Here is a 113,973-nt window from a genome sequence, read left to right as displayed (position 1 = left end):
ATTCCAGGAGGTTCTTCTTGTCCGCATCGCGCAGCACCGGAACGATAAGGCCCGCTTCCGTGTCGACCGCGACGCCGATGTGGTAATAGTCCTTGTAGACGATCTCGCCGGCCTCTTCGTCGATGCTCGAATTGACTCGCGGGTGCTTCTTCAGAGCCCCCGCCACGGCTTTGACAATGAACGCGGTCAGCGTCAAGCGCGCGCCCCGCTGATCGTACACGCTTGCGTACTTCTCACGGAGCGCGACGAGGCCGGTGATGTCGCAGTCGCCGAACTGGTCGATTTTCGGGACCGTGGTCCACGAGGCGGCCATGCGCCGGCTTACCGTCCGCCTGAGCGCCGACAGCCGCTCGCGCCGCACCGGCCCCCATTTCTCGAAGTCGACGACGTCCACGGCGGCCAGCCGGGAGGGAGCAGAGTCCGCGTGCGGGCGCGCCGGCGCCTGGCGTGCCGTCTCTTCGAGGCGTCGAATGTACTCGCGCAGATCCGCGAAGGTAATACGGCCGCCGCGCTCGCTGCTCTGCACCCGGGTGAGGTCGATGCCGAGCAGGCTCGCGATCCTGCGAACGGCGGGGGCGGCGGGGGGAGGCAGGCCGCCGGCGGCCTCGCGGCGGTAATTCTCTTGGGCGGGTTCCCGGCGGGCCGGGGCGGCGGGGGAAGGGCGCCGTGGCAGGGTCCTGCTGGGTCGCTCCGTCGTCGCACCCGAGGCCGGTGCGCGTTCGCGGCTTCCAGCACCGGCTTCCGCCACCGCGGCGATCGAGATCAAGACCTGGCCGACGGTTACCTCCATGCCCTCCCGGACGTGGATCTTGGTGACGGTTCCGGATTCGGGCGCGGGAATGGAGCCGACCGCCTTCTGGGTTTCGAGCTCCATGATGGGCTGGTCTTTGACGATCTGTTGCCCCTCGGAAACGAGGATGCTCACCACCGTCCCCGATTCTACACCTTCAGCGAGCTGCGGAAGCCTGACGTCCATCCTGGTGCTCTCGAATCGAGCCGGTTTTACAAGTGGAAGGGAAACGGCTTCTCGGGATCGACTCCGAGCCGCTTGATGGCGCCCTCGACCGTCCGGGCGGGCAGCGATCCTTTCTGGTAGAGGGCGTAAAGCGTGGCGATCACGATCATGGCGGCGTCCACTTCGAAAAAGCGCCGCAGGCGAGCGCGAGTATCGCTGCGGCCGAAGCCGTCGGTTCCCAGCGTGGCAAGCCCTCCCGGAACCCAGGGGGCGATCTGATCGGGAACGATCTTCATGTAGTCGGAGACGGCGACGAAAACGCCTTCCTCGTTCTGCAGCAGGGACTCCAGATAGGATTTCTTCTGGGGCGCCGCCGGGTGGAGCATGTTCCACCGGCGCGTGCGCAGGGCGTCGCCGCGCAGAAGCTTGTAGCTGGTCGCGCTCCAGACGTCGGCCGACACATCGAACTGCTCGGCCAGAATCTCCTGCGCGACGAGCGCTTCGCGGATCAGCGGGCCGCTGCCGAAGATATGGGCCTTGTGGCTTCTGCCCTTCTGCGCGGCCTTGAATCTGTAGAGGCCCTTCAGGATACCTTCCTCCACGCCCGGCGGCATTTCGGGCATCTCGTAGCTTTCGTTGTAGAGCGTCAGGTAGTAAAACCATTCCTCGCCGTCGGCGTACATGCGGCGGATGCCGTCGTGAACGATCACGGCCAGCTCGTATGCGAAGCCGGGATCGTAGGTGAGCAACGTCGGGATCGTGCTCGCGAGGATATGACTGTGCCCGTCCTGGTGCTGCAACCCTTCGCCGTTCAGCGTGGTCCGCCCCGCGGTGGCGCCGAGCAAAAAGCCTTTCGCCTTGATGTCTCCGGCGGCCCACATGAGGTCGCCGATGCGCTGAAAGCCGAACATCGAGTAGTAGAAGTAAAACGGGATCATGTTGATCCCGAGATTGGCATAGGCCGAACCCGCCGCGATGAACGACGACATCGCCCCGGCTTCCGTGATTCCTTCCTCGAGGATCTGGCCGTCCTTGGCCTCGTTGTAGTAGAGCAGCGTCTCCCGGTCGACCGGCTCGTAGAGCTGGCCTTTCGGGGAGTAGATGCCGATCTGCCGGAACAGGGCATCCATGCCGAAGGTTCGCGCTTCGTCGGGGATGATCGGGACAATGCGCTTGCCGATCTCTTCATGGCGCAGCAGCTTGCCGAGCATGCGAACCATCGCCATCGTCGTCGACATGGTATGCTGCCCTGAGCCCCGGGTGAACTCCGCGTAATACGAAGCGTCAGGGACCTTCAAAGGCGCAGCGACCACCTTTCGCTGCGGCAAGAAGCCGCCGAGCTGTCGGCGGCGCTCGAGCAAATAGCGCGTTTCCGGACTGTCGAGCGGCGGCCGATAGAACGGGGTCTCCACGACCTCCTCGTCCGCCAGCGGGATATCGAAGCGCGTCCTGAACTCGCGCAGCTCGCGCTCATTGAGCTTCTTTTGCTGATGCGTGACGTTACGCCCTTCACCCGCCTCGCCGAGACCGTACCCTTTGACGGTCTTGGCGAGGATCACCGTGGGCGAGCCGCGGTGCTCGACTGCGGCCTTGTAAGCCGCGTAGACCTTCTTCGGGTCGTGGCCGCCGCGCAGCAGCTTTCGGATCTGCTCGTCGGTAAGGTGATTGACCATTTCGAGCAGCTCGGGATATTTGCCGAAAAAGTGCTTGCGCGTATAGCTTCCGGGCTCGACGGAGTATTTCTGGTAATCGCCGTCGACCGCCTCCTCCATCCGCTTGAGCAGCAGTCCCTTGTGGTCGGCCTGGAGAAGAGGATCCCAGTCGGAGCCCCAGATGACCTTGATGACGTTCCAGCCCGCGCCGCGAAACAGCGCCTCGAGTTCCTGGATGATCTTGCCGTTCCCCCGAACCGGACCGTCGAGCCGCTGGAGGTTGCAGTTCACGACCCAGATCAGATTGTCGAGGTTCTCGCGCGCGGCGAGCGTCAGCGCTCCGGAGGCCTCGGGCTCGTCCATCTCGCCGTCCCCGGCGAAACACCAGACCCGCGGCTCCCGGCCATCGAGCAGGCCCCGGCTGCGGAGGTAGCGGTTGAAACGGGCCTGATAGATGGACATGATCGGCGCAAGCCCCATCGAAACGGAAGGAAACTGCCAGAACTCCGGCAGGAGATAGGGGTGCGGATACGAGGGGAGGCCGCCGACCGGTGACAGCTCCTGACGGAAATGGTGCAGCTTCGGAGCGTTGATGCGCCACTCGACGTAGGCACGCGAGTAGATTCCGGGCGACGCATGGCCCTGGAAGTAGACCATGTCCGCGATCCCGCCGTCGTCGCCGCCGCGCAGGAAATGGTTGAACGCGACCTCGTACAGCGTCGCGCAGGACGCGTACGTGGAGATATGTCCCCCGATGTCGGGATGGAGCCGGTTCGCCTTGACCACCATGGCCATCGCGTTCCAGCGCACGTAGCTCTTGATCCGCCTCTCGATTTCCCGATTGCCAGGGTAGGGAGGTTCCTTTTCAGCTGGGATCGTGTTGATGTAGGGCGTGTTGACCGTGTAGGGGATGTTGAGCCCGGACGCGCGCAGGCGCGCGATCAACTCGTCGAGCAGGAGCGCCGCCTGCTCGGACTGTTCGTTTCTCAGGATGTACTCGAGGATGTATTCCAGCGAAGCGAGCCACTTCCGCCGGTCCTCCTGGCTCGGCTTGGAATTCGGCCGACCTCCCTCGATCGCCGCGCCGTCGGGCGGATCTTTTCTTTCCGCTTCCATTCCGGATTTCTCCCTACTATGGTGACAGCAGACAACAAAACGGAAGCAAAATCAACACAACTCGATGGAATATCTCGATCTGAGCTTCTCCGATCCCGCGCGAAATCTCGCCTGCGACGAAGCGCTGATCGAGTGGTGCGAGGCTGACGCGAGCCGTTGCGGCGTCCTCAGACTCTGGGAGGCGCCGAGCTACTTCGTCGTGCTCGGCCATTCGAGCCGCATGAGCGCCGACGTCGACGCCGAGGCATGCGCCCGGCGAGGCGTTCCGATCCTGCGCCGCGTGAGCGGCGGCGGCACGGTTCTCCAGGGACCCGGCTGCCTCAACTATGCTCTCGTCCTGAGCTACGCGGCGGATGGCTCGCTGGCGACGATCGGCGATGCGTTCCGCTTCGTGCTCCGCCGTCACGCGGAGCTCTTCGAGCGGCTTGCCGGAACGCGAGTTGCCGTCCAGGGGACCAGCGACCTGACCGCGCACGGGCGGAAATTTTCGGGAAACGCCCAGTACCGCAAACGGCGCTGCGCTTTGATTCACGGCACGTTTCTCCTCGATCTCGACGTCGAAATGGTGGAAGCCTGTCTGCGGATGCCTTCCCGCCGGCCTCCCTACCGGGGCGACCGCGACCATCGCTCCTTTCTCGGGAACCTTGGCCTCCCCGCCGCGGAGGTCCGGGAAGGGCTGAAGCGTCTCTGGGATGCCCGCGAGCCGCTCATCGCCGTTCCGTATGCAAGGATCGACGAGCTGGCCGAGCGCCGTTACCGGCAGCACGCCTGGTCGTTCAAGTATTGACGCTCGCTCGGGGCGCTAGGCCTCTCCGCGAGCCCTTCGGCGGCGCCGCAGGTACATGTGCACCGCCCGGTTGTAGAGCTCATCGACGGTGAACGTATCGCGCGCGGACCGGCGGCCGGACCCGTGCTCGTAAACGACCGTCGCGGAATGAGCCGACAGCCAGACGGTCGGTTTTTCCGCCTGCTTGCGGTCAAGGTGGTCGCCGATCACCCTGAGAAGTTGCGAAACCTGGTAAGCGTTGGGGGTTTCCTGGCTCTTACCGCGCCGGAGGCGCCCCTGGATGTCGAGCCACAGAATCGTCGAGAAGGAATAGGAGAGAGACGTTTTCGGCTCCGCGGGGGGCGCCGAGGCGGAATCGGAGGTTCGAGACGCGAGGATCGCGCTGAGAAATTTCCGGATCGAACTTTCGCGCGAGGGCGGCGGAGCCATCGTGCTTCGCGCCGGGTGGATCAGATACTGATGGCCTTCACTGCGAAGCTCGAACGTGTCGATTCCCAGAGATTCCAAGGACTGCCCGATTGCCCTGAAACACTGAGCGTGGGAGAGGTTTGCAGGCAGCATTGGGATTGCTTCGAGTCGCGCCCACTGTGCCACCGGGAACTTCCCGGTGTCAAACGAAAAACCTTCGCCCGAGGAAGCGGGGAGAGCATCGAGGGGCGCCCGTCGCAGCGGAGGAAGCTAACGTGGAAAAGGCAGCGCTCGTTGGGCTGCGCGAGGCCGGAGGACGCCGCGCCGGCCTGGAAAGGAATGGTGGCGGTGGAGGGAGTCGAACCCACGACGCCGCGGATATGAGCCGCGTGCTCTGACCAGCTGAGCTACACCGCCACGCAGGAAGTTAAACTAAGCTGCCTTCGATAAAACTTCAAGGCGCCCGACGAACCCGCCCGCCCCACTTCGACCCGACGGCGGTTCGCCGGATCTTCCTGCCCCCGCGCTCGATCTGGATGAGAACCTTTTTCTCGATTTCCAGACAGCTGAGCTTGTTGCCGTACACCAGCCCCGTATCCAGGCCGATTTTGTAGGGAAGATCGAAAAACACCTCCTGTGTCGGGGTATGGCCGAAGAGGACCGTATAGGGCAAGCAGTGGGGGTTGCGAATGAACTCGGCGCGAATCCACAACATGTCGGCGATGCTCTGATCCTCCAGGGATTTTTGCGGGTGGACGCCCGCGTGAACGCAAAGAAACTCGCCGGTAATGTAATAAGGGCGCAGTGTCTTGAAGAACTCGATATGATCGGGCGGAAGGCGCGCAGCGGCGAGCCCGGCTTCGGTCGGGGAGATGTCGTAGCTCCAGAGAGTGGCGATGCCGCCGTTGTACAGGAACGCGTCGCCGTGCTCGCCGGGCAAGCCGAGATAGGCCATCAACATGTCCTCGTGATTGCCTTTCAGAAAAACGGTGTCGCACAGCGCCGACTTGCGGAGATCGAGCAGATAGGAGACCACGCCTGCCGAATCCGGTCCCCGGTCGATGTAATCCCCGAGGAAAACGAGGCGATCGGACGCGCCCGGATTGAGCTGCTCGACGAGGCGGCGTACCTCGTTCAGGCAGCCGTGAATGTCGCCGATCACATAGCAGGCCATGATGACGGCATCCTAAGCCGGCCGGCGCGCCGGCGCAACCCGAGGCGAAATTGACCGGCTGGCGGGCTTTTGGTAACCTCGCTTGCGTGAAAGCGCGGGACCTCTACTCCAGCTATGTGCTGATCGCCGGGATCGTCGCCTTGATCATGGGCATCGGCAATTGGGCGGTCGGAGCGGTGGAAACGGCCAAATACCAGGCACTCTTGCAAAAGACTACGCCAACGGGGCTGGAGGAAAGCTATCGCAGCTTTCAGGAGCTAGACCACCAGAAAAACGAAGAGGTGCTGCGTAGGATCACGGAAGACCGGGAGAAATACAACGCGGCCCGCGTCAAGCTCAACTTCTTTTACATCGTGCTGAACGGAGGGCGCTGGATGTTTCTCCTGGGAACCATGCTGACGCTGGTGGGGGTGATGCGCTCGATTCGGCACGACAGCCGTGTGAAGATCGGTAAGCTCGAGCAATCTCCCAGGGATTCGGTCGCGTAGACAGAAAAGGAGCAGCTATTTCGACGGTTTCGACTTCTGGTATTTGCGGTAGTCGTAACCGGTCGCCATGGCCAGCAGGATGTCCTCCATGCCCCCGCTTTTCTCCCTTCGAAGGATCAAGAGCCGGTCGTAGAATTCCTTGAAGTCCTTGTAGATCCGCTGGCTGTCGTCGGCCTTGCGGAGATAGAAGTCCTTGATTCGCGTTACCGTGAATCTCAACGCGGAGAAGCGCAGCTCGTTGGGAAAGGAATCCCACTCCGGCAGCGAAAGCGGCCGGAGAGTTTCGTAGCCAGCGATCAGGGGTTCGAACCGCTCGATGCGATACCGTCCGTCCAGGAAGCAAAGGGCGTTGACCGCGGTCGCAAGGTCGTAGATCAGTTTCCCCCGACAAGCCGCTTCGAAATCCAGGACGCCGGTCAGGCGATTGCCCTTGAACTTGACGTTATCGGGGAATAAATCGCCGTGAATGATACCCTTCGGCAGATTATTGTCGAGATAGTTCTCGAGGTACGAAAATTCGTCGTCGAGCACCCGCACGATATTCTTCAAATGGGCGGGCAATTGCCGTCGCGCTTCGCGGTAGATGGCCAGGATACGGTTGAAGCCGAAGCGGTTCTCGATGCCTTTCTTGTACCCCCTGCCGATCAGGTGGAGGTTGGCGAGCGCGTTGCCCATCAGGCTCAGGTGCGCCGGGGTGAGTGATTCGTTCGGCAACTCCACCCCTTCGAGGTAGCGGCTGACGGTGACGATTTTTCCTTGAATCTCGACGTAAAACCTACCCGTCTTGGTCTTGATCGGCTGCAGGCAAGGGAAGCCCTGCTTTTTCAGATAAAACAGGAGATCGAGCTCCTGCTTGACCTCCAGTTCTCCCTTGACCTCATCGATCTTGACGAAAAAACGCCCCCGCTTGGTCTCGAGGAGATAATGGGTGTTGACCGAGCCGTTCCGGATCCCCGTATACGACGTGAGATCGCCCAGCAGAAACTCGTCAGCGATCCACGCGGCTTCTTTCTTGGTGAGGGGTGTATAAATGGCCATCGCTCAAGGACCAAGCTAACTACGCTAAATCTAATGGAAAAATTAACCGAAGTCAATAAAAAAATGTTCTCGCGTCCATAATCCGGCAATCACCGGTCAATAGAAAAGTAAAAACAATACCTTACATCTGCTCAAATCCTGGGCAAGACGCGCCCAACCCCGTCCCGCACCCCATGCTCCGGGGCGGCTCGGAAGGGCCTTTGAGCGTGTCCGGATGGTCGGACCGGGAAACCCCGCCGGGTGCGGCGAGCAAATTTCTTCTTGACAAGAGCGCGGGGGTTTCACTAATGTCCGTTCCCGGACAAAAACGGACCCGCCCCAGCTTTCTCCTGGTGGTCATCGCGCCGGCTCGCGACGGATGTGCGCGGGGAGCGGTCGGGGGAGGGGGATGGTCCGATGAAAATCGCGCACTAAGCATGGAGCGGGAGGTTCGATCGATGCCAACCGGCAGGGTCAAGTGGTTCAATAACTCCAAGGGCTATGGCTTCATCGAGAAAGAGGGCGGGGGGGACGTATTCGTCCATTACACTGCCATCGAGGGAGAGGGGTTCAAGACTCTCAACGAAGGACAGGTCGTCGAGTTCGAAATCGCCCAGGGCGAAAAAGGGCCCCAGGCCGTAAAGGTCGTAAAACTGTAACTCCATCCACCTGAAGCCCCGCCCGAAGACTGTTTCAGGCCCTCGGGCTTTTTTCCCTGGAGAGACACGCCGGCGGCCGTTTCGGTTCGCCCTGGCGCGGTTGAGCCCGGGGGCGAAAAATAGTAGCCTCAAATTGCTGACATGAATACGCAAAGCCTCGGCCAAAAGGATAGGTTCGGGCCGGACAAGCTGCTCGCCGAGACGGTGGTCCTCACCAGGCTGGACAAGGCGATCGGCTGGGCGCGGAAGTACTCTCTTTTCCCGTACCCGTTTGCTACCGCCTGCTGCGCCATGGAATACATGTCGCTTTCCATGTCTCCCTATGACATCGACCGATTCGGGGCGCTCCTGCCGCGGTTCAGCCCGCGTCAGGCCGATTTGTTCATGGTCATCGGGACGGTCAATCACAAGCTCGCTCCGGTCCTGAAAAGAGTTTACGAGCAGATGTCGGAACCGAAATGGGTCATGGCTTTCGGGGCATGTGCCTCCAGCGGAGGCTTTTACGACAACTACGCCACGGTCCAGGGGATCGACCGCATCATTCCGGTCGATGTCTATGTTCCCGGCTGCCCGCCGCGACCGGAAGCGGTCCTCGACGGACTCATGGAGCTGCAAAAAAAGATCGCCAGCCGGAAGCATCCTCTCGGCGGGCGCAACCTTTGACGCGCCGCCGATTATCGGAGGCGTCGCGGAGTATGGACGAGGAGAAGTCGGATCTCGCGACTCGAGACTGGTTTCACCGCGGGGTGATCACAAAGCTGTTCCCGTCGAACAGCACCGGCGTGGTCAGGACGGAAAGCGGGCGCGAGATCCCGTTTTCTTACGATTTCGTGATCCTGTGCGGGGCTGCCAGGTCCACCGCGGATCTGAAAGAGGGCGAACCGGTCGGCTACGATCTGGGCTGGACGCCGAGCGGGCTCAGGATTACCAAGATCAAGACTTATCCCCGATCTTCCGGCGAAACCGAAAACCCCGGCTAAAACGGTAGCGAAGTCAACGCCAGCAACTGCTTTCCGAGGATCTCCCCGACAAAAACCCCTAGCAGGGCAATATAAAAAAGTCCGGTCGCGGCCATGGTGTGGGGAATCAAAAGGGTTTTCCAGATCATCCACGAGAGGAACAAAGGCGCTGCCTGACCGACGAGGAAGCGGGCGGCGAGCAGGAGGGGATGGCTCTCCCAGGCCCGCGCTATAGCCGCGGCGGTACCGCCCCCGGTCGCAAGAAACAGGAGGCCGCAAAGAACCAGGAAGCCGGTTTGGGTGGCGAGGCTTTTTACAAAGAAGCGGAAGATACGGACGAAAGGCTCGATGCTCTGGCCTGTATCGATCAGGTACCAGTGGCCGATAAGCATACCGACCGTGACGCTCCCGAGCAGCAGGGCCGACAAAACGAAGCTCACGGGGTAGATCAGGCTCTCCAGCGACCAGACCGGACCGCGGGCGAATGAGCCGGCGCTCAACGCCAGCGCGGCAGTCCCGCTGAGGATGGCGGTGGAAAAGCTTCGGGCGCGGAATAGCGGCCTCTCGAGCCAAAGGGAAACCAGATAGCAGACAAAGGCGGCGACGAACAACGCGTCGAGGATCAGCGCAGCGCCCCCGTCGCGCAGGGGTTCCCGGGCTCCCAGGTAAAGCGAGACCCGTCCTCCGAAACTGAACAGGGCCATCACCAGAAGAACCGCGCCCGTGGACTTGTAAAACGCCCGGTCGAGCTCGTGGAACGGAGTGGCGGCCAAGGCGAAGAGTCCGCCGAGCGCCAGCTGGTGAAAGAAGATCAGGAACGTGACCGAAAATTCCATGTCAAGGGGCGGAGGGCTTCCGGGCCGCGTGGAGGCAAACGGCGCCGCAAAGGAATTTTTTCAGGCTCACTGACTCAAAGCCGCTCTCGATCATTCTCCGGCTCACCGCTTCCGGAGGATCGAATCGTTTCACGGATTCCGACAGGTACCGGTAGGCCCCTGCGTCCGCGCTGATCAGCGCAGCGATTCTCGGCATTAACCGGTGAAAATAGACTCCGTAAAGGCCCGTGAAGAGAGCGTTGTCCGGCGGAAACATGTCCACAGACACGAGCGCCCCGCCGGGTTTAAGCACACGGAAAGCCTCAGCGAAAAACAGCCCGAGGTCGGAAACGTTTCTGAGGACGAAAGCCGACATGACCCCGTCGAATACCCCGCCGCGAAACGGGAGTGCCAGGCCGCTGGCCTGAACCAGGCGGACTTTCTTCCGGCTTGCGGCCCTCGGTAGCTTCGCCCGAGCGCGCTCCAGCATCCGTGCCGAAAAGTCGAGCGCCACAACGCAACCCTCGCTGCCAAGCCGGTCGGCGGCGGCGAAGCTCAGATCTCCGGTGCCCGCCCCGACATCGAGCAGGCGCTCCCGGCCGCATCGGATCAGCGCGGCGACCGCATGCCGGCGCCAGCGCTTGTCCAGACGCATGCTGATGATCCGGTTCAGCAGATCGTAGCGATCCGCGATCCGGTCGAACATGGTCCGGACGGCGGGGTCGCGAACGTCACCGGGGGCAGGCATGGTTGCGCGAGGATCCGAAGACCAGGCTATCCCGGAAGGGACATCAGAAATCGCGCTCGATCATCAGCTGCACGAGCCTCTTCAGGCCGTTGCGATAGAGCGACGGCGGAAACTTCCGCACCGATTTCAACGCCTCTTCGGCGTACTTGCGGGACATCGATCTCGCCTGCTCGATCGCGGAGCTGGCCCGGATGTTTTCGAGAGCGTCCGCGATCTGACTTACCGTCGGGTGCGGGCTTTCGAAAGCCGCGCGGACGGAGTCCTGTCCGCCGCGGAGGGCGAGGATGATCGGCAGTGCGGGGTTGCCGTCCAGCAGATCCATGCCGGTGGGTTTTCCCAGAAGCTCCACGTGCCCGACGACGTCGAGGATGTCGTCGATCATCTGAAAAGCGATGCCCATGTTCAGGCCGTAGCGCTCGGCCTCGTGAATCATGGCCGGCTCGGCGCCGGCCATGTAGGCACCCACCTTGGCTCCCGTCTGGAACAGGGAGGCCGTTTTTCGGGTGACGATTTCGAGATAGTTCTTCAGGGTCACCGAGCGGTTGCGGTTGAAGTATCCCTGGAGGATTTCCCCCTCGGTAAGCTGAGTACATGCGTCGGCGGTCCACTGGACGACGGTTTCGTCGAACTTGCCCGCGAACTCAAACGCTTTGATGAAGAGAAAATCGCCGGCCACCAGCGTCGATTTGAGGCCGTACTTCTTGTAAGCCGAGATCTTGCCGCGGCGGGTTTCCGCGCCATCGATGATGTCGTCGTGGAGCAGGGTAGCGGTGTGAATCAGCTCGATCGCGGTGGCGATCTCGACGATGTCGCGCGTGTTCTTGCCGCCGAAAGCGAGGAAAGCGAGCACCGTGACCATCGGCCGCACCCGCTTCCCACCGCCGAGGATCAGATGCGCGGCGATGTCCGTGAGGGTGCGCTCCCGGGACTGAATGGCACGAACGAGGTTCTGTTCGACCAGGTCCAGCTCTCGGGCAACCGAGGAAAAAGGATCCGCGGAGCTTCGGTCCGGGGAAATTCTTCGCTGGCTTTTGGGAAGCAAATCGGAGGCGTGCTCCAACTGGTCTGGTATGGGCCCGTGAATTCGCCGAGCGGCCCTTCGGGATTCAGCAGGGAACATGGCATAGTTCGGTAATGAGGTCAAGCGGATTACCGGCAAGGAAGTCTGTACTCCGGAGCACGCAAAGCGCCGGAGTTTTCACGGGAAAAACGCCGTGGCGGCCGGTGTTTTGTCTTGACAAAAAGGAACGGGAGCTAATATAAAACGCCAATCGGCCGTCGGCCGGACCAGAGAGATTCGTCAGGGGAAGGAGGAGGTCATGCAAGAAGTTACGTTGTTTTTCCTGCGGTGGATTCATTTTTTGGCCGGTGTGACCTGGATCGGGATTCTTTACTATTTCAATTTCGTTCAAACCCCGTTTTTCGCGGAGACCGAGGCATCCGTAAGAACCGGGGCGATTCAAAAGCTCGTTCCACGTGCTCTGTGGTGGTTTCGATGGGGTGCGATGTTCACCTTCCTCGCCGGCCTTCTGATCTACGTGATCCGGATGGGCGAAATGGGCGCCAGCCTGTTTTACAACTCGTCCTACGGAGTCACCATCACGGTCGGCGGGCTCATCGGCACGATCATGTTCCTCAACGTCTGGCTGGTAATCTGGCCCAACCAGCAGATCGTGATCGCTTCGGCGAACCAGGTCGCTCAGGGCGGACAAGCCCTTCCCGCAGCCGCCGGCGCCGGACGCCGGGCAGCTTTAACTTCCAGGACCAACACCGTCTTTTCGATTCCGATGCTCTTTTTCATGGGGGCCGCGAGCCACTATCCGTCCCTGGTTTCCCCCGGTGCGTCCAAGGGGCTTTTCTGGATCATCACGCTGATCATCCTGGCAGCGATCGAGTACAATGCGCTGGTAGGCACGCAGGGGCCGACCAAAAAACCGCTCGATACGGTTTCGGGGACTCTGTGGGTGGGTTTTCTCCTGACCGGGATTCTCTTTCTACTGGCGCTGGGCCTGCTCTCCTGAAGGGGATTGGAGGTAGGCCGCGAGATAAGGAACCTCGGATTTCAAAAACGGGAAAGTTGGCATGACCCGCGTATTTCGCTTGGGCTTGTAGCCCGGCGGGTACTCGGTGCGCAGGACTCTCGCCTCCAGCAGCTCCAGGGACGAGCCGCTGATCGCCGGCCCGATGGGGCCGTCCCGGGAAGGGTCGTTGTTGTGGCAGGCCACGCAATTCGCCACGTATACCGCGCGGCCTTTTGCCCAATCGCTGCTCGGCGCGGTCGGCCCGCCCTCTCTTGAGCAAGCGGAAATCAACAGACCGAGGACCGTGAGAAGAGCGGCCGCAGCGGCTAACCGTCGCGCTGGCCCCGCCGGGGGAAGCGGGACCGCCGAGGATGCTTGCTTGCAAGAGCTGCGCACGGGCTTGAAGCGACGTTCGACCACGCCAACCTACCTGCGATCAGATCGCGGCGTTTTCCCGTTCGCGGCGGCAACGCGGTCGCCGATCACGGAACAAAGGCAGCCGGCCGGAGACCCGGAAGGAGGCTGTTAGAGAAAGTTGGGCTTGTATGCTAAAGATTTACTTCGGTTGGTGCGAAAGGGGGGAATCGAACCCCCACGGGTGTTACCCCACAGGATCCTGAATCCTGCGCGTCTACCAATTCCGCCACTTTCGCGCCGCGTGTTTCGTTCGCCTAACAGCATTTTCTAGCTTGGGGTCTGCGGGTTGTCAAGCTGGAATCGCCCGCCGAGCACATGAGCAGAATTCTCGTGATCGAACCGGATGCGATGCTGCGGTACGCGATCGCGTCCTGTCTGGCCGCCGAGCATGACGCGCATACCGCGAGCGCGCTGCCGGCGGATCGGGAGGCGTTCGGCGGTTACGACGCCGTGATCGTCGGGGCCGGAGCGCTGAGGGAACCGGAACTGGGCGAGCGACTCCGCCCAGCCATTCCAGAGCACGTCCCGGTCATCTGGGTCGGCGATGCCCGGACGGGGAATGCGCCGGGACCGGACCAGGCCGTGGTGCTGGAAAAGCCGCTCGACCGGGAACATCTGCTTTCGGCGGTCGCGCGAGCGCTCGCCTCTCGAGAGAAAACCGGCGGCCCGGGGTCGGCGGCCGAGAGGCGTGAAAAGGAAGAGATCATCGAGCTCGTCGAGGTCGTCGAGGAAGCCGGAAGCGGCAGTCAACGGGGGAGAAGACCGAAATAGCCCATGGAGCTGTCAAAAACCTACAGTCATAAACAGGTCGAGGCCAAGTGGTACGAGCACTGGATGCGCCTGGGCGTATTCGAGCCGGCGGAGGGCAAAGCCGGTTACTACTCCATGGTGATTCCACCCCCCAACGTAACCGGCTCGTTGCACATGGGCCACGCGTTGAACAATACCCTTCAAGACATCCTGTGCCGCTACAAACGGATGGACGGCCTGAGCGTCCTTTGGGTTCCGGGCACCGACCACGCGGGAATCGCGACCCAGAACGTCGTCGAGCGCCGGCTGGCGGCCCGGGGTCTGACGCGTCAACAGCTCGGTCGGGAGAAATTCATCGAGGAAGTGTGGTCCTGGAAACGGGAGGCCGGGAGCGTGATCCTTCAGCAGCTCAAGGCCCTGGGCGTTTCCTGCGATTGGAAGCACGAGCGGTTCACGATGGACGAGGGTCTCTCGAACGCGGTGCGCGAGGCGTTCGTGCGGCTGTGGGAGGACGACCTTCTCTATCGAGCGGAACGGCTCGTCAACTGGTGCCCGCGGTGCAAGACCGCACTGGCGGACATCGAGGTCGTGCACGAGGAAACGGCCGGCTCTCTCTGGTACATCCGCTATCCGTTCGCCGACGACCCCGGGGAATGGCTGGTGGTCGCAACCACGCGCCCGGAAACGATGCTGGGCGACACGGCTGTCGCAGCTCATCCGGACGACGAGCGATACCGCCGATTCGCGGGCCGCAACGTCCGGCTGCCCATCACGGGGCGGGTCGTGCCGCTGCTCTTCGACGCTTACGTCGATCCGGCTTTCGGCACCGGGGTGTTGAAGATCACCCCGGGCCACGACTTCAACGATTTCGAGATCGGCGCGCGCTTCCATCTCGACCGGATCAGCATCTTCGACGCCGACGCGAGGATCGACGGCGCGGCGTTCACCGCTCGAGGCGAGAGCGGAGACTGGATCTCGCGTTATCACGGCCGGGATCGGTTCGAGGCGAGGCGTCAGATCGTCGAGGAGTTGCGCCAGCAGGGTCTGCTCGAGAAGGTGGAGGAGTATCGGCTGGCGGTGGGGCGTTGCTATCGCTGCCAGACCGTGGTCGAGCCGTACTCGACGCCGCAGTGGTTCGTCCGCGTCAAGCCGCTGGCCGAGCCGGCGATCCGCGCGGTGCGCGACGGGCGAGTCCGGATTTTTCCCGAGGGCTGGAGCCATTCTTATTTCGCCTGGATGGAGAACATCAAGGACTGGTGCATTTCCAGGCAGATCTGGTGGGGTCACCAGATTCCGGCATGGTACTGCCGGACCTGCGACGCCGAGAACATCCTCGACGACGGACGGAGCGGCACGATGCTGGGGAAAAGCGCACGTCCGATCGTTGCGCGCCTCGCCCCGTCCGCGTGCCCGCGTTGCGGCGGCAGCGAGCTGATTCAGGACCCCGATGTTCTGGACACCTGGTTCTCTTCGGCTCTATGGCCGTTTTCCACGCTCGGATGGCCGCAGGACACCGAGGATTTCCGCCGCTACTACCCCACCTCAGCCCTGGTCACCGGCTTCGATATCCTGTTTTTCTGGGTCGCGCGCATGATCATGATGGCGCTCAAGTTCACGGGCGAGGTTCCGTTCCGGGAGGTCTACATCCACGCTCTGGTGCGCGACGAGCTGGGACAGAAGATGTCGAAATCGAAGGGCAACGTAATCGATCCGCTCGAGGTCATGGAGCGGTACGGGACCGATGCTTTTCGCTTCACCCTGGCGGCGATGGCGGCCATGGGGCGGGACATCAAGCTGGCCGAGGAGCGCATCGCGGGATACCAGAACTTCGTTAACAAGCTGTGGAACGCAGCCCGCTTCGTCCTGATGAACGTTGGCGCCGAGGGGCCGGATGTTGCGAGAGAGGAGGATCTTGGCGCCGCGGAGCGCTGGATTCGATCGCGGCTCGCCGCTACGATCCGCGCGGCGCGGGAGGCGCTCGACAGCTACCGGTTCAACGATTACGCCAACGCGCTTTACCAGTTCACCTGGCACGAGTTCTGCGACTGGTACATCGAGATGAGCAAGGTGCCGCTGGGCGGAGACCGCGAGGCGGCGTCGAGAGCCAGCCGAGCGATCCTCGTCGAGGTCCTCGAGCAGATTCTGCTCCTGCTCCATCCGGTCATGCCGTTCGTGACCGAGGAGATCTGGCAGAGCCTCAGAAGGCGAAGGGGCCTTTCCGACCACCGGGAGACGATCATGGTCCAGCCTTATCCGCGGGTCATCCCGGAGCGGATCGACCAGGAGATCGAGCGCGAGATGGAGTTCGTCACCGGCGCGATCCGGGCCATCCGGAACTTGCGGACCGAAACGAACTGCCCTCCCGGGCGGGAGGTCCGCGTCTCGTTCGCCGGGCCGGCCGACGAGCTGCGGCTGCTGCGGCGGTACGAGCCGTACCTGCGCGCTCTCGCGCGCGCCGTATGGGCGCCAGCCGAGCCGGGGGCCGAGCTCAAAAACGCGGCCGCGGCCGTGGTGGGCTCCACGCAGATCTTTGTTCCCCTGGGCGACCTCGTGAATATCGCGGAGGAAAAAGCGCGCCTGATGAGGGAGATACGAAAGCTCGAGGCGGAGCTCGACCGCGTTCGGAAGAAGCTTGCCAACCGGGAGTTCCTGGCGAAGGCCAGGCCGGATGTGGTCGAAAGCGAGCGCGACAAGGCGGGGCGCTACGGGGAGAAGCTCCGCGCGCTCAACCGGAGTCTGGAACGACTGGGCGCCGCCGCGGAAGAAAGGAGCTAGGCGTATGGATATCCTTGTAAGCCCCCAGATCGAGCGGCTGATACGGGACGCTCTGGACGAGGATATCGGCGCGGGCGATCTGGCGACGATGGCGACGATCTCGGCGGATTGCCAGGGAAAGGGGCTGTTTCGCGCAAAAAAGAAGGGGGTGGTCGCCGGGCTGGTGCTGCTCGACCGCATCTTCTACTTCATCGATCCCAAGGTGGTGGTTCGCCTCTTTACCAAGGACGGAACGCCGGTCGACGAAGGGACCGTAGTGGCGGAAGCCGAGGGGCCGGTCCGCGCGTTGCTGCTCGCGGAACGAACGGCGCTCAATTTTCTCCAGCGTCTTTCGGGAACCGCGACGCTGACCCGCAAATACGTGGAGGCGGTCAAGGATTTTCCGTGCAAGGTGCTCGACACGCGGAAAACCACTCCGGGGCTCAGAACGCTCGAAAAATACGCGGTCAGGATGGGAGGCGGGACCAATCACCGCATCGGCCTCTACGACGCGGCGCTGGTCAAAGACAACCATATCGAGGCCACCGGCTCGATCGCCGAAGCCGTGAAGGCTGTCCGGCGCCACGCGCCGTTCATGGCCAAGGTGGAGGTCGAGACAAGCAATCTGGCGCAGGTTCGGGAAGCGGTCGAGGCCGGCGCCGACGTCATCATGCTCGACAACATGTCGATCGCCGAGATGACCGAAGCGGTTCGGCTGGTCAACAAGCGCGCGTGGGTGGAGGCATCGGGGGGGATTACCCTGGAGAACATCCGGCAGGTCGCAGCCACGGGCGTCGATTTCATCTCCTCCGGCGCGCTCACCCATTCCGCGCCGGTGGTCGACTTCAACATGAAAATCACGATGCATGGGCGCTGAACGTTGGCCCGGCGTCGCTGCTCCGGGAGATCCGCTCGACGTCTCGAGCCTCGCGGCCGGAGCTCTGGGGACGCGGCGGCTGGGCAGGAAAATCCACTATTTCTCGGAAATTTCATCGACCAACGCGTGGGCGCGGCGGCTCGCCGAGATGGGCGCAGAAGACGGCGAGATCGTCATCGCCGAGGGGCAAACGCAGGGCCGGGGGCGACTGGGCCGCAGCTGGGTGTCGCCGCCTTTCTGCAACCTCTATTTCTCGCTCGTGCTGCGCCCGCGGCTGGACCCGGCCCATGCGGCGCAGCTGACGCTGACCGCAGCGGTGGCCGTGACGGACAGCCTGGCCGCGTTCATGCCGGTCACTCCGGAGATCAAATGGCCCAACGACGTCCTCGCGGGAGGCAAGAAGCTCGCCGGCATCCTGACTGAGTCGTCGTGCCGTTCCGATCGCGTGGATTTCGTGGTGCTCGGAATCGGCGTCAACGTGAATTATCCGACGGAAGCGATGCCCGAAGCCATTCGCGAGCGGGCGACCTCGATCATGGCGCAGAACGGCTCGGCCGTCTCCCGTGAGCGGCTGGCGCAGAGATTGATTCAGGACCTCGACCGGTGCTATGGAGAACTCCAGGATTCGGGCTTCGCCGGCATCGCCGCCCGTTGGGAGGAGCGTTTCTGGCTGCGGGGCCGAACCGTTCGCGCCGTGATGCTCGAGGAGACGGTGGTGGGGCGGGCCCGGGGCATCGATGCCGAAGGCGCGTTGCTGCTGGAGGAGGCGTCGGGAACGATTCGGCGAGTGCTGGCAGGGGACGTGACTCCCGTCGAGGACGGTGCCGCATAGCCATGCTGCTTGCGATCGACATCGGCAACACCAACATCGTTCTCGGCCTCTACGACGGCAGAAATCTGATCACGCACTGGCGCCTGGTCACGGCGGATCGGACCGCCGACGAATACGGCGTGCTGATCGCGCAGCTGGTTTCCTGGGAGGGATTCCGGTGCCAGCAGGTCGACGCCATCGCGGTTTCCTGCGTGGTCCCTCCCATGGTCGGCGTGACCCACGAATGGGCGGCCAAATTTTTCAAGCGCGAGCCGCTTTTCGTCGGGCCGGGGATCAAAACCGGCATGCCGATTCTCTACGACAGCCCCAAGGACGTGGGAGCGGACCGCATCGTCAACGGCGTCGCCGCGTACGAAAAGTACCGCGGGCCCTGCATCGTCGTCGACTTCGGCACCGCAACCACCGTGGATTGTATCTCGAAAAAGGGAGAATATCTCGGAGGGGCGATCGCACCGGGGCTCCTGATTTCCCTGGAGGCCCTGGTGCAGCGGGCCTCGAAGCTGCCGCGAATCGAGATCGTCCGGCCGAAAGAGACCGTCGGGAAAAACACCGTGCAGTCGATCCAGGCGGGCATCTACTATGGATACGTCGGGCTGGTCGACGGCATCGTCCGGCGCATGCAGCGAGAGCAGGGAGCACAGGCCAAGGTGGTCGCCACGGGGGGGCTGGCGCCGCTTCTCGCCTCGGAGTGCGAGACGATCGACGAGGTGGACGAGTTCCTGACGCTGGACGGCCTGCGGATCATCCACGAGAGAAACTCGACGTGAGGGGGGCGCGATCGGGGTAGACAGGCGGCGGTAAGGACACTTGCAGGGAGACTTGCGTTATGGCTACCGCGGAGCTGGACAGGTTGCGAATCGTGGGACTTCTCGGGCAGGGAGGCTGCGGGAAGACGTCTCTCGGCGAGGCGATGCTGTTCGTCGCCGGAGCCACCTCGCGGCTGGGAAAAGTCCAGGACGGAACGTCGGTCCTCGATTTCGAGCCGGAGGAGACGAAACATCTCACGTCGATCTCGACGGCGTTTCATTCCCTGGCGTGGAAAAAACACCCGATGCAGCTGGTCGACACGCCCGGTTACGCCGCGTTCCTGGTCGATACGATTAACTGCGTGCGGGCGTTCGGCGGGGCGATCTTCGTGCTGAACCCGTCCGTCGGCTTGCGCGTGGAGTCGGAGCGGTTGTGGGACCGGGCGAACGAGGTGGGCGTGAGCCGGCTGCTGTTCGTGGCCAAGATGGACCACGAGCCCGCCAACGTGGGCGAGCGGCTCAAGCCGCTCCTCGACGGGCTGGAGGCGAAAGGCGTTCCGCTCCAGATCCCGATCGGGTCGCAGGGTCAGTTCCAGGGCGTGATCGACCTGCCCTCGATGCGGGCCTGCGTCTACGAAGGCGACACGGGCAGATTCACGGAAGGGGAGATCCCGCCGGAGCTGGCGGACGCGGCCGCGGAAGCGCGGCAAAAGCTCGTCGAGAGCGTCGCCGAGCTCGACGACGCGTTGCTGGAGAAATACCTCGACGGCGGAGAGCTGTCCGAGGAGGAGCTGAAGCAGGCGATCCGCTCGGGAACGTGCCAGGGAAAGATCTTCCCGATCCTTTACGGCTCGGCGGCGCGCCTGATCGGCGTCGTTCAGCTGCTCGACGCCGTGGTGGATTATCTGCCGTCGCCGCTGGACGAGAGGGAGCCGGAAGGGAAAGAGCCGACAAGCGGAAAGCCGGTCAAAAGGAAAATGGATCCGGCCGAGCCTTTTTCGGCCTACGTCTTCAAGACCATCATCGACCCGTTCGCCGGCAAGCTTTCGGTGATGCGGGTGATGTCGGGACGGGTCGCTTCCGACACGAGCTGTTACAACCCGGGAAAGCAGAGCCGGGAAAAAATCGGCCATCTGTTCCGGCTCGAAGGCAAGCGGCAGGAGGCCGTCAAGGAGGCGATCGCGGGCGAGATCGTGGCGGCGGCGAAGCTCAAGGACGTCGCCACGGGAGACACGTTGTGCGATGAAAAGGCCCCGATTCAGTATCCGGGAGCCGTGCACTTCGCGCCGGTGATTTCTTTCGCGCTGGAGCCGAAGTCCAAGGCGGACGAAGAGAAGGTTCCGCAAGGGTTGCAGCGCATGATGGAAGAGGATCCGACCATCGAGGTCCACCGGGACGAAGAGACGCGCGACTTCATTCTCTCCGGGATGGGGCAGCAGCACGTCGAGATCATCGTCGAGAAACTCAAGCGGAAGTACGGCGCCGAGGTCGTGCTGAAGGCGCCCAAGGTTCCCTACAAGGAAACCATTCGGGCGACCGCGAGCGCCCAGGGTAAGCTCAAGAAGCAGACGGGCGGGCGGGGCCAGTACGGCGACACCTGGTTGAAGGTGGAGCCGCTGCCCCACGGCAAGGGCTTCGAGTTCGTCGACCAGATCGTCGGCGGCGCCATCCCGCGGAATTACATTCCCGCGGTGGAGAAAGGGGTTCGCGAGGCGATGGCCGCAGGCTATCTGGCGGGTTATCCAATGGTCGACATCCGCGTGACGCTCTACGACGGCTCGTATCACGACGTCGACTCCTCGGACATGGCGTTCAAGATCGCCGCGTCGATCGGGTTCAAGAACGCCGTGGAAAAAGCCAAGCCGGTCCTGCTCGAGCCGATCATGAACATCGAGGTCACCGTGCCCGAGGAATGCATGGGCGACGTGATCGGCGATTTGAACAGCCGCCGCGGCAAGGTCCTCGGGGTGGACAGCAAGGGGCACAACCAGATCATCAAGGCGAAGGTCCCGATGGCGGAGGTTTTGAAGTACGCTCCCGACCTGCGCTCGCTGACGAGCGGCCGGGGCGAGTTTCAGCTGGAGTTCTCCCACTACGAAGAAGTGCCGCCCCACCTGGCGGAGAAGGTGATCAAGGAGGCCAGGGCGCGTCAGGCGGGGGAGCAGCACGGCGAGAGCAAAGCTTCGTCTCATTGAGGGTGCGGTCTTATGGAGAGGACCTTCGAGCAATTCAACGCGGCCTTGCTCTATTGCGACCGGTGCCGCAAGGCGATGCCCGTCCGACAACGACTGCTCCTCGTCCTGCCGGACGGCGAGCTGTACGACTATACTTGCCAGGGCTGCAACCAATCGGTCGGCTCGAAGACGGAGAAGGGCGGGGCGACGGCGTTGCGCTCGCAACGCGGGGTAAAACCGGGAGGTGGTTTAGCATGACGGTGATCGACGCCGACGCGCACGTTCTGGAGAGCGAGCACACGTGGGATTACATGCTGGAATCGGAGCGCGCGTGGAAGCCGCGCATCGTTCCGACTCCGGACGACCCGGACTCCGGAGGCGAGAGCTGGCTGATCGACGGCCTCACCCTGGGCAAGGCGCGCAACGTCGGTCGCGAGATTGCGCGCGAGTCCAGGGAGATGGAAGATATCCGCGCGCGGCTCCGTCACATGGATGAACTCGGCATCGACGTCCAGGTGCTCTATCCGACGATTTTCCTGCGGCCGTACACCCGCAAGCCCGAGCTGGAGCTGGCGGTGACGCGGAGCTACAACCGCTGGCTGATCGACATCTGGAAGAGCGCGCCGGACCGGCTGCGGTGGGTGGCGGTGCTGCCGCTGCTGTCGATGGACCAGGCGCTGCGCGAGGCGCGCTTCGCCAAGGAGAACGGCGCCTGCGGCATTTTCATGCGCGGGCTCGAAGCCGATCGCAGGCTGAGCGATCCGTATTTCTTCCCGCTCTACGAGGAGGCGGGGCGGCTCGATCTTCCCATCTGCGTCCATTCCGCCACGGGAAGCTTCGCCGTCCACGATTTCTTCAGCGACGAGTGCGGCTTCTGCAAGTTCAAGCTGGCGGTCGTAGGGTCCTTTCACAACCTGATCTACAACGACGTGCCGAAGCAGTTTCCCAAGACGCGTTTCGCGTTCATCGAGGTGAGCGCGCAGTGGGTGCCCTACGCGCTGCACGATTATGCCCGACGTTCTTTGCGCCGGGGGCGCACCGTGGATCAGGCGAGCGTGCTGCGGGAGAACCGTATTTACGTGGCGTGCCAGACCGACGACGATCTTCCGTACGTGCTCAAGTACTGCGGCGAGGACACGCTGGTGATCGGCACCGATTACGGGCACAATGACACCTCATCCGAGATCGAGGCGCTGCGGCGCCTGAAATCGGAAGCCGGCCTCGAGCCGCGGATCGTGGACCGGATCCTGGGCGACAATCCACGGGCCCTCTACGCCCTCTGACCGCGGCGGGGAGCCATCGATGATCATCGATTTCCAGGCGCACGTTTTTCCCGAAACCTACATCGCCGAGCTGCACCGAGCCGACGGCGCAGTGGTGCTCGAGGACCCCGATCCCGACAGCGGCATGAGCTACTTTTACGACAAGAAGCTGGGATGCCGCATCAACACGGCGACGTTCCAGGGACGGGACTGGGAGAAGCGGCTGGCGCACATGGATCGCCTGGGGGTCGACGTGCACGTCCTGAGCGTCCCGGCTCCGGGAGCCGACCGTTTCGAAGGCGAGACCGCCGTCCGGCTCGCCCGGACGGCCAACGACGCCATCGCGGACGCGTGCCGGAAGTATCCGCGGCGCTTCGTCGGCTGCTTCACGCTGCCGACATGCTCGATCCCGGACTCGCTCGACGAGCTGGAGCGGGCGGTGAAGGAGCTGGGGCTGAAGTGCTTCGGGTGCTACTCCAATCTCAACGGACAGCCGCTCGATCGCGAGGAGCTGTTTCCCATCTACGAGCGGCTGGCGCGCTATCGATTGCCGGTCTATATCCATCCGACGGCCCCGCTGTCGACGGCAGCCACCGGGATCGACATCATGCCCACTCTGATCTTCGGCTGGGCCTTCGACAGCACGGTGGCGATGACCCGGCTGGTCTACGGGCGGGTGGTCGAACGGTTTCCCGAGATCCCCTTCGTCGTCGCGGACGTCGGCGGCGTGCTGGCTTTCTTCGCGCAGCGGGCCATCAATATATACACGGGGAGGACGGAAGAGATCCGCCGCCGCTACGGGCTCCGGGAAAACCCGCTGGATCTGTTCCGGCGCTTCTACGTCGATACCGCCGATCATCCCGCCTCCACGCTCCGCTGCGTGTACGATTTCTTCGGACCGGACCGGCTGGTGCTCGGCACCAATTACCCGTACGGTCCGGAGGAAGGGTGCCTGCTGGTGAAGAACAGCCTGCGCGCCGTCGACGAGCTGGGGCTGGACCATGCCGCCCGGGAAAAGATTCTCGGCCGAAACGCGGCACGGATTCTCGGCTTGGAAGCGACATGAAGTTTGCCAAGGCAGCCAGACCGCTGGTGATGGGCCGGAACGGGGTCGTCTCGTCCGGCCACCACCTCGCTTCGCTCGCGGGGCTGAAGGTGCTGCAAGAGGGCGGCAACGCCGTGGACGCGGCGCTGGCGGCCGCTTTCGTGATGACCGTGGTGCGGCCGGAAACCTGCGGGCCCGGCGGCGACCTGTTCGCTCTGGTCGCCATGAGGAGGAGCGGCAAGGTCGAGGCGCTGAACGCGAGCGGACCTGCGCCGGCGCGAGCGAGCATCGAGCACTTCCGCGAGCGGGGGTTGCGGGCGATTCCCGTAGCGGGGCCTTTGAGCGTCGCCGTGCCGGGAGCGGTCGACGGCTGGCTCGAGCTCCATCGCAGGTACGGTACGAAGGATCTGGCGCGCCTGACGGCGGACGCGGTGGCGCTCGCGGCCGGCGGCTTCCCTGTCCATCAGGAGCTCGTGGAGCGCATTGCCGAGTTCAGCCGGGACTTTCCCTGGATCGAGCGGGTTTATCGGCAGCCGCTCGGCGAACTGCGGCCCGGGAAGATCCTGCACCAGAAAGGTCTCGGCGAAGTCCTCGCGCTCATCGGGCGCGAAGGGCGCGCCGGGTTTTACGGCGGGCGGGTGGCCGAGACGATCTGCAAGACGGTTCAGGCCGAAGGCGGCCTCTTGTGCGAAGAGGATTTGCAGCGTCCGGTGGCGCAGTGGCTCGAACCTCTGAGCACGCGGTACCGGGACTGGGTGGTTTACGAGCAGCCGCCTGTTTCGCAGGGCTTCATGGTTCTGGAGATGCTGAACCTGATCGAGCCGTGGCCGCTCCATCTGGGCACGATGGATCGGGCGGAGGTCATTCATCTCCAGGTCCAGGCGAAAAAGCTCGCTTTCGAGGATCGAATCCGGTACCTGGAAGACCCCGCATTCGGCGAGCCCAAGGTCGGGATGCTGATCTCCAAGGAATACGCGGCCGAGCGGCGGGGCGCGATGATGCAAGCGCCGACACCGCGGGCATCGGCGGTCGCGTCGGCTTCGGACACCACGTTTCTCTGCGCCGTCGACCGCGACGGAAACGCGATTTCACTGATCCAGAGCATTTTCGCCCCGTTCGGGTCGCGCGTGATCGGCGGGGATACGGGGGTGATCCTGAACAACCGGCTGTGCAGTTTCGGGCTGGATGCGGGAAGAGCGAACGCGCTCTGCCCCGGGAAGCGCCCGGCGCACACGCTGAACACCTACATGGTTTACCGTGACGGCGAGTTTTTCCTGGCGGGAGGGAGCCCGGGAGCCGATGATCAACCCCAGACCAATCTGCAGATCCTGCACAATATCCTTGACCGGGAAATGGATCCGCAAACCGCGGTGGAGGCGCCGCGGTGGAGCCACCAGCCGGGGACGCCGCCGCGCCACGAGCTGCCCGAGGAGCTCAAACTGGAGCAGGGGTTCGCGCCGGACGTGATCGAGGGGCTCAAGCAAAGAGGCTATCCGGTATCCGTCGTGGATCGCTGGTCCTTCGGCAGCGCCAAGATCGTCCTGCGCGATCCAGCCACGGGGACATGGATGGCGGGCGCCGATCCGCGCAGAGAGGCGTACGCCCTGGCCTGGTAGGAGCGGCCTCAGCGTCTCGCCGCCGTCATGGCGAGGCGCCGGCCCGGGACCCGTCCGGACTGTTCGTGGTACGGCGGCGCCGTCCGGACACCCGGCGGCGGACGGGAACTCGATGAAGGTCAGCCTGTTTACCGAGATCCAGTGTCCCGACGGATCGGTTTCCACCGATCGGCTGAACGAGCTCATCGAGCAGGCCGAGATCGGAGATCGCCTCGGATTTCACGGCCTCTGGCTCGCCGAGATCCATTGCCAGCCTCGATTCTCGCTGCTTTCGGCTCCGTACGTCGTCCTGGGCGCCCTGGCGCAGAGAACGCGCCGCTTGCGGCTGGGCGTTGCCGTGAACACGCTGCCGGTCCATCATCCCGTTCAGCTCGCCGAGCAGGCGGCCATGCTCGATTTGCTCAGCGGGGGTCGCATGGAGTTCGCCGCCGGAGGCGGCCACCCGCACAGCCGCGTGTACGAGTGCTTCGGCGCCGATCACAGCGTCACCCACGAAATCCTGGCCGAAGGATTGGACGTCATTCGGCGGGCCTGGACCGAGCCGACGCTTTCGTTCGAGGGCAGATTCTTTCGCATCCCGGAAGTGGTGGTTCACCCCAAACCGATCCAGCAGCCGCCGCCTCCGTTCTATCTCGCGACGAGCTCGATGGCGGGCGTCGAGCTGGGCGCACGTTTGGCGGCGAACCTCATGCTGCCAGTCCATACTCGCGCTCCCGAACAGGTGACGGAGTTTGCGCGCGCTTACTGGGATGGGCTCAAGCGGCACGGCCATTCCGTCGCCAGGCGGGAGCTGGCGCTTCTGGTCCCGGTGCATATCGCCGAGACGGCGAACGAGGCCGAACGCCGATGCGAGGCCGGCGTCATGAGCTATTTCGAAACCATCGCCGCGGTCCGGCGCGACTACGTGGAATGGCTCGCCCGCCGGGGTGTGCCGCCGCCGGCGCGCCTGGCCACGGCGGCAGGACAGCAGATGACGTTCGAGGTCGTCCGCGCACGCCACGCGGTCATCGGCGACGCCCGGAGCGTGGCCGCCGGGCTGAAAAAGCTTGCGGCCGCCACGGGGGCGCGCCATTTTCTCGCGTGGTTCAACATCGGCAGCGTACCGCACCGTTGGGTGAAGGATGCCATGGAAAGGTTCGCCGGGGAGGTCATGAGCGAGCTGGACGGTTGAACGTGAAGGAGTGAAACGATGGAAGAGCTTGTCGATCAGAAGTGCGAGGCCTGTCGCGTGGGGGCTCCCCCGGTCACCGCCGAGGAGATCGCCGAACTACAGCCGAAAGTGCCGCAGTGGCGGATCATTCACGAAGACGGCATTCCGAAGCTGGAGCGCGTTTTTCAGTTCAGGAACTTCAAGGAAGCGCTCGCTTTTACCGATGCCGTCGGCGCAGCGGCCGAGGAGGAAGGGCACCATCCGCGCCTGGTCACCGAGTGGGGCCGCGTGGGGGTGACCTGGTGGACCCACAAGATCAGGAACCTGCATCGCAACGACTTCATCATGGCGGCGAAGACGGACGCCATCTACCGCAGATTTTCGGGAGCCTGACGGCGGGGGATCAGGGAACGACTTCGTCGAGGACGATGTCGATATTTTTCGCTCCGGCTTCCACCGGATTCTTCTTGTACCGCCCCGCAACACTTCCGGGCTCGCGCGTCATGGGGTTGCCGTCCTTGTCCAGGCGAACCGAAACGTCGAGCTTGCCGTCGAGGGGCGCTCCCTGGATCATCGCGTCTTCGGGACCGATGGAATAGGCGACCGGGAAGCGGGGCCGGTCGATCTTCTTCACGGCGACCGGAGGACCGGCCCCTCCGGCTCTTCGGGCGATGATGAACAGCGACCCTTGGGCCGCGGCTTTGGGGTCGACGCCCGGGCCGATGGTGATCGTTCCGGAGATTTGCACCCGCGTTCCCTCCGCGGGGGGAGCGGGAGACGGGCCGGAGGATCGGGGCAGCTCGGCGAGGATCTTTTCGATCTCGGTTCGGTCATGACCGGGCGGCAGGAGCCGGACCAGCTTCTCGAAAACCGCGCGCGCCGCGGCATAATCCTGTCTCTCCCGGTAAAGAACCATTCCTTTCCCCCAGAGAGCCAGCGGATAGTCCGGGGCGGCCGCCAACGCCTTGTCGAACGCCATCAACGCTCCGTCCGCGTGGCCCGCCTGAACCAGGATGTAGCCCATGTAGCTGTGCGCCTCGGGGTCGGCGGGATCGGCGGCGAGGACTTTCTTGAACGCTTCGATAGCTTTCGGCCAGTCGCCGTTGGAGAAGGCCGTTTTGCCCTCGTTGAGCAACGACCGGGTGCCGTCTTGCCCGGCGGTCCCCGTGAGAAATCCTCCCGTCAGGCTGTCTTCCGGGCTCCGGGGCCGCACTGAACGGGTCAAAAGAACCCCCAGAGCCAGTCCGAACAAGAGAAGGAGCGCACCCCCGGCGGCCAGCCGCCAACGCGGAAATCCGGCGGCGGGGGCCGCGGGCGGCGGCGTAACCGGCTTCGGTTTCTCCTTTATCGGCGGGAGGCGCTCGAGCCGGGCGGCTGTCTCCGCCGTTTTCGTTTCGATCTCCGAGCGCAGCGAGGCGTAGTCGCCCTCGGAAAGTTTTCCCGATTGGTAGTCGAACTCGAGTTCCTCGAGCTCCGCGGCCAAGCGAGCCTGCTCGCGCAGCAGCACCGCCTGCGGGCGGTCGTCTTCCAGGTCGGGAAGGGCGTCTGGCCGGGCATGGGAAAGACTTTCGAGGAGGCCGCCCCGGTCCGCCGCTTCCCCAGCCGGCCGGCCGGCGGCCTTTTTTCGGGACCAGCGGCGCAGGAAGAAACCGGCCGCGATCAGCCCGGCGGCGAGGGCGACGTAGGGCAGCAGCCACAAGAGCAGGTTGAAGCCCCGGGCGCTCGGAGCGAGCAAGACCCATTCGCCGTAGCGGGAGACGAAATAGTCCTTGACCTCCTGCGGCGTCTTGCCGGCGGCGAGCTGCTCCCGGATGATGGCGCGCATCTGCTGCGCCATTTCGGACGGCGAATCGGCGACGGAAAGGTTCTGGCAGACCACGCAGCGAAGCTCCGCCGCGAGCTCGCGGGTTTGCTCGTCGATATCGGGAGCGCTCGCCGGAGCAACAGGCGATGCCGCCAGCACCAGCGCGAGCAAAGCGCCCGGCAGAACGTCAACGTACCGTTTGATACTCGCCTTTTCCTTCCTGAGCGCTCACGATGCCGCGCAGCGCCTCCTGGACCTTGGCGGTCACGAGCGCGGCGCGGATCGCGCCCACGTGCTTGTAAGTGATCCGGCCCTGGGGGTCGATGAAGAAGCTTTCCGGGATGCCCCACACGCCGTAGTCGATGGCGATCTTTCCGGCCGGGTCGCGTCCGTTCGGGTAAGTGACGCCGAACTCTTCGAGGAACGAGCGCGAGTTTTCCTCGGTATCCTGGAGCGCGACGCCGACGAACACGATGTTCTCCGATTTGAGCCTGCGCCACGCCGCTTCGAGGTCGCGCGCTTCGGCACGGCACGGCGGGCACCACGAGGCCCAGAAGTTGAGAAAAACCGCCTTGCCGCGCAGGTCTGCCAGGCTCAGCTTGCTTCCGTCGAAAAGCTCGACCGTGAAAGGCGCCGCGGGTTTCGCCATCAACGGCGAGTTGATGTAACGGGCGTCGCGCGTGAAGCCGAAGGCGAGGAGCCAGAGGATCGGCGCGATGACGGCGACGGTCAAAGTCATGCGGCGCCAGGCCATGTCAGTCTCCGCCTCTCGCCGCGTTCTTCCCGAGCGGCAGGATGGACAGCAGGGTTCCCAGCACGATCACGAAGCCCCCGATCCAGATCCAGACCACCAGCGGTCGCACGAGCGCCTTGAGGGTCGCCTGGTTGCGATTGACCTCGCTGAATCCCGAGAGGATCAGGTAAACGTCCTCGGCCAGCGTGCTCCGATGCACGGCACGGCCGACCGGGGCTTCCTGGGTGGGGAAGAACTTCAGGGCGGGTGACAGAACCCCGGCTTCGACGCCGTGGCGGAAGAGCCGGAACGATCCCTCGACTCGAAAATGGGTCGGCTGTTGGGAGCCCTTGAGGCCTTCGAAACGGATCCGGTAGGCGCCGATCGTGAGGGTCTCATTGAGGCCGAGCGTCGCTTCCCGCTCGATGCTGTAGGACATGGAGCCGGCGATCCCCATCACGATCAGCACCACGCCGAGATGAACCACGAAGCCGGCGTAGCGCCGCTGGTTGCGCCGCGCCAGCGTGACGAGCCCCGATATGATTCCCTCGCCCGCAATCCGCCGGCGAGCGCGCAGCGCCAGGGCGGTGTCGTATACGATCGTCAGGATGACGAAGGCCACGAGAGTGAAGCCGAGCAACGGAAGGAACTCCCGCACCCCCAGGATGAAAAGAACCAGCCCCGCCGCCAGGGACGCCGCGGCCGGCCGGAGGAAATTCCGTTTGAGATTGTCCCACGAAGCCTTGCGCCACGCAATGATCGGCCCGACGGCCATCAGAAAAACCATGAACAGGAAAAGCGGCGTGGTCGCTGAATTGAAATACGGGGCGCCGACGCTCACCTGGACGCCCGCCACGGCTTCCGACAGCAGGGGAAAGACCGTTCCGAGAAAAATCGTGAAGAGCGCCGATACCAGGACGATGTTGTTGAGCAGGAAGGCCGATTCCCGGCTCAGGACAGAATCGAGCTCGGGCTGGCCTTTGAGCAGATCCGACCGGTAGGCGAGCAGACCAAAGGAGCCGAGCAGCACCAGGGCGAGAAAGCCGAGAAAGAGGGAGCCGACCGGACCCGACGAGAACGCGTGGATGGAGGAAAGGATCCCGGATCGGGTGAGAAAGGTGCCGAAGAGCGTGAGACTGAAGGCGATCATGATGAGCGAGAGGTTCCACACCTTGAGCATGCGCCGGCGTTCCTGAACCTGAATCGAGTGGAGAAACGCGGTGGTCGGAAGCCAGGGCATGAAGGCCGCGTTCTCCACCGGGTCCCAGGCCCAATAGCCGCCCCAGCCGAGAACGTGATAGGACCACCAGGCACCGACCAGATTGCCGGCCGTGAGAAAGAACCATGCGGCGATCGTCCAGCGCCGCGTCGTGATGATCCAGGCTTCATCGAGCCTGCCGACGATGAGAGCCGCCATGGCGAACGCGTAGGGGACGGTCAGCCCCACGAACCCCGTGTAGAGCAGGGGCGGGTGGGTCATCATGTTGGCGTCCTCGAGGAGGGGGTTCAGGCCGCGGCCGTCGGGCGGTACGGGGGAGATCGTCTCGAAAGGACTGGAAGCGAAGGCGAGGACGCCGAGAAAGAAGGCCGAAACGATCGAAAAGACCATCAGCACCCACGGCATGAACTCCCGGTGCCGGTGCCGGTAGATCCAGGCAACCAGCCCGGAAAAGACGATCAGGATCCATTCCCAGAGCAGCAAAGAACCTTCGAGAGCGCCCCACAGTCCTGTGATCCGGTAGTAGAGCGGGGTCGCCCGCGTCGTGTTGAAGGCAACGTACCTGATGGAGAAATCAGGAGCGACCAGGGCATAGATCAGGGCGCAGGCGGCGAGCGTGACCAGGACAAACTGCCCCCAGATCGCCAGCCAGACGGTTCCCGACGCCGCCCGCATCGGCGTGCGCGCGGCGAGCAGAGGGGTTGCCGCCCCGAGCAGGGCGAAAAGGAACGCGAGCAAAAGAGCGCTATAGCCCAGGGTGGCGATCACTTGATTAGGGGCTCTCGGGCGGGAACGAAGCTCCGGGGATAGCTGTCCTGTCCGTCAGGATGGGGGCTGTATTCCTCGGCATGCTTCGCCATGATGGCCGAAGCGTGGAACACGCCGTCGCTGCCGAGGCGGCCCTCGACGACGGCTCCCTTGCCGTCGCCGAAGAGATCCGGCGGAACGCCGCGAAAAAAGACCGGAACCGAGGTCGCGCCGTCGGTGATCTCGAAGCGGTAGGTGAGATTTTGAAGGTCTTTCTGGAGCGATCCCTTGACAACCAGTCCGCCCATGCGGAGAAATTTGTCGGTGGGGCTCGGCTGCTGCGCCTTCAGCTCCGACGGCGTGACGAAATAGACCAGCGCCTCCTGCATGCCGCCGTAGATCATGTAGGAGAGCGCCGCAAGAATGATCAGGCCGCCGATCAGAAATCGTCTATTCTTTCGCATGACCAGGCGAATGCTCGCTCGCGTCGAGCTGCGCCAGCTCCCGTTCGCTCCTCTCGTAGCGCCGTTTCAAGCCCACAGCATAGCACGCAATCGCGCCCCAAACGAGGGCGTATGCGAGAAAGACGAAACCCCACGGGCCCACCGTCAAGCGCCTCCGCGCAGCCGCCGCGCCTTGATCTCCTCCTGCATTTCGCCGACGCGAATCCGCAGCGACAGGAGATAGAAGTAGAGCAGCAGGAAAGCGGCGAAGTTGATCGCCAGTGCGGTCAGCATCGCCGGGTGAACGTTCTCCCAGGGGGCCTTGTCGGGCCGCAGGATCGAAGGCGGCTGATGGAGGGTGCGCCACCAGTAAACCGACATGTGGATCAGGGGAATGTCGAGAAACCCGATGATTCCCAGCACCGCTGCCGCCGTGGCGGCCTTTTGTTCGTCCTCGAGGAGCGTTCGCAGCATCAGATAGCCCACGAAGATCAGGAGCAAAATCGCCGTGAGCGTGAGTCTGGCGTCCCACGTCCACCACACCCCCCAGGTGGGACGGCCCCAGATCGAGCCTTCGACGATCGTAAGAGCGGTGAAGAGCACCCCGATTTCCGCCGCGGAATAAGCGAGGATATCATCCCGCTTTTCCCTTTTCCATAAATACAGGCAGCTCCCGACGAACACCAGAAAGAACGAGAGGTAGGCGGTAAGGATGCTCGGGATGTGCAGGTACATGATCCGCTGAACGTTGCCCTGCAGGGCGTCCGGCGGCGCCTGGACCAGGCCCCAGTACAGCCCGAGCGCGATCGCCGCGGCGGCAAGCGCTCCCAGATAACCCTTCCTTTTCTTCGGCTTCACCGGCGTCTCGTTCGTCAGGATTCGAGAACCCGATCGAAGATCAGAATTCCCGCGGTCAGAAATATCACATCAAATCCGAGCAGCAGACGCAACCAGGGAGCGCCGTCACCGAGCTCTCCGGTGCGGAGCACGTCCTCCATACAGCGGATGGTCGCCAGGATCACGGGAATCATCAACGGGAAAAGCACCAGCGGCAGCAGCAATTCCTTGGCGCGCGCGCGGAGCGTCACGGCGGCGAACAGGGTTCCCAGCACGCAGAAGCCGACCGTGCCCAGGAGCGTGACGAGGAACAGGAGCGGAACCGGGGTCCACGACTCGAGGTTGAACAGGATCCAGAAGAGCGGAATGACGACGATCTCCACCAGGACCATGAGAATCAGCGTGAAGCAGACTTTCGCGAAATAGAACGCGCCCCGATCCATGGGCGAGAGCAGCAGCGCCTCGAGACACCCGGCATCGCGCTCGGGCTGGAACAGCTGTGCAAGGCCGAGCGTGCCGGTGAACATGAAGGCGAGCCAGAGCAACGCCGGCGTCATCTGCACGACCCGGTCGGGCGCCAGCTCGAAGGAAAAATGGAAAACGAACAGCAGCAGCGCGCCGAAGAAAAACATCGTCAGCAGGCTTTCCTTGCGCCGGAGCTCCAGGAGCAGGTCCTTGCGCAGGAGCCAGTAGGTGTGCCGCAGGAACGTCATCGTTCGCCGCCCGGAAGGAACTCGGAAAAGACCCGCCGAAGACTGTCCCACGGCTCGCGGCGGGGCTCGTCGAAAATCACCCGCCCGCCGTCGAGAATCACCGCCCGGGTGCACAGTTCCAGGACCCGGGGGACGTGATGCGAGGCGACCATTACGATATGTCCGGCGCGGCAGCGAGCCCGGAGGAAAGATTCCAGGACGCGGGCGCCGTCGGCGTCGAGCACCCCGTAGGGCTCGTCGAGGAGGAGCAGCCCCGGGTCCAGGAGCAGCCACTTGGCCAGGGCGAGGCGGCACTTCATGCCGCTGGACAGCGCGGCGACGTACTCGTCCGCGCGGGGCGTCAACCCGACAGCGTCCAGCGCGGCGGCGATCGCCGCCGCGCTGCGGTCCCTGCGGTAGAGCGCGGCGAAAAATTCGAGGTTCTCCCTGACGGTGAGATGGCTGTAGAGGTGATCGCCCGGAGAGAGAAACCCGATCACCGGCCGGTCCTCCGGCGCCAGCGCGAAGAGCTCGGTTCCATCGACGGCGATGGTCCCGGCCGACGGCCGGAGCAAGCCGGCCAGGAGCTTGAGCATCGTGGTCTTTCCCGCTCCGTTCGCTCCGAGCAGCGCGACGAAGTCGCCGGGGGCCAGCTCGAGATCGACACCTTTCAACGCCCACCGCAGGCCGAATGCCTTGCCGAGTTGATGAACGGATACACGCACTTTTCAGTGAGCCGGCAACACAGACCTGAACCGGCGAAAATTCAAAGTGAAAGCCGAAAACCCTGGGAACCCGAAACCGGAAACCGTTCCGTCACTCTCTCGATGCGCCCGGCGTCGGAGGACGACGGGCGGTTGGAGGACTATAGTGGGCGGGGTCGCGGGATTCAAGTGCCCGCGAGGGTTGACAATTTCGCCAGCGCTCCCTTATGTAGGGCTGAACCGCCGGAAGTCCATGGAGGAATCGACGATGAATCCCGTCGTGACGGTGACGGGGCTTTGGAGCGCCTTTGCCGCGAAGATCGGCGCTTTCCTGCCCAATTTCCTGTTCGCGCTGTTGTTCGTGATGCTCGGGTGGGTCCTGTGCAACGTCGTGAAGCGCATCGTAATCCGAATCCTGAGACTGTGTCATTTCGACACGCTCGCGGAACGGGCGGGAATCCGCCAGGTCCTGGAGCGCGGCGGGATCCGGCAGACCGCCTCGGACATCCTGGGGCTCCTGATCTTCTGGTTTCTGTTCATGATCGTGATCGTGGTCACGCTGGAGACCCTGAACCTGAGCGGCGCGACCGATACGCTGAACACGATCTATCTCTACATCCCGAAGATCTTCGCGGCGCTGGTCACGCTCATCCTCGGGCTCTACTTCGCGAATTTTCTCGAGACCGTGACGCGGACGTCGTGCGCCAACGCCGGCCTGGAGCAGGCGACCTCCATCGGCCGCGCGGCCTACGTTGGGGCGGTGATCTTCCTGGTGGCGGCGATTCTGGAGATCCTCGAGATCGCCTCCGAGATCGTCATCTGGGCTTTCATCCTGATCTTCGGGGCCGTGTGTCTGGCGCTCGCGCTGGCATTCGGCCTCGGCGGCAAGGAGGTGGCGGGCCGTTACCTCGAGAAATGGCTGGAACAGAAGAAGAAAGACGAGACCACTCCTCCTTGACTCTCTCCGGGCAATCAGTTAAGTTTCAACGAGCTTCAACCGCTTCTCAAACTCCGATAGCCTAAGGAAAGCGGAGAGTTGCCCGCCCTTAGGCTATTTTTACGCGCGAGGAGACCATGGCTGCATACAAGCTGGTGAAGGTACCGACCGATGGCGCCAAGATCACGATGTCCGCGGGCAAGCTCCAAGTCCCGGATCAGCCGGTCATACCGTTCATCGAGGGAGACGGCACCGGCCGCGACATCTGGCGGGCGTCCGTGCGGGTGTTCGACGCGGCGATCGAAAAGGCCTACCGCGGCAAGCGAAAGATCCGGTGGATGGAGGTTTACGCGGGCGAGAAATCGTTCAAGCTGTTCAATACCTGGCTTCCGGACGAGACGGTGGAGGCCTTTTCCGAGTTTCTCGTCGGTATCAAGGGCCCGCTCACCACGCCGGTCGGCGGCGGCATGCGCTCCCTGAACGTCGCGCTGCGAAAGCTGCTCGACCTCTACGTCTGCCAACGGCCCGTGCGTTACTTCAACGGGGTTCCCTCCCCCCTGCGGCATCCCGAGTACGTGGATATGGTGGTCTTCCGCGAGAACACGGAGGACATCTACACCGGGATCGAGTTCGTGCACGGCACCGAGGAGAACCGAAGGTTCAAGGCCTTCCTCAAGGAGCAGTTCCCCCAGGAATACGCCAAGATCCGCTTCCCGGACACGGCGGGGATCGCGCTGAAGCCCGTTTCCGTGGAGGGGACCGAGCGGCTGATGCGGGCGGCGATCCGGTGGTCGCTCGCCAACCGGCGCCGAAGCGTGAACATCGTGCACAAGGGCAACATCATGAAGTATACGGAAGGCGCGTTCATGGAGTGGGGGTACGCGCTGGCCAAGCGCGAGTTCCGCAACGAGATCGTCACGGAGCGCGAGACGTGGATCCTGGGCAACAAGGAGCAGACGCCGGATCTCAGCGTCGAAGCCAACGCCAAGCTGATCGATCCTGGGTTCGACATGATGGCGCCGGCGCAGCAGGCGGCGATCAAGCGCGAGGTCGAAGAGGCGTTGAAGCTGTGGCCCACTCACGGCGACGGGAAGTGGAGGTCCAAGCTGTTGATCAAGGATTCGATCGCCGACGTCACGCTGCAGTTCGTTCTGATCCGGCCGAAGGACTACGACGTGATCGCGACGTTGAACTTGAACGGCGACTACCTCTCGGACGCCCTCGCGGCGCAGGTCGGCGGCATCGGGATTGCGCCGGGCGCGAACATCAACTACGACACGGGCCACGCGGTCTTCGAAGCGACCCACGGCACCGCTCCCAAGTACGCCGATCTCGACAAGGTCAACCCTGGGTCCGTGATCCTCTCCGGCGAGATGATGCTGCGTTACATGGGGTGGACCGAAGCCGCCGATCTCATCATCAAAGGGCTCGAGGGCGCGATCGCGCAAAAGACCGTGACCTACGACTTCGAGCGGTTGATGAGCGGGGCGAAGCTGGTGAGCTGCTCGGGATTCGGCGACGCGATCATCGCCAATATGTGACCGAGAGGGTCGAAGAACCACGCGCGGCATCGGGCCGCGCAGCGGAGCGTTTATGGCACGGAAGAAGATTGCGTTGATCGGCGCGGGAAATATCGGCGGCACCATGGCCCACCTGTGCCTGTTGAAAGAGCTGGGAGACGTGGTGCTCTTCGACGTGATCGAGGGATTGCCCCAGGGAAAGGCGTTGGATCTCTCTCATGCGGGGCCAATCGAGGGTTTCGACGGTGACGTGATCGGGACCAACCGTTACGAGGACATCGCCGGCGCGGACGTCTGTATCGTGACCGCCGGGGTGGCGCGCAAGCCGGGCATGAGCCGCGACGATCTCGTCGGGACCAACGCCAAAATCATGAGCACGGTGGCGGAAGCGATCCGGAAGTACGCCCCGGATTCCTTCGTGATCGTCATCACCAATCCGCTCGATGCGATGGTCACTCTCACCAAGCGCGTCACCGGCTTCCCCAAGAACCGGGTCGTGGGGCAGTCGGGGATCCTCGACTCTTCGCGCTATCGCTCCTTTATCGCGCGGGAGCTGAACGTCTCGGTGAACAGCGTAACCGCCATGGTGCTGGGCGGCCACGGGGACGACATGGTTCCGGTGCGCAGCACCTGCTTCGTCGGCGGCGTGCCCGTCGATAAGCTGATTCCGGCGAACAGACTGGCCGAGATCGAGACTCGGGTCCGCAACGCCGGGGGGGAGGTTGTGGCGCTGTTGAAGACCGGATCGGCGTATTACTCGCCGGCGTCGGCCGCGGTCCGCATGGCGGAAGCTTACCTGCGCGACAAGAAGGAGATTCTCCCGTGCGCGGCATACCTCGAGGGCGAGTATGGGGTGAGGGGGTACTATTTCGGCGTTCCCGTTCTCATCGGTGCGGGAGGGGTGGAAAAGGTCATCGAGATCGAGCTCAACGACACCGACAGGAAAGCCTTCAACGAATCCCTGAATCACGTCCGGGAGCTGGTTCAGGCGATGGATCGCATCCTCGGAGCGGCGTAGGCTCACTTCCACGCGTTCGCCCGGCGCGTCGGGCCGGCCGTGCGTGCTTCGGGATCGTGAGAACGCGCGCATGAACATCCACGAGTACCAGGCCAAGGAACTGCTCAAGCGGTACGGGGTCCCCGTGCCTTCGGGCAAAGTGGCCGCGACCCCTCGGGAGGCCGGGGAGGCGGCGGCCGCGCTCGGCGGCCGTTGCGTCATCAAAGCCCAGATTCACGCGGGCGGCCGCGGCAAGGCCGGCGGAGTGAAGCTCGCGAGCACGCCGCAAGAAGCGGAGGCGAAGGCCGGGGAGATCCTCGGAAAAACGCTGGTGACGCACCAGACCGGATCTCAAGGGCGGCGGGTCAGGCTCGTGCTCGTAGAGCAAGGCCTGGAGATCGAGCGCGAGTTTTACCTGGGCATGGTTGTCGACCGCGCCTCTGCGCGGGTGGCCGCGATTTTCTCGCCGGAGGGCGGGGTCGAGATCGAAGAAGTCGCCGCGCGCCGTCCGGAAAAGATCCTCAAGGAGCTGGTCGACCCGGCCGTGGGGCTGCAGCCGTTTCAGTGCCGGCGGCTGGCTTACGCCGCGGATGTCGGGCCGCAGCATGTCGGCGCGCTCACGGCCATCATGTTGTCGCTCTACCGGGCGTTCGACGAATGCGACTGCGCGATCGCCGAGATCAACCCGCTGGTGCTCACGCGCCAGGGGCGGTGGCTGGCGCTCGACGCCAAGCTCAATTTCGACGCCAACGCGCTCTACCGCCATCCGGAGATCGCCGCCCTGCGCGACGTCGAGGAGGAGGATCCGCGCGAGGTGGAGGCCGGCAAGCACGATCTTTCGTACATCTCCCTCGACGGCAACATCGGGTGCATGGTGAACGGGGCCGGCCTGGCGATGGCGACGATGGACATCATCAAGTTCTACGGGGGCGCGCCGGCGAATTTTCTCGACGTCGGCGGCAGCGCGACCAAAGAGCGGGTGGCCGAAGCGTTCAGGATCATTCTCTCGGACGCGCGGGTCCGCGGTGTCCTCATCAACATCTTCGGCGGGATCATGCGTTGCGACGTGCTGGCTCAAGGCGTGGTCGAGGCGGCCCGCTCGCTGGGCGTCGGAGTGCCCCTGGTCGTGCGCATGCAGGGCACGAACGTGGAGGCCGGGCGGCGGATTCTGGCGGAGTCGGGGCTGGCGATCATCCCTGCGGAGACCATGGCGGAGGCGGCGGAAAAGATCGTCGCCGCGGTAAAGCGCTAGAGCATCGATGGCGGTTCTGGTCGACAGGCAGACGCGGGTCTTGACCCAGGGGATCACGGGCGCGACCGGGCAGTTTCACACGCGGGCCTGCAAGGAGTACGGCACGCGGATGGTTGCGGGGGTGACTCCGGGCAAGGGAGGAACCGTGTTCGAAGGGATCCCGATCTTCAACACGGTTTCGCAGGCGGTCGCGGAAACGGCGGTGGACGCCACCGTCATCTACGTACCCCCGGCCTTCGCGGCCGACGCGATCATGGAAGCGGCGGATGCGGACATCCCGCTGATCGTCTGTATTACCGAGGGAGTCCCGGTCCGAGACATGGTACGGGTCAAGAGGTTTCTCAGCGGAAGGAGGTCGCGGCTGCTGGGTCCCAACTGTCCCGGCCTCATCACGCCGGGGGAATGCAAGATCGGGATCATGCCCGGGCACATTCACCGGCCTGGGCCGATCGGCGTGGTTTCCCGCAGCGGGACGTTGACCTACGAAGCCGTGGACCAGTTGACGCGGCTCGGGCTCGGGCAATCGACCTGCGTCGGCATCGGCGGGGACCCGGTGCACGGGTTCGATTTTGTCGATATTCTGGATATGTTCAACCGTGATCCTGCGACCCAGGCGGTCGTCATGATCGGAGAGATCGGCGGGAGCGCGGAGGAAGAAGCCGCTGCCTGGATCGCCGCCCACATGAAGAAGCCGGTGGTGGGCTTCATCGCCGGCCAGACCGCGCCCCCGGGAAAGAGGATGGGCCATGCCGGCGCGATCATTACCGGCGGCAAGGGAACGGCGAAAGAGAAAATCGAAGCCATGACCCGGGCGGGCATTCGGGTCGCTCCGTCGCCGGCTCTCATCGGAACGACCGTGCAGGAGGTATTGCAGGAGCTATGAGCGTGGAGCGAACGCTGTCGATCATCAAGCCGGACGCGGTGAGCCGCGGGCTGATCGGAGAGATTCTCAGGCGCTTCGAGGCCGCCGGCCTGAAAATCGTCGCCGGCAAGCTGGTCAGGCTGACGGCCGAGCGCGCTCGTGCCTTCTACGCGGTCCACCGCGAGCGGCCGTTCTACGAGAGCCTCTGCAAGTACATGTCCTCGGGGCCCGTATTCGTCTCGGTGCTCGAAGGGGAAGACGCGATCTCCAGAAACCGCGAGATCATGGGAGCGACCGATCCGGCGAAGGCGGCGCCGGGAACGATCCGGAGGGACTGGGGAAAGGACGTCGAGCAGAACGCCGTTCACGGCTCCGACGGCCCCGAGACAGCGGCGGCCGAGATCGCGTTTTTCTTCAGGCCCGACGAGATCTTTCACTGACGGGAATCATCGGAGGGGCCTTACGACGCCAAGCGGCAAGCCCAATATCAAGGATCTGAGCTCCGCCGAGCTCGAGGCTTACCTGAGAGAGCTGGGCGAACCGGCGTATCGCGCCGCCCAGATCCGGCGCTGGCTCTTTCAAAAACGGGCGCTTTCCTTCTCGGAGATGACCGATCTCGGGGCCAGGCTGCGAGCCCGCCTGGAGGAGTCCTTCTCGATCAGCCGCTTGAGCGTCGTGCGGCAGCCGGTGTCCGCCGACGGCACGAGCAAGTTTCTCTTCGAGCTCGCCGACGGTAACGCGATCGAGAGCGTTCTGATACCCGAGCCGAGGCGTTTGACGCTGTGCATTTCCACGCAGGTGGGTTGCGCCTACGGCTGTGCCTTCTGCGCGACGGCGGCGCTCGGGCTCAAGCGGAATCTTCGGGCGAGCGAAATCGTGGATCAGGTGCTCGAGGTCGCCAGAACGCTGGCCCATCCCCGGCGCATCACCCACGTGGTGCTCATGGGAATGGGCGAGCCGCTGGCGAATTACGACCAGACGGTGCGGGCTCTGGAGATCATCACCAATACCGATTGGGGTGTCGGGATCTCGCCGCGCCGGGTTACCGTGTCGACGGTCGGGCTGGTGCCACAGATCAAGCGGCTGGTCAGCGAAACGCGCGTCAATCTCGCGATCTCGCTGCACGCTCCCAACGAGCAGGTGCGGAGCCAGCTGATGCCGGTCAACCGGAAATATCCCCTGAAGGAGCTCCTCGATTGCTGCCGGTCGCTTCCGATTCCGCGACGCAAACGGATTACCTTCGAGTACGTCTTGCTTCGGGGGGTCAACGATTCCGTGGAGCAGGCGGCTGAACTGTGTCGCGCGCTCGCCGGGATTCGCTGCAAGATCAATCTCATACCGTTCAACCCCTATCCCGGAAGCCGGTTCGAGCGCCCCCCGGAGGCCGACATCGAGCGGTTCCGCCAGGCCCTGGCGGACCGGGCGTTCCAGGTGAACGTTCGCCGGCCGCGCGGCGACGATATCCAGGCGGCTTGCGGACAGCTTCGCGCCGAAGGACGGATGGAAAAACCGCGTCGGGCGGCGGTGGCGTGCTGAGGCTATGGCGGGACCGGTGATCGGGGTGATCGGAGGCAGCGGCCTGTACCGGATGGAGGAGCTCAGGCGGGTCCGCGAAATCGAGGTGAGGACGCCGTTCGGCAGGCCGTCCGATAAGTTTCTCACGGGCAGGCTCGGGGATGCCGAGCTCGTTTTTCTGCCGAGACACGGGTCCGGCCATCGCTGGCTGCCCACCGAGATCAATTTCCGCGCCAACATCTTCGGCATGAAGAAGCTCGGCGTCGAGCGCATCGTTTCGGTGAGCGCGGTGGGCAGCCTTCGGGAGGAGCTTCGCCCCGGCGACATCGTGGTTCCCGACCAGTTCATCGACCGCACGACACAGCGTCCCAGCACGTTTTTCGGCAGAGGCATCGTAGCCCACGTCGGGCTCGCCGACCCGTTTTGCGCGGTGCTCTCGGCCAGGCTGTGCGACGCGGCGCGGGAGGCGGGAGCGCGCGTTCACGGCGGGGGAACCTACCTCTGCATGGAAGGGCCGCAATTTTCGACCCGCGCCGAATCCCGGCTGTACCGGAGCTGGGGCGCCGACGTGATCGGCATGACGAACCTCCAGGAAGCCAAGCTCGCCCGGGAGGCCGAGATCTGCTTCGCCACGCTCGCCCTGGTGACCGACTACGACTGCTGGAACGAGAAGGCGGACGACGTGGAGATCGACCGGGTTCTGGAGGTCCTGCGCCAGAACGTGGAGCTGGCCCAAAAGACGATCCGCAACGCCCTGCCGGCTCTTTCCGGCGAGCGCGAGTGCCCCTGCGCGTCGTCGCTGAAGGAGGCGATCATTACCGAGCGGGCGAAGATCCCGGCGAAGATTCGCCGCGACCTGCGCCCGATCATCGGGAAGTACCTGTGAGCGTACTGGTCGTCGGCACGGTCGCATTCGACTCGGTGGAAAGCCCCTTCGGCTCCGCGGAGCGGATTCTCGGAGGCTCGGCGTCGTATTTCGCGCTCGGCGCGAGCCTGTTCGCCCCCGTGCGCATGGTCGGGGTGGTCGGCCGGGACTTCCCGCAGGAATACCTCGATCTGTTCCTGCGTCGCGGGATCGATCTCGAGGGTCTCAGGAAGGAGGACGGCGAGACTTTTTACTGGCGTGGCCGCTATCACGAGGACATCAACGTCCGCGACACGCTCGAGCTTCAGCTCAACGTTCTCGACGGCTTCCGTCCGAAGATCCCGGAGCGCTACCGCGATGCGGAGTACGTTTTTCTGGGCAACATCGATCCGGTCATGCAGCTGGAGGTCCTCGATCAGCTCCGGCGCGTACGGCTGGTCGCCTGCGACACGATGGACCACTGGATCCGCCGGAGCCCCGAGGAGCTCCGCAAGGTGCTGCGCCGCGTCGGGATCCTCGTGATCAACGACTCGGAAGCGCGCCTGCTGAGCGGCTGCCAGAATATGGTCCGGGCGGCGCGGGCGATCCTCGCGATGGGACCGGAAATGGTCTTGATCAAGCGCGGAGAGTACGGCGTGCTGCAGTTCTCCGATTCCTCGATCTTCGCGACGCCGGCCTATCCGCTCGAGGAGGTTTTCGATCCCACGGGCGCCGGGGATTCCTTCGCCGGGGGGTTCCTGGGGCAGCTCGCGCGCTCCGGCGATCACACCCAGCGCGGCATCCGGCAGGCCATCGTCTACGGCTCGGTGGTCGCCTCGTTCACGGTCGAGGATTTCGGCGTCCGGCGCCTGAGCGGGATCGGCCTTCCGGAGGTCGAAGCGCGGTATCGGAGCTTCGTCGAGCTCACGAATTTTCACACCTGAGATGGATCTTTCGGTCGTCATCCCCGTCTACAACGAGGAGGAGAACGTCGAGCCGCTCATTCGGGAGATCCACGCGGCGGTGGCGCCGCTGGGAAAGCGGTACGAGATCGTGGTGGTGGACGACGGCAGCGAGGACGGCACCTTCGCGGTGCTGGCGGGGTTGTTCCGGTGCGAAGACCATCTGCGGATCGTGCGGCTCAAGCGCAACTTCGGGCAGACGGCGGCGCTCGCGGCCGGGCTGGCGCATGCGCGCGGAGCGGTGGTTGTGTTGATGGACGGAGACGGGCAAAATGATCCGGGAGACATTCCTCTCATGCTCGCCGAAATCGATCGGGGAAACGATCTCGTCTGCGGCTGGCGTTACGAACGCAAGGACCCGTTCCTCAGCCGCCGCCTGCCGTCCATGATCGCCAACGGGCTGATCTCGCGCACCACGGACGTCCGGCTGCACGACTACGGCTGCACCCTCAAGGCGATGCGCGCGGAGGTCGCGCGCGGCCTCAGGCTTTACGGGGAGATGCACCGGTTCATCCCGGCGATCGCCTACGAGCGCGGCGCCCGGATCGCCGAGGTCAAGGTCAACCACCGGCCCAGGACGCGGGGCGCTTCCAAATACGGGATCGGCCGCACGCTACGGGTGATCCTCGACCTGCTCACGGTCAAATTCCTGCTCAGCTACTCGACGCGCCCCTTGCACTTTTTCGGGCTGATCGGGGTCGCGTGCGGATCGCTGGGCTTTTTATTTTCCGCCTACCTGACCGTGCAGAAGCTGGTTTACGGCGCGGACATCGGGGGACGCCCGTTGCTGTTGCTCGCCGTACTGCTGGTTTTTATCGGCATCCAGTTCGTTACGCTCGGGTTGCTCGGTGAAATGCTGTCGCGAACGTATCACGAGTCGCAGGACAAGCCGGTGTTCGTCGTCGGCGAGATCCTGGACCGCGGAGAACGCCCATGAAGCTGGCGGTCGTCGGAACCGGCTACGTGGGGCTGGTGGCCGGGACCTGTTTCGCGGAGAGCGGCAACGACGTGATCTGCGTCGACATCGACGAGGCGAAGATCGCCATGCTGCGGAAGGGTGAGATCCCGATTTACGAACCGGGGCTGCAGGAGCTGGTGCAGCGCAACCAGGAGGAGCAACGGCTCGTCTTCACCACCGAGCTCGACGAGGCCGTGCGCAGGTCGGATATCGTCTTCGTCGCCGTGGGAACGCCGCAGACGGCAAACGGGGAGGCCAATCTCGACTACGTGCGGTCGACGGCGGAGGGGATCGCCCGGGCCATGAACGCGTTCAAGATCGTCGTCCTCAAGAGCACGGTCCCGGTCGGGACGGCCGATCTGGTGCGCGGCTGGATCGCCGGCATCACGCCCCACCGCTTCGCCGTGGTCTCCAATCCCGAGTTTCTCAAGGAAGGCGCCGCGATCGAGGACTTCATGAAGCCGGACCGGGTGGTTCTGGGGGGAGACGACGCCGAAGCCCTGGAGGCGATCAAGGAGCTCTACGAGCCCTTCGTTCGCACCGGGAACCCGATCCTGGTCATGGACAGCCGCAGCGCGGAAATGAGCAAGTACGCGGCCAACGCCATGCTCGCGACCAAGATCTCCTTCATCAACGAGGTCTCGCTGCTCTGCGAGCGGACCGGCGCCGACGTCAACGAGGTCCGCCGCGCGATCGGCCTCGATCGGCGCATCGGCCCGCACTTCATCTTTCCGGGCGTCGGCTACGGGGGTTCCTGCTTTCCCAAAGACGTCCGCGCCATGATCAGCATGGGCGGCGACGCCCCGGAAATGCTCCTCCTGAAAGCGGTGGAGCAGGTGAACGAGCGCCAGAAGCGGGTATTGGTCGAAAAGGTCAAGCGCCATTTCGGCGACCGGCTGCAGGGACTCACCTTCGCGGTCTGGGGGCTCGCCTTCAAGCCGCGGACCGACGACATGAGGGACGCGCCGTCGATCACGATCATCGAGGCCCTGCTGCAAGCCGGCGCGGCGGTGCAGGCGTACGACCCGGAAGCGATGGGCGAGGCGCGCAAGATTTTCGGCGAGCGGATCCGTTACTCCAGGCGCAGCTACGAGGCGCTTCGGGACGCCTCTGCGCTGCTGGTGATGACCGAGTGGAACGAGTTCCGGCGTCCCGACTTCCAGCGCATCAAGGAGCTGCTGAAGACGCCGGTGATCTTCGACGGCCGCAATCTCTACGATCCGGCCGACCTGCAGAGGCTCGGATTCCGTTACTACTCGATCGGGCGGCGGGATGGCTAGCGTCTTGATCACCGGGGGAGCCGGATTCATCGGCTCGCACCTGTGCGAGAGCTTTCTCGCCCGGGGGCACCGCGTCCTGTGCGTGGACAACTACGCCACCGGGGCGGCCGAGAACATCGCCGGCTTTTCGGGGCATCCCAACTTCCGCTTCGTGCACCACAACGTGAGCCAGTTCATCGCGATCGACGAGCCGCTGGACTACGTCCTGCACTTCGCGTCGCCGGCGAGCCCCGCCGACTACCTGGAGCTGCCGATCCCGACGCTGAAGGTGGGATCGCTCGGGACGCACAACGCGCTCGGCCTCGCCAAGGCGAAGGGAGCGGTCTTTCTCCTGGCATCGACCTCGGAAGTCTACGGGGATCCGCTGGTCAAGCCGCAGAGCGAGGAATACTGGGGGAACGTGAACCCGGTCGGCCCCCGGGGGGTTTACGACGAAGCGAAGCGCTTTGCCGAAGCCATGACGATGGCGTACCACCGCTATCACGGTCTCGACACCCGGATCGTGCGGATCTTCAACACCTACGGGCCGCGGATGCGCATGCGCGACGGGCGGGTAGTGCCGAACTTCATCCTCCAGGCGCTCAAGGGAGAGCCCTTGACGGTTTACGGGCGGGGGGATCAGACGCGCAGCTTCCAGTACATCGACGATCTGGTCGACGGCATCCACCGCCTGCTCGAATCGGGCGAGCATCTCCCGGTGAACATCGGCAATCCCCACGAGATGACCATCCTGGAGTTCGCCGAGAAGGTGCTCGAGCTGACCGGGTCGCGGAGCGAGATCGTCTTCCGGCCGCTGCCGCAGGACGACCCGCATGTGCGGCAGCCCGACATTTCGCGGGCCAGGACGATTCTGGGCTGGGAGCCGAAAGTCGGCCTGGACGAAGGGCTGTCCAAGACCATCGAGTACTTCCGCGCCCGCCTGCAGGGGAACGGGGCATGAGAATCGTCGTGACCGGGGGGGCAGGCTTCATCGCTTCTCACGTGGTCGACGCCTATCTCGATCTGGGCCACGAGGTCCATGTGCTCGACGATTTTTCGACCGGAAGCAGGAGCAACCTCAATCCGCGCGCCGTCGCTCACGTGGTCGACATCGCGGATCCGGCAGCGGCGCAGCTGATCCGCGAGATTCGCCCGGAAGTCCTCAACCACCACGCCGCCCAGATGGACGTGCGCCGGTCGGTTTCGGATCCCGTGTTCGACGCGCGGGTGAACGTTCTCGGGCTCGTCAACCTGCTGGAGCCGTGCCGTGACGTCGGGACGCGGAAGGTGATCTTTTCCTCGTCCGGGGGCGCGGTCTACGGCGACGGCGAGCCGATCCCGGCGCCCGAAGACCGCCCGACACTGCCGCTCAGCCCCTACGGGGTGAGCAAGCTCAGCGGGGAATACTACCTCGCCTACTACGCCGCGGTCTTCGGCCTCCCGTACGTGGCCCTGCGCTACGCCAACGTCTACGGGCCGCGGCAGTCGAGCCGCGGGGAGGCCGGGGTCGTGGCGATTTTCATCTCCCGCCTCCTGGCCGGCCTGCAGCCGGTCATCAACGGCGACGGCAGGCAGACCCGGGACTACGTTTATGTGGATGACGTGGTGCGGGCGAACATCGCCGCGCTCGAGACCGCGCACGTCGGCCCGGTCAACATCGGCACGGGGACCGAGACCGACGTCGTGACGCTTTTCCGGCTGGTGCGCGCGGGTCTGGGAACCCGGATCGACGCGATCCATGGTCCGGCAAAGCCGGGGGAGCAGCGGCGGAGCTGCCTGGACGTGACACGGGCGCGCGACGTGCTGGGCTGGCGGCCTTCGGTCGAACTGGAAGAGGGTTTGAGGAAGACCATCGCATACTACCGCGAGCGGGTTCTCGATGGGGCTTGAGCACATCCGAAATTTCTCGATCATCGCGCACATCGATCACGGCAAATCGACGCTGGCGGATCGGCTCCTGGAGTTCACGGGAGCGGTGAGCGCCCGGGAGAGGACCGATCAGATCCTCGACAGCATGGATCTGGAGCGGGAGCGCGGCATCACGATCAAAGCGAGCCCGGTTTGCCTGCGATACCGGGCCAAGGACGGGCGGGAGTACAAGCTGAACCTCATCGATACCCCCGGCCACGTCGACTTCACTTACGAGGTATCGCGCAGCCTCGCCGCGTGCGAGGGGGCGTTGCTGGTGGTGGATGCGGCGCAGGGAGTCGAGGCGCAGACCGTGGCCAACGTTCACATGGCCCTCGACCACAATCTGGAGATCCTTCCGGTGATCAACAAGATCGATCTGCCGAGCGCGGACCCCGAGCGCGTCAAGCGGGAAATCGAGGACGTGATCGGTCTGGACGCGTCGGAGGCGATTCTCGCGAGCGCGAAGGAGGGGATCGGCACGGAAGAGATTCTCGAAGGGATCGTGAGGCGCTTTCCCCCGCCGGCCGGGAGCCCGGACGCCCCGCTGCGCGCTCTGGTGATCGACAGCTGGTTCGACCCCTATCACGGCGCCGTCGTCATGATCCGCGTTTTCGACGGCAGGGTGCGCAAGGGGGACCGGATCCGCATGATGTCCAGCGGCCGGGCGTTCGAGGTCACGCGCCTGGGTCTCTTCGCGCCCGGCCCCGTGGAAATTCCCGAGCTGAGCGCGGGTGAGGTGGGTTTCCTGATGGCCGGAATCAAGGAGATCGCCGAGACCCGTGTCGGCGATACCGTGACCCTCGACGACCGTCCGGCCGCCGAGGCGCTGCCGGGATTCAAGCCCATGAAGCCGATGGTCTTCAGCGGCCTGTACCCCACGGATGCCAACCAGTACCAGAGCCTGCGGGATGCGCTGGAGAAGCTGAGGCTGAACGATTCGTCCTTCACTTTCGAGCCCGAGACCTCCCAGGCCCTTGGATTCGGCTTCCGCTGCGGCTTTCTCGGATTGCTCCACATGGACATCGTCCGGGAGCGGCTGGAGCGCGAGTTCGGACTGAACCTGATCGCGACGGCCGCGACGGTCGTCTACCGCGTGATCAAGACGAACGGCGAGACGGTACAGATCGACAACCCGGTGAAGATGCCCGGCGAGGGGGAGATCGAGCGAATCGAAGAACCCGTGATTCAGGCCGAGATCCACGTTCCGCAGGAATTTCTCGGCGGCGTTCTGAGCCTGTGCGAGGAACGGCGCGGGGTCCAGCGGGAGATCCGGTACCTCGGACCCCGGCGGGTGCTGGTGGTCTACGAGCTGCCGCTGAACGAGATCGTGGCCGATTTCTACGATCGCCTCAAATCGGTGAGCCGGGGCTACGCCTCCATGGACTACGAGCTGGCGGGCTACCGGCAGGCGGACCTCGTCAAGCTCGACGTGCGGATCAACGGGGAGGTCGTCGACGCGATGTCGATGATCGTCCATCGGGACAAGGCGTACTACCGGGGCCGCGACCTCGTGCAGCGGATGCGCGAGCTGATCCCGCGGCAGCTTTTCGAGGTGGTGATCCAGGCGGCGATCGGGAGCCGGGTGATTTCGCGCGAATCGGTGAAACCCCTGCGGAAGAACGTGACCGCCAAGTGCTACGGTGGGGATATTACTCGGAAGCGAAAGCTGCTAGAAAGACAGAAGGAAGGCAAAAAGCGCATGAAGCAGGTGGGAAAGGTGGAAATCCCCCAGGAGGCGTTCCTCGCTGCCTTGAAAGTCTAGATTGGAGCCCGCATGCCCGTTGACAAAGTGAGCAAGGAAAAAGAGCCGATCGCTGCGGCGGAACGCGTGGAGGTAAAAAGCAAGTCGACGTTCCGCGAGTACGCGGAAGCGATCGGCATGGCGCTGCTGCTGGCGCTGTTCATCCGCACCTTCATCGTTCAGGCGTTCAAGATCCCGTCGGGCTCGATGATTCCCACGCTGCTCATCGGAGATCATATCCTGGTCAACAAGCTGGCCTATGGGGTCCGGGTGCCGTTCCTGGAACAATACGTCCTCGATTTCCAGAAACCCCGGCGGGGCGACGTGGTGGTCTTCATTTTTCCCGAGGACCGGTCCAAGGATTTCATCAAGCGGGTGATCGCAGTCGGCGGCGAGACGGTCGAGATTCGCGCGAAGAAGGTCTACGTCAACGGGGTCCCGATCGAGGATCCCCACGCCCATTTCGAGGGAAGCGAGTTTCCCGGGAGCGCCGTCGCCAACCAGGACGATTACGGCCCGAGGACCGTGCCGGAGAATCACATCTTCGTGATGGGCGACAACCGGGACCGCAGCCACGACAGCCGATTCTGGGGATTCGTGAACACGGACGACGTCAAAGGCAAGGCTTTCCTGATCTACTGGTCGTGGGACGGGACGGACCGCTGGGTGCGCTGGGAGCGCATCGGCAACGTCATTTATTGAGAAGGGGACACGAGGAACTGCAATGGCGTTCAATCGCCGCTGGCCAAACCGGCTGTTGACCCTCCTTTCCGCTCTGTCGCTGGCGCTGGTCGCCGTGAACATTCTGCTTCTGCTCGGCAACCAGAACCTGCAGAACGAGATCGGCGAGCGGCAGCAGTTCATCGCTCAGAGCATCCAGCTGGAGCAGCTGCACCGCCAGGTGGTGACGGCTCTGGCGGCCCTGGCGTTGAAGAACAACGACGCCCAGCTCAAAGAGATGCTTGCGGCGATCGGGATAGCGCTGGAGGAAGGAGGGCCGGCTTCGAAAGGGGCGGCTCGCGCGGGAAAGGGACCGTAAAGCATGGAATCGGAGCAGGAAACTCAGGAAACCGCCGCGGGGCGGGACTCGTCGGTACGGCTGCCTTTGACGCTGACCATCGTGGCGGTCCTCGTCTGGACCGTGTTTCAAACGTTTCTGCTGCTCGCGGAGCGCAGCAACCTGAGCGCCACCAAACAGCAGCAGGACCTGGCGGTCCAGGAATCCCAGAAGCTTCGAGCCCAGTTCAAGGCGATCGCGAGCAAGACGGTCGAGCTGGCCAAGAAGGGCAATGCCAACGCAAACGCCGTGGTCGAGCAATTCGGTAAAACGGGCATCGATCTCGGTTCCGTCGGCGGACAGGTTCCATAGCGTGGGACCGGGCTTCGACGACGCGGCTCTGCGAGCGCCGCTCCCGATGCAGGCCCCGTGAACGTCGACTGGACCGAGCTGTTCCATCCCCTGACCTGCCGATGGTTCCTCGAACGGTTCGGCGGACCCACGGAACCGCAACGCGCCGGCTGGGCGGCTATCGCCCGGGGAAGATCGACGCTGATCGCTGCGCCGACGGGCTCGGGAAAAACGCTGGCGGCCTTTCTCTGGTCCATCGACCGGTTGATCCAGCGCGCCGGCCGCGGGCAGCTGGACGACGCGACCAGCGTGCTCTACGTATCGCCGCTGAAGGCGCTCGGCAACGACGTCGCTAGGAACCTCCAGGACCCGCTGGCCGGGATCTATCGGAAAGCGGATGCGGAAGGCGTGCTGGTGCCGGGCCTGCGGATCGCCGTCCGTTCCGGCGACACGCCGTCCCACGAGCGGCAGGCCATGGTGCGCCGGCCGCCGCACATCCTGATCACGACGCCGGAATCCCTCTACATTCTGCTCACCGCGGAACGGAGCCGACGCTTCCTGAGAAGCGTCGAGACGGTCATCCTCGACGAGATTCACGCCGTCGCGCAGGACAAGCGCGGCGCCCATCTGGCCCTGTCCGTCGAGCGGCTGGAGGAACTCACGGGAAAGCCCCTGCAACGAATCGGGCTGAGCGCGACGCAGAAGCCGATCGAGGAGCTGGCGAAGCTGCTCGTGGGTGCCCGAAGAACGCCGGAGGGAGCCCCCGACTGCACGATCGTCGACGTCGGGCACCGCCGGGCCATGGAGCTCGGCATCGAGGTTCCCGATCAGGAGCTGGGGCCGATCGCCACGCACGAGCTCTGGGCCGAAGTTTACGAAAAGGTCGTGGCGCAGATCCAGGCGCGACGAACGACGCTGGTGTTCGTCAACACGCGCCGGCTGGTGGAACGGGTCGCGCACCAGCTCACGGAGCGGCTGGGAGAAAACTCGGTCGGGGCGCATCACGGGAGCCTGTCCCGTGCCCGCCGGCTCGAGGTGGAGGAAAAGCTCAAGGCCGGGGAGCTACGGGCCGTCGTCGCGACCGCATCGCTCGAGCTGGGAATCGACATCGGCCACGTCGACCTGGTCTGCCAGATCGGCTCGCCGCGGTCGCTCAACATCCTGCTGCAACGCGTCGGCCGTTCGGGCCATTGGGTCGGCGCGCTTCCCCGGGGCGTTCTTTACCCGCTTACCCGGGACGATCTGATGGAATGCGTGGCGGCGCTGCGAGCGGTGCGCGCCGGCGAGCTCGACCGGATCGCGGTGCCTGACGCGCCTCTGGACATCCTGGCCCAGCAGATCGTGGCCGCCGTCGCGAGCTCAACTCCGGAAAAAAAAGCGGCGGCTGCGGAGGTCAGGGGGCGACAGCACGGAGTCGCGGAAGAGCAGCTCTGGCAGCTGGTGCGGCGGGCCTATCCATATCGCGGTCTCGAGCGGCGCGACTTCGATCGGGTCCTGGAGATGCTCTCCGACGGCATTTCCACGCGGCGCGGGCGGCGCGGCGCCTACGTTCACCGCGACAGGATCAACGGCAGGCTCCGCCCGCGGCGCGGCGCGAGGATGGCGGCGATCCTCAACGGCGGCGCGATTCCGGACAACGCCGACTACGACGTGGTGCAGTTCCCCGACGAAGCGCTCGTGGGTCGCGTCAACGAGGATTTCGCCATCGAGAGCCTCGCGGGCGATATCTTCCTGCTGGGGAACCGCTCCTGGCGCATCCGGCGCGTGGGCGCGGGCAAGGTCTGGGTCGAGGACGCGCAGGGGCTGCCGCCCACGGTGCCATTCTGGCTGGGGGAAGCTCCGGCCCGGACCCGGGAGCTCTCGGCGGCGGTGAGCGAGCTCAGGCGGGCGATCGCCGGCCGACTCGATGACGCGCCGCGAGCGGCCGCATGGCTGGCCGAAGAAACCGGCATCCCGCCTTCGGCGGCCGAGCAGCTGGTGTCCTATGTCGCCGCGACGGTCGGGCACCTGGGAACGGTGCCGAGCCAGCACGAGATCGTCGCGGAGCGCTTCTTCGACGAAGCGGGCGGGATGCAGCTGGTCATTCATTCGCCGTGGGGCGGGCGGATCAATCGCGCGTGGGGGATGGCGCTGCGCAAGCGCTTTTGCCTGAGCTTCGACCGGGAGCTGCAGGCCGCCGCGACCGATGACGGCATCGTGATCTCGCTGGTGGAACAGCATTCTTTTCCGGTGTCGGATGTGTTCGAGATGCTGCGAGCGGCCACGGTCGAGCGTGAGCTGATCCAGGCGGCGCTGGCATCGCCGCTGTTCGCCAACCGCTGGCGGTGGAACGCGACCCGCGCCCTCGCGGTCGCGCGCTCTCAGGGAGGGAAAAAGGTTCCGGTGGCGCTGCAGCGGATGCGCGCGGAGGATCTGCTCGCGGCGGTTTTCCCGGAGCAGGTGATGTGCCAGGACAACCGCGTCGGGCCGGTGCCGCTGCCCGACCATCCGCTCGTCAACGAGACCATGAAGGATTGCCTGCAGGAGGCCATGGATCTCGAGGGGCTGCGCAACGTTCTGCGGCGGATCGAAACCGGAGAAATCCGCACGGTGGCGCTCCAGACGGTTGCTCCGTCCCCGATGGCGCACGAGATCCTGAATGCCAATCCTTATGCTTTTCTCGACGACGCTCCTCTCGAGGAGCGCCGTGCCCGGGCGGTGTCGCTGCGCCAGATCGATCCGGCCCTGCAGGGCGGCCTCGGCCGTCTGGATCCCGAGGCGGTGAGCGAGGTGCGTCGCCAGGCCCGACCCGATGTCCGCGACGCGGACGAGCTGCACGATTTTCTTCTGAGCGCGTGCCTGCTCCCCGCGGGAGAAGAGCCCGACTGGGAGGATTTCGCGCGAGAGCTGGTCGCTCAAGGCCGGGCGACCGTGCTCTCGTGGCGCGCTGCGGGAGAATCCGCGGAGCGGCGCGCTTACGTCGCCGCGGAACGGTTGCACGTCGCCCGCGCCGCACTGCCGCATGCCGAGGCGGCGCCGGCATTGTCCCTGCCCCGAAGCCTGGGGAGCGAGGCGTGCCTCGAGACCGAGGCTCTGAGGAGGATCGTCGCCGGCTGGCTGGAGGTGACGGGGCCCGTGACCGCCAGCGAGTTGGCGCAGAGGCTCGGGGTGCCCCGGGCGAACATTGAACGCGCGCTGCTAGAAAACGAAGTCTCCGGGGCCGCTCTGCGGGGCGAGTTCAGCGGAGCACCGGGCGGGGCCGGGGAACCGGAATGGTGCGATCGGGTCCTGCTGGCGCGGATTCACCGGCTCACGCTGGCGCGCCTGCGCAGGGAGATCGAAAGCGTTGCTCCCGCCGAATTCCTGAAATTCCTGCTCGTCTGGCAGCACGTCGCCCCGAGTTCTCACCTGCGCGGTCGGGAGGGAGTCCTGGAGATCGTCCGCCAGCTTCAAGGGCTCGAGCTGCCGGCGCCGGCATGGGAACAGCACGTGCTTCCCGCGCGAGTGGAGTGTTACGAGCCGGCCTACCTGGAGCAGCTTTGCCTCGGGGGCGTCGTCTGCTGGGGGCGGCTACGCCCGACCGAGGCTCCCGCGGCCGACGGCGGGACGGCCGTTCGCTCGGGCCGCCGCCATCGGACCGCGCCGACGCGCAGCGCACCCATTGCGTTCGTGCTCCGGGAAGAGATCGGTTTCTTTCTCGACGGCGTGGTCCCGCCCTGGCGCGAGGTCGTCGGACTGAGCGCTGCGGCGCACGCCGTGGCGGGCTACCTCGAGCAACGCGGCGCATCGTTCCTCGCCGATATCGCCAGGGGTACGGGCTTGTTGAAAAGCCAGGCGGAAAGCGCCCTCTGGGAGCTCGTGGCGCGGGGCTACGCTACGGGGGACGGGATCGCGGGGCTGCGGGCCTTGCTCGCGCCGGAGCCGGCAGGGAGGGGAAAGAGGCGGCGGCTTCGGCTGATCGCCGGAGGCAGATCCCGGGAAGGCTTGATGCCCGTCGGGCGCTGGTCGCTCTGGGGAATCCGGAGTGAAACGGAAGCCGGGCAGACGCTTGAGCGGCGCGCCCGGCAACTGCTCCGGCGCTACGGGATCGTCTTGAGGGAGCTGCTCGCGCGTGAGACCGGGTCGGTATCGTGGCGCGAGCTGGCGCGGATCTACCGGCGGATGGAGGCGCGAGGCGAGATCCGCGGCGGGCGGTTCGTGAACGGATTTACCGGCGAGCAGTTCGCGCTGCCCCAAGCGGTGGAAATGCTGCGCCGCGAACGGCGCGCTCCGCAGTGCAGGGAGCCGGTCATCGTTGCGGCGGGCGACCCTCTGAACCTCGTCGGGATCCTCACCCCGGGGCAGCGGATTTCACCTTATTCCCGCCTGATGATCGCGTACCGGGACGGCGTTCCGATCGCCGTCGGAACGCTCGGCGAGCTGAAGCACAGGCTCCAGGGGCACCGCCGGGCCGCGGCCGAACTCAAGCACGGCGTCTGAGCGGCCGTGCAGTGGAGTTCTGCGCCGCCTCCGGCGTTCTTCTTTGCGCGGGTTTTCGAGCCTACGGCCGGGCGTTGCCGTTGACCTGGCGCGGCGCCGAAGCGCTCAGCACCTCCTTCAAGACGCGGATCTCCACCACGTCTTCCTGGAGCCGGGTCAGCCCTTCTTTGGCCCTGTGAATCTCGGCGAGCATGTTGTCGAGCTCCCCCATGGTGATCGATTCCAGAGCCTGACGGATCTTGCGGTTCATGCCGAACAGGTTTTGTACTCCGCCGTTGTCCGAGATTTTTTCGTCGAGCTGCTGATAGAGCCGGGTCACGCCCTCCATCTGGCTTTTGACGTCGTCCACGCTTGATCCTCCTTGCTGCAGTGCTTGCGGTCGATTGTCGATTTGTTGTAACCATCTCAAATCACAGTTTGCTTCCGAAAACAAGCGAGCGCACGCGCCGAAGAACGAAAAGACGCGCCCGAGCCGGCGGTGCGGTGCGCGAACGCAACGGGCGTTGCGCTGTTCCCGGGGGGTTGGTGAGATCATGAGAGGGTTTCGCAGTCTGGGAGTGCCGAGCCCCAGAGTGGAAGGGGCGCAGAAGGTCGGCGGCAAGGCGCGCTACGCCGTCGACGTCGTGCTTCCGGGCATGCTCTGGGTGAGAGTGCTCCGCAGCCCGCTGCCGCACGCGAGGATTCGGGGGCTGGACGTTTCGCGCGCCGCGAGCGCTCCGGACGTGGCGGCGGTTCTGACCGGGGACGACGTTCGGGGCGCTCGCATCGGAAAGAAAATTGTCGACATGCCGCTGCTGGCGGACGGCGTGGTGCGCTACGTCGGCGAGAAGGTCGCTGCCGTTGCGGCCGAGAGTGAAGAGGCGGCCGAGCGCGCAGTCGATCTCCTGCAGGTCGACTACGAAGAGCTGCCGGCCGTCATTGATCCGCTGGTGGCGATCGAGCCGACGGCGCCCGTGATTCATCCCGATCTGAGCCTGTACAGGGGGCTTCTCCATCCCGTGGAACGCCCGACCAACGTCTTCGTTCAGCTTTCGTGGAAGAAGGGAGACGTGGAAGCCGGGCTCCGGCAGTCCGACCTCGTGGTCGAGAACGTATACCGCGTTCCTTCGGTGCATCAGGGCTATATCGAGCCGCATTCCTGCGTCGTTGCGGTCAGGCCGGACGGGAGCGCGGACGTCTGGGCTTCGACCAAGAGCCCCTACAACCTGCGCGAGCAGGTCGGGGCCGCGCTGCAGGTGCCGCCGGCCGGAATCGTCGTTCACCCGTGCCACGTCGGCGGGGATTTCGGCGGAAAGGGGGACGCCAACGACGTCGCGCTGTGCTACGCGCTTTCGCGCCGTTGCGGGCGGCCGGTGAAGCTGGTGCTGGACTACGGCGAAGAGTTGATCGCCGGCAACCCGCGCCACAGCGCCGTGGTCCGGATCAGAACCGGGGTGAAGAAAAACGGCATCCTGATCGCCAGTCATCTGGAATTCATCTTTGACAGCGGCGCTTACGGATCCTATCGCCCGCAAGGATTCCTCGTGGGCGCTCACGACTCGGTCGGCCCGTACAGGATTCCGCATTGCCTCGTGGAGGAAAAATACGTCTACACCAATAAGGTTCCCTGCGGTTACATGCGCGCTCCCGGGCACGTGCAAGGCCACTTTGCTACCGAGAGCCAGATGGACCTCGTGGCGGAGAGACTGGGCCTGGACCCGGTGGAGTTTCGTCGCATGAACTTCATGCGCGACGGGGACGCGACGCCCTTGGGCGAACGAATCGGCCATATCCGGGCGGCCGAGACTCTCGAGGAGGCGGTCGAACGCTCGGGATACCGGACCGCCAGGAAAGCCGGCACCGGCAGGGGCTGCGCCGTGGCGTGCTGGATTTCCAAAGGCGGAGAAGCGTACGCGTTCGTCACGATCGACGCGCAAGGGGGCGTGACGCTTTCCTCGGCGGTCGCCGACACCGGCCCCGGGGTTTACACCGTGATGCGGCAGATCGTGAGCGAGGAGCTGCGAGTTCCGCCGGATTCGGTGGCCGTGGAAATGCTCGACACGAGGAGAGTGGTCAAGGATACCGGGGTGCGCGGCAGCAGCAGCACGCGAGTGCACGGCGGCGCGGCGCTGCTGGCGGCGCAGGACGCGCGAGAGAGGTTGCTGCGGGCTGCCGCCGCTCTGATGGGCGCCGCTCCTGAGGACCTGATCCTCCACGAGGGCGGCGTGACGCACGCCCGGGCCGAGCGGCGGTTGAGCCTTGCCGAGATCGTCCGGGCCAACGGCGCACCGATCACGGGCGAAGGCCACTACGCCAACACCGCGGACGGCCCCGAGGCTTCCACGGTGGCGCAGGTCGCGGAAGTGGAGGTCGATCCCGAGACCGGCGAGGTTGCCGTCAAGCGTTTGACCAGCGCCCACGACAGCGGAACGGTGCTGAACCCGGCGGCGCATCAGGGTCAGATCGAGGGCGGCGTGATCATGGGAATGGGCTACGCCCTGATGGAGGAGCTGGTCTTCGACGACGCCGGCAAGGTGCAGACCGCGAGCCTGGGGGATTACAAGATCCCCAACATCAAGGATATCCCAGCGCTCGGCACCGCCGTATTGCGGTCGAACGCGGGAAGCGGTCCTTACGGGAGCATGAGCATCGGCGAAACCGCCATCATCCCGACGGCTGCGGCGATCGCCAACGCGGTTCGCGACGCTGCGGGAGCGCGCATCACGACCCTGCCGATCACGGCGGAGAAGGTGCGCGACGCGATCAGAAAAACGTGATCGCGGCTGCGGGGCGGCAACAGCATGAATCCCGCCGATGGGCGCGGGCCCCTCGGATCAGGAGGCCGTGCCGGGCGGCTTTTCCCGTTTCGCGTGCAGGTCGGTAAAAAACCCGTAGAACGAGACAAGAGCGCGTTCCTCGACGTTCGGATGACCGTCGCGGGTCCGGTAAAGGATCGTAACGCTCAGCGGACGCTTGTGGATTTCCAGCAGCTCGGCTCCCTTGGAATCGAGGTACGAGCCGAGCGTGCGCAGCGTGTTCGAGAGGCTGTAGAAGTCGGGCAGGCGGTGCGGCCTGCGTCTCTTTGCGCGGCCCTCGCGCTCCAGGCGCTGGATGTCCGCGGGGAAGTAGCTCCATGTCCGCTCCGCGGAGCGCAACCCTAAACGCTCCGACAATTCGCCGAGAACCCGGCCGATCAGCGACGAGCTCCTTTCGGGCTCGCCCTTCACGACGTACTGCTCGCCTTTCTTTTTCAGCTCGAAAACCTGGACGCGCCTGGCTTCCAATGCCTGGCCGATCGCCCGCAGGTGCAGATCGTAGGAGCTTCGAGCGTTCATGAACGCCTCGCGCAGAGGTGAATGAATCGGGCGCTTCGCTCCCCATAGCACCGCGCGGCTCCGGAAACAAGCGGAAAACCGCTCGTTCCTTGACAACGGGTAGGGCGAAACGTATCGTAGCAGCGCAATTCCACGAACGCCCGAGCGTTCCGCGGGGAGGAATCATGGCACATCCGGAAAAGATCGGCGAGGCGGGCAGCGCCCTCGCTTACCGCGGGCTGCGGGAGTGGCTCGATCAGGTGGAAAAAATGGGGGAGCTGCTCCGCGTTCGCGGCGCCCACTGGGACCGTGAAATGGGCGCGATCACGCAGATGTTGACCGAGAGCGCCAAGGGGAAGGCTCCGGCGATCCTTTTCGACGAGATTCCCGGCTATCCAAAAGGCTACCGCACGCTGTACGGGCAGTTTTCCACGATCCGGCGGGTGGCCCTGACCCTCGGGCTCCCGCTCCAATACGAGCGCAAGGCCGACATCGTCAAGGCCTACCACCGCCGCATGGAAGACATGAAGTTGATCAAGCCCAGGTTCGTCAAGACGGGGCCGATCTTCGACAACGTTCTCGAGGGTGACAAGGTGGATGTCCTCAAGCTGCCGGTGCCGATCCATCACCAGCTCGACACCCATCGCTACATCGGCACGGCCGACCTCTGCATCACCAAGGATCCGGACAGCGACTGGTACAATCTCGGCGCCTACCGCTGTCAGGTTTACGACGAAAAAACCGTGGGCTGCCAGATCACCGAAGGCAAGCACGGGCGGATTCACCGCGACAAGTACTTCGAGCGCGGGGAGAAAATGAAGATCGCCATCGTCTGCGGGCAGGATCCGCTGCTCTACATGCTTTCGGCGAGCCCGCTGCCGAGCGGGGTTTCGGAGTACGATTTCGCGGGGGGAATTCGCGGCGAGCCCGTGGAAGTCGTCAAGGGGCCGTTCACCGGCTTTCCGATCCCGGCCGACGCCGAGATCGTCCTCGAGGGCGAGGCGGTTCCCGGGCAGGTCAGGCCCGAGGGGCCGTTCGGAGAATGGATGGGCTACTATTCCGACGACGTGGTGCCCCGGCCGTACGTGAACGTGAAAACCGTCCTGTACCGCAACGACCCGATTCTCACGTGCGCGCCCCAGCACAAACCCGTGGACGAGACCGGGTTGCTCAAGGGTATCGCTGGAGCCGCGGAGATCTGGAAGGCGCTGGAAGCCTGCGGCTTGCCCGATATCCTGGGGGTCTGGAACCATGAAGGGGCGCCCGCGACCCGTTTTACGGTGATCCAGATTCGCCAGCGTTATCCCGGCCACGCCCGCAACGTTCTTCATGTGGCGGCCAACTGTATGGCCGGAGCCTACAACGGCAAGTGGACGGTGGTGGTGGACGACGACGTCGACTGCTCCGACATGGATCAGGTCCTGTGGGCCATGGGGACGCGCTTCGATCCGGTGACCGACATCGACATCGTGCAAAAAGCCTGGTCCTCGGGGCGCGATCCCATGTTTCTTCCCGGAAACTTCAACAACCGCATCCTGATCGACGCCTGCATCCCCTACAACCGTAAGCTGCGCGGGGAGTTTCCGAAAGTTGTCGAGGTCCCGGAGAACGTTCGAGCCCAGATCAAGGCGAAGTTTCCTCAGATCTTCAAAAGTCTCTCCTGACGCGGGGCGGAGCCATGGTTTTCAGCAGTTGGCGGGGAGTCGTCGGCGTCGTCAAGCCTACCCACCGCCCGGGATCGCTCGAAGAGTTCATCCGGTTGCTTCCGGAAGGGATCGGCGTCGTTCCCGTTTACCTCAACTTCAAGCGCGGCACCGAGGAGGAGTTTCGCGGCGCCCTGTCGGCGATCGAGGAAAAGGTCGCGGAGCTGGCAGCGGAAGGCGTCGACCTGATCCACCCGGAAGGGGCGCCGCCGTTCATGGTCCACGGCTACCATGGAGAGGCCAGGATCGTGGACGAGTGGCAGGCCCGGTACAACGCCCCCATCGTCACCGCCGCCCAGACGCAGGTCGAGGCGTTGCGCGCGCTCCACGTCAGAAAGTTCGTGGGAGTCACCTATTTCGTCGGCAGGGTCAACGAGATCACCGCGCGCTACTTCGAGGACGCCGGCTTCGAGGTGCTGGGGATGGAAGGGATGGAGGTGGCGTTCGCGGACGTCGGTCGGATCGCCTCACGGGAGATCTACGCGCACGCGCGCAAGGCGTTCCTGAAGAGTCGAGAGGCCGAGGCAATCTACCTGCTGGGCACGGGATGGCGCTGTCTGGACATCGTCCGCCTCCTGGAGGAAGACCTGCAGGTCCCCGTTATTCACCCGGTAGCGGCCCGCGTGTGGGCGGTTCAGAAAAGACTGCACGTGCGGCAACCCGTGAAAGGGTTCGGCCGGCTGTTGCAGGAGATGCCGTGAGTTCCCGCTGCGCCTCCGCGGACCGGACCGGGACCGGAGCGAGGCGAGGAGGGCCAGAAGCGGAACGCGGCGGGATTCGCGACACCTGGGAAATCGGAGGAGCGGTACGATGAAGGCGAGTTGGAGGCTTGCGCTTGTCGGGTCGGCTCTGGCGCTGTTCGTCGGCTCGGCTCCCGGCCGGGCGGCCGAGCAGCCGTTTTACAGAGGGAAAACCCTGACCGTCCTCATCAACTACGCCGCCGGCGGCCCGACGGACATCGAAGGGCGTCTGGTGGCGAAGCACATCGGCAAGCACATCCCCGGCCAGCCCACCGTCGTTGCGCAGAACATGGCCGGTGCCGGCGGCATCACGGCGACCAATTTCCTCGGCGAAGTGGCCAAGCCCGACGGCCTGACGATGAGCTATTTCACCGGTAACTTCTTCAACGTGCTGCTGGCGGATCCGACGCTGCGGGTGGATCTCTCGAAGTTCGCCTACGTGGCCAGCATCGAGGGTTCGAGCGTGGCCTACATTCGCAGGGACGTCCCGCCGGGTATCGGCTCTCCGCAGGACATCGTCAAGGCCCAGCTGTTCAAGGCCGGGGGCTTGAGCGTGGCCAGCACCAAAGACGTGCGCTTCCGTCTCGAGCTGGACCTGCTCGGCAGCAAATACCAGTACGTGACCGGCTACAACTCGAACTCCGACGCGCGGTTGGCCGTGCAGCGCAACGAGGTCCAGTTCTTCGTCGAAGGGCTGCCGGCCTACCGGGCGACGGTCGAGCCGCAGATGGTGAAGACGGGACTGGTGCTGCCGCTTTACGCGAACGAGCTGATCGACGAAGAGGGCAATCTTCAGCCCAACCCGGAAGCCCCCGACCTCACTCCGTTTTCCAAGCTCTACCAGTCGGTTCACAAGAAACCGCCGTCGGGACCGGTGTGGGAGGCGTTGAAGGTCACCTATATTTCGCAGGGGATGCAAAGGGTCGCGATGATGCCGCCCGGGACGTCGCCGGAGCTCGTCGCGGCCTTGCGGCGCGCTTTTGCCGCGATGGTCAAGGACCCGGACTTCGTCGCGGAGTTCAAGAGAATCACCCGCTCCGAACCCAATTACCGGATCGGGGTGAGCGGCGAAAAGATCGTCCGGCGCCTCCAGGAGGCTCCCGCCGAAGTCAGGGCGTTCATCAAGCAGTACACCACTCCGAAGAAATAAGCTGCCCCGGTCCTCGACAGGTCGCCGATCTCTCTTTCCGCCGCCGGCCGACAGGGCTAGCGTCAGCCACGGAAGGAGATAGGCGCACGCTCCCTGAACAGACCGAGCGACGCCATCCCGTGTTCTGGCCGGCGATGTCCCCGCGGCTCTGGCTGCCCGGCCCGTCGTTTCCGGAACGGTGAGGCCAAGGTGTACTGCCGGCAGGCGATCGCCATCCATCCGACCCATGGCGCTGCGGACGTGGCCCTCGGGATTGCCGAGTCGCCGTGCGTTCGCCGCTCCCTCGAATTACTCCCAGCCGGAGACTGAAAACCGGCTGCGAGCCAGCGAAATGCGGGAGAAGCGTTCCAGAGGTCCGGAAGCGCGATGGGCTTTGGAACCCGCACAAAACCAGTATGCAGACACCCTTGGCGGATTTTTACGGGCAACCGTGCCGCAAGCCGTTGAATCGGGGCTTCGTCCATGATAACTAACTGAACGAATCGGAAAAATAGAAAAGAGGTGGCTCACAGGTGAATGTGCGAAACGTTGTGCTCGGGATCCTGGTGCTGGCTTTGGCCTCGGTCCCGGTTCGGGCGGGCGAAAAAGTGCGTATTGGATACGTCCACGTCTTCGACGATGCCCCGGTGGTCATCGCCAGAGACAAGGGGTTTTTCGCCGCCGAGGGGCTCGAGGCCGGCGTGACGATGTTCACGAGCGGACCGACGCTGGTCAAAGGTCTGGTGTCGGACCAATTGGACGCGGGGGTGCTCGGTTTCACCAACGCGATCACGTGGTCCTCGCAGGGAGCGGACCTCAAGATCGTCGGCAAGGTCCAGGAAGGCTTTCACTCGCTGATTGCGCGCAACGATCGAAACATCAAGAAGCTCGGGGACCTCAAGGGAAAGTCGATCGCGAGCCAGGCGGCCGGCAGTACCGCCGACATCGTTTTGAAGGGCGTGGTGTTGAAGAAAGCCGGGCTCACCGACAAGGACCTGCAAATCATGTATACCGCGCCGTCCACCGCTCTGGCATCGCTGAAGGCGGGCCGGGTCGATTCCGCTTTTCTGTTCGAGCCGTACGACAGCATCGTGCGCGCCACCGCGAGCGTGACGGAGATCTACGAGGTCGGTAAGCACTGGCCGTTTCCCTGCATGGTCGTCATCGTTCCCGGCAAGCTCGTCAAGGATCGGCCGGCCGCGGTGCGGGGACTGCTGGCGAGTATCAAGCGAAGCGTGGAGTTCATGAAGCAGAATCCCGCGGAAGCGAGCCGGATACTGGCCCCCGCTTTCATGCCGGACGGGGATCTCTCCGTCGAAGGGCGGACCATCCCGGCGCAGGAAATCATGCTCAAGTCCCTCAAGTCCAACGTTTTCGACTGGCGTTTGTCCAAGGCGGACCTCAAACGCATGGAAGAGCTTTCCGGGATCATGAGGGAAATGGATATTCTCAAGAATCGCGTGCCGCTCAGCAGCGTGGTCGATCTCCGATGGCAGACGGAACTGGAGCGGGGCAAACCGTAAGGCCAAGGGCATCCTGGCACGCGCGATTCAGCAGACTGTTCCCCTATGCGGCTGCCTTTGTCACGATCTTTGTCGGCTGGCAGGCAGCCGCTTCCATTTTGCCGTCCTATTTGATCCCGTCCCCGGTCCAGGTTCTCGCGAGGCTGAGCCGGGAGCTGGGTCGCGAAGCGTTCCTCGTGACCATCGGGCGCACGTTCGTCCGGCTGATCGCGGGATTCAGCCTCGCTTGCTTTCTCGGGCTCGCCATCGGTCTCGTCAGCGGTATATGGAACTTTTTTCGCCGTTATTCACGCGCCGTCGTTTCGATCCTCCAGTCCGTGCCTCCGATCGCGTGGGTACCGCTGTTCATCATCTTGTTCGGATTCGGCGATTACCCGATCATTCTGGTGATCCTGATCTCGGCGTTCTTTCCCATGGCCGTCGGCGTCATGAACGCCGTCGAACAGATCGAGCCGGCGCGTGTCGATGTGGCGAGGCTCCTCGGCGCCAGCCGGGGGCAGCTGTTGACCAAAGTCTATGCGCCCGAGGTGGTTCCGGCGGTCATAACCGGGGCACAGGTCGGCTTCGGCAACGCGTGGCGTTCGTTGATCGCCGCTGAAATGGTCGGCGGAGTGAACGTCGGGCTCGGCTGGTTCATCAATTTTTCAGGCGAAGTGGCGGACATGGTCGGGGTCCTGGCGGGAATTTTCGTCATCGGGCTGTTTTCCGCCGTGCTGGACGGCTATTTTCTGGAGCGGTTCAAGCGCCGGCTGCTCCGCTGGAAGTACGTCTAGCTCACGGCGGCTGCTCATGTCCAAGATCGTCGTCGAAAGCCTCTGCCGGTCGTTCGGGGAGTTACGCGTTCTCGAGGACGTGAGTCTCGCCGTCGAGGAAGGAGAGCTGCTGGCGATCGTCGGGCCGAGCGGCTGCGGCAAGAGCACGCTCCTTAGGATTCTCTCCGGTCTGGTCCGGCCGACGGCGGGACGGGTCCTGATCGACAGCGCGGAAGTCACGGGGCCGAATCCGCGGCACAACATGGTTTTTCAAGAACACGCACTTTACCCTTGGCGGACGGTGTTTCAAAACGTGGCCCTCGGCCTCGAAATTCAAAAACGCGATCGCGACGCCATTCGCCGGAAGGTGGCCTCGCTGCTCGGCATGGTGGGGCTGGAAAATTTCGCGTCGTACTATCCGCATCAGCTTTCCGGGGGAATGAGACAGCGGGTGAGCCTGGCGCGCGCGATAGCGGTCGATCCCGACGTCCTCTTCCTCGACGAGCCCTTCGGCGCCCTGGACGCGATGACGCGCCTGACGCTCCAGGATGAGCTCCTGCGTCTGTGGCTGGATGCGACCAAAACCACGATCCTGGTCACGCACGACGTCGAAGAAGCGCTCTTCCTCGCCGATCGCGTCGTAGTCATGTCCGCTCTTCCGGGCCGCGTGCGCGAGGTCATCGTGGTTCCCGAAAAACGGCCGCGGGACCGCGGGAGCGCGTCGCTGGCCCGGCTGAAGCGGGGAATCCTTCACCTCCTGGGACTGGAGTCCAGGGTGCGGCGGGCGGCGGCGCCGGATTTCTCGATTTGACGGCTATGGGATCGACGGACGGCGGCGCGGCTCAGAAGTTGACGAAGATGTCCTTCGCCTCGTCGCCGGTGAGCTGCTTGATCGTCGTGATGCGGTCGCTGAATTCCTTGAGCGTTCCGAGGGAACTCGGTCCGACGTCGATCAGGATGGAAAAAAGGGAAAAGCCGAGCTTCTCCTTGTCCCTGCGGAATCGCTCGGCCCACTGCGGGTTGACCTGGCACTCGCCGTCGGTGATGAACACGATATCGCCTTTCTTGAAACGGGACTGCCTGAGGCATTCGAGCGCGGCGTCCAGGGGCGTTTGAAAATCGGTTCCGCCGCCCGGAAAGTATTCGGCGAGGTCCATGACCCTTTTCGTGTCGACGTCGTAACGGCTGCGAGGGTTGAGATCGAGGACCTGCAGCGGCGTGTCTTCCGAAGAAAAGCAGATGGATCGGAAGAGCCGCCGCTGGCGGCGGGCGATCTCGAGCAGCGTGAGCGCGACCGCCTTGGCCCAGATCTCCTTGTCGCCCGCCATCGAGGAGCTGCCGTCCAGGCAAACGATCATCGGACCCTTGCTTTTTTCTTCGATTCCCCGCAACGAGTACTGGATCAGCTCCTGGTCCAGGTAGCGCCGGTAGAAATCCTTGCGCAAGGTGGGATGGTGCAGCGTGAGCAGCTCGTGGGGGAGCAGCCGGTGGAGCGACTCCCCGCGCTCGACTTCCAGCACCTCTTCACTGGCGCGCTCGAAGACCTTCTTGCGCAGCCCCAGGGCGTGAAATTTCATCCGCCCGACCATGCGCGCGAGCTTCTTCAGCTTATCGTTCCCGGCCAGGCGCTTCCCCAGCTCGAGTTTTTCGCCCGCCGGAGAGCGTTGCCCCGGTCCGACCGCGGAGCCCCACGCCTCGGTCTCTTCGCTGGCTTCTTCGAGCTGCTGGGTGACCTTGATCGCCTCGGCCTCGACACGGGTCGTCTGGCTTTCGAAGCGCTGGAGGTCGTCCTTGAGGCGGGCGACCTTCTGGCGCAGCAGAGCCTGTGCGCCCTGGGCCTGTCCTGCGAGACGCTTCGCCGCCTGAGCCAGCGCCTCGGCCGCCCGCTCGGACGCGGCTTCCTTGTCGAGTTCGGCGGCGTTGTGCAGCTCGGCGAGCTTTTCGGCGACGATCTCTTCCTGTTTCTCGATGTCCCAGAGGTCCCGCATGTCGCGGCGCGTCACGAGCTTTTCGGCCCGCAGCAGGGCCAGCAGCCGTTCGCCGATCAGCAGGGCCGAAAGGCCGGCGCGCGCCTCGTTGAGGACCGTCTGATCGCGCAGCAGCTCGTACTGGCGGCCGCGGCGCACGGCGTTCAGCAGACGTTCGTTCAAGAGCGCGCTGGGCCGCACGTCCCGCGCGTCCCGGACGATCACGTTGTACTTGAACAGGGCGCAGAAAATGTCCTGGAGGAGGGAACCGAAATGGGGCAGAAAGGTGCCGCCGTTCTGCTCGAGCTCGCGCAGGGAGGGCGATTCGGCACGCAGCTGGCCGTAGACGCGCCGGTCGTAGGCGTCGCTCTCCACCCAGCAGGTGTTCTCCGGCAGCGGCTCCTCGAGGGTCTTCGGCAGCGTGACCTTGCGCCCGCGTTTCGGGGGCATCAGAACTGCTCCAGCATCTGCTTCTGGATCTGCTCGATCTCGCTTCGCAGCGTGCCGACGCGGTCCACCGGACGGCCGAGCCTGCGCGCCTTCTCGATGATCTGATCCACCTTGGCGAGAATGTTGCGCAGCTTGGTGTGGAGCTCGATCAGCGCGCGGGCGCGCTCCTCGCTCGTCTCCCAGGACCGCAGCGCCGAGTCGCGCAGCTCGCGCGACTCGTAGAGGAGCTCGGTGACCTCCTGCTCGTAGCCGAGAAGCAGCTCGCGTATGGTCGCCCGGACCTGCTCGCGCTCCGCGGGGTCGCGCCAGAGCACGTGCTCGAGCAAGAACAGGTTGCGCTCATCCACTTCCGCTTGCTCCTCCAGGTAGGCGTGGGCCTGCAGCAGCGCCAACGACTGACGGTAGCGGCGGTCGGAAGCCTGAATGTTCTTCTTGTTGAGCTCGCGGCGGATGTCGGCGATGCTGCGGTAGACGTGAGCCGGGACCGGGATATCCGCCGCTTCCCGCCGGCTCTCGGCCAGCTCCGCGAGGCTGAGCGTGGTCCGCTCGGCCGGCGCGCGGGACTCCAGCATCCGCAGGAAACGGAAATCCTCGACGATGTAGCCCACCACATACCGCACCAGGAATCGGTCATACAGGGCGACCAGCTCGTCGTCCTCGGGGAGCTCGTTGCTCGCGCCGAAGAGCGTGAGCAACGGCACGCGCACGATTTCCTTGCCGTTGTGGAAGAGCCGTTCGTTGATGAGTGTTAAAATAGCGTTGAGAATCGAGGAGTTAGCCTTGAAAACCTCATCCAGAAAAGCGATATGAGCCTCCGGCAGCTTGTGGCTCGTGACCCGGCGATAATCGTCCTGCTCGAGCGCCTTCAGGCTGACGGCGCCGAAGATCTCCTCGGGCGTCGAGAAGCGGGTGAGCAGCCACTGAAAGTAGCTTGCCCCTTCGATCCGCCGGCAGAGCTCGTCGGCGAGCATCGACTTGGCGGTGCCGGGCGGCCCGATGATCAGCACGTGCTGCGCCGCGAGCAGGGCGCAGAGCGCGGCGTCGATCAGCTCTCCCCGCTCGAGAAATACCTGCTTGAGCTCCTCGCGGATTTTTTTCAGCTTTTCTTGGCGCGTCATGTTGCGCTACGATTGCAGGCTAACAGATACCCGCAAGTTAGACAATTGTCCGCGCCGGGGCCGCCAGCGGTGGCGGGCCGCGGGGTGCCGGCGCGATTCAACGGGAGGGGGACATGACGAAACTCATCTTCGCGGGGATAATGGTCGTCCTGGGAGTCGGTTTGGGCCGCCTGCTCGGCCGCATGGCCACGCGGCGACCCGAGGTCGCCAGAAGCCTCGATCTCGCTTCCAGAGCCACGTTCGGGGCGGGCGTGGCGGTGGCTGTGATCGTCGTGGTCACGTCGATCTTCGTGGTTATTCCGGCCGGCCACGTCGGGGTCAAGGTCCTGTTCGGAAACGTCGACCCGCAGCCGCTGCGCGAAGGCCTCAACGTCGTGTGGAATCCGCTTTACGACGTGGTGAGGATGGACACCCGCGTCGTCAAGTTCCAGGAAAGATACGACGCGGCGTCCAAGGACCAGCAGATCGTGCACGTCGTCATGGCGCTGAACTTCCGGCTTTTGCCGGACCGGGCGCCGGAGGTGTATCGGGCGATCGGGCCGAACTACGTCAACGTGATCGTCGCCGCGGCGGCTCCGGAGGTGCTGAAGGCGAATACCGCCAAGCATAACGTCGCCGAGATCCTGCAGCAGCGCCAGCTGATCAAGCTCGACGTGCAAAAGGGTCTGACGGAATGGCTGGCGCGCTACGGCCTGGCGCTTAACGAGGTCTCCCTGGCGGACATTCGATTCGACAAGAAATACGAAGAGGCGGTCGAGAACGCGCAGATCGCGGAGCGCAATTCGGTGGCGGCGGACTGGAACGCCAGGGCGAGGATCGCCACGCTGCGGGGAGAGGGCGAAGCGGAGCTGGAGAAGGCCAAAGGAGAAGCGGCGGCCAAACGACTGCGCGCGGACGCCGAGGAGTACTACAACACGAAGGTCGCCGCGTCGCTCCGGCCGCTCGTCATCCAGCAGCAGTACCTCGCCAGGTGGGATGGCAAGCTGCCTCAATTCCTCACGGGCGGCGGAGCCCAGGGGCCGTTGTTGATGCTTCCCGGGAATCTCCTCCAGGACCGGGCGGATAAAAAATAGCGGCCCGCGTGCGGTGGAAATCGCGCCCCCTTTGGAGTAAGGACGGAATCAGCCTCAGGGAGGGACGACGATGACGATGCGTTCCGCGGGTACAACAATCGTATTTTCGATCGTATTGTGGCTATCGTTCGGCGCCGCCATTGGCCGGGGTCAGGAGTCGAAACTGCTGGAAGCGGCGATGAAGGAAGGAGGGAAGGCGGTCGTTTACGGATCGATCGAGAACGACACGATGGACCTCGTGGCCTCCGCGTTCAGGAAGAAGACCGGGATCGAGGTGCAGTACTGGCGGGCTTCCTCCACGAAGGTGATGGACCGGGTGCTGAGCGAATCGCGCGCCGGCAAGCCCGCCTTCGACGTGGTCCTGACCAACGACGCGCCGATGGATTTCATGCGACGCGAGGGGGTTTTTGCGAAATACGACTCGCCGTCGGCCAAGGCGTTCCCCAAGCATGCGGTCGACCCGAACCTCGGGCCCCGCTACCGTGACGTGCTGATCGGGATCGTCTACCACGCCGGCCTGGTGAAGAAGAGCGAAGCCCCCAGGTCGCTCGAGGATCTGCTCAAGCCTCAATATCGGGGCAAGGTGGTGATGCCAGACCCGAGCCAGCACACGACGACGGCGCAGTGGCTGGCGAGCCTGCACAAGATCCTGGGCGGGGAGGAAAAGGCGGACAAGTTCATTCGCGATCTCGCGGCCACCAGGCCTCTTCTCGTCGAATCGTTGACGCCCTCGGGAGAGCGGATCACGACCGGGGAGACTCCGATCGGCATCAGCTTCATCAAGAACGTCGTTTTCTACGGAAAAAAGGGGATTCCTCTCGACTACGTGAGGCTGGGAAAGTTCATGGGGGACGGCCATTATATCGCCCTAGGCGCCAAGGCGCGCAGCCCGAGCGCGGGAAAAGCCTTCATCGACTTCTTCCTCGGGGAGGAAGGCCTTCAACTGATGGCGGGCGTCGGGGAATGGGTCAATCGCAAGGGGATCTACCCTCCGATCCCCGGCGCCGAGAAGATCGAGACCGTGACCATGGTGCAGCTCGACAAGAAGGCGTTCGCGGAAAAGATGGCTGAGTACCGGAAGCTCTTTCTGCGCTGAAGGAATCGTACATGGACGGGATGGCGGCGCCGACGGCCGAGCGCGACTGGGACGTCATCTTGATCGGCGCGGGGCAGAATAGCTTCGCGCTGGGAACCTACCTGGGGATGGCCGGCCTGGAGACGGTGATCTGCGAGAGCCGCCTGGAAAACGGCGGGCGGCTGGCCAGCGAGGAGATCACGCTGCCCGGCTACTGGCACAATACGCTCGCCTATTTCCAGGACAACCGGGAGCTTTCGCCGGTCTGGAGGGAGCTCGGGTGGGAAGACACCCATCACGCCGCCTTCGTTCGTCCGCCGGTGATCAGCGCGCTGCTGCTGGAGGACGGGAGAGCGCTCTCGTACCACCAGGTCCTGGAAGGCACGGTCGAGTCGATCGCGCGTTTCTCCGCCAGGGACGCGGCTGCCTGGCGCGCCGCGCATCGGAGATTTTCCCGGCTCGTCCGCGAGACTTTGATCCCCTATTACTATCGAAGCCCGCTGTCGAGCGACCTCGAGCAGCAGCTGGAACGCGATCCCGATGCCGGCGACTTTCAACGCCTGTGGCGGATGACCCCTCGCCAGGTGGTCGACGAGCTGTTCGAGGACGACGCGGTCAAGACGCTGATCCTGTCGCAGATGGCGATTCCGCGCGGCGTGGCTCCGGACTATGCGGGCGCAGGCATCGAAGTATTGAAGCTGATCGCGGGCGACGAGAAACCGGAGCTGGCGCGGGGCGGGTCGCATTCGATCGCCCAGGTGTTGCAGCGGGCCTACGTGCGTCACGGGGGACAGATCCGCGCCATGCACCACGTCGAGAGAATCCTGGTCGACGGAAACCGGGCGGTGGGCGTGCGGCTGCGCGACGGCCGGGAATGGCGCGCGCGGCTGGCGGTCGTTTCCAGCGTCGATCCGTATTCGACGTTCATCGAGATGATCGGCGAGGAGCACCTGCCGAAGAGTTTCGTGGAGAGGGTCAAGGACATTCGGGGAGACGAGTTCTCCTGTTTCGAGGTTCATCTGGCCCTCAAGGCCCCGGTGCGTTACGCCCTGCATGAAGCCGTGGATCCCGCCGTCGCCCAGGCGATGAGCGTGAGCCTCGGTCCCCGGAGCCCGGAAGACCTGGAGGCGATGTGGCGAGAGATCCGCGCCGGGGAGATTCCGCGGCATCTTTGCCTGCACGCGATCTGCCCGACCCTCTTCGACCCGCTGCAAGCACCGCCCGGGAAGCACACGGCCTCGGTGTTCGTGCCCGTCCCGTTTCAGGTCAACGGGAAAGATCCGGAAGACTGGGTGAAGCTGAAAACCGAGTGCATGGAGCGGGTTCTCGCGTTCTGGCGCCGCTACGCGACGAGCCTGACGGAGGGGAACATCGAAAGCAAGGTTGCCCTGGACCCGTTCTATCTGTCGGGACGATGGAGGCACATGCGGCGCGGCTCGGTCTGGGTCGCCCGCAAGACGGCGGATCAGATGGGGCGAAACCGGCCGATCGAGGAGCTCGCGGGCTACCGCACCCCCGTCCGGGGGCTTTATCACGTGGGCGTAGCGTTCCATCCGGCCGACGCGGTGATCGCGGGTTCGGGGCGCAACGCGTGGGAGGTTATGAAGGAAGACCTCGGGCTCGCCCTTGCTGACGCGCCCGCGCTCGGGCCCGGCCGGACGGGCTGAGCGCTGGATTCGCGCGGGGCTGGGCTCCGCGGGTGGGACATGGCGAAAATTCTGGAATACGACGGCGTCGTCGTCGGCGCCGGCCACAACGGCATGATCTGCGCCGCCTATCTCGCTCGCTGCGGCCAGAAAGTCATGGTCGTCGAAAAAAACATGGAAGTCGGCGGCGGGCTGGATTCCCACGAAGATCGCAATTACCCGGGATTCTGGCACAACATTCACTCCGTGTTTCACCGCGGGCTCACGACGTTACCGTGGTACCGGGACCTCGACCTGAAGAACTTCGGCATCCACTACTACCGGCCGGACCCGGGAGTGGTGCAGCACTTCCTGGACGAAACCTATCTCGGCTGGTTCGCCGACGCCGAACGAACGGCGAAAACCATCGGGCGATTTTCCGAACGGGACGCGCGCTCGTTCCTCGACATCTGGGAGCGCTGGCAGCCGGTGGTCAAGAACATCGTTTTTCCGGAAACCTACGCCGTGCCGGTGCCGTTCGAGGAAAAGCGGCCCCTGCTGGAAAGGCTTCCCGAGGGTCGGGAGTATCTCAAATATTTCGACACCACCCCGGAGGAATTCATCCTCGGGCATTTCACGCATCCGCGCGTCCGCGCCTTTATCGGATTCCTCGGCGTGATGCGGGGCTACGAGCTGGACGCACCGAAAACCGGATATCTGATCCCGTCGATGATCGCGTGGGGCGTCAACCCCCAGTTGTGCCGGGGCACGTCGCACGCGCTGGGCGACAATCTCGCCCACATGCTGTCCCACAACGGCGTGGACTACATCGAGGCGAACGGCGCGGAGCGCATCCTGATCGAGAACGGGCGCGCGGCTGCCGTCGTTCTCGCCGACGGGACGGTGGTCCGGGCGCGAAACTTCATCGCCTCGAGCGTGAATCCGGTGGAGACCTTCGTCCGGCTGGTCGGGCGCGAGAACCTGGACCCCGCGTTCGCCGAGATGGCGGCGAATTTCCGGTTCTCCAGGACCACTCCGATCTTCGCCGTCAACCTGGCGCTCAACGAGCGGCCGAAGTACATCACCGAAAAACGACATCCCGAGGTCGCCGATGCCTTCATGCATATCGTGGGGCTGGAGGAATACGACGACCTGCGCGCCCTGTTCGAGGATTGCCGCAAGGGCGAACTGCCGCGCAAGCCCTTCATGAACGGCGCCACGCCCTCCGATCACGATCCGACGCAGGCGCCGCCGGGCAAGGCCACGGCCTTCATGTGGCAGTTGGCGCCGTATCATCTTTGGGGCAATCCGCTGAACTGGGACAATGCGCGCGACAAATGGGTCGAGAAGCAGCTGGCGGTCTGGCGGCGTTTCGCGCCCAACCTCGACGAGGACAACATTCTCTCGACCGATTCGACCACACCGCTCGATATCGAGAGGCATGACAGCAACATGTACTGCGGGGACTGGATGGTCGGCGAGTATACGGGCGATCAGGCTCTGGAGAACCGTCCTTTCCCAGGATGGGGCCAGTATCGGACCCCGATCGATGGGCTCTTCCTCTGCGGTTCCTCGTGCCATCCCGGCGGCAACATCACTGGCGGCCCGGGGTACAATGCAGCGCGGGTGATCGCGGAATCGCTGGGCATTGCGCCATGGTGGAAGCCCCTCGATTTCAAGATTCACCTTGAACGGCTGCGCTGACGGGGAACCGCGACCGAAGAGGTTTGATCGTCTTGCGACTCGATCGGGATGACCGATGAGGCTTGCGGGAAAAGTCGCCGTGGTGACCGGTGCGGCCCGGCACATCGGCGCCGCCTATGCCCGGCGGCTCGCCGCCGAGGGCGCCGCCGTGGTCATCGCGGATGTCCTGGACGGCGCTCCGGTCGCGGAACAGATCCGGGCTGCCGGGGGAAAGGCGCTCGCGCTCCGGACCGACGTCTCGTCGGAGGGAGATACGGTCCGGATGGCGGCCCGAACGGTCGAGGCCTTCGGCCGGATCGACGTCCTGGTCAACAACGCGGCGGTTTTTCTCGACATTCGGCGGCGGCCGTTCCACGAAATATCGGCCGAGGAGTGGGACCGCGTTGCGGCCGTCAACATCAAGGGGCCGTTTCTCTGCGCCAAGTCGGTGTTTCCCTGGATGAAGCAGCAGCGGAGCGGCAAGATCATCAACATATCGTCCTCCACCGTCTTCGCCGGCACGCCTCTGTTTCTCCACTACGTCACCTCCAAGGCGGCCCTCGTCGGCATGACCCGCTCGCTGGCGCGCGAGGTCGGTCGGTACGGCATCTGCGTCAACGCGATCGCCCCGGGACTGGTCGAGCACGAAGGGCAAAACGCGCCGCGGGAATTCACCGAATTTCAGCTCAAGGCGCGCTGCCTCAAACGGCTGCAGACTCCCGACGATCTCCTGGGAGCCCTGGTTTACCTGGCGTCGTCGGACAGCGACTTCGTCACCGGTCAGACGCTCGTCGTCGACGGCGGCAGCGTCCTGCGCTGACCGGTCCGCACGACGCAGAGCGCCTTGACGCTCGACGGAGCAGCAAGTATCCTAATGGCTTCGTCATCCGAGATCATCCGAGCTGCAACATCATGGACCGAGAGATCGTTTCGCGACTCCGTGAGCGCATCGCCCGCGAGGGGTTGGACGCAATCGTCGCCGTCTCGCCGGAAAACGTCACCTATCTCACGGGCTTCGTCGTTCCCTCGCAGTCCTTGATGCGCTGGCGGCACGCGATGTGCCTGGTCACCGTGGACGGGCGCCTGTCCATGATCGTCATCGACATGGAGGCTACCACGGTTCGCGCGCACGCGGGGATCGAGGATCTGCGGGTTTACCGGGAGTTCACGGAAGACCCGATGGCGAAGCTCGCCGAGGCGGTCAGAGACCTCAAGCTCGACCGCGGCAGGATCGCGATCGAGATGGAGTATCTCCCCGCCGGAGACTTCGCGACGCTGACGCGGCTGGCGCCCGCGGCCAGCTGGGTTGCGGCCGACGCGATCTTCCACAAGCTCCGGCAGATCAAGACACCGAGGGAGCAGGCTCTGCTCCGGGATTTGAGCAAGCTTACGGACCGGGCGATCTGCGAGGCGCTGCGGCAGGCCAGGGAGGGCATGAGCGAGCTGGACCTCGCCGGCTGTCTGCTGGGCGAGCTCTTCGCAGGGGGCGCGGAGAGCTACAAGCTCATGATCATCGCGTCGGGAGAGCGGAGCCAGTTTCCCAACGTCGGGCCGACGGAGCGAAGGCTCCGCCGGGGGGATCTGATACGGATGGAGATCTTCGGTCAGAAGAACGGTTACCTTGCCGGCGTCTGTCGCACCGCGGTGGTTGGCGAGCCGACGGACGAGCAGCGGAGAATATGGACGAACCTGATCGAGTGCAAGCGCCTGGTGATGGACGAGATCCGCCCCGGGGCGCCGTGCAAGGCGGTCTACCGGAAGTTTCTGGAAAAGTTCAGCTCCCTTGGCTTCGAGCCGATCAGCTTCGTCGGTCACGGCATCGGATTGTTCCTCCACGAGGAGCCGTACATGGGGCGTTACGGGGACGAGATCCTGGCCGAAGGCATGGTGGCCGCGATCGAGCCGCTGGTCTACATTCCCGGGCGGATGGGATTGCAGAACAAGGACATGATCCGCGTGACCGCCGACGGATGCGAGCTGCTTTCGGACTACACGCCGACCGACACACTGATGCAGGTCGGCTGAGCCGGAGGCCGGGGTGAAGATCACCGCCATCGAGACGATCCCGATCCGCCTGCCGACGCGGCGCGCCCATCGCTGGGCGAGCCTGACCACGCCGATCGGGGTTTACGTGATCGTCAAGCTCCATACCGACGAGGGACTGATCGGTCTCGGGGAGGCCCCGGTGCTGAAGGACTGGGGCGGGGACCACGGCCGCTACTTCGGCGAAACCCCGCAAACCACCGTGCACGTGATCGGCGACATCCTGGCGCCGGCACTGAAGGATCGGGACCCGCGCCGGATCGAAACGGTTCACCGCGCGATGGACGCGGCCGTGAAGGGCTATCCATACGCCAAGGCCGCCGTCGATATGGCGGTGTACGACGTCGTGGGAAAGGCGCTGAACGTCCCGGCCTACCAGCTGCTCGGAGGCTGCTTCAGGGATCGGGTCCCGATCGCCCACAGCCTGGGCCTCATGGAGACTGAAACCGCGATCGAGGAAGCCCTTCAGGTGAAGGCCGAGGGCGTGAAGACGATCAAGCTCAAGGGAGGCGTCGATCCGAAACGCGACGTGGATCTCGTCAGGCGGATGCGCGAGGCGCTCGGGCCCGAGATCAAGATTTGCGTGGACGCCAACCAGGGGTACGCGACGCCGAAGCTGGCGGTCGGCGTGATCGCCGCCATGGAGGAGTGGGACCTCTTCTACATGGAGCAGCCGGTGGAGGGCGTTGACGCCATGGCCGAAGTGGCGCGCCGGGTGAAGACCCCCATCATGGCGGATGAAAGCGCGTGGACTCCCGAGGACGTGGTGGAAATAGGAAACAAGAGAGCCGCCGATCTGATCTCCATCTACACGACCAAGCCCGGCGGGTTGTTCAAGGCGAAGAAAGTGGCGGCGATCGCCGAGGCCCTGGCCCTGCCGTGCAACGTCAACGGGTCGGTCGAAACCGGCGTGGGCAACGCTGCAAACCTTCACCTGGCCGCTTCCACGGGGGTGGTGGAACTGGGGTGCGTGCTCCCGGTCTCCGCGCCGAGAGAAAAAAAGCGAGACGGCCTCGCCGGCCGCTACTATGAAGACGACATCGTCGTCGAGCCTTTCCCGTTCGACGCGGGCGATATCCTGATCTGGCACCGGCCCGGGCTCGGTGTGGAGCTGGACGAGGACAAGCTCCGTCACTACCGTCTCGCCTGACCCGACGTCGATGGCGATCCACAGCGTCGCGATTCTCGGGGCGGGGAACGGCGGCTGCGCAGCGGCGGCCGATCTGTCGCGGCGCGGCTACGATGTGCGGCTGTTCTCCCGCTCGGAGAGGACGCTGGCGCCGCTGCGGGCGCGAGGAGGCATCGCGCTGAGGGAAGGCGGCGAGGAAAGCTTCTCGCCCCTCGCGCAAATCAGTACCGACATCGCCGCGGTCGTGGCGGGGGCGGATCTGATCGTGGTGAGCGCGCCCGCGCTCGCCCACGCCTACCTCGCAGAGCAGCTCGCGCCTCGCCTCGGCCCCGGTCGTACGATCCTCCTGAACCCCGGCCACACGGGAGGGTCGCTCCACTTCGCGCACACGCTCAGGCGCGCGGGATTCGCGGGCGAAATCCGCCTCTGCGAGACGGTCACGCTCACCTATATCTGCCGCATGCCCGAGCCCGCTTGCGTGGAGATCTACCGGCGGACCACGAATCTCAGGTGCGCGGCGTTCCCGGCAGCGGGCGGGGCGTCGCTCGTCGCCGAGCTTCGCGAGATCTTTCCGAACATCGTCCCGGCCGAAAACGTTCTCGAAACCGGGTTTTCGAACATCAACGCGCTCATGCATCCCGCGGGAACCCTCGCCAACGCGGGCTGGATCGAGCAGAGCCGCGGCGATTTTCTCTACTACCGGGAAGGGATCACGCCCTCGGTGGCGCGCTGGATCGAAGCGATCGATCGGGAGCGTCTGCGGATCGTGGGGGCCCTGGGGCTGGAGCCGGTGCCTTTCGTCGAGATCTTCTACCAGGCCGGCCTGACGACCCCGGAGGCGCGGGCCGCCGGATCGGTCTACCGCGCCATCCACGAGAGCGCGCCGAATCGGTCCATCAAGGCGCCCCCGTCTCTGAACCATCGCTATATCCATGAAGACGTCGGCTACGGGCTCGTTCCGATGGCCGAGATCGGCAACGTCGTCGGGCTGAAATGCCCCGTGATCGACGCGACGATCACGCTCGCCGCCGCCGTAACCGGTATCGACTACCGGCGCGAAGGGCTGACGTTGAACCGCATGGGGCTCGCCGGGGCCGGACCGCGAGAGCTCGATCGAACGGTGCGCGAGGGTTTCCGGTAGAAGGGAGGGGCGATGCGCCTGGGGCTTTGCTTCGACGGGTTCTATTCAATTCAGGAAATGATCGAGTTGGCGCGGCTCGCCGAGGACGCAGGGCTTGAGTCGCTCTGGATGTCCGACCATCTCTGCTTCAGGGATTCCATCGCTGCGTCGATGGCCCTGCTGGCGTCGACGAAGAGGATCAAGGTCGCCCCGGGTCCGTTGAGCCCGTACTCGCGCCATCCCATCGTCACGGCGATGGCCGTTGCGACGCTGGAGGAATTCGCCCCGGGCAGAGTGATCGCCTGCCCCGGCACGGGGAACGCGGCGGCGTTGAAGGAGGCGGGAATCGAATCGCCACACCCGCTGAAGACGATGCGAGAATACGTCCACGTGCTGCGTCTTTTCCTGGCGGGCGCGACCGTCCGGTTCGCGGGCGAGCGGTTCCGGATCGACGGCGCGACGATGGGCCTGAAACCGTCGGCGCCCGTGAAGATGTACGTGACCGCCGTGCGCCGCCGGATGCTCGAGCTGGCCGGGGAGATCGGCGACGGCGTTCTGCTCTCCGCGGGTTGCGCGCCCGATTACATCGCGCGCTGCATCGGCGACGTTCGCAACGGGGCGGCGCGGGCGGGCAAGGACCCCTCGGATTGCGACGTCGCCGGCTTCATCACGGTGTCGGTGTCGGAAAACCCTGCGGAGGCGGTCGAGGCCAACAAGACGTTTCTCGCCTACATCTTCCGCAACCCGCACCACGCGGAGAACATCCGCCTCGGAGGCGCCTCGGTGGATCAGGAGCGCCTGGCGGCCGCCGTCGGCAAGCGCGATTGGGAGGAGGCAAGGAAGCTGATCAGCGACGAGGTCGTTCACGCGCATTCCGTCGCGGGCACCGCGCGGCAGTGCCGGGAGCGGCTGGAGCTTTTCGTTCGAAAGGGACTGAGCCTGCCGGTTCTCCTGCCGATGGGAACACAGGAAGCCAGGAAAAGAACCGTAAAGATGGCCGCCGATCTCTGCGGCTGAACCGCACGGGCTCCCGGACGGAGACGGGCGCCTCACTCCGTGAAAGGCGCTTGACACAAGGGTGGCGGCTCTATAGGTTTTAGGCGGTTCGAACACCGTGGAAGGGAGGAGTCCTGGATAACATGATCATCCGCGGCATCGTCGTCCTGGGAATTCTTTTGAGCGCGGGGCTGTTCCCGGCCGATCGCTCTCTGGCGCAGCCGGTCAACGTCGAGGCGGCCAAGCGCGAAGGGAAGGTGGTGGTATACGGCTCGGTCGTGCCGCAGGCGATGGCCGACCTTCACAAGGGTTTCAAGGCCAAATACGGGATCGACGTCGAGTACTGGCGCGGCGATTCGACGAAGGTCTCCGAACGGGCGCTGACCGAGTTTCGCGCCGGCAAGCCTGGCTTCGATGTCGTGGAAGCCAACCGCGGCGTGCAGCTGATCATGCGCTCCGAGGGGCTGTTCGCCAAGTTCATCCCGCCGGCCTCGGAAAAATTTCCGGCGAGCGTGAAGGAGAAGGACGCGCTGATCACGCCATGGCGGGTGCTTCCGATCAGCATTCTTTACAACACCGAGCTGGTGAAAGCGGCCGACGTACCCAAGAGCTTCGACGACCTGTTGGCGCCGAAGTGGACCGGCAAGATCGCTTTTCCCGATCCCACGCGCCACACGACCACGGCGCAATTTCTCTGGAACCTGGAAAAGTTCAAGAAGGACAAATGGCTGGAATTCGTCCGGGCCTTCGCCAAGCAACGTCCCATCCTTGTCGAGTCGCTGGCCCCGGTGACCAACGCCATCATCAAGGGTGAGGCGCTGGTGGGTATCACCTACATCAAATACGTCAAGCAGTACAAGGGGCCCGTGCATTACGTCCTGATGGACAAGTATCTCGCGGATCCCAATTACATGGCCGTAGGGGTGAAAGCGGCCCACCCGAACGCGGCGCGGCTCTATGTCGATTACGCCTGTTCTCCCGAAGGGCAGAAGCACATCGCCGGGGACGGGGAGTTCGTGCTCGCTCCCGGTATTCTTCCGCCGATCAAGGACGCCGAGAAGGTGGCGCCGAACATCGTTTTCATGGACAATCCGACGGCCGAGGAGTTCAAGAAGCTGCAAACCGTGACGTTCCGGGAAATTTTCTACGGAAAATAGGCGCCGAGCCTGCTCGGCTCGGCAAGTTTCCCCCGAAGGGAGTCGGGCCAGACCCGGCTCCCTCGCCCCGTTCCCGTTCGCGACAAGGCCCTTCTGGATCACCATCGTTGAAAGCAACCACCGTTCATAGCGCATCCGTGCTGGCCCGCATCCTGGAAGGCCCGTTGCGGGGCTTTCGCCAGGACCCCCAGCAGGTGGTTGTCGTGAGCATCGCCGTCGTGATCGCCTATCTCGCCCTGTCGCCGACGCTGATGCTTTTCTACGGAAGCTTTCTCAGCCAGCCGCTGGGAGTCGCGGGCAGCTTCACGATCGCCCATTACCGCCAGGCGTACACGGATCCGGCGACCTACGGACTGCTGTTCAACTCTTTTCTCTTCGCCACGGGTTCGTCGGTGCTGGCGACGTCGCTGGCGGCGATGCTGGCCTGGATCGCCATCCGCACCAACGCTCCGCTGCGGAAGCTGTTCGAGCTGACCGCGATCGTGCCGAACATTTTCCCGCCGGTCATGCTCGCGGTTTCCTGGACGATTTTGCTGAGCCCGAGAACCGGGCTGATCAACCGGTTGCTGATGGACCTGCTGGGGCTGGAAAGCGCGCCGCTGAACGTCTATTCGCTCGGCGGGATGGTCTTCGTCGAGGCGTTGATCACGACGCCGCTGGCGTTCTTGATCGTCTCGGCGGCGCTCTACTCGATGGACCCCGCGCTCGAGGAGTCGGCGCGGGTTGCAGGGTCCAGCAACCTGCAGGTGGCCTGGAGGATCACCTTCCCGATCGTCCGACCGGCTCTGCTCGCCGCGGTCATGCTGAACTTCGTCCGGGCGATCGAGAGCTTCGAGACTCCGGCGATCATTGCCCTCCCCGCGCGCATCGAGGTGTTCACCACGAAAATCTACCGGGAAGCGATCGGTGCGTTCCCGCCCAATCAGAACCTGGCGGCCACCTACGCCGTATCGCTGCTGTTGATCACGATGTTCTTCGTCTATCTCTACCGGCAGCTCACGTTTCGCGCGGAACGATACGTGACGGTAACGGGGCGGGGCTACCGTCCCAACATCATCGATCTGGGCGCGTGGCGGTGGCCGGCCTCGATCGCCGCGGGCTCGATCCTGTTCTTCATCGTCGTGCTGCCGTTCGTCGTGCTGCTCTACGTGTCGTTCGTCACCTACGTTCATGTTCCGGGCCAAAAGACGTGGGACCTGCTGACCCTGGAGCATTATCGTTCCAACCTGGGCGACACCCGTACCTACCGGGCGCTGCAGAACAGTCTGGTGCTCGCGGTTACGGGAGCCACGCTGTGCATGCTCCTCGCTTCGGTCACCGCTTGGGTGACGACCCGGACCAAGGCGGCCGGTCGGGGCCTGATCGAGGCGCTGACCTTCATTCCGTGGGCTTTTCCCGGCACGGCGCTCGCCATCGGCCTTTTGTGGACCTATGTCTACGTGCCCTTGCCGATTTACGGGACGCTGTGGATCCTGCTCATCGGTTACATCACGCGTTTCCTGCCGTACGGCCTGAGAAGCATGACCAGCACGGTCGTGCAGCTCCACAACGACCTGCTGGAGGCCTCGCTGGTTTGCGGCGCGGGCTTCGGCGCGACCTTCCGCCGGGTGCTGCTGCCGTTGCTCCGTCCCGGCTTTATCGCGGGCTGGATCCTGCTCGCGACGATCTATCTGCGCGAGTTCAGCATGTCGATTTTCCTTTACTCGCCGGGCTCGGAGCCGCTGGGCCCGCTTCTTTACCATTTCTACGCGGACGGCAACCTCGGCCCGATGTGCGCTCTCGCCGTGATCGTCAGCGGGGTTTCCGTGGGGCTCATTCTGGTTGCGCGCCGGCTCGGCAAGGTGGGAACGGCCGCCGAAGGAGCCTGAGAGGCAAGCGGGGATGGACGCGGAAGCCGCCAAGAGGATCATCGAGAAGAACCTGCGTTACGAGGAGATCAGGAGAATCCTCGTCCGGCTGGTCCGATACCCGAGCCCGCAAACAGAGCTGCTCGAATCCGAGCCCAGGGTGCTCGGGCTGATCAGCGAGGTCGTCAAACCGGAGCTGGAGAAGGCCGGGCTCCATCCGGCGATCGATCCCAGGGGCAACCTGATCCTCGCGCTCAAGGGGCGCGGGGGAGCCGAGCGCCTGATGCTGGTGGGGTACGCCATGAACGCGGCGCCGGGCACGATGCCCGATCCCTATTCCGGCAAGCTGGTCGACGGCGGACCCTACGACCTGAAAGGCGAGTGCGTGTGGGGCAGGGGGGCTTGCGAGCAAAAAGGAAGCCTCGCGGCGATGATTGCGGCGGTGCGATTCCTGGGCCTTACCAGAGCTGAAATTCCGGGGGACCTCTACTTCGTCGTGAGCACCGCGGGAGAGACCGGGCGGCACGACTCGCTCGCCTACGTCCTGGACCGCGTCCGTCCGGAAATCGACTGGTGCGTGGTCGACGGCCCGCCGCAGATCCAGCTCGGGAACAAGGGAAGGGTGGACGTGCTGGTGACGGTCAAGGGAAAACAGGCGCACAGCAGCCGTCCCTGGGAGGGCGTCAACGCGATCGAAGGCGCAGCGAGGGTGCTGGAAAGGCTAAAGCCGCTGATGCCCTATCCGGAGGATCGCTCGCACCCGGAGCTCGGCCGCGTCACGCTGGCGCCGAGCTCCATCGAGAGCTTTCCCAAGGCTACGCACACGATCCAGGCCGAATGCCGCATCCTGTTCGATCGCCGCCTCCTGCCCGGAGACGATCCGGAAAAAGCGGTCCGGCAGATCAGGGAGGCGATCGGAACGATCGAGCCGTTCACGATCACCGTAGAGGCGCGCGATTTCATGTATCCGAGCGAAGTGGGGAGAGACGCGGAAGTGGTGCGCGCACTGGACAGCGCCATTCGCATCATGCTGGGTCAGACTCCGGCTTACGGCTTCTCGACCGCGGCCAACGACACCGGGCTGTTCAACGCGCGCGGCATTCAGGCGATCAACTACGGCGCGCGTGATATCCGTTTCCAGCACACCGATCACGATCTGGTTTCCGTCAGCAACGTCTTCGACGCCGCCAAGGTGTTCGCCTTTCTGGCTCTCCACCGCTAGGGTTCCGGGCGGAGCTCAGGAACCGATCGAAAGATTGGCGCCGTGCGTCAGCCGAGGATCGAGCTCCATCCGCGGTCCGCCGTCGGAGCGTAGCCTCGCAGCGTAAGGCGAGGGCCCGTAGAGTCGGAGCCAGTCGGCGAGCGGGCTTTGCGGCTGCCGGGGCGTTATCAGCTCGACCGCGTGCGGCCCGATGAGAAACCGCAGGCCACGGGCTCCGAGGGCGCGATTTTCGACCGGCTCGCCGGACTGGGAGAGAACGCTCCGGTACCAGCGCGCTGGCTCGGAAAGCTCGCTTACGGCGATCGTGACGGTGTCGATTCCGGCGGCCCGATTCGGATGGCCGCTGTCCGGGGGAACGCGCTCCTCCCTCGGTGTTACGTCCTGGATGAGGAACGGCGCCACGCCGCGGTGGCTTCCCGTGGCCAGCGCCAGCAGCCACCGGAGCTCGTATCCGTCCGGCCGGATCCTCGACCACGGCACGGGGTCGTTGATCGCGACTCCAGCCTCGCGCAACTTACCGGTGTCGCTCTGCAGATCGTCGGTCCGGCAGCAGTAATCGACGAGTCGTTCCCCTCTTTGCAGCGGTTCCCACCAGCGGTGGTCAGGGGCGTCGCGGTAGAAGGCGATGAGCTCGAGATAAGAGCCGTCGGCGAAGGTAATCAAAGCGTTATGGCTCCCGACCGGATGGCGGCCTCCGGGGATGACCGTGAAGCCCAGCTGGCGGTAATCCCGGGAGGCAAGATCGAGATCGCGGACCACGATGACAAGGTGGTCGATTCCCGTCAACATGTTCTCGGGGCCTGCCGTTCGCGGCGGCTCAAAAGCTCGATCCGACAAACCGGGACCGGAAGCCGGAGCCGACCGGGCGTTACGCGAAAGCCGGGGCTACCTCGTCAAGAAAACGCTTGAGCTGCCCGGTTTGATCCCAGGAGGCCATACGCAGGGCGATGTGATCGAGCCCGGCGGCGAAATAGGCCTTGAGCTCGGCGATGCATTGCTCGGGGCTGCCCGCGGTCGTGAAGCCTTCCACGAACCTCATGCTGAAATTCGTGGTGTAGTATTTGTCGAGGAAAGCCTTGCTTTCCTCGAGCGCGGCTCCCCGGTCGTCGTTGATGTTGATGTTATGGTAAAGGGCGCTGCCGAGGCGCGAGGGGTCGCGGCCCTCTTCCCGAGCCATGGCCAGAATCCGCGACCATTGGCTCCTGAACTCCTCCGGGCTCACCTTGTTGGTCATCCAGCCGTCCGCCAGGCGAGCCACGCGCCGCAGGCTCTTTTCCACCGTGGGCGCCGGGGCGCTTGCGCCGTCTTTCCACGTCAGGCCGGTCGGGTTGCTGGCGATCCAGATGGGCAGCGGACGCTGCACGGGACGGGGCTGTATCGTCACCCCTTCGAACTGATAGTACCGGCCGCGATGGGACGCGTTTTCCTCGTTGAAGAGCTTGCGCAGGATCACCACGCCTTCTTCGAGCCGGCTCACCCGTTCGGTATCCTTGATCCCCATGACCCGGTGCTCCAGCGCCTGAGCCGGGCTCTGCTCGTTGGGGCCGCCGAGACAGACGGCAAGCCAGGCGCGACCGCCGGAAAGCACGTCGAGGCTGGTCCACTGGTGAGCGAGGAGCGCCGGGTGGCGGTGGGGGAAAGTGGCCATGCAGCCGACCGCAAGCCGGACTCTCCTCGTCAGAGCCGCGAGGGCGGAGAGCAGCGTCACGGACTCGAGGCGAGGCTTGGCGAGCAGGCTGTCCCCCACCCAGACGGTGTCGAAGACGCCCGACTCCTCGGCGCGGCGCGCCATGTCGTAAAGCTCGGGCACCTTGACGGCGCCGATGATGACCCCGCGATTGGCCAGCGTAAGCCCGAAGGATGCCATGTGAGCGGCTCGAAGAGATCAGACCTGGACGAGAATGTCCTCGCCGTCGACCCTAAGCTCGAATTTCTCGGTCGGAAGATCGGGCACCAGCTCGTTGGCCCCGCTCGTCACGTCGTAGCGCCAGCCATGCCACGGACAGATCACGATCTTGCCGTCGAGCTCCCCTTCGCTGAGCGGTCCGCCGCGATGGCCGCAAACGTCGTTGATCGCGTAGAACTGGCCCTGCAGGTTGAAGATCGCAATCGTTTTTCCGTTGACCTCGACGCTCCTGGCCTTTCCGTCTGGTATGTCCGTTGTCTTGCAGACCTTGACAAAGCTGCCCATGGGCTCCATTCCTTTCTCCCGGTGCGGGTTTTCAATGTCGTAGCGCACTCATGAGAGCCTTTCAAGCGAAAGGAGCCGTCGTTTCAGAAGCTGTCAAGGGAAGCTCCGTGACGATTGCGCCGACGAGCCTGGGGCCGCGCGCCGCTTTCAAGGAGGTTCCCGCGCTCCAGTAATCGCGCTGGACGTAGCCCAGCGCCAGGTTTTTACCCAGAGCCGGCGAAAAAGCGCAGCTCGTGACCGCACCAACTTCCTTGCCGCCGGCGAAGAGCTTGTCGCCCGGGAGGCAGGACTCTTCCAGCCGGAGGCCGACGAGCTTGCGATTGACGTGCCCGCGGGACCGGACTCTTTCGACCACCTCCTGCCCGAGATAGCAGCCTTTCGTAAAGCTCACGGCTCGCTCCAGGCCGGTTTCCAGAAGCAGGGTGTCGTCGCCAAAGTCCGCTCCATAACGCGGAATCCCGGCTTCGAGCCTGAGGATCTCCGCCGCTTCCTCACCGATCCAGGGAGAAGAGGACAAGGCCCGCACCTCTTCGGTCAGAAGCCGAGCCAGCCGCAGAAGGTCCTCTCGAGCGGTCAGGATGTCATAGCCGTCCATCTCCCTTTCCGAGCGGCGCAACAGGCGCACCCCGGCGTCGCGGAGCCGGACCGCCGAATGCGCAAGCGGCACCGCGGGAAGCTCGGCAACCTGCGCGAGGCGTCGCAGCACGGCGGCGCTTTCCGGCCCGAGCAGGGAAAGAGCGGCCCAGGACGCAGTGGCATCGATGATTTCGACTTCGTCGGCAACGAGATACCGGGCGAGATGGTTCTGGATCTTTTCCTTCAGGGGCTCCCACAGGTCGACGATGAACGAATCCTCGAGGACAAGGATCCGGGCGTCGCCGAGAACCTTGCCTTGCTGGTTCAGAAAGGCCGCATAGATCCCATGGCCCGCCTCGAGGCCGCGGAGGTCGTTGGAGACCATCCCCTGCAGGAAGGAAAAGCGATCGGGCCCGCGAAATTCCAGGAGGGCCCGATCGGAGCTGTCCTTCAGCGCGACGCGGAAGCGCGCCGAGCGGTATTCCACTTCCGGGTTTCCGAAATGACGCGGGAGGCTCCAGCCGTCGCGTTCGAAGAACTCCGCGCCGTTTGCCCGGTGAAACTGAGCGAGGGGCAGCTCTTTCGGCATCGATTGAACTATACCGACCGTCGCCGCGGTTGACAACGCGGTCCGGCCACTCTTTTCATCCGGACGGTTTCATGGGATACGATAGAAACCATGGGTAAGCTCCGGGGAGATCTGGATCTTCACAAGCTGGAGGTGTTCTATTGGGTGGCTGATCTCAAGAGCTTTTCCCGCGCCGCCGAGCACCTTTCGCTGACGCAGCCGACGGTCAGCGGCCACATCCAGGAGCTCGAAAGAGCGCTGGGCGGCAGCCTCTTCTACCGCGTTCGCGGCGAGGTGGTTCTCACGGCGCTCGGGGAAGTGCTGCTCGAGCATGCCCGCGGGCTGCTGGCCCTCAAGCGCCAGGCGGTGGCGGCGGTCGAAAATTTCCAGCGGACGCCGAAAGGGGAGTTGTGGGTGGGCGGGAGCAACAATCCGGGCGAGTACGTTCTGCCGCAGAAGCTGGGGGCATTCGTCAATCGTTATCCGGACGTGAAACCGATCCTCAAGATCGCGGACTCCGCGGGTATCGTCGAGGCCGTGCTCGACGGCCGGGTGGAGCTTGGCTTCGTCGGATTTCCCGTCGAGGACGCGCGGCTCCGGGTCGAGAAGATCTGGCAGGACGAGATGGTCCTGACCGTCCCGCGGGATCATCCGTGGAGCAGGCGCAAAGCGGTCGCCGTGGAGGAGATCTTCTCCGAGCGCTTCATCTCGCGAGAGCAGGGGTCGGGAACCCTCGGCACCATCCGCAACCTGCTGCGGCGCGCGGCAGGCGGACGGGGCAGGGACTTGAAGGTCATCATGGAGCTCGGCAGCAGCGAGGCGGTCAAGGAAGCCGTCATTGCGGGCTCCGGCATCTCGATCCTGTCGCGGGTCTCGATTCGCCGGGAGCTCGACGCCGGGCTGCTGGCCGAAGTTCCGGTCCGGGGCCTGAGGTTTCAGCGAGACTTTTTCGAGATCTTCCACAACCGCCGCCCGCTGACACCCGTGTCGATCGCGTTTCGCAAATTTCTCCGCGCATAGCCCCGCTCCCGACGCCGTCTGAGTTGTTGATAGATAATTCCTATTTGTTATATAGGCCAAATAATACCAGTGCGGCCCGTGGGCCACGCGTGCCGCGGGGCCGGGCAAAGAGCCGGGTCTTGCCGGGGAAGGATTCGACGGCATGTTCGCGCTCCGTCGAGCGAGTTCGAGCCGATCCTGGATCCAGGTTGCGCCGCGCCTGCGGCCCGGAAAAGTGAACGCCAGGTGTCGCAACCGGCGGGCGAGAATCTTCGGGAGGAGGAAGAGGGAAATGAAAAAGCTCGAAGGCAGGAAGGCGCCGCCGTTCGGGCTCGAGGGAAGCGACGGCAAGAAGCACACGCTCGAGGAGTATCGCGGCCGGACCGTGGTCCTCTATTTTTATCCCAAAGACGCAACGCCCGGATGCACCAAGGAGGCTTGCGGCTTTCGCGATCTCGACGCGCCGTTCAAAAAACAGGGCGCGGTCGTGCTCGGCGTAAGCCGGGACGGTATCGAGTCGCACCGCAAGTTCGCTGAGAAATACAGGCTGCCGTTTCTTTTGTTGTCGGATCCCGCCGTTCGGGTGATGAAGCGATACGGCGCCTGGGGAAAAAAGATGATGTACGGCAAGACGGTCGAGGGACCGATCCGGTCCACGGTCGTCATCGGGCCGGACGGCCGCGTGCTGAAGCACTGGCCGGTGGTGCGGGACGCCGCGGCCCATCCGGCCCAGGTGCTGCAATATCTGGGAAACCGGGACTGAAACGGGCCCAGGGTCGGCCGCGTTGACAAGCGGATTTGTTTTTTATAGATGAAAGCTATTCGTATTAAAGGGAGGAGCTATGGAACGCAGAGAGTTCCTGAGGCGAGGCTTGACCCTTTCCGCCGGTCTTGCCGCCGGCGGCATTCCTGGTCTTCTGCGGTGGGCCGAAGGGAACGAAGGTGGATGGCGCCGGTTCGAGGTGACGACGCGGATCGAGGTTGTTGACCCGGTCGGCGCTGTGCGCGCGTGGGTTCCGGTGCCCCTGTTGCAGGATACAGGCTATTTCAAGCGTGAAGGCGACAGCTGGAGTGGAAACTTCAAAGCGGCGAGGTCGATTCAATACGACCGCTACGGAACCGGTATGGTCTTCGCCGAGTGGTCACCGGGGGAGAAAAGCCCGGTCCTCGAAGTGACCAGCCGCTTCGCCACACGCGACCGGCACGTGGACCTGAGCGCGAAGCCGGATCGTGGGGTGCGGGAGGACAAGGCCGTCCTCGATTATTTTCGCAGGCCGTCGAGGCTGATCCGCACGGACGGCATCGTGGCGGCGACGGCGAGGGGGATCGTGCAGGGAGCCCGGAGCGACAAGGAAAAGGCCCGGGCGATCTACGAATGGATCGTGGAGAATACTTTCCGCGACCCGAAGATCCGGGGCTGCGGCATCGGGGACATCACCACCATGCTCCAGACCGGATACCTCGGAGGAAAGTGCGCCGACCTGAACGCGCTCTACGTGGGCCTGGCACGCGCCGCCGGCCTCGCGGCGCGCGACGTTTATGGGGTGCGTTGCGCTGCGTCGAGCGAGTTCAAGAGCCTGGGGAAAGCGGACGACATCACGAGTGCGCAGCACTGTCGCGCCGAAGTCTTCCTCAGCGGCTACGGTTGGGTTCCGGTCGATCCCGCTGATGTGCGCAAGGTCGTCCTCGAGGAAGATCAGCCGGCGCAGCTGCCGCTGGATCACGAGAAGGTGAAGAAGGCGCGTGCGAAGCTTTTCGGCGCGTGGGAAATGAACTGGCTGCCCTACAACTACGCGCACGATGTCAAGTTGCCGCATTCCAACGGGCCGGAGCTGGGTTTCCTGATGTACCCCCAGACCGAGACGGCGAACGGCCGCAAGGACAGCCTCGACCCCAAGAACTTCAGCTACACGATCAAGGTGAGACAGGTCTAGAACGCCCAGCGGCGCCGGCCGATCAGGCCGGCGCCCCCTCCATGGCCGCTTCGACGGCTCGGGCGACATAGACCGCGGCGAGATGCGCGCGGTACTCGGCGGAGCCGTTGACGTCCTCGACGACGTCGACGTCGCGAGTGGTTTCCGCGGCCGCATCCGCGATCGTCCGCGCGTCGAGCTTCCTGCCCGCAAGGAGCCGTTCCACCCGCTCGGCCCGGTACGGCTTGTCCGTCACTCCCGTGATCCCGATGGCGATCCGGCTGCAGACACCGGCCGGATCGAGGGCTGCTCGCACCGCCACGCCAACGACCGCGAATCCGGACGACCGGGGCGCCGCCTTGAGGTAGGCGGTCCTGTCGGTTCCGGTCGCCGGCACCTTGATCGCCGTGACGATCTCGTCCGGCTCGAGCGCGCTCATCATAAGACCCAGGAAAAACTCTCCGCTTCGAATCCAGCGCGTTCCGTTGGGGCCAACCGCTTCGATCTCCGCGTCGAGAGCGAGCACCGCCGCCGGAAAATCGCCCGCCGGATCCGCGTGGGCGATGCTGCCGCCGATGGTTCCCCGATTCCTCACCTGGACGTCGGCGATCGTCGCCGCGGTCTGCGGCAAGAGCGGGCAGCGGCGGCGCAGCAGCTCGGACGACTCGATCTGCGCATGGGTCGCCAGGCCGCCGATCACGATCCAGTCCCCCTCTTCGCGGATTGCGTCGAGGTCGGGAATGCGTCCGATGTCGACGACGTAGGCCGGCCTGGCGAGCCTCATCTTGAGCAACGGCAGGAGGCTCTGGCCGCCGGAAAGAATCTTGGCGTCGTCGCGGTGCGCCGCGAGGAAAGCGACGGCGTCGCTCAGGGTGCGGGGAGCATAATAGTCGAAAGCAGCGGGAATCATGGCGTCAGTACAACCTTCGGGCGGATTCCGGGCGGCGGTTGGCGATGCGCCAGACCGCTTCCGGTGTGAGCGGCAGCTCGTGAATCTCGGCGCCCAACGGGCTGAGCGCGTCCTCGACGGCGCTGGCGATCGCCGCAGGGGACGGGATGGCGGCGCCTTCACCCGCGGCCTTCTGCCCCAGCGGCGTAAAAGGCGAAGGCGAGGGCCGGTGGACCACCTCGATCCGCGGGGTCTCGGCCGTCGAGCATTTACCGTAGTCGAGATAGGTCACAGTCAGGGGCTGCGCGTCGGAGCTGTAGAGAAAACCCTCGCCGAGCGCAACGGCGATGCCGTGGGCGGCCGAGCCGTAAATCTGGCCGTTGACGACGTCGGGGTTGATGATCGTGCCGTTGTCGCCGACGATCAGGTAACGAAGCACCTCCACCTTGCCGGTGTTCTTGTCGACCTCGACGACCGCTCCATGCGCTCCCGCGGAGAAGGTGAACTGCGCCCGGACGCGCCGGTCGGCGCCGGGCACCAGGTTCGGCTTTGCGTGCTCGAAGGCATAATAGTAGGTCGCCTGCAGGCCCGGCTCCATGTCTTCGGGAATCAGGTGCTGGTTGTTGTAAGCGATGCGGCCGAGCTCGGCGAAGGTGATTCTCTTCGCCGGCGCGCCGGGCGCATGAACGATCCCGTCCTCGATCGTCAGCTCCGCAGCGTCGACCGCCAGGACGTGCGCCGCGAGCTTGAGGATCTTTTCGCGCAACCGCCTGGCCGCCCCGTGAACGGCGCCGATGTCGTAGAGATGGAAGTTGTTGCCGCTGTTTGCCGCCGCCACTCCCCAGGGCGAGAGGTCGCTGTCGAAGGGGATGGTGGTGCTGATGCAGTCGGGGCTCGTGCCCAGCACCTCGGCGGCCACCTGGGCGGTGGTGGTCTCGTGCGCCTGGCCGCAGTTGGGCGAGCCCAGGTGGAGCGCGATCGTGCCGTTTTTCTCGAGCCTGATGGTTGCGCCGTTGATTCCCCCCGATCCGGGACCTTCCTTCATCTCGGGAAAGATGGCCATGTCCCGGGCGGCGTTGCGCCCGCCGGGCTCCACGCCGATCACGACGCCGATGCCGAGGAGGCGGCCCTGCTCGCGGGCGCGCTTCTGCTCTTCGCGCAGCTTTTCGTAGTCGAGGCGTTGCAGGAGCGTGTCGAGCAGCCCCGGATAGTCGCCGCTATCGTAGAGATTGCCGCTGGGCGTCGCGTACGGCATTTCCTCGGGGCGTATCAGGTTTCTGCGCCGCACCTCGATCGGGCTGAGCCCCAGCTCGCGAGCGATCCGGTCCATCGTGCGCTCCCAGATGAAGCACATGCCCGGCTTGCCGATGCCGCGGTTGGGGATCACGGGGCACTTGTTGGTGACCACCGAGAAGCCCTCCATGGCGATGTTGCGGACGCGATAGGTGTTGGAGAGGTTGTTGAGCTTGTTGGTGAAATGGATCGTCAGGGTGCCGACCGAGCCGCCGACGTCGTCGTATTCCTTGAAACGCAACCCCAGCACGGTACCGTCGTTCTTGACGGCCGCCTCGACCTCGAATTCCTGCGCGCAGGCGTGGCCTCCGGCCATCATGTGCTCGCTGCGGTCCTCGACCCACTTGACGGGACGGCCGGTCTTGATCGCGAGCATGGAGACCAGCACGACGTACTTGCGGATCAGGTGGATCTTCTGCCCGAAACCGCCTCCGACGTCGGGAATGATCACGCGCACGTCCTGGATCCCGAGGGCTTCGCGGAGGCCGTCGTAGATCACCTCGGGAACCTGGGCGGTCACCCAGACCGTGAGCCGCCGGGTCGCGGCGTCATGGGACGCTATCACGACGAACGGCTCGAGCGGCGTCGAGCTGTAGCGGTGGATCTTGAGGGTTTCGCGGACCACCCGGTCGGCGGAACGAAAGGCTTCGTCGATGTCGCCGTACTGGAGCGATCCGTGCCAGGCGAGGTTGGTCCCGAGCTCGTCGAAGAGAACCGCCGACGAAGGCTTGAGCGCCTCGCGCACGTCGACCACGGGCCGCAGGGGATCGTACTCGACCGCAATCAGCTCCAGGGCGTCTTCCGCCGTGCCGCGGTCGCGGGCGGCGACGGCCGCCACCGGCTCGCCGACATAACGGACCTTGTCGACCGCGCTTGCGTACTCGGGAATCGGACGCTTGAGGCCAGCGGCGTACCGGCCGGGCTTGAACGGGTTGGAGTCCTTGCGAACGTCGTCCGGAGTGACGACCGCGACCACGTTGGGCGCAGCGAGCGCGGCGGCCGCGTCGACGGAGACGATGCGGGCGTGGGCGTGCGGGCTGCGAAGGATCGTAGCGTGGAGCATGCCGGGGAGCCTGAAATCGTCCGTGTAGAGCCCCCGGCCGGTCACATGGCGCGGCCCCTCTTTGCTCCGCGCGCGGGTCCCGACGAACTTAGCCATTTTTGAGCCCTCTCGCGGCGTCCTTGACCGCCTCGACGATCTGGACGTACCCGGTGCACATGCAGAGATTGCCTGCGAGCCCCCGGCGGATCTCTTCCTCGGTCGGGTCGGGGTTGTTCCTCAACAACGCGTGACTCGCCAGCACCATACCCGGCGTGCAGTAGCCGCACTGGAGCGCGTAGTTCCTGACGAAGGCTTCCTGGATCGGAGCGAGCTCTCCGTCGCGCGCCAGACCTTCGATGGTGGTCAGCTCGCGGCCGTCGGCCTGGACGGCCAGATGGAGGCAGGACTTGACCGCCTTGCCGTCCATCAGGATCGTGCAGGCGCCGCACTCGCCCACGACGCAGCCGACATGGGTCCCCGTGAGACCGATTTGCTCGCGCAAGAAGTGCGAAAGCAGCATTCTGGGCTCGACGTCTTCCTCGTATCGTCGCCCGTTGATGGTCACGCGGATAGTTTTTTTCATGGCGCTTCAGAATAGCGGTTGATTTTCGGCGAATCAAGGCGCGGTCGCGAGAATCGCGCGCGGGCGCGCGACGGTCTCGGCCATCGTCCAAGTTCGCGCCCTGGGCGGAGGGATCGAGCCGCCGGCGGATCGTTCCGGGACGGGGGCGCTCCGGTTCTGTCGAGGCGGAGGCGTCGCATGGACGAACCGGAATTTCTTGATTGCCAGGCTCCGAGGGGTTTGCTAGTCGATAGGCGGGCGAAATCACAAGAAGGAGGGGTGCCATGACGATCAATGCGGAAGCGTTCGAACGCCAGGAGCGCGAGAAGGTGGAATACGACTGGGGTACGCTCTGGCCGAAATACCACAAGGAAAAGATGAATTGGGCGACCGGATTCAGGACGAACGGGGACGTCGACATTCTTTTCCTTTCCGGATCGACGGGAAGAGATCCGTTCGAGGACGCGCCCTGTCGCACTCCGGATCAGGAGCGGGCCGGAAGGGGCAGGGTCGTGGGCGGCATCAGGGAACAGACGCGCCAGGCTCTGGAAGACATCAAGGCCAGTCTCGAGCAGATGGGCGCAACGCTCAAGCACATTGTCATGTTCCGGTACTTTCTTACGCGGCGAGAGGACGTTTTTGATATGCGCGACGAGATGTACAGGTTCTTCGAGGAAAACGAGCCCGATTTGCGGCAGCATCCGAGGCCCGCGACGCTGCTCCGGGGCGTGGGGATCGACCTCCCGGACATGCTCGTGGAGATCGAGGCGTGGGCCGTCGTTCCCAGGAAGAAATAGCGGAAGCCCGCTAGCTGGCGCGGCCGCCGGACCCGCGGTCGGTGTCGGGCGGCGTCCGCAGAGCTTTCCGGCGGTACGACAGGTCGACGTATTTTTCCACGGCCGGCAGAGGCGGCGCCATGCGCCCCATCTCCGCCCGCAATTCCAGCACGGAGGCGATTCCGGGCAGATTGAGAGCGGCGTCGGGGTAGATGCCCGCGGCGGGGTCCAGCAGGGCTTTCAGCGTGTTTTCGGCGCGCGCTGGATCGAGCCCGTGATGTTTTTGGAGCAGACGCGTGCACGCCCGGCGGTTTCGAGGCGCAAAGCACCATCGGGTCGCCTCGACATAGGCCCGGATGTATCGAACGAGGAGCGCTTCATGGGCTTTCGCCCAGGAGCGCCGGGCGGCTCCGCAAGTGGCCTGATAGACGGAAGACAGCTCGCCGCCGCGGGCCAGGAGATGGCAGCCAGCGGCAAGAGCGTCGTCGACGTACGGCGCCGTCAACAGCGCCGCGGCAATCTTCCTGTCGAGCAGAGCACGGTACCGGTGTTCCCAGCCGCCAACCTCGACGAGCTCGTAGTCGCCGGGCGAAAAACCGCGCGACCGAAGAAATCTTTCGAGGAGGAAGACGAATCCCGTGACGCGGGAGTCCACCCCGAGCACGCGGCCTCGGAGCGACGGCACATCGGGGTATTCCGGCGCCGCGACCAAGGCCATCAGCCCGCCGTGCAGCCCCATGAAAAGGAACAGATCCGACCGATCGCCAGAGGTTCGTTCGACGGCCGCGACGACGTCATCGGCCGCAGGGTGCCCTATTTCGAAGCCGCCGCTTTCGAGCGCCTCGATGAGAAAATCCGAACCGGGCGTGTAGGTCACTTCGACCTCCAGACCGTGGCGGGCGAAGATCCCCTGCTCGGCCGCGGCGTGAACCGGCAGGTTGTAGGCCGCTCGAAACTGGATGAGGCGAAGGCGGTCCGGCAACGCCATCGAATCCTCGGCAAAATGCTTTCAGGAACCGGCGTGTCGATCTTTTTTTTCTCGTGGGCCCGGATGCGGTGATTTCTCGTGCATGTCCTTGACAGGATTGCCGCCATTGGATAATCAGGCGGTAGCCGTCGACCGGGTCCACGCGCTTGGCGGAGCGAGTACATACCTAAACTCGGGCATTGTCAATTCCCGAAAAGCCCCTTGCTCGCTCGAGGGGAGGGAGGACGATGAACAGGCATCCTTCGACGGGAGCGCCGTCCGTCAAATGGTCGATTCTATTCTTCGTCGTCCTGCTCGTCCTGTGGCAGCTCGTGGTCCCCCTGCTCGGCATTCCTTCCTATCTCCTTCCCACGCCGCTCGCCATCCTCGAAGAGTTTCAAAAGCGCGGCGTTTTCATTTTTACGAACTCCGTGCCCACCTTCTACGAGACCCTTCTGGGCTTCGTCATCGGCGCGGTGATCGGCATCGTCTCGGGCCTGGGCATCGTCTACTCCAAGCTCCTCTGGCTCACCGTCTATCCATCGCTGGTGGTCATCGGATCCGTTCCACGAATCGCCATCGCTCCCCTCATCCTGATCTGGCTGGGTATCGACACGCTCTGGTCCAAGGTCACGATCGTTTTCCTCGTTGCGTTCTTCCCCATGGTCGTCAATTCGGTCGTCGGGTTTTCCCAGATCGAGCCGGAGATGCTCGACCTGGCCAAGACGATGGGCATGAAGCCGTGGATGGAATTCAGAAAAATCCGTCTGCCCAACTCCGTGCCGTACATCTTCGCCGGTTTCAAGACGTCGATCGCCCTGGCGGTCATCGGCGCGGTGGTCGCCGAGTTCGTCTCCGGCCAGCAGGGGCTCGGCTATCTCATCATCATCGGCAACAACGATCTCAATGCACCGTTGATCTTCGCCTCGATCATTCTTCTCTCCGTGATGTCGCTCGGGCTGTTCGGAATCATCGTCGGGCTGGAAAAGGTCCTGATGCCGTGGCGGCGCGGCATCCACCCCACGGAGCTGTGAACCTCGCATGCGGGCCGCAACGCGCATGCAGAACAAAAGGAGGATGCCATGAAACCGAAGACGCGTTCGCTTTCGCTCGCGTTGTTGACGATGGCCGCCGTGGTCATCGGGACCCAATCCGGCGTCCGCGCGGCGGAGAAGGTACGGTTTCTGCTGGACTGGATCATCGAAGGAAAGCACGTGCCGTTCTTCGTGGCGCGCGACAAGGGGTTTTTCGAGAAGAACGGCCTGGAGGTCACCCTGGTGGAAGGCAAAGGCTCCGGCAACGCGGCGACGTTCATCGACGCGGGCCAGGCCGACTACAGCTACGGCGACTTTCTCACGGCGGTCGAGGTGATGTCGAAAGGCGGAAAAAACCGAGCCATCGGCGTGGGCATGGTGTTCAACGGCGGCGGTTTCATCTATCGGGAGGGAGCGGGGATCAAGGGCGTCAAGGATCTCGAAGGCAAGAGCTTCGGTACGAATCCGGGAGATTTCGCTTACGCCCTCTTGCCCGCGCTGGCGGCGGCGGCGGGATTCGACCACAAGAAAGTCACGATCAAGACGATGGAGCCAGCAGTCCGGACGCCCGCGCTCTTCGAGGGGAAGATCGACTTCATGTCGGGAACGAACGGCTCGAGCATCCAGAGGATGGCGATCCTGGCCAAGCGCCAGGGGAAGGCCGTCAACTACCTGTTCTTCAAAGACATGGGCCTGCAGACTTACGGGCACGTCCTGCAGGCTCGAGCGGATCGCATCCAGAAGAATCCGGATCAGGTCAAGAGGTTCGTGACGGCGCTGTTCGACGCCTGGGCCTGGTCGCTCAAGAATCCGAAAGAAGCGTTCGACGCTTTCATGAAGGCCAATCCGCAAAAGGACCGCGATATAAGCCTCGCCCAGATGGAAGCGGCGCTCGACGACGTGGTGGACCCCGAAACCAGGGAGCGCGGCCTCGGCTACATGAAGGAGTCGATGATGAAGAGGTCGGTCGAGATCGCAAACAAGTACTTCGGCCTGTCGCCCGCGGTGGACTACAGGACGACCTACACGAACCAGTTCATCCGGAAGAATCCCGGGATGTAAAGGGCGGGTCTTGACGGGCTTCATCGATTACGAGAGGGTTCGCAAGGTCTATGCCTCCGGCAACGATGCGGTGGTGGCGCTCGAGGAGGTTTCCTTCAGCGTGTACGAGCGGGAGTTCGTCACGGTCGTCGGTCGAAGCGGCTGCGGCAAGAGCACCCTGCTGAAGATTACCGCCGGGCTTCTGAACTCCACGGCTGGGTCCGTGCGCGTCGGGGGAGTTCCCGTTCGCGGGCCGCTGACCGATATCGGTATGGTCTTTCAATCGCCGGTGCTCCTGGCCTGGCGCAGGGCGCTGGACAATGTTCTGCTCCCGATCGAATCGCGCAAGCTGAACGTCGAGCATTACCGGGACAAGGCGTTGAAGCTGCTCGAGCTGAGCGGGCTCAAGGGCTTCGAGCGCAAATATCCGAGCGAGCTGTCGGGCGGCATGCAGCAAAGGGTTTCGATCGCTCGCGCGCTGATTCACGATCCGCCGCTGCTCCTGATGGACGAGCCGTTCGGCGCGCTCGACGCCATCACGCGAGACGAGATGAACCTGGAGCTCCTGCGGATCTGGCAGGAGGCGAGAAAAACGGTCCTGTTCATTACCCACAGCATTCCCGAAGCGGTCTTTCTCGCCGACCGTGTCGTGGTCATGACCCCCCGACCCGGCAAGGTCGCCGAGATCGTCGAGGTCGACCTGCCCCGCCCGCGGACCACGGCGATGCGCGACGATCCCCGGTTCGTTTCCTGCGTCAAGAGGATCCGTCAAAGCCTGGGCGTGGGCTGAAATCGGGGGAGGTTTCGATCTGCGGCCACGGCGGCGCCCGTCGGACGAGGCCGGGCGAGAAGCGAGCCTTTCGAAGAAAAGAATTCCCTTCAGCTCGTGTGGCGGGCAGGCGAGCGGCGGATCAAGCTTCTGACCCGGTCCGGCGACAGCGGCAGTTCGTTGATTTCAACGCCCAGGGGCGAGAGGGCGTGGCTCACCGCGTTGGCCAGCACCGCTCCGGTGCCGACGATGCCTCCTTCTCCCGCGCCCTTGACGCCCAGCGGGTTCAACGGCGACGGCGCCTCTTCCAGAACGATGCTTTCGATGGGCGGGACGTCGGCGCTCGACGGAAGAACGTAATCCCGGAACGTGGTGGTGAGGAGCTGCCCGTTTTCTCCGTAAACCAGCTCTTCGCACAGCGTCGCCCCGATCCCCTGCACGGCGGCGCCGACCGCTTGGCCGTGGACGAGCATCGGGTTGATGCATCGCCCGACGTCCTCGACGACCATGTACTTCAGCACTTCGACCAGGCCCGTTTCGGGGTCGACGGCGACGCGGGCCACGTGAACACCGTACGAATGAGTCAGCTGGCTGGAGTTGAAGTAAGCGGTCTCCTCCAGGGCCGGCTGTTCCGGGCGGGCCCTTACCCCCGCGCGAACGTGCGCCAGGAGCGTTTTCAGGTCGAGCAGCGGCTCATGGGTGCCTTTGCGGCAAATCTTTCCTTCCTCGATCTCCAGTCGGTCGGGATCGATGCTCAGATGATCACCGGCGATCCGGAGGAGCTTTTGCCGCAAGCGCCGGGCCGCGAGATAAACGGCGTTGCCGCACATCACCGTGCCGCGGCTGGCGAAAGTTCCCCAGCCGAAGGGGACGAGATCGGTATTCCCGTGGAAGACTGAAACCCATTCCATGGGCACACTCAGGCCGTCGGCGCAGATCTGTGCCATCGCGGTCTCGTGTCCCTGCCCCAGAACGTTGATGCTCAAATAAACAGCGACGCTCGGGCCGTCGCCGAGGGCCACGCGGGCTCCCTCGTAGGGTTCGAGCCCGCCAGTGTTCTTCACGAAACAGGCGAGGCCGACCCCGTGATACCGGCCATTGTCGAGGCGGCCCTGCTCGCGCTGAAGGTCCCGGTAGCCGAACGCGTTCAAGGCGCGGTCGAGCGCGCTCGGGAAATTGGCGCTGTCGAGCACCGTCGGACCCGCGCCGGGCCGGGTGACGCCGATCTCGTACGGGATCTCTTCCGGCCGGACGAGATTCCTGCGCCTGAGCTCGACCGGATCCAGGTTCAGGTCCGCCGCCACCATGTCGAGCAAGCGCTCGCGGAAAAAACAGGACTCGTAACGTCCGGGAGCCCGATAGGTTCCCATGCCCGTCTTGTTGGTGACGACACAGTGGACCTTGCATTCGTAGTTGGGAATCCGGTAGGGTCCGGTCAACAGCGCGGCGGTGGAGCACGGGACCAGGCCGCCGTGGGTGCGGACGTAGGCGCCCATGTTCCCGTAGATCCTGGCCCGCAGCGCCAGCAGCGCGCCGTCTCGACGGGCCGCGATCTCGAGCTCGCAGCCCACCTCCCGCGAATGGTTCGCCGCCATGAGATGCTCCCGGCGGTCCTCGATCCACTTGACCGGTCTGCCGAGGCGCATCGAGGCGAACGGAATCAGAAAATCCTCCGGATAGAGCTCGCCGCGGATGCCGAAGCCGCCGCCGACGTCGTTCTCGATGAAATGAACATGGTGCTCCGGAAGCCCGAGAAACGCGGCGATGACCTGGCGGTTGTAATGGAGCAGCTTGGTCATTCCGTAAACCGTCAATTCGCGCCTGCCTGCGTCGAAAGTCGCGACCAGGCCCCGGGTCTCCAGGGGATTTCCCGTGTGGCGGTGGACGCGGAAGAGCTCCCGCCTCGTGTAGTCGGCCTTCTCGAAGGCCCCCGCTGCGTCGCCGATGCGAATTTCATGTACGGCGGCGAGGTTCGTCCCCGCTTCCTCGTGGATGAGGACGTCGTCGCGCAGGGCGGCAGCGACATCCAGCACCTCCGGGAGATCCTCGTATTCGACCTCGATGGCGTCGAGCGCGTCCTCGGCGACGTAGCGGCTTGCCGCTACAACGACGGCGACCGGCTCGCCGACGTAGCGAACCTTGCCTTGCGCCAGAATGGGCTGAAGATAGCGCTCCAGGCCGGGCAGCCTGTACATGCGCATGGGAATGCGGGCCGCCGCCTCGCCGACATGCCGCGACGTGAAAATCCACGCGACGCCGGGAACGGCTTCGGCTCGAACCGTGTCGACGGAGCGGATGCGCGCATGGGCGCGGGAGCTGCGGAGGATCGCTGCGTGGAGCATCCCGGGCAGCTTGATGTCGTCGGCGTAGGTGCCTTTGCCGCTGACGAACCGGATGTCCTCTCGCCGCTTGATCGAAGCTCCGATGTAGGTCCGACCCATGATCAAGGGCGATTCCCGGCCCGGGGTTCCCGGTTTTTACGTGCCGTGAGTTCCTGTGCGCCGTTCATGTTGACCCGCTCCGTCGTCAGTATTTGCGGCTTTCCGCTCCTGCCGGGGACGAGGTGATTTCCACGGCCGCCTGGAGGATTGCCTGAACGATCGGCTGGTATCCGGTGCAGCGGCAAATGTTGCCCGAGATGGCATCGCGCGCCTGCGCCTCCGACGGACGGGGGTTTTCCTTGAGGAAAGCCAGGGCGGTCATCAAAAAGCCCGGCGTGCAAAAACCGCACTGAAGCGCATGGTGGTCCTGAAACGCCTTCTGAAGAGGGTGAAGCCTCTCGCCCTGTGCGAGCCCCTCGACCGTCAGAACGTCGGCCCCGTCCGCCTGAACCGCCAGCAGAAGACATGAACGCACCGCGGTTCCGTTCAGCAGCACGGTGCAGGCTCCGCAGACGCCGTGCTCGCAACCCAGATGGGTTCCGGTCAGCTCCAGCTCGTTGCGCAGGAAGTCGGCGAGCGTCGTTCGCGCTTCGACCCGCCGCTCGCACAGCTGGCCGTTGACCTTTACGCGGATGCCGTGCACGCTCATCGGGTTACCTGTTCCCGCCGCAGCAGAGCGGTTTGCAGGGCCCTCCGGATCAAGCAGGCCGCGACGTCTTTGCGGTACTCCGCGGAGGCATGGACATCAGAGATCGGATCGAGCTCCTCGGCCGCCGCGGCCGCGGCCTCGGCGAAAATCCTCGGCTCGGGACGCCGCCCTTGCAGGACCTGTTCTCCCCGAGCCGCTCGCAAAGGTCGGTCGCCGACGCCAAAGAGGACGAGCCGCGCCTCCTGGCAGAGATCGCCGCCGTCGAATCGGATCAGGGCGATGGCTCCGACCATGGCGAAGTCGCCGCGACGCCGGGCGACCTCCTCGATGGCCCAACCCGATCCCCACCGCCAGGGGGGAAAGCGTATCTCCGTCAAAAGCTCCGTGGGCTCGATAGCGGTTGACATCAACCCGGTGAAAAGGTCCTCCGCAGGAATCGCTCGCTCGCCGCGCTCGTTCTTGACCGAGAGCTCCGCGCCGAGGGCGAGGCTGACCGCAGGCAGCTCCGCTGCGGGGTCCGCATGGACCACGCTTCCGCCGACGGTGCCGCGGTTCCGGGTCTGGAAGTGACCGATGAGCGGCATGGCGGCCGCGAGCAGGGGGTTGCGCTCCTTGACCGCGGGGGAAAGCTCGAGAGAGCGCTGACGGGTCAGCGCCCCGACCGCGAGCTCGCCGTCCGCTCCATGAGCAATGTATTCCAGCGACGTGAGACGATTGATATCGATCAGCACTCGCGGGCGGGCGAGGCGCAGGTTCATCAAGGGCATCAGGCTTTGGCCGCCGGCCAGAATTTTGCCTTCTTCACCGTAGCGTGAGAGTAATTCGAGCGTCTCGCCGATCGTTCCAGGCGCGAAGTATTCGAACGGAGCCGGTTTCATGCTCGTCGGATGCGTCAGCGTGCGAACATCTCAGTCCGATCGCCCGGGCCGAAGCCTTCCGAACGCGATCAAGCAAAGGTTCAAACCGTTCAACCCCAGCGCTCCATTCAAGCCGCAGATTGCTGGTAGACGATTACCCCCATCGGCGTGGGATTGAAACCGTTGCAAGGATTTCGCTCCTGCGGGCAGTTCGAGACCGCCACGACCAGATCCATCTCGGCCCGAAGGTCGTAGAAGTCGCCGGGGCGAGTGGTCGGTTCCTTGATCTCCATGGTCCCGTCGGCTCGGACCGCCACGCGCATGAAGGGGACGAATGCATTGGGAATCCGGCGCCGGTCGAGCCCCCAGGGAGCGAGCGCCATGGCGAAATTGTCGCGGCAGTTCCGGGTGCCCGGCACCCCGTAACGGATGCGGTTCAATTCCTCGCTGCACATGGGGCCGTAAGCATAGCTCTCCTCGTTCGAGTAGCCGGTAATAGTCATCATCGGATTGCAGATCACGGAATAGAGCACGTCGCCCTGGCGCAGCTCGCGACGCCTGTTGAGGAGCAGGCTGTTGCCCATGTTGAGGTGCTCGGTCAGGTCGCGCTCGTTGAAGCAGATCAAGTCCGGCACCTGCTTGCCTTCGATGTCGACGAAACGGAGGATCTGCCCTCGGCGCATGGTGAAGGCTGAGTACTCCCTCGCCGGGATGATCCATTCGTTCGCGATGGTGCCCGGCACAGGATAACGCCGCATCACGGGAAAGGTCACCGCGTTTCAGCCTCCCGACCGGCTTTCCCCGCCCCGAGAAGAAAAACGCCGGCGGCTGCGGAGCCCGTTGGACCTCTGCGCTCGGTTCGAGCCGCGCTTCAGCCGGTTCGAGATCTCGAGGTTCAATCGATCGAACCAGAGAAACCAGGAACCGGAGCCGCAAACGAACTATAAGCTAGAACTGCCTGTGGCGCCGGTTCAAGCTACCGCGATTTTCAATGCCTGGGCCGCAGCGCGGCGGACCAGGACCTTGACCATTTCCCGTTTGTACTCGGCGGAGCCGCGGTTGTCGTCCACGGGATCGACCTCCGTGGCGGCAACTTCGCCCATCTCGTGGAGGACGGCGTCGTTGACGACCCTGCCACGCAAGACCTCCTCGGCCCTTGTCGCGCGAATGATGGTCGGCCCGACGGAGTTGAGCCCGAGCCGCACGTCTTCGCACGTGCCGTTCGCGGCTTTGACGGTCAGCGCCACGCCGACGGTGGCGAAGTCCTCGGCGCTTCGGGGAGTGAACTTGATGTGCGACCAGCCGAGGTTCGTTCGGGGCGGCGGGACGTGGATTTCGGTCAGCAACTCGCCCGGGCGCAGCGCGGTCTGATAATAGTCGACGAAGAAACCGTCGAGCGGAACGGTCCGCGACCCCTTCCGGCTGACGACCGTTACCTCGGCGTCGAGCGCGATCAGGCTCGCCCCCGGATCGGTGAGCGGATCGCCGCCGCTCAGGTTGCCGCCTACGGTCCCCATGTTGCGAATGCGGGGTTGCGCGACCTTGCGGAACGTCTCGTGCAGCAGGGGATAGTGTTCCTTCACGACGGGCGACAGCTCGAGGTCGCGATGGCACGCCCCCGCGCCGATGCGCAGCCCGTCCCGGGGGTCGAACCGGATCCGATCGAAGTCGGGCAGCCTCGCGAGGCTGACGATTACTTTGGGCGCGAGGAGCCGCTGGCGCATCCAGATGAGGAGCGAGGTGCCGCCGGCGATCGCGCGGGCGTCATCGCCGTAGCGCTCGAGAAGCTCCAGGGCTTCGTCGAGAGAGGCGGGCTCGAGATAGTCGAACTTGATCATCGACCTTCTTCGCGGCGCTTTTCCCGCAGCGCGCGCAGGACCTTTTCGGGAGTGATCGGGAGGGTCTTGATCCGAACGCCGACCGCGTCGAAGATGGCGTTGCTGATGACCGCCGCAGTCGGATCCATTCCGAGCTCGCCCAATCCTTTGGCGCCGAACGGGCCCGTCGGCTCGTACGAATCGGCGAACGCGTGCTCCAGAGGGGGCATGTCCCGCATCGACGGAAGGCGGTAGTCGGAAAAGTTGGGATTGAGGGGTCGGCCCTCTTCCATCTTCAGTCCTTCGATCAGGGCGTAGCCGAGACCCTGAGCAACCGATCCTTCGACCTGGCCTTCGGCGGCCAGCGGGTTGATCACGGTTCCGCAATCCGAGGCCGCGGCGTACTTGAGGACCCTGACCTGGCCGGTCTGCGTGTCGACCTCGACCTCCGCTGCCTGGCAGCCGAAATTGTAGGCGCCGGACTCGTTGCCGTAGCGGGTCGCGTCCTGGAGCACGGAGTCCGCGTCGAAGCTGCCCGAGGCGACAACCGGAGCTCCGTTGCGGCGAAACAGGCGCGCCCGCGCGACGTCCGCGACCGTGACCGATTTTTGTTCGGCGCCGCGGACGAAGATCCGGCCGTCGCGCGACACGAGGTCGTCGGGGTTGGCCTCGAGCACTTCGGCCGCGGTCTCGTAGAGCTGCTGCTTGACTTTTTGCGCGGCGTCGCGCACCGCGTTACCCGCGATGTAGGTCAACCGGCTGCCGAAAGCCCCGAGGCAGAAGGTGGTGAGATCGGTATCCGCCTGCGAGAACTCGACGTCTTCGAGGGGAATCCCCAGCTCCTCGGCGGCGATCTGGCAGAGCGTCGTTCCGGCTCCCTGGCCGCATTCGCCCTCCCCGCTGATGATCAGCGCCTTGCCGTCCTCGTTGATCTTGATGGTCGCCGAGCCGCCGTCGTAATCCCCGAAGTGGCGCTTGCCGCTCACGTGCACGGTGCACGCGATTCCGAGGCCGGTGTCGGGTTTCTTGCTCCGGCGCTTGGCCTTCCAGTCCATCATCCGCTCGACGAGGTCGATGCACTGCCGGAGCTCGCAGCTCTTCACGCGGTTGCCGTGCGGGGAAACGTACCCGGGCTCGGCGGCGTTCATGCGCGCGATCTCGAGCGGATCGATGCCCAGGCGATGCGCCGCCTCGTCGATGACCTGCTCCACGGCCCATTCCGCCGACGGGTTGCCGAAGCCACGGAACGCGCCCGTGGGTATCTTGTTGGTGTAGACCAGGTACGCCTGGGTCTTGACGTCGGAATACTTGTAGCAGGTGTCGTGGCGCAGCGCTGCGACGCCCGTGATCGCGGGAGCCTTGCCCGAGTAGGCGCCGTTGTCGGCGATGACGCGGATGTGTTTGGCGCGGATGGCGCCGTTTTTCTTGAAGCCCATCCGGACCCAGATCTTCATGTTCACGCGCGGGCGGGACCCGGCGAGGAACTCCTCCTCCCGGGAGTTGATGATCTTGACGGGCTTGCGGGCCTTCTTGGCCAGAATGGCGGCCACCACGGCGTTGTTGTCGTCGCACGACTTGCCGCCGAAACCGCCCCCGACCGCCGGCTGAATGATGCGCACGTCGGTCTCACGGACCCCGAGGGCGGCGGCGATGCGGTAACGCGCGTTGAACAGCGTCTGAGTGTTCATGTAGATGGTGTACTTGCCGCTGGCGGCGTACTCGGCGACGCTGCCGATCGTCTCGATCGCTGAGTGCCACTGGGGCGTGCTCTCGAAGGTATCCTCCACGACGAGGTCGGAGTCGCGGAAGGCCGCCGCGACGTCGCCGCGCTCGACGTCGATCGTGAGGGCGATGTTGCGCGGCTTGTCCTCGTGGACGAGGGGCGCGCCCTCGGCCATGGCCTCCTCGGCGTCGAAGACGGCAGGCAGCGGCTCCCATTCGACTTCGATCAGGTCGAGCGCCTCCTCGGCGATGTCCGGATCGATCGCGGCGACCGCCGCGACCTCTTCGCCGACGTAGCGCACCTTTCCCAATGCGAGCGGGTACTGGTCCGGGAAAAATGCACCCCAGCCGCGCTTGATCGTGTCTTCGGCGGTGACCACCGCCCGGACCCCCTTGAGCTTCTCCGCTCTGGATGTGTCGAGGCGGACGATACGGGCGTGGGGATAGGGGCTGCGCAGGATCCTGCCGTGAAGCATCCCCGGGAGCTTGATGTCTGCGACGTAGAGCGCGTCGCCGGTGACCTTGTCGCACCCTTCGACGCGGTGAACGCGCTTTCCGACGACGGCGAATTCCTCGGCCCGCTTGACCATGACGGTTCCCCCCGAGCTATTTTCGGTCGTGCAAGCCCTCGGACGTATAGAGGCTCTGGATCTTGGCCTGGCGGAGATCCCGCCGGCGGCTTGCGCCGGCCTTGATCTTGCCCTGGGCGACCGCCTTGATGGACTCGAGAATCTTGTAGTAGCCGGTGCAGCGGCACAGATTGCCGGCCATCCACTCCTTGATCTCGTCGTCACTGGGATTGGGGTTTTCGTCGAGCAGAGCCTTCGCCGCGATGATCTGCCCGGGAGTGCAGATGCCGCACTGGAAGCCTCCGTATTCGATGAACGCCTGCTGCAGGGGATGGAGCTCGTCGCCCTTGGCGAGCCCCTCGATCGTGGTGATCTCTTTGCCCTGGCAGGCGATGGCCAGGGTCAGGCAGGAGCTTACCAGCCGGCCGTTCACGAGCACGCTGCAAGCGCCGCAGACACCGATGCTACACCCTTCTTTCGTCCCGGTAAGACCGATGTCGTCTCGCAATGCGTGCAAGAGGAGCCGATTGGGCTCGATCTCGAGCTCGTAGTCCTGTCCGTTGACGCGGAGCTCCACGGTTCGTTTCATCGATGGCGACATTATCGGTCGCAGGGGCGCCTGTCAAGGAACCGCGCCGGCGGGCGACTGGCCTCGCCCCAGGAGCGTTTTGCGGTAGGGCCAGAGGAGCATGAGAATCGTCAGCAGAAGGAGCAAAAGCGAGAAGGGGCGCGTGAAAAAGATCGTGTACGAGCCGCGGCCGATCAGGAGGGAACGGTGAAAGTTGGCCTCGACCAGATCCCCCAGAACCAGCCCCAGCACGAGGCAGGCGGCGGGATAGCGGTAAACGCTCATGATATAGCCGAGGATCCCGAAGACGAACGTCACCAGGACGTCTTCCAGCATCCCGCGCAGAGCGAGCGAAGCGATGAAGCTCAGCGCGACGATGATCGGTACCAGGATGGCGTTGGGGATGAGCACCGCCTTGGCGAATTGGCGGGCGAACAGCAGCCCCATGACGAAAAAGGAGACCTGCGCGAAGAGGATGCCGGCGAAGACCGTGTAGGGCAGGGCGCCGGAACGGGAGAAGAATTCAGCGCCCGGCTGCAGCCCGTGCATGATCATCGCGGCCAGGAAGATGGCCGTCACGGAGGAACCGGGAATGCCCAGGGTGAAGGTGGGAATCAGGTCCCCCACGATGCAGGCGTTCTTGGCGATCTCCGGGGCGAGCAGCCCGCGGGGATCGCCGCGGCCGAAATTCTCCGGGTCCTTGGCCGCCCGCTTCTCCACGAAATAGGCGACGACGTTGGCCGAGGAAAGGCCGAGAGCCGGAAGAACTCCCATAAAGATTCCGACAGCGGAGGCTCGGGCGATGGTGGCCGGTAAGGCCAGGACCTTGACGAACCCTTCCCAGACATTGCCGGTTCTGCGAAGCTGCGAAATGCTGCCTTCCTGCTGGGCCAGAACGATGGCTTGCGAAAGGGCAAAGAGACCCAGCACCACCGCGGCGAGCGGAAGGCCGTCCTCGAGATAGTCCCACCCCAAGGTGAAGCGCGACTCGGCGGTGATCGGGTCGCGGCCGACGAAGGAGAGAAGCAGGCCGATTCCGCCCAGCGCGAGACCCTTGAGCAGCTGCCCTTCGGAGGCGAGAGCCAGGAGCGAAAGGGCCATGACGGCCACCATGAAGTACTCCGGCGGGCCCATGTGAACGGCGACCCAGATGAGCAGAGGCGACAGCGCGACGAGCGAGATCCAGCCCGCGACCCCGCCGATGAACGAGCCGAACGTCGAAATGCCCATCGCCACCCCGGCCTGGCCTTTTTGCGCCATCGGGTGGCCGTCCCAGCAGGAGGCGACCGAGCCGACACCTCCCGGGGCGTTGATCATGATCGATGCAAAGGAATCGCCGTAGGCGGTGGCGGCATGCACGGCGGTGAGGAAGATGATCGCCGTGGCCGCGGGCATGCCGAAAGTCAGCGGCAGCATCAGCGCCACGCCGAACAGCGGCCCGAGGCCCGGAAGGGCGCCGATCAGCATGCCGAAGGCGGTACCCGCGACCAGGTACAGCAAATTCAGCGGCTGGAGCGCGGTGAGAAACCCTTCAGCCCACATCCGTCTCGCGCTCCAGTGCTACCATGGAAAACCGATCAGACCCTTCGGCAGCCGGATGTGGAAGACCGACTGGAAGGTGAAGACCAGAACCGCGGTGAAGAGAACAGCATGCGCCGCGACGACGGCGGGGCGGCGGTAGCCGAGAACCAGGGGACAAAGAAGAAGGAAGACGAACGTCGCCAGTGAAAACCCGATCACGTAGATGAGCGCCAGGTAAACCGCCTGGAGCGCGAGCGGAATGCCCCAGGCGGGAAGGCGTCCGCCGGACGCTCGGCCCTCAGGGGGCGCGGCATGCCGGATTCCGGTGCGGTTGATGATCAGGTCGAGAAGGACGAAAGCGAGCGTCGCCACGCCGACGACGCGTGGAAACAACGCCGCCGTCGGATTGTTCTCCCGCGAAAAGAAAAGCAGCGCCGCGGCGAAGCCTGCTGTAACGAGCGGGAGAAGGGCTGCACCGAGATCGACTTTGCCGCGTTCCACTACTTGCTCTTCTTGAGGATCGATTCCAATCCCTGAATCGTCTTGAAGATTCCGGACGAGGCCTTGTAGAACTCGGCCGGCGGCATCGGCTGGAGCGTCATCTTGGCCTTGGCCGCCGCCGCCAGGTACTCCTTGTCGGCGAAGGCTTTCTCGAACGCCGAGACCAGAACCTTCAGCCGCGCTTCGGGCAGGCCAGGGGGGGCGAATACGCCCGTCATCTGATCCATCTTGATCTCGGGGTAGCCGAGCTCGGCGATCGTCGGAATGTCGGGATGGGATTCGTCGCGCTGGGGCCCGGAGACCGCGAGCACACGCAGCCGTTTCTGCTCGTGAAGCGGCCAGTAGCTGTCGAGAGCACCCGTGCCCATCTGCGTCTGGCCGCCCGCCAGAGCGAGCGCAGCTTCGCTCCCGCTGTTGAAGGGAACGTAGGTGATCTGGATGCCGGCCTTGGACCTGAGCAACATGGCGAGGATGTAGGCGTTGCTCCCGACGCCCGTGCCCGCCGAGGTGAGCGGCTGCGCCGCCGACGCTTTTCTCAAGTCCTCGATGGTCTTGAACGGCGAGTTGGCGGCGACCGCCACGCAATCGTAGTTGCGCCCGGCGATGTTGTAGACGTGCGTGAACTTCAAGACGTCGAATTTCCCCCCGGAGACGATCTGGCCGCTCGACATGGAAGGCTGCTGGCTGACCAGCAGGGTGTAGCCGTCCGCGGGTTGCTTGAAGACGTACGAGCGGGCAACGTTGCCGCCCGCCCCGGGCATGTTCTCGATCACGACGGGCACTCCCAGATACTTCTGCAGGTAGGGCTGGATCAGGCGGGCCGCCAGATCCGTCGTCCCGCCGGCGGCATGAGTGATGACCAGCCGGACCGGATCCTTGGGATAGTCCGCCTTCTGGGCGAAAGCGCTGCCGTGCCCGAGCAGCAGTGCCGGCAGGCTCCACGCCACGATACGCCGGAAATCGAACCATTTATTGTTTTTCACTGCGTTGTCGCTCCTTTGTCTTTCGTGTCTTTCGTCGCGCATGAAGCTCTCTCACTCCGATCGTCCCGAATGCGAGCGGCCCCATTTCGCGCGCATGGACTTCATCGTCTCGCCCTCGCCGACCTGGACCCGGGTGCGGCGCAGTTTTTCGCCGACTTTCTCGTATTCGCTCCGCACCGCCAGCTCGGCCTCGGCCTCCAGCTCTTGCGGCCACAGCCCGAGCAGGTAACCGTGCCACGGCTCCTGCGGTTGAAGCTTCGGTAACCCCAGCTCTTCCCAGATCTCGCGGGCCCGAACCATATACTCCTTTTTCGGGAGCGAAAGGGGAGGAAAATCCGCCTTCCGGGTAGCGTCGATCAAGAGGGACGATTCGCTGTTATCATAGCGGCTCGACGGGTGCGTTGCCACCATCCCGATCGGCGTGGCGCCGAACGGGCGGTTGCCGACGATCTTGACGTCGCGGTGCGGCTGCGAGCGGTGCGTGATCGCCCAGGTCACGGCCACGGGGTCCCGTGGATTGATGTCCTCATCCACGGCGACGATCAGCTTGCCGACCCGATCGCCGTAATCGAGCACGCCCTGCATCGCGTCCCACGGTTCCCGGTCGTTGCGCTTCTTCATGCGGACCACAACGTACGGGCGGAGGTTCACGAGCGGCTCCATCAGGTAGACTTCGAGCACCGAATCGAGGCCGCGCTTGAGGAGGAAGCGCTTGACCAGCGTCGCCATCCCCATCGCCTTGATCTTGGAGCTTTCGCTCGGGGTGACCTGGCTGATGATCGATACCCAGATCGGATTCTTGCGATGCGTGATGCAGCGCAGCTCGAAGACCGTACTGAGCGTGCGCGGGTCGACGTAGCCCATCGATTCGCCGAACGGCCCTTCCTCTTCCATGTAGTTCGTCGGGACGATCCCTTCCAGCACGACCTCGGCGGTCGCCGGCACCTCGAGATCGACGGTCCGGCATTTGATCAGCTTCACCGGTTTTCCCATGAGACCGCCGGCGAGCGCCAGCTCGTCGACCTCCGGCGGCACCTTCTGCGTGGCCGCGTAGGAGACGGCCGGCACCGTTCCGATGACCACGGCGACTTCGAGCGGGATTCCACGCTGCCGGCATTTCTCCCAGTGGGCCGACAAATCCTGGGGCGTTCCGGACATCAGTCCCGTCAGCGCCGGGCCTTTGATCAGGCCGCGGTAGTTGCCGACGTTGCGCCGGCCGGTTTCGGGATCTTTGGTGATCCAGTGGCCGGCGGTGATGTACGGGCCGTTGTCGAAACCGGGCGTCGAGATCGGGATCGGGAACTCGAAAAGACCGCCGTGGGCCAGAAGGCCGCTTCCTTCGTGGATCTCCTCGCGCGCGGGCCCGTCGTCGACCAGGACCGGTTCGATCGGGTGGTCCATGGCGTAAAGCCAGCGATCGGCCACCTCGTCCGGGTTGCACTTGAGCCCCAGACAGTAGATCGCCTCGGATCCCGCAAGGCCGCCGACCAGAACCGAGCCGTTGTACTTGCGTTGCTTGGAATCGGTAACGTTGTCGAACAGGAATCCTTTCCTGGCTTCCTCGGGAAGGCCACGGAATTGCCAGCGCACCAGCGGCTGCAGCTCGGTATCCTTGTTGATCTCGCGGTGGACTCGGACCAGCTTTCCGTGGTGGTCGAGAGCCGCGATGAACTCGCGGAGGTCTTCGTAGGGCTTGGCGAAATCCATAATTATTGGATGTAGTATGCTTTTTTCTCGACGGCTTCAAGTGGCGGGCGGATTTCAGCTTGCCAAAAAGGCCCGCGATCCGTAAGATAAAAATTTCCGGCGATGCCGCTTAAAATCTTCAATACGCTGAGCGGGGCCAAGGAAGATTTCGTGCCGCTCAAGGAAGGGGAGGTGCGGATGTACGTATGCGGCGTGACCGTTTACGACTCCTCTCACCTTGGCCACTGCCGCTTCTTGTTGACCTTCGACGTCATCTACCGCTACCTGGGGTTTCTGGGCTTTCGAGTTGTCTACGTACGAAATTTCACCGACGTCGACGACAAGATCATCAAGCGGGCGCGCGACGAGAACACCACCTGCGAGGCGATCACCGAGCGCTACATCGAGGAGTTCCGCCGGGATGCCGCCGCCCTCGGACTGGCGGAGCCGACGTATGAGCCGCGGGCGACGCATCACGTGCCCGAGATCATAAGCTTGATTCGAAAGCTCGAGGAAAAGGGGCTTGCCTACCGGGTGGATGGAGACGTTTTCTACCGGGTGAGCGGGTTCGCGCAGTACGGCAAGCTCTCGCGCAAGAACCTGGACGAGCTCCAGGCCGGCGCCCGCGTCGAGGTGGACGAACGGAAGGGCTCGCCGCTGGATTTCGCGCTCTGGAAATCGAGCAAGCCGGGCGAGCCGGCGTGGCCGAGCCCGTGGGGCCCGGGCCGTCCAGGCTGGCACATCGAGTGCTCGGCCATGAGCACGAAATATCTCGGCCAGCCGTTCGACATCCACGGCGGGGGACGCGACCTGATCTTCCCCCATCACGAGAACGAGATCGCCCAGTCCGAAGGCGCGTTCGGCGTCCCGCTGGCGCGCTACTGGATCCACAACGGCTTTCTCAACATCGACCACGAGAAGATGTCCAAGTCGCTGGGGAACATCTTCACGATCCACGAGGTGCTCCAAAAGTACGACGCGGCGGCGCTGCGCCATTATTTTCTCTCCAGCCATTATCGGAGCCCCATGGATTTCTCTTTCCAGGGGCTGGAAGAGGCCGGGCGCGCGGTGGAGCGGGTCTACGAGACGCTTGAGCGGGCGACGCCGCTGCTTGCCTCCCGGGAGGGCGTCGCGGCGGACGCGGCGCTTCTGGAGTCGTTCCGGAGGGAGATGGACGACGATTTCAACACTCCGCGCGCCCTTGCGCTGCTGTTCGAGGAGGTGCGCTCGGTGAACCGGAGGCTCGACGAGAGGAAGATCGAGGGTCTGGAGGGCCGTGTGGTCGCGCTGCGGCGAGTGGCGCAGACGCTCGGGCTGATGCAGGACGGAGCCGAAGCCTTCTTCGAGAGGAAGAAGGAGCGATGGTTGCGCCAGCATGGATTGCAGCGGCGCGATATCGAGGCGCTGATCGAGGCCCGCGACCGGGCGCGCAAGGAAAAGCGTTGGAGCGATGCCGACCGCATCCGCGAGGAACTTCAGGCAAAGGGGATCGTTCTCGAGGACGGACCGTCGGGAACAGTATGGAAGGTGAAGTGAGGAGGAGGGCCCTGCGCGGGAGCCTGTTGGCCGGTGTCGCGTGGGTCGTGGCCTCGCTGGCGGCCCACGCGCAGGAATCTCCCCGGGCGGCCGATTCGGGAGAACGGGGCATCGCCCTGCGCAAAACCGTGGTGACGCGGGAGTTCGAGGGGGAAACGATCGAAGGCGAGGAGCGGGTCGTCGCTCCCGGAGAATCTCTGTGGCGTATCCTGATCGACGAAAAAGGCCTGTCGCCCAGGCGCTTCAACCGCTATCTCCACCTCGTCCAGCGCCTCAATCCCCGGATGGGATCGCGCACGACCCTTCGGGTCGGCGAAAGAGTGTTCATTCCGCTGCACGTCGAGGAGGAGCTCGGCCCGGCACAAAAGGACGCCGGCCGCTTGCGCGCCCGGCCTGCTGCGGAGCCGGCGGCGATCACGGAATACCGGATCAGGCCCGGAGATTACCTCTATCGCATCCTGCGGGAGCAGCTCGGCATTCGAGACGAACGCGATCTCGCCCTCTATTTCGCGCTGGTCAAGGATTTGAACCCCGAGCGCAGGAATTGGGATCGCCTGCTGGAAGGCGAGGTCATTCGTTTGCCGTCGCGGGAAGGAACGCCGCAAGGAGGAAGGACGATCGCGGCCGCCGGGGGCGTTGGCGGAACCGCGCGCCCGAGCGTGCCGTTCGAGTCCGAAAGCCTCGCCGCGCCAGCACCGCGTTCGCCCGTGGCACCGCCCCTCGAGCCGCGGCAGCTCCCTGCAAGGCGCCATCTCGAGCTTCTGGAGGAGGCGGTGCGAGCGGTCGGATGCGTGTTCGCTTCCGAGGGAGAAGAGGATCTGGCGTTGGCGGAGGGAACCGTCCGCCTCAACAGGGCGTCGTTCCCTGTGGCTTCCCACCCTAAGCTCGGGCAGAAAGTGATTCTGGACATCGGCGACAAGATTCCCCCGGCGTTACGGGAAAAGCTCGGTAGCCCCGCGATCGGCGTGCCCGTGGTCACGCTCCAGGAAAGGTCGACGATCGACGAGGCGGTGAGGCAGGTGCTCTCGCGCCTGGGATTCCAGCTGCTGCCGGCGGACCGGCCGGTCGTGCTCAACGACGGGGGAATCGCCTACGAGGCCTCGGGAGCGTGGATCGCGTTGGCGCCGCAGGAAAGCGATAGACCGCAGGAGATTTTCGTTCTAACGTTCGGCGGCTCGGCGGTTCCGGACGAGGTCGAAAACGGCCTCGCGCAGAAGGGATTACATCTGAGGCCGATCGGAGCCAGCCACGCTGCTGCCCGTTCGAGCGGTGCAGGAGAAAGCCCTCCGTCGGGGCCTGCCCCGGAGATCAAGGTCTGGCCCCGCGAAAAGCCGCTGGTCGTCGACGCGCTCTTGAACGCTTACGGCGTCCGCTTCGAAGCGGAACAGACTGTCTCGGCCGAGGTGTACGACGGGTTGAGCTTCGGCCTTCGAGCCGACCGCGTTTTCCAGTTGAACGGCCGGCGAACCGCCCTGCTGTTCGGCCGCGCGGAGCCGGAGCTGAAAAAGCTGCTCCAGGAAAAACAGGCGATACGCATCGTCGAGCTGGACCTGGGAACGCTGTCCGTGCGGGAACTGATCGCCCGGCTGTTGAGCGAGCTGGGGCAGAAGGTAGCATACAGGGAAAACCGTTTCCCGGCGTCGAACGACCGGAGGGGGCTCGCGGTCAACGCCTGGGGTTTTTTGCTTCCGGAGCGCGCCCTCTTTCTTACCGACCGCGAGATCCCGCCGAGCCTCCACCGCTTCTTCTTTGAAAAAGGGCTGCAGATCGTCTACTTTCAGTGAGGCTTCCGCGTACGCGCCCGTAGCTCAACTGGACAGAGCATCAGACTTCGGATCTGAGGGTTGGGGGTTCAAATCCCTCCGGGCGCGCCAGGAAAATCAAGCAGTCACGCGCCAAAGTCTGCTCTTCTTTCCCGGTTCGCTACATTTTGCTACCGCTTCAGCTCACGGCGGGATCCTGGACGCCCTGCGCCGCACCGCGCCGATCTGCACCCATGTCTTAAACCGGGGGGGCAAGGGCGTCCGCAGCTCGGTGGACGGGCTGGCCGGCCTCTCCCAAATCGGCAGGTATAACGGCAATACACTGACCAATGTATGAACGTAGGGCAGGCGGTGCAGATTGACCGGCCCAGGAAGTTACAGAAACATTTCAGCTCCGACGATCACCGACAAATCGGAATATACGGAACCGTGCCACAGTGCGCGCGAAGGCCGTTGAGGCATACCGTTTCTTGAACGACTGTGTGGGCGACTTGGTCGCTGGCGCGCTATGATGCTAGACCTGACCCCAATGAGGTACGTGTCTTAAGCCGGGGTGACAGGGGCGTCCGCAGCCCGGTGGACGGGCTGGCCGGCCTCTCCCAAATCGGCAGGTATGACGGCAATACACGGACCAGTGTATGAACGGCGTAGAGCCATGGAAATTTCCTTGACAAGCCCTTGAGCTTACAGGAAAATCTCCGCGGCCGACGATCACCGATGAACCGGAATATACGGAACAGTTGACTCAATAGTTAGATGGATATTAGGAGACTTACACGCCGAATTCGCTTGGGCGATTTAGTTTATGGTTTGGTTGGTGCACTTTTGATGGGAGTTAACTGCTACATTGTCCCCCGCCCCAGGATTTCTTTGGACACCTGATTGGGAGAAATGTTAAGGAGAAAAACCCAGGAGGTGTCCATGTCGAAAAGACAAGTGCAACGAGGTCGATTTTCTGCTCGCCGGAAGTTGGAAGCTGTGCTTCGGTTG

101 protein-coding genes, 3 tRNA genes and 1 pseudogene (1 of these 105 only partly in view) are annotated in these 113,973 nt (G+C 64.4%); 64 read left to right on the top strand and 41 right to left on the bottom strand.

The window, feature by feature from the left end:
- Together VNN77_05210 and aceE are read right to left on the bottom strand one after the other, a co-directional pair.
- Positions 1-976, bottom strand: partial view of a dihydrolipoamide acetyltransferase family protein gene (locus VNN77_05210; GenBank protein HXG50792.1) — the 5' portion only. Its footprint begins 338 nt before the window's first position; only the first 976 of its 1,314 coding nucleotides appear in the window; the start codon lies at positions 974-976; its stop codon lies beyond the left edge, outside the window.
- 26 nt (positions 977-1,002) lie between these two features.
- Complete coding sequence (gene aceE / locus VNN77_05205) at positions 1,003-3,723, bottom strand: pyruvate dehydrogenase (acetyl-transferring), homodimeric type (protein HXG50791.1); 2,721 nt, start codon at positions 3,721-3,723, stop codon at positions 1,003-1,005.
- A 64-nt stretch (positions 3,724-3,787) separates the two neighbouring features.
- Between aceE and VNN77_05200 the strand changes: the two genes are divergently transcribed.
- Positions 3,788-4,510, top strand: a complete 723-nt coding sequence (locus VNN77_05200; GenBank protein ID HXG50790.1) for a lipoate--protein ligase family protein — start codon at positions 3,788-3,790, stop codon at positions 4,508-4,510.
- Between the two features lie 15 nt (positions 4,511-4,525).
- On the opposite strand, the gene VNN77_05195 is transcribed toward VNN77_05200, so the two are convergent.
- The 3 genes from VNN77_05195 to VNN77_05185 form a co-directional block, all read right to left on the bottom strand.
- Entirely contained in the window at positions 4,526-5,017 is a 492-nt protein-coding gene (locus tag VNN77_05195; GenBank protein ID HXG50789.1) for a hypothetical protein, read from the bottom strand.
- Positions 5,018-5,258: 241 nt separating this feature from the next.
- A tRNA-Met gene (locus tag VNN77_05190) sits at positions 5,259-5,335 on the bottom strand.
- Positions 5,336-5,372: 37 nt separating this feature from the next.
- Positions 5,373-6,092 carry a metallophosphoesterase family protein gene (locus VNN77_05185; protein ID HXG50788.1) on the bottom strand — a complete coding sequence of 240 codons (720 nt, stop codon included), beginning with the start codon at positions 6,090-6,092 and terminating at the stop codon, positions 5,373-5,375.
- Between the two features lie 86 nt (positions 6,093-6,178).
- On the opposite strand from VNN77_05185, the gene VNN77_05180 reads away from it, so the two are divergent.
- Positions 6,179-6,580 (top strand): hypothetical protein, encoded by a 402-nt coding sequence (locus tag VNN77_05180; protein HXG50787.1) that lies wholly within the window; start codon positions 6,179-6,181, stop codon positions 6,578-6,580.
- Positions 6,581-6,595: 15 nt separating this feature from the next.
- Here VNN77_05180 and VNN77_05175 read toward each other — a convergent pair whose 3' ends face one another.
- Positions 6,596-7,618 carry a homoserine kinase gene (locus VNN77_05175; protein ID HXG50786.1) on the bottom strand — a complete coding sequence of 341 codons (1,023 nt, stop codon included), beginning with the start codon at positions 7,616-7,618 and terminating at the stop codon, positions 6,596-6,598.
- Between the two features lie 437 nt (positions 7,619-8,055).
- Between VNN77_05175 and VNN77_05170 the strand changes: the two genes are divergently transcribed.
- The 3 genes from VNN77_05170 (at position 8,056) to VNN77_05160 (ending at position 9,236) form a co-directional block, all read left to right on the top strand.
- A complete protein-coding gene (locus VNN77_05170; protein ID HXG50785.1) occupies positions 8,056-8,256 on the top strand; it encodes a cold-shock protein in 201 nt (66 codons plus the stop codon).
- A 141-nt stretch (positions 8,257-8,397) separates the two neighbouring features.
- The gene (locus VNN77_05165; protein ID HXG50784.1) at positions 8,398-8,919 is read left to right on the top strand and encodes an NADH-quinone oxidoreductase subunit B; all 522 of its coding nucleotides are present in this window, start codon (positions 8,398-8,400) and stop codon (positions 8,917-8,919) included.
- Between the two features lie 32 nt (positions 8,920-8,951).
- Entirely contained in the window at positions 8,952-9,236 is a 285-nt protein-coding gene (locus VNN77_05160) for a hypothetical protein (GenBank protein HXG50783.1), read from the top strand.
- On the opposite strand, the gene VNN77_05155 is transcribed toward VNN77_05160, so the two are convergent.
- The 3 genes from VNN77_05155 to VNN77_05145 are packed head-to-tail and all read right to left on the bottom strand — an operon-like array spanning position 9,233 to position 11,820.
- Entirely contained in the window at positions 9,233-10,051 is an 819-nt protein-coding gene (locus tag VNN77_05155; GenBank protein ID HXG50782.1) for a hypothetical protein, read from the bottom strand. The two genes, VNN77_05160 and VNN77_05155, sit on opposite strands and share 4 nt — an antisense overlap.
- Position 10,052: 1 nt before the next feature.
- Complete coding sequence (locus VNN77_05150; GenBank protein ID HXG50781.1) at positions 10,053-10,778, bottom strand: ubiquinone/menaquinone biosynthesis methyltransferase; 726 nt, start codon at positions 10,776-10,778, stop codon at positions 10,053-10,055.
- A 43-nt stretch (positions 10,779-10,821) separates the two neighbouring features.
- On the bottom strand, positions 10,822-11,820 hold the full coding sequence (locus tag VNN77_05145) for a polyprenyl synthetase family protein (GenBank protein ID HXG50780.1): 999 nt from the start codon (positions 11,818-11,820) through the stop codon (positions 10,822-10,824).
- Positions 11,821-12,097: 277 nt separating this feature from the next.
- On the opposite strand from VNN77_05145, the gene VNN77_05140 reads away from it, so the two are divergent.
- The gene (locus tag VNN77_05140; GenBank protein ID HXG50779.1) at positions 12,098-12,799 is read left to right on the top strand and encodes a urate hydroxylase PuuD; all 702 of its coding nucleotides are present in this window, start codon (positions 12,098-12,100) and stop codon (positions 12,797-12,799) included.
- On the opposite strand, the gene VNN77_05135 is transcribed toward VNN77_05140, so the two are convergent.
- Both VNN77_05135 and VNN77_05130 read right to left on the bottom strand, forming a co-directional pair.
- The gene (locus VNN77_05135) at positions 12,773-13,195 is read right to left on the bottom strand and encodes a cytochrome c (protein HXG50778.1); all 423 of its coding nucleotides are present in this window, start codon (positions 13,193-13,195) and stop codon (positions 12,773-12,775) included. The two genes, VNN77_05140 and VNN77_05135, sit on opposite strands and share 27 nt — an antisense overlap.
- 170 nt (positions 13,196-13,365) lie before the next feature.
- Positions 13,366-13,452: transfer RNA gene (locus VNN77_05130), tRNA-Leu, on the bottom strand.
- A 79-nt stretch (positions 13,453-13,531) separates the two neighbouring features.
- Between VNN77_05130 and VNN77_05125 the strand changes: the two genes are divergently transcribed.
- From VNN77_05125 to VNN77_05075, 11 genes are all read left to right on the top strand, one after another.
- Complete coding sequence (locus tag VNN77_05125) at positions 13,532-13,987, top strand: hypothetical protein (protein ID HXG50777.1); 456 nt, start codon at positions 13,532-13,534, stop codon at positions 13,985-13,987.
- A gap of 3 nt (positions 13,988-13,990) precedes the next feature.
- A complete protein-coding gene (locus VNN77_05120) occupies positions 13,991-16,741 on the top strand; it encodes a valine--tRNA ligase (protein HXG50776.1) in 2,751 nt (916 codons plus the stop codon).
- Positions 16,742-16,745: 4 nt separating this feature from the next.
- Positions 16,746-17,597, top strand: coding sequence for a carboxylating nicotinate-nucleotide diphosphorylase (nadC, locus tag VNN77_05115; protein ID HXG50775.1), 852 nt, complete (start codon positions 16,746-16,748; stop codon positions 17,595-17,597).
- Entirely contained in the window at positions 17,587-18,429 is an 843-nt protein-coding gene (locus VNN77_05110; protein ID HXG50774.1) for a biotin--[acetyl-CoA-carboxylase] ligase, read from the top strand. Before nadC ends, VNN77_05110 begins: the two co-directional genes overlap by 11 nt.
- A 2-nt stretch (positions 18,430-18,431) precedes the next feature.
- Positions 18,432-19,196 (top strand): type III pantothenate kinase, encoded by a 765-nt coding sequence (locus VNN77_05105; protein HXG50773.1) that lies wholly within the window; start codon positions 18,432-18,434, stop codon positions 19,194-19,196.
- Between the two features lie 59 nt (positions 19,197-19,255).
- On the top strand, positions 19,256-21,370 hold the full coding sequence (gene fusA, locus VNN77_05100) for an elongation factor G (protein ID HXG50772.1): 2,115 nt from the start codon (positions 19,256-19,258) through the stop codon (positions 21,368-21,370).
- Positions 21,371-21,603: 233 nt separating this feature from the next.
- A complete protein-coding gene (locus VNN77_05095) occupies positions 21,604-22,632 on the top strand; it encodes an amidohydrolase family protein (protein ID HXG50771.1) in 1,029 nt (342 codons plus the stop codon).
- A gap of 19 nt (positions 22,633-22,651) precedes the next feature.
- Complete coding sequence (locus VNN77_05090; protein HXG50770.1) at positions 22,652-23,677, top strand: amidohydrolase family protein; 1,026 nt, start codon at positions 22,652-22,654, stop codon at positions 23,675-23,677.
- Positions 23,674-25,272, top strand: coding sequence for a gamma-glutamyltransferase (gene ggt / locus VNN77_05085; protein HXG50769.1), 1,599 nt, complete (start codon positions 23,674-23,676; stop codon positions 25,270-25,272). The genes VNN77_05090 and ggt overlap by 4 nt, the downstream gene beginning before the upstream one ends.
- 112 nt (positions 25,273-25,384) lie before the next feature.
- Positions 25,385-26,443, top strand: a complete 1,059-nt coding sequence (locus VNN77_05080; GenBank protein HXG50768.1) for an LLM class flavin-dependent oxidoreductase — start codon at positions 25,385-25,387, stop codon at positions 26,441-26,443.
- A gap of 18 nt (positions 26,444-26,461) precedes the next feature.
- Positions 26,462-26,815, top strand: a complete 354-nt coding sequence (locus VNN77_05075) for a 4a-hydroxytetrahydrobiopterin dehydratase (protein HXG50767.1) — start codon at positions 26,462-26,464, stop codon at positions 26,813-26,815.
- Positions 26,816-26,825: 10 nt separating this feature from the next.
- Here VNN77_05075 and VNN77_05070 read toward each other — a convergent pair whose 3' ends face one another.
- The 7 genes from VNN77_05070 to ccmA form a co-directional block, all read right to left on the bottom strand.
- On the bottom strand, positions 26,826-28,397 hold the full coding sequence (locus VNN77_05070; GenBank protein HXG50766.1) for a cytochrome c-type biogenesis protein CcmH: 1,572 nt from the start codon (positions 28,395-28,397) through the stop codon (positions 26,826-26,828).
- 16 nt (positions 28,398-28,413) lie between these two features.
- Positions 28,414-28,980: a TlpA disulfide reductase family protein gene (locus VNN77_05065; GenBank protein HXG50765.1), complete on the bottom strand. Its 567-nt coding sequence runs from the start codon at positions 28,978-28,980 to the stop codon at positions 28,414-28,416.
- A 1-nt stretch (position 28,981) separates the two neighbouring features.
- A complete protein-coding gene (locus tag VNN77_05060; protein ID HXG50764.1) occupies positions 28,982-30,946 on the bottom strand; it encodes a heme lyase CcmF/NrfE family subunit in 1,965 nt (654 codons plus the stop codon).
- Positions 30,943-31,389 carry a cytochrome c maturation protein CcmE gene (locus VNN77_05055; GenBank protein HXG50763.1) on the bottom strand — a complete coding sequence of 149 codons (447 nt, stop codon included), beginning with the start codon at positions 31,387-31,389 and terminating at the stop codon, positions 30,943-30,945. The genes VNN77_05060 and VNN77_05055 overlap by 4 nt, the downstream gene beginning before the upstream one ends.
- A gap of 144 nt (positions 31,390-31,533) precedes the next feature.
- On the bottom strand, positions 31,534-32,226 hold the full coding sequence (gene ccsA, locus VNN77_05050; GenBank protein ID HXG50762.1) for a cytochrome c biogenesis protein CcsA: 693 nt from the start codon (positions 32,224-32,226) through the stop codon (positions 31,534-31,536).
- 14 nt (positions 32,227-32,240) lie between these two features.
- Positions 32,241-32,918 (bottom strand): heme exporter protein CcmB, encoded by a 678-nt coding sequence (locus tag VNN77_05045; GenBank protein ID HXG50761.1) that lies wholly within the window; start codon positions 32,916-32,918, stop codon positions 32,241-32,243.
- The gene (ccmA, locus tag VNN77_05040; protein ID HXG50760.1) at positions 32,915-33,622 is read right to left on the bottom strand and encodes a heme ABC exporter ATP-binding protein CcmA; all 708 of its coding nucleotides are present in this window, start codon (positions 33,620-33,622) and stop codon (positions 32,915-32,917) included. Before ccmA ends, VNN77_05045 begins: the two co-directional genes overlap by 4 nt.
- A gap of 247 nt (positions 33,623-33,869) precedes the next feature.
- Here ccmA and VNN77_05035 point away from each other — a divergent pair, with 247 nt between their 5' ends.
- The 18 genes and pseudogenes from VNN77_05035 to VNN77_04950 all read left to right on the top strand — a co-directional run bounded on the left by VNN77_05035 (position 33,870) and on the right by VNN77_04950 (position 54,165).
- Complete coding sequence (locus VNN77_05035; protein ID HXG50759.1) at positions 33,870-34,559, top strand: hypothetical protein; 690 nt, start codon at positions 33,870-33,872, stop codon at positions 34,557-34,559.
- A 116-nt stretch (positions 34,560-34,675) separates the two neighbouring features.
- On the top strand, positions 34,676-36,079 hold the full coding sequence (gene icd / locus VNN77_05030; protein ID HXG50758.1) for an NADP-dependent isocitrate dehydrogenase: 1,404 nt from the start codon (positions 34,676-34,678) through the stop codon (positions 36,077-36,079).
- Between the two features lie 52 nt (positions 36,080-36,131).
- The gene (gene mdh, locus VNN77_05025) at positions 36,132-37,076 is read left to right on the top strand and encodes a malate dehydrogenase (GenBank protein HXG50757.1); all 945 of its coding nucleotides are present in this window, start codon (positions 36,132-36,134) and stop codon (positions 37,074-37,076) included.
- 70 nt (positions 37,077-37,146) lie between these two features.
- Positions 37,147-38,307 carry an ADP-forming succinate--CoA ligase subunit beta gene (gene sucC, locus VNN77_05020; GenBank protein ID HXG50756.1) on the top strand — a complete coding sequence of 387 codons (1,161 nt, stop codon included), beginning with the start codon at positions 37,147-37,149 and terminating at the stop codon, positions 38,305-38,307.
- Positions 38,308-38,314: 7 nt separating this feature from the next.
- Entirely contained in the window at positions 38,315-39,190 is an 876-nt protein-coding gene (gene sucD / locus VNN77_05015) for a succinate--CoA ligase subunit alpha (GenBank protein ID HXG50755.1), read from the top strand.
- Complete coding sequence (ndk, locus tag VNN77_05010) at positions 39,187-39,609, top strand: nucleoside-diphosphate kinase (GenBank protein ID HXG50754.1); 423 nt, start codon at positions 39,187-39,189, stop codon at positions 39,607-39,609. The genes sucD and ndk overlap by 4 nt, the downstream gene beginning before the upstream one ends.
- Before the next feature lie 31 nt (positions 39,610-39,640).
- Positions 39,641-40,705 (top strand): annotated as a pseudogene (gene rlmN, locus VNN77_05005) (23S rRNA (adenine(2503)-C(2))-methyltransferase RlmN).
- 4 nt (positions 40,706-40,709) lie between these two features.
- Positions 40,710-41,570, top strand: a complete 861-nt coding sequence (mtnP, locus tag VNN77_05000; GenBank protein HXG50753.1) for an S-methyl-5'-thioadenosine phosphorylase — start codon at positions 40,710-40,712, stop codon at positions 41,568-41,570.
- Positions 41,567-42,472: a PfkB family carbohydrate kinase gene (locus VNN77_04995; GenBank protein HXG50752.1), complete on the top strand. Its 906-nt coding sequence runs from the start codon at positions 41,567-41,569 to the stop codon at positions 42,470-42,472. Before mtnP ends, VNN77_04995 begins: the two co-directional genes overlap by 4 nt.
- 1 nt (position 42,473) lies before the next feature.
- The gene (locus VNN77_04990; protein ID HXG50751.1) at positions 42,474-43,427 is read left to right on the top strand and encodes a glycosyltransferase family 2 protein; all 954 of its coding nucleotides are present in this window, start codon (positions 42,474-42,476) and stop codon (positions 43,425-43,427) included.
- Positions 43,424-44,728: a UDP-glucose/GDP-mannose dehydrogenase family protein gene (locus tag VNN77_04985; protein HXG50750.1), complete on the top strand. Its 1,305-nt coding sequence runs from the start codon at positions 43,424-43,426 to the stop codon at positions 44,726-44,728. Before VNN77_04990 ends, VNN77_04985 begins: the two co-directional genes overlap by 4 nt.
- Positions 44,721-45,668: a UDP-glucuronic acid decarboxylase family protein gene (locus tag VNN77_04980; protein HXG50749.1), complete on the top strand. Its 948-nt coding sequence runs from the start codon at positions 44,721-44,723 to the stop codon at positions 45,666-45,668. Before VNN77_04985 ends, VNN77_04980 begins: the two co-directional genes overlap by 8 nt.
- The gene (locus VNN77_04975) at positions 45,665-46,597 is read left to right on the top strand and encodes an NAD-dependent epimerase/dehydratase family protein (protein ID HXG50748.1); all 933 of its coding nucleotides are present in this window, start codon (positions 45,665-45,667) and stop codon (positions 46,595-46,597) included. The genes VNN77_04980 and VNN77_04975 overlap by 4 nt, the downstream gene beginning before the upstream one ends.
- Positions 46,587-48,380: a translation elongation factor 4 gene (gene lepA, locus VNN77_04970; protein HXG50747.1), complete on the top strand. Its 1,794-nt coding sequence runs from the start codon at positions 46,587-46,589 to the stop codon at positions 48,378-48,380. Before VNN77_04975 ends, lepA begins: the two co-directional genes overlap by 11 nt.
- A 12-nt stretch (positions 48,381-48,392) precedes the next feature.
- Positions 48,393-49,061: a signal peptidase I gene (gene lepB, locus VNN77_04965; GenBank protein ID HXG50746.1), complete on the top strand. Its 669-nt coding sequence runs from the start codon at positions 48,393-48,395 to the stop codon at positions 49,059-49,061.
- A gap of 22 nt (positions 49,062-49,083) precedes the next feature.
- Positions 49,084-49,398: a hypothetical protein gene (locus tag VNN77_04960; GenBank protein HXG50745.1), complete on the top strand. Its 315-nt coding sequence runs from the start codon at positions 49,084-49,086 to the stop codon at positions 49,396-49,398.
- Positions 49,399-49,401: 3 nt separating this feature from the next.
- Complete coding sequence (locus tag VNN77_04955) at positions 49,402-49,728, top strand: hypothetical protein (GenBank protein HXG50744.1); 327 nt, start codon at positions 49,402-49,404, stop codon at positions 49,726-49,728.
- Between the two features lie 57 nt (positions 49,729-49,785).
- The gene (locus VNN77_04950) at positions 49,786-54,165 is read left to right on the top strand and encodes a DEAD/DEAH box helicase (protein HXG50743.1); all 4,380 of its coding nucleotides are present in this window, start codon (positions 49,786-49,788) and stop codon (positions 54,163-54,165) included.
- A 61-nt stretch (positions 54,166-54,226) separates the two neighbouring features.
- Here VNN77_04950 and VNN77_04945 read toward each other — a convergent pair whose 3' ends face one another.
- A complete protein-coding gene (locus VNN77_04945) occupies positions 54,227-54,514 on the bottom strand; it encodes a hypothetical protein (protein ID HXG50742.1) in 288 nt (95 codons plus the stop codon).
- 184 nt (positions 54,515-54,698) lie between these two features.
- Here VNN77_04945 and VNN77_04940 point away from each other — a divergent pair, with 184 nt between their 5' ends.
- Positions 54,699-56,921, top strand: a complete 2,223-nt coding sequence (locus VNN77_04940) for a xanthine dehydrogenase family protein molybdopterin-binding subunit (GenBank protein HXG50741.1) — start codon at positions 54,699-54,701, stop codon at positions 56,919-56,921.
- Positions 56,922-56,978: 57 nt separating this feature from the next.
- On the opposite strand, the gene VNN77_04935 is transcribed toward VNN77_04940, so the two are convergent.
- Positions 56,979-57,479, bottom strand: coding sequence for a hypothetical protein (locus VNN77_04935; GenBank protein HXG50740.1), 501 nt, complete (start codon positions 57,477-57,479; stop codon positions 56,979-56,981).
- Positions 57,480-57,643: 164 nt separating this feature from the next.
- Between VNN77_04935 and VNN77_04930 the strand changes: the two genes are divergently transcribed.
- The 6 genes from VNN77_04930 to VNN77_04905 all read left to right on the top strand — a co-directional run bounded on the left by VNN77_04930 (position 57,644) and on the right by VNN77_04905 (position 64,116).
- Complete coding sequence (locus tag VNN77_04930; GenBank protein HXG50739.1) at positions 57,644-59,122, top strand: UbiD family decarboxylase; 1,479 nt, start codon at positions 57,644-57,646, stop codon at positions 59,120-59,122.
- A gap of 14 nt (positions 59,123-59,136) precedes the next feature.
- Positions 59,137-59,862 carry a hypothetical protein gene (locus tag VNN77_04925; protein ID HXG50738.1) on the top strand — a complete coding sequence of 242 codons (726 nt, stop codon included), beginning with the start codon at positions 59,137-59,139 and terminating at the stop codon, positions 59,860-59,862.
- A 109-nt stretch (positions 59,863-59,971) separates the two neighbouring features.
- A complete protein-coding gene (locus VNN77_04920) occupies positions 59,972-61,051 on the top strand; it encodes a hypothetical protein (GenBank protein ID HXG50737.1) in 1,080 nt (359 codons plus the stop codon).
- 512 nt (positions 61,052-61,563) lie between these two features.
- Positions 61,564-62,553 (top strand): ABC transporter substrate-binding protein, encoded by a 990-nt coding sequence (locus VNN77_04915; protein ID HXG50736.1) that lies wholly within the window; start codon positions 61,564-61,566, stop codon positions 62,551-62,553.
- A 98-nt stretch (positions 62,554-62,651) separates the two neighbouring features.
- On the top strand, positions 62,652-63,326 hold the full coding sequence (locus VNN77_04910; GenBank protein ID HXG50735.1) for an ABC transporter permease: 675 nt from the start codon (positions 62,652-62,654) through the stop codon (positions 63,324-63,326).
- A 16-nt stretch (positions 63,327-63,342) separates the two neighbouring features.
- Complete coding sequence (locus VNN77_04905; GenBank protein HXG50734.1) at positions 63,343-64,116, top strand: ABC transporter ATP-binding protein; 774 nt, start codon at positions 63,343-63,345, stop codon at positions 64,114-64,116.
- A 31-nt stretch (positions 64,117-64,147) separates the two neighbouring features.
- On the opposite strand, the gene VNN77_04900 is transcribed toward VNN77_04905, so the two are convergent.
- Positions 64,148-65,722, bottom strand: coding sequence for a hypothetical protein (locus tag VNN77_04900; protein HXG50733.1), 1,575 nt, complete (start codon positions 65,720-65,722; stop codon positions 64,148-64,150).
- Complete coding sequence (locus VNN77_04895) at positions 65,722-66,840, bottom strand: AAA family ATPase (GenBank protein ID HXG50732.1); 1,119 nt, start codon at positions 66,838-66,840, stop codon at positions 65,722-65,724. The genes VNN77_04900 and VNN77_04895 overlap by 1 nt, the downstream gene beginning before the upstream one ends.
- Positions 66,841-66,953: 113 nt before the next feature.
- On the opposite strand from VNN77_04895, the gene VNN77_04890 reads away from it, so the two are divergent.
- The 12 genes from VNN77_04890 to VNN77_04835 all read left to right on the top strand — a co-directional run bounded on the left by VNN77_04890 (position 66,954) and on the right by VNN77_04835 (position 81,810).
- A complete protein-coding gene (locus tag VNN77_04890; protein ID HXG50731.1) occupies positions 66,954-67,913 on the top strand; it encodes a prohibitin family protein in 960 nt (319 codons plus the stop codon).
- 178 nt (positions 67,914-68,091) lie between these two features.
- Positions 68,092-69,009 carry an extracellular solute-binding protein gene (locus VNN77_04885; protein HXG50730.1) on the top strand — a complete coding sequence of 306 codons (918 nt, stop codon included), beginning with the start codon at positions 68,092-68,094 and terminating at the stop codon, positions 69,007-69,009.
- Positions 69,010-69,020: 11 nt separating this feature from the next.
- Positions 69,021-70,655, top strand: coding sequence for an NAD(P)/FAD-dependent oxidoreductase (locus tag VNN77_04880; GenBank protein ID HXG50729.1), 1,635 nt, complete (start codon positions 69,021-69,023; stop codon positions 70,653-70,655).
- 39 nt (positions 70,656-70,694) lie between these two features.
- Positions 70,695-72,317, top strand: a complete 1,623-nt coding sequence (locus VNN77_04875; GenBank protein ID HXG50728.1) for an NAD(P)/FAD-dependent oxidoreductase — start codon at positions 70,695-70,697, stop codon at positions 72,315-72,317.
- A 55-nt stretch (positions 72,318-72,372) separates the two neighbouring features.
- A complete protein-coding gene (locus VNN77_04870) occupies positions 72,373-73,116 on the top strand; it encodes a 3-oxoacyl-ACP reductase family protein (protein HXG50727.1) in 744 nt (247 codons plus the stop codon).
- Positions 73,117-73,208: 92 nt separating this feature from the next.
- Positions 73,209-74,321, top strand: coding sequence for a Xaa-Pro peptidase family protein (locus VNN77_04865; GenBank protein ID HXG50726.1), 1,113 nt, complete (start codon positions 73,209-73,211; stop codon positions 74,319-74,321).
- A 13-nt stretch (positions 74,322-74,334) separates the two neighbouring features.
- Positions 74,335-75,489 carry an enolase C-terminal domain-like protein gene (locus tag VNN77_04860; GenBank protein HXG50725.1) on the top strand — a complete coding sequence of 385 codons (1,155 nt, stop codon included), beginning with the start codon at positions 74,335-74,337 and terminating at the stop codon, positions 75,487-75,489.
- Positions 75,490-75,499: 10 nt separating this feature from the next.
- A complete protein-coding gene (locus VNN77_04855; protein HXG50724.1) occupies positions 75,500-76,609 on the top strand; it encodes an NAD/NADP octopine/nopaline dehydrogenase family protein in 1,110 nt (369 codons plus the stop codon).
- A gap of 12 nt (positions 76,610-76,621) precedes the next feature.
- Complete coding sequence (locus VNN77_04850; GenBank protein ID HXG50723.1) at positions 76,622-77,605, top strand: LLM class flavin-dependent oxidoreductase; 984 nt, start codon at positions 76,622-76,624, stop codon at positions 77,603-77,605.
- Positions 77,606-77,727: 122 nt separating this feature from the next.
- Positions 77,728-78,741: an extracellular solute-binding protein gene (locus tag VNN77_04845; GenBank protein ID HXG50722.1), complete on the top strand. Its 1,014-nt coding sequence runs from the start codon at positions 77,728-77,730 to the stop codon at positions 78,739-78,741.
- A 107-nt stretch (positions 78,742-78,848) separates the two neighbouring features.
- Positions 78,849-80,609, top strand: coding sequence for an iron ABC transporter permease (locus VNN77_04840; protein HXG50721.1), 1,761 nt, complete (start codon positions 78,849-78,851; stop codon positions 80,607-80,609).
- 13 nt (positions 80,610-80,622) lie between these two features.
- Positions 80,623-81,810, top strand: coding sequence for a M20/M25/M40 family metallo-hydrolase (locus tag VNN77_04835; protein ID HXG50720.1), 1,188 nt, complete (start codon positions 80,623-80,625; stop codon positions 81,808-81,810).
- 15 nt (positions 81,811-81,825) lie between these two features.
- Here the strand turns inward: VNN77_04835 and VNN77_04830 are convergent, their stop codons facing one another.
- The 4 genes from VNN77_04830 to VNN77_04815 form a co-directional block, all read right to left on the bottom strand.
- A complete protein-coding gene (locus VNN77_04830) occupies positions 81,826-82,599 on the bottom strand; it encodes a VOC family protein (protein ID HXG50719.1) in 774 nt (257 codons plus the stop codon).
- 79 nt (positions 82,600-82,678) lie between these two features.
- Entirely contained in the window at positions 82,679-83,677 is a 999-nt protein-coding gene (locus tag VNN77_04825; protein ID HXG50718.1) for an LLM class flavin-dependent oxidoreductase, read from the bottom strand.
- Between the two features lie 18 nt (positions 83,678-83,695).
- On the bottom strand, positions 83,696-84,049 hold the full coding sequence (locus VNN77_04820; GenBank protein HXG50717.1) for a Rieske (2Fe-2S) protein: 354 nt from the start codon (positions 84,047-84,049) through the stop codon (positions 83,696-83,698).
- Between the two features lie 13 nt (positions 84,050-84,062).
- The gene (locus VNN77_04815) at positions 84,063-85,166 is read right to left on the bottom strand and encodes a glycine cleavage T C-terminal barrel domain-containing protein (GenBank protein HXG50716.1); all 1,104 of its coding nucleotides are present in this window, start codon (positions 85,164-85,166) and stop codon (positions 84,063-84,065) included.
- Between the two features lie 90 nt (positions 85,167-85,256).
- On the opposite strand from VNN77_04815, the gene VNN77_04810 reads away from it, so the two are divergent.
- From VNN77_04810 to VNN77_04800, 3 genes are all read left to right on the top strand, one after another.
- On the top strand, positions 85,257-86,165 hold the full coding sequence (locus VNN77_04810) for a selenium metabolism-associated LysR family transcriptional regulator (protein HXG50715.1): 909 nt from the start codon (positions 85,257-85,259) through the stop codon (positions 86,163-86,165).
- 271 nt (positions 86,166-86,436) lie between these two features.
- Complete coding sequence (locus VNN77_04805; protein ID HXG50714.1) at positions 86,437-86,907, top strand: peroxiredoxin; 471 nt, start codon at positions 86,437-86,439, stop codon at positions 86,905-86,907.
- 79 nt (positions 86,908-86,986) lie between these two features.
- Positions 86,987-88,078: a transglutaminase-like domain-containing protein gene (locus VNN77_04800; GenBank protein ID HXG50713.1), complete on the top strand. Its 1,092-nt coding sequence runs from the start codon at positions 86,987-86,989 to the stop codon at positions 88,076-88,078.
- A gap of 22 nt (positions 88,079-88,100) precedes the next feature.
- Here the strand turns inward: VNN77_04800 and VNN77_04795 are convergent, their stop codons facing one another.
- Genes VNN77_04795 through VNN77_04785 form a run of 3 tightly spaced genes read right to left on the bottom strand, consistent with a single transcriptional unit; the run spans position 88,101 to position 91,864 of the window.
- Positions 88,101-88,967: a xanthine dehydrogenase family protein subunit M gene (locus tag VNN77_04795; GenBank protein HXG50712.1), complete on the bottom strand. Its 867-nt coding sequence runs from the start codon at positions 88,965-88,967 to the stop codon at positions 88,101-88,103.
- 4 nt (positions 88,968-88,971) lie between these two features.
- A complete protein-coding gene (locus VNN77_04790; GenBank protein ID HXG50711.1) occupies positions 88,972-91,398 on the bottom strand; it encodes a xanthine dehydrogenase family protein molybdopterin-binding subunit in 2,427 nt (808 codons plus the stop codon).
- Positions 91,391-91,864, bottom strand: coding sequence for a (2Fe-2S)-binding protein (locus VNN77_04785; GenBank protein HXG50710.1), 474 nt, complete (start codon positions 91,862-91,864; stop codon positions 91,391-91,393). The genes VNN77_04790 and VNN77_04785 overlap by 8 nt, the downstream gene beginning before the upstream one ends.
- Positions 91,865-92,127: 263 nt before the next feature.
- On the opposite strand from VNN77_04785, the gene VNN77_04780 reads away from it, so the two are divergent.
- A complete protein-coding gene (locus VNN77_04780) occupies positions 92,128-92,640 on the top strand; it encodes a RidA family protein (protein HXG50709.1) in 513 nt (170 codons plus the stop codon).
- Between the two features lie 10 nt (positions 92,641-92,650).
- Here the strand turns inward: VNN77_04780 and VNN77_04775 are convergent, their stop codons facing one another.
- Entirely contained in the window at positions 92,651-93,607 is a 957-nt protein-coding gene (locus VNN77_04775) for an ABC transporter substrate-binding protein (protein HXG50708.1), read from the bottom strand.
- Between the two features lie 227 nt (positions 93,608-93,834).
- On the opposite strand from VNN77_04775, the gene VNN77_04770 reads away from it, so the two are divergent.
- The 3 genes from VNN77_04770 to VNN77_04760 are packed head-to-tail and all read left to right on the top strand — an operon-like array spanning position 93,835 to position 96,451.
- The gene (locus VNN77_04770; GenBank protein HXG50707.1) at positions 93,835-94,620 is read left to right on the top strand and encodes an ABC transporter permease; all 786 of its coding nucleotides are present in this window, start codon (positions 93,835-93,837) and stop codon (positions 94,618-94,620) included.
- 48 nt (positions 94,621-94,668) lie between these two features.
- Complete coding sequence (locus VNN77_04765; GenBank protein HXG50706.1) at positions 94,669-95,682, top strand: ABC transporter substrate-binding protein; 1,014 nt, start codon at positions 94,669-94,671, stop codon at positions 95,680-95,682.
- A 10-nt stretch (positions 95,683-95,692) separates the two neighbouring features.
- Positions 95,693-96,451: an ABC transporter ATP-binding protein gene (locus VNN77_04760; GenBank protein ID HXG50705.1), complete on the top strand. Its 759-nt coding sequence runs from the start codon at positions 95,693-95,695 to the stop codon at positions 96,449-96,451.
- 89 nt (positions 96,452-96,540) lie between these two features.
- Here VNN77_04760 and VNN77_04755 read toward each other — a convergent pair whose 3' ends face one another.
- The 11 genes from VNN77_04755 to VNN77_04705 form a co-directional block, all read right to left on the bottom strand.
- Positions 96,541-98,871 carry a xanthine dehydrogenase family protein molybdopterin-binding subunit gene (locus tag VNN77_04755; GenBank protein HXG50704.1) on the bottom strand — a complete coding sequence of 777 codons (2,331 nt, stop codon included), beginning with the start codon at positions 98,869-98,871 and terminating at the stop codon, positions 96,541-96,543.
- 85 nt (positions 98,872-98,956) lie between these two features.
- On the bottom strand, positions 98,957-99,460 hold the full coding sequence (locus VNN77_04750) for a (2Fe-2S)-binding protein (protein ID HXG50703.1): 504 nt from the start codon (positions 99,458-99,460) through the stop codon (positions 98,957-98,959).
- Complete coding sequence (locus tag VNN77_04745) at positions 99,457-100,338, bottom strand: xanthine dehydrogenase family protein subunit M (GenBank protein ID HXG50702.1); 882 nt, start codon at positions 100,336-100,338, stop codon at positions 99,457-99,459. The genes VNN77_04750 and VNN77_04745 overlap by 4 nt, the downstream gene beginning before the upstream one ends.
- 107 nt (positions 100,339-100,445) lie before the next feature.
- Positions 100,446-101,090 (bottom strand): urea carboxylase-associated family protein, encoded by a 645-nt coding sequence (locus VNN77_04740; GenBank protein HXG50701.1) that lies wholly within the window; start codon positions 101,088-101,090, stop codon positions 100,446-100,448.
- A gap of 198 nt (positions 101,091-101,288) precedes the next feature.
- Positions 101,289-102,155 (bottom strand): xanthine dehydrogenase family protein subunit M, encoded by an 867-nt coding sequence (locus VNN77_04735; GenBank protein ID HXG50700.1) that lies wholly within the window; start codon positions 102,153-102,155, stop codon positions 101,289-101,291.
- Positions 102,152-104,446, bottom strand: a complete 2,295-nt coding sequence (locus VNN77_04730) for a xanthine dehydrogenase family protein molybdopterin-binding subunit (GenBank protein ID HXG50699.1) — start codon at positions 104,444-104,446, stop codon at positions 102,152-102,154. Before VNN77_04730 ends, VNN77_04735 begins: the two co-directional genes overlap by 4 nt.
- Positions 104,447-104,462: 16 nt before the next feature.
- Complete coding sequence (locus VNN77_04725) at positions 104,463-105,014, bottom strand: (2Fe-2S)-binding protein (GenBank protein ID HXG50698.1); 552 nt, start codon at positions 105,012-105,014, stop codon at positions 104,463-104,465.
- A 33-nt stretch (positions 105,015-105,047) separates the two neighbouring features.
- On the bottom strand, positions 105,048-106,535 hold the full coding sequence (locus tag VNN77_04720; GenBank protein ID HXG50697.1) for a tripartite tricarboxylate transporter permease: 1,488 nt from the start codon (positions 106,533-106,535) through the stop codon (positions 105,048-105,050).
- Positions 106,536-106,553: 18 nt separating this feature from the next.
- Complete coding sequence (locus VNN77_04715; protein HXG50696.1) at positions 106,554-107,015, bottom strand: tripartite tricarboxylate transporter TctB family protein; 462 nt, start codon at positions 107,013-107,015, stop codon at positions 106,554-106,556.
- Positions 107,015-108,040, bottom strand: coding sequence for a tripartite tricarboxylate transporter substrate binding protein (locus VNN77_04710; protein HXG50695.1), 1,026 nt, complete (start codon positions 108,038-108,040; stop codon positions 107,015-107,017). Before VNN77_04710 ends, VNN77_04715 begins: the two co-directional genes overlap by 1 nt.
- 9 nt (positions 108,041-108,049) lie before the next feature.
- The gene (locus VNN77_04705) at positions 108,050-109,705 is read right to left on the bottom strand and encodes a UbiD family decarboxylase (protein HXG50694.1); all 1,656 of its coding nucleotides are present in this window, start codon (positions 109,703-109,705) and stop codon (positions 108,050-108,052) included.
- Positions 109,706-109,807: 102 nt separating this feature from the next.
- Here VNN77_04705 and cysS point away from each other — a divergent pair, with 102 nt between their 5' ends.
- From cysS to VNN77_04690, 3 genes are all read left to right on the top strand, one after another.
- Positions 109,808-111,220 carry a cysteine--tRNA ligase gene (gene cysS / locus VNN77_04700; protein HXG50693.1) on the top strand — a complete coding sequence of 471 codons (1,413 nt, stop codon included), beginning with the start codon at positions 109,808-109,810 and terminating at the stop codon, positions 111,218-111,220.
- Positions 111,217-113,004 (top strand): hypothetical protein, encoded by a 1,788-nt coding sequence (locus tag VNN77_04695; protein HXG50692.1) that lies wholly within the window; start codon positions 111,217-111,219, stop codon positions 113,002-113,004. Before cysS ends, VNN77_04695 begins: the two co-directional genes overlap by 4 nt.
- 13 nt (positions 113,005-113,017) lie before the next feature.
- Positions 113,018-113,094: transfer RNA gene (locus tag VNN77_04690), tRNA-Arg, on the top strand.
- Positions 113,095-113,973: the final 879 nt, after the last annotated feature.

This window comes from Candidatus Zixiibacteriota bacterium (assembly GCA_035574315.1).
GTDB lineage: Bacteria > Desulfobacterota > Binatia > UBA9968 > UBA9968 > DATLYW01.
The sequence above is the reverse complement of the archived record's forward strand: the minus strand, read 5'-3'. Positions and strand labels throughout refer to the sequence as shown.

What these genes read in the sequence shown, in the direction of transcription:
- VNN77_04710 (HXG50695.1), bottom strand. Translation starts at nt 108,040, where the DNA reads ATGCGCGACGAAAGACACGAAAGACAAAGGAGCGACAACGCAGTGAAA.
- VNN77_04835 (HXG50720.1), top strand. Translation starts at nt 80,623, where the DNA reads ATGGACGCGGAAGCCGCCAAGAGGATCATCGAGAAGAACCTGCGTTAC.
- VNN77_04805 (HXG50714.1), top strand. Translation starts at nt 86,437, where the DNA reads ATGAAAAAGCTCGAAGGCAGGAAGGCGCCGCCGTTCGGGCTCGAGGGA.
- mdh (HXG50757.1), top strand. Translation starts at nt 36,132, where the DNA reads ATGGCACGGAAGAAGATTGCGTTGATCGGCGCGGGAAATATCGGCGGC.
- VNN77_04885 (HXG50730.1), top strand. Translation starts at nt 68,092, where the DNA reads ATGAAGGAAGGAGGGAAGGCGGTCGTTTACGGATCGATCGAGAACGAC.
- VNN77_04900 (HXG50733.1), bottom strand. Translation starts at nt 65,722, where the DNA reads ATGCCCCCGAAACGCGGGCGCAAGGTCACGCTGCCGAAGACCCTCGAG.
- VNN77_05120 (HXG50776.1), top strand. Translation starts at nt 13,991, where the DNA reads ATGGAGCTGTCAAAAACCTACAGTCATAAACAGGTCGAGGCCAAGTGG.
- VNN77_05175 (HXG50786.1), bottom strand. Translation starts at nt 7,618, where the DNA reads ATGGCCATTTATACACCCCTCACCAAGAAAGAAGCCGCGTGGATCGCT.
- VNN77_04730 (HXG50699.1), bottom strand. Translation starts at nt 104,446, where the DNA reads ATGGTCAAGCGGGCCGAGGAATTCGCCGTCGTCGGAAAGCGCGTTCAC.
- fusA (HXG50772.1), top strand. Translation starts at nt 19,256, where the DNA reads ATGGCTACCGCGGAGCTGGACAGGTTGCGAATCGTGGGACTTCTCGGG.
- VNN77_04825 (HXG50718.1), bottom strand. Translation starts at nt 83,677, where the DNA reads ATGGCATCCTTCGGGCTTACGCTGGCCAATCGCGGGGTCATCATCGGC.
- VNN77_04720 (HXG50697.1), bottom strand. Translation starts at nt 106,535, where the DNA reads ATGTGGGCTGAAGGGTTTCTCACCGCGCTCCAGCCGCTGAATTTGCTG.
- cysS (HXG50693.1), top strand. Translation starts at nt 109,808, where the DNA reads ATGCCGCTTAAAATCTTCAATACGCTGAGCGGGGCCAAGGAAGATTTC.
- mtnP (HXG50753.1), top strand. Translation starts at nt 40,710, where the DNA reads ATGGCGGGACCGGTGATCGGGGTGATCGGAGGCAGCGGCCTGTACCGG.
- VNN77_04870 (HXG50727.1), top strand. Translation starts at nt 72,373, where the DNA reads ATGAGGCTTGCGGGAAAAGTCGCCGTGGTGACCGGTGCGGCCCGGCAC.
- VNN77_04795 (HXG50712.1), bottom strand. Translation starts at nt 88,967, where the DNA reads ATGATTCCCGCTGCTTTCGACTATTATGCTCCCCGCACCCTGAGCGAC.
- VNN77_04935 (HXG50740.1), bottom strand. Translation starts at nt 57,479, where the DNA reads ATGAACGCTCGAAGCTCCTACGATCTGCACCTGCGGGCGATCGGCCAG.
- VNN77_04845 (HXG50722.1), top strand. Translation starts at nt 77,728, where the DNA reads ATGATCATCCGCGGCATCGTCGTCCTGGGAATTCTTTTGAGCGCGGGG.
- VNN77_05170 (HXG50785.1), top strand. Translation starts at nt 8,056, where the DNA reads ATGCCAACCGGCAGGGTCAAGTGGTTCAATAACTCCAAGGGCTATGGC.
- VNN77_04980 (HXG50749.1), top strand. Translation starts at nt 44,721, where the DNA reads ATGGCTAGCGTCTTGATCACCGGGGGAGCCGGATTCATCGGCTCGCAC.
- VNN77_04855 (HXG50724.1), top strand. Translation starts at nt 75,500, where the DNA reads ATGGCGATCCACAGCGTCGCGATTCTCGGGGCGGGGAACGGCGGCTGC.
- VNN77_05110 (HXG50774.1), top strand. Translation starts at nt 17,587, where the DNA reads ATGGGCGCTGAACGTTGGCCCGGCGTCGCTGCTCCGGGAGATCCGCTC.
- VNN77_05105 (HXG50773.1), top strand. Translation starts at nt 18,432, where the DNA reads ATGCTGCTTGCGATCGACATCGGCAACACCAACATCGTTCTCGGCCTC.
- VNN77_04790 (HXG50711.1), bottom strand. Translation starts at nt 91,398, where the DNA reads ATGGCTAAGTTCGTCGGGACCCGCGCGCGGAGCAAAGAGGGGCCGCGC.
- VNN77_05165 (HXG50784.1), top strand. Translation starts at nt 8,398, where the DNA reads ATGAATACGCAAAGCCTCGGCCAAAAGGATAGGTTCGGGCCGGACAAG.
- VNN77_04775 (HXG50708.1), bottom strand. Translation starts at nt 93,607, where the DNA reads ATGGCGTTGCCGGACCGCCTTCGCCTCATCCAGTTTCGAGCGGCCTAC.
- VNN77_05035 (HXG50759.1), top strand. Translation starts at nt 33,870, where the DNA reads ATGAATCCCGTCGTGACGGTGACGGGGCTTTGGAGCGCCTTTGCCGCG.
- VNN77_04725 (HXG50698.1), bottom strand. Translation starts at nt 105,014, where the DNA reads ATGAAACGAACCGTGGAGCTCCGCGTCAACGGACAGGACTACGAGCTC.
- lepB (HXG50746.1), top strand. Translation starts at nt 48,393, where the DNA reads ATGCCCGTTGACAAAGTGAGCAAGGAAAAAGAGCCGATCGCTGCGGCG.
- VNN77_04815 (HXG50716.1), bottom strand. Translation starts at nt 85,166, where the DNA reads ATGCCGAAAGAGCTGCCCCTCGCTCAGTTTCACCGGGCAAACGGCGCG.
- VNN77_04830 (HXG50719.1), bottom strand. Translation starts at nt 82,599, where the DNA reads ATGTTGACGGGAATCGACCACCTTGTCATCGTGGTCCGCGATCTCGAT.
- lepA (HXG50747.1), top strand. Translation starts at nt 46,587, where the DNA reads ATGGGGCTTGAGCACATCCGAAATTTCTCGATCATCGCGCACATCGAT.
- VNN77_04890 (HXG50731.1), top strand. Translation starts at nt 66,954, where the DNA reads ATGACGAAACTCATCTTCGCGGGGATAATGGTCGTCCTGGGAGTCGGT.
- VNN77_05155 (HXG50782.1), bottom strand. Translation starts at nt 10,051, where the DNA reads ATGGAATTTTCGGTCACGTTCCTGATCTTCTTTCACCAGCTGGCGCTC.
- VNN77_04770 (HXG50707.1), top strand. Translation starts at nt 93,835, where the DNA reads ATGAACAGGCATCCTTCGACGGGAGCGCCGTCCGTCAAATGGTCGATT.
- VNN77_04765 (HXG50706.1), top strand. Translation starts at nt 94,669, where the DNA reads ATGAAACCGAAGACGCGTTCGCTTTCGCTCGCGTTGTTGACGATGGCC.
- VNN77_04875 (HXG50728.1), top strand. Translation starts at nt 70,695, where the DNA reads ATGGCGAAAATTCTGGAATACGACGGCGTCGTCGTCGGCGCCGGCCAC.
- sucD (HXG50755.1), top strand. Translation starts at nt 38,315, where the DNA reads ATGGCGGTTCTGGTCGACAGGCAGACGCGGGTCTTGACCCAGGGGATC.
- VNN77_04745 (HXG50702.1), bottom strand. Translation starts at nt 100,338, where the DNA reads ATGAAACCGGCTCCGTTCGAATACTTCGCGCCTGGAACGATCGGCGAG.
- VNN77_04985 (HXG50750.1), top strand. Translation starts at nt 43,424, where the DNA reads ATGAAGCTGGCGGTCGTCGGAACCGGCTACGTGGGGCTGGTGGCCGGG.
- VNN77_04780 (HXG50709.1), top strand. Translation starts at nt 92,128, where the DNA reads ATGACGATCAATGCGGAAGCGTTCGAACGCCAGGAGCGCGAGAAGGTG.
- VNN77_05045 (HXG50761.1), bottom strand. Translation starts at nt 32,918, where the DNA reads ATGACGTTCCTGCGGCACACCTACTGGCTCCTGCGCAAGGACCTGCTC.
- VNN77_04940 (HXG50741.1), top strand. Translation starts at nt 54,699, where the DNA reads ATGAGAGGGTTTCGCAGTCTGGGAGTGCCGAGCCCCAGAGTGGAAGGG.
- VNN77_04920 (HXG50737.1), top strand. Translation starts at nt 59,972, where the DNA reads ATGAAGGCGAGTTGGAGGCTTGCGCTTGTCGGGTCGGCTCTGGCGCTG.
- VNN77_04905 (HXG50734.1), top strand. Translation starts at nt 63,343, where the DNA reads ATGTCCAAGATCGTCGTCGAAAGCCTCTGCCGGTCGTTCGGGGAGTTA.
- ggt (HXG50769.1), top strand. Translation starts at nt 23,674, where the DNA reads ATGAAGTTTGCCAAGGCAGCCAGACCGCTGGTGATGGGCCGGAACGGG.
- VNN77_04930 (HXG50739.1), top strand. Translation starts at nt 57,644, where the DNA reads ATGGCACATCCGGAAAAGATCGGCGAGGCGGGCAGCGCCCTCGCTTAC.
- icd (HXG50758.1), top strand. Translation starts at nt 34,676, where the DNA reads ATGGCTGCATACAAGCTGGTGAAGGTACCGACCGATGGCGCCAAGATC.
- VNN77_05080 (HXG50768.1), top strand. Translation starts at nt 25,385, where the DNA reads ATGAAGGTCAGCCTGTTTACCGAGATCCAGTGTCCCGACGGATCGGTT.
- VNN77_05160 (HXG50783.1), top strand. Translation starts at nt 8,952, where the DNA reads ATGGACGAGGAGAAGTCGGATCTCGCGACTCGAGACTGGTTTCACCGC.
- VNN77_05095 (HXG50771.1), top strand. Translation starts at nt 21,604, where the DNA reads ATGACGGTGATCGACGCCGACGCGCACGTTCTGGAGAGCGAGCACACG.
- VNN77_05125 (HXG50777.1), top strand. Translation starts at nt 13,532, where the DNA reads ATGAGCAGAATTCTCGTGATCGAACCGGATGCGATGCTGCGGTACGCG.
- VNN77_04705 (HXG50694.1), bottom strand. Translation starts at nt 109,705, where the DNA reads ATGGATTTCGCCAAGCCCTACGAAGACCTCCGCGAGTTCATCGCGGCT.
- VNN77_04735 (HXG50700.1), bottom strand. Translation starts at nt 102,155, where the DNA reads ATGATCAAGTTCGACTATCTCGAGCCCGCCTCTCTCGACGAAGCCCTG.
- VNN77_05065 (HXG50765.1), bottom strand. Translation starts at nt 28,980, where the DNA reads ATGGCCTGGCGCCGCATGACTTTGACCGTCGCCGTCATCGCGCCGATC.
- VNN77_04960 (HXG50745.1), top strand. Translation starts at nt 49,084, where the DNA reads ATGGCGTTCAATCGCCGCTGGCCAAACCGGCTGTTGACCCTCCTTTCC.
- VNN77_05090 (HXG50770.1), top strand. Translation starts at nt 22,652, where the DNA reads ATGATCATCGATTTCCAGGCGCACGTTTTTCCCGAAACCTACATCGCC.
- VNN77_04755 (HXG50704.1), bottom strand. Translation starts at nt 98,871, where the DNA reads ATGGGTCGGACCTACATCGGAGCTTCGATCAAGCGGCGAGAGGACATC.
- sucC (HXG50756.1), top strand. Translation starts at nt 37,147, where the DNA reads ATGAACATCCACGAGTACCAGGCCAAGGAACTGCTCAAGCGGTACGGG.
- nadC (HXG50775.1), top strand. Translation starts at nt 16,746, where the DNA reads ATGGATATCCTTGTAAGCCCCCAGATCGAGCGGCTGATACGGGACGCT.
- VNN77_05200 (HXG50790.1), top strand. Translation starts at nt 3,788, where the DNA reads ATGGAATATCTCGATCTGAGCTTCTCCGATCCCGCGCGAAATCTCGCC.
- VNN77_04975 (HXG50748.1), top strand. Translation starts at nt 45,665, where the DNA reads ATGAGAATCGTCGTGACCGGGGGGGCAGGCTTCATCGCTTCTCACGTG.
- VNN77_04990 (HXG50751.1), top strand. Translation starts at nt 42,474, where the DNA reads ATGGATCTTTCGGTCGTCATCCCCGTCTACAACGAGGAGGAGAACGTC.
- VNN77_04785 (HXG50710.1), bottom strand. Translation starts at nt 91,864, where the DNA reads ATGAAAAAAACTATCCGCGTGACCATCAACGGGCGACGATACGAGGAA.
- VNN77_05185 (HXG50788.1), bottom strand. Translation starts at nt 6,092, where the DNA reads ATGGCCTGCTATGTGATCGGCGACATTCACGGCTGCCTGAACGAGGTA.
- VNN77_05055 (HXG50763.1), bottom strand. Translation starts at nt 31,389, where the DNA reads ATGCGAAAGAATAGACGATTTCTGATCGGCGGCCTGATCATTCTTGCG.
- VNN77_05075 (HXG50767.1), top strand. Translation starts at nt 26,462, where the DNA reads ATGGAAGAGCTTGTCGATCAGAAGTGCGAGGCCTGTCGCGTGGGGGCT.
- VNN77_04800 (HXG50713.1), top strand. Translation starts at nt 86,987, where the DNA reads ATGGAACGCAGAGAGTTCCTGAGGCGAGGCTTGACCCTTTCCGCCGGT.
- VNN77_05150 (HXG50781.1), bottom strand. Translation starts at nt 10,778, where the DNA reads ATGCCTGCCCCCGGTGACGTTCGCGACCCCGCCGTCCGGACCATGTTC.
- VNN77_04895 (HXG50732.1), bottom strand. Translation starts at nt 66,840, where the DNA reads ATGACGCGCCAAGAAAAGCTGAAAAAAATCCGCGAGGAGCTCAAGCAG.
- aceE (HXG50791.1), bottom strand. Translation starts at nt 3,723, where the DNA reads ATGGAAGCGGAAAGAAAAGATCCGCCCGACGGCGCGGCGATCGAGGGA.
- ndk (HXG50754.1), top strand. Translation starts at nt 39,187, where the DNA reads ATGAGCGTGGAGCGAACGCTGTCGATCATCAAGCCGGACGCGGTGAGC.
- VNN77_04750 (HXG50703.1), bottom strand. Translation starts at nt 99,460, where the DNA reads ATGAGCGTGCACGGCATCCGCGTAAAGGTCAACGGCCAGCTGTGCGAG.
- VNN77_04810 (HXG50715.1), top strand. Translation starts at nt 85,257, where the DNA reads ATGGGTAAGCTCCGGGGAGATCTGGATCTTCACAAGCTGGAGGTGTTC.
- VNN77_04925 (HXG50738.1), top strand. Translation starts at nt 59,137, where the DNA reads ATGGTTTTCAGCAGTTGGCGGGGAGTCGTCGGCGTCGTCAAGCCTACC.
- VNN77_05140 (HXG50779.1), top strand. Translation starts at nt 12,098, where the DNA reads ATGCAAGAAGTTACGTTGTTTTTCCTGCGGTGGATTCATTTTTTGGCC.
- VNN77_04865 (HXG50726.1), top strand. Translation starts at nt 73,209, where the DNA reads ATGGACCGAGAGATCGTTTCGCGACTCCGTGAGCGCATCGCCCGCGAG.
- VNN77_04850 (HXG50723.1), top strand. Translation starts at nt 76,622, where the DNA reads ATGCGCCTGGGGCTTTGCTTCGACGGGTTCTATTCAATTCAGGAAATG.
- VNN77_04955 (HXG50744.1), top strand. Translation starts at nt 49,402, where the DNA reads ATGGAATCGGAGCAGGAAACTCAGGAAACCGCCGCGGGGCGGGACTCG.
- VNN77_04880 (HXG50729.1), top strand. Translation starts at nt 69,021, where the DNA reads ATGGACGGGATGGCGGCGCCGACGGCCGAGCGCGACTGGGACGTCATC.